The following is an 89,580-nucleotide window of genomic DNA, read 5'->3' as shown; positions in this document are numbered from 1 at the left end:
GTGGGGTGGGGGGGGGGGGGGGGGGGGGGTTTTGGGGGGGGGGGGGGGGCCCGGGGGGGGGGGGGGGGGGGGGGGGGGGGGGGGGCGGGGGGGGCGCCCCCCCCCCCACCCCTGGGGCGTCACGATCCGGAGAGCTCGACCATCTCGGTGATCTTGTTGCCCGGGCCGAGCGTCACGTTGTAGTAGTTCTGGCCGGCGCACCATTCCTTGTGGTCGGCCTTGCTCTGGTTGTCGTACTGCTGGTGGTTCGGGTCCGCGCACTCCTTGACGTGGCCGATGCCCGAGAGGGTCTTGTCGGTGGGCTTCGTCGGGCGGACCTCGGGGCCGTTCAGGCTGAGGACGGTCACCTTCGCGTGCTCGTTGTCGAAGGCGTAGGTGTTCGTCGGGCCCTCGTTGCGGTAGAAGGCGCCTTCGTCCATCTTGGTGTTGCAGGACACGGCGGCGTCCTGCGCGATGATGTTGTTCATCGCGCCCTCGACGCTCTTGACCTTGATGAGCTTGTGGCCCTTGGGCAGCGGCGCGCAGGGGTCCTTGTAGTCGCTCTTGCCCTTGTCCTTGCCCTTGCTCTTTCCCTGGTCCTTGCCGTCGGCGGGCTGCTGCGACGGCGCCGCGCTCGCCGAACCCTTGGCGTCGTCCTTGCCGCCGTCCTCGGTGGGCCCGCAGGCGGTCAGTGCGAGTGCGCCGGAGACGACCAACGCGGCCGCGACGACATGGCGAATGGACATAGGGGTCCCCCAGGGTGCCGCCCGGCGTCGACCGCCGGGGTTGAACAGTGAACTACGTACGAATCGGCCGGAAGCTTATGGGCATGGTCATGGCGAAAATCGGCCGTTTGCTCGGCCATGATCAAACCGCGACCGAATGACGACGGAGCCGTGTCCGACCTGTGGCCGAGCCCTGGCCCGACCATGCGACTAGGCCTCAAGGCCGAGTGGATCTCCTCCGCACGACAGGGGTCAAACCGGCTTTCGCCACTTACTCTGAAGGCCATGACCGCCGCTGATCCCATATCCGCCACCCAGGCCGCGACGGACACGGTGGAAGGCGTTCTCGGACGCCGCTACCGCGCCCTCACCCTCGGCATCGTCTCCGTCGTCTCCCTGATCGCCTTCGAGGCCAGCGCCGTCAACACGGCGATGCCCGTCGCGGCCCGCGCGCTCGACGGCATCGGGCTGTACGCCTTCGCCTTCTCCGCCTTCTTCACCGCGAGCCTGTTCGCGATGGCGCTCTCGGGGGAGTGGTGCGACCGCGCCGGCCCCCTCGTACCCCTCTTCACGGGCATCGCCGCCTTCGGCACCGGGCTGGTGGGCGCGGGCGCGGCGCAGCGGATGTGGATGTTCGTGGCCGCGCGCGGCATGCAGGGCATCGGCTCCGGGCTCGTGATCGTCGCCCTGTACGTGGTCGTGGGCCGGGCCTACCCGGAACGGCTGCGGCCCGCCGTGATCGCGTCCTTCTCCGCCGCCTGGGTGGTCCCCGTGATCGTGGGGCCGCTGGTGGCGGGAACGGTGACCGAGACGCTCGGCTGGCGCTGGGTGTTCCTGGCCATCCCCGTGCTGATACTGCTGCCGCTCGCCGTGATGCTCCCCGCGCTGCGCGCGCTGCCGCCGGGGAAGAGCACGGGCGCGATGAACCGGCGCCGGATCCTCCTCGCGCTCGGCGTCGCCGCCGGGGCCGGACTGCTCCAGTACGCCGGGCAGGACCTCCGCCCGTTCTCCCTCCTCCCCGCGGCCGCCGGGCTCGCCCTCCTCGTGCCGTGCGTACGGCGGCTGCTGCCCGCCCGTACCTTCCTGGCCGGGCGCGGACTGCCCTCCGTCGTGCTGCTGCGCGGTCTCGCGCAGGGCTCCTTCCTGGCCGCCGAGACCTTCGTCCCGCTGATGCTCGTCACCGAGCGCGGGCTGTCGGCCACGCTCGCCGGGCTGTCGCTCACCGGAGGCGGGCTGACCTGGGCCCTCGGCTCGTACACCCTGAGCCGCGCCCGGCTGGAACCCCACCGCGAGCGGCTGATGAGCCTGGGCATGGCGGTACAGGCGATCGCCGTGGCGGTGGTGCCGCTGGTGCTGATCGACGCGGTGCCGGTGTGGCTGGTGGCCGTCTGCTGGCTCCTCGTCGGCTACGGGATGGGGCTGACGATCTCCAGCGTGGGAGTGCTCACGCTCCGGCTGTCGCGGCCGGGGGAGGAGGGCACGAACTCGTCCTCGCTCCAGGTGTCGGACGCCCTGGGGAGCGTGCTGCTGGTGGGGCTGGCGGGGGTGCTTTTTGCTCTTGGTGGGGGAGGGGTGGCTTCCGTCGGTGCCCATGACACGAACGCGTCGGCCGCGCCCGGTGGGGCGTTCGTGGCGGTGTTCGTGCTCTCGGCGGGCGCGGCGCTGGCGGGGGCGTACGTCGCCACGCGGCTGCGGCCGCGGGGGTAGGCCGCGGAGTCGTTGCCCGGACTGTGTCGCCCGGACTGTGTCGCCCGGACTGTGTCGCCCGGACTGTGAGGTCCGTCCCACCGCCGGGTGGACCCGGCACGTAGCACACGGCAGTGTCGGTGGACGCGGGTAGGCTGACGCGGTTGCCGACCGCCGACCCCACCGACGGAGACCGTGACTATCACCACCGCGAATCACCATCTCTCACCCGCCTTCCCCGGCCGGGCGCCCTGGGGTACCGCCAACAAGCTGCGTGCCTGGCAGCAGGCCGCCATGGAGAAGTACATCCAGACGCAGCCCCGCGACTTCCTCGCCGTCGCCACCCCGGGCGCGGGAAAGACCACCTTCGCCCTGACCCTGGCCTCCTGGCTGCTGCACCACCACGTCGTCCAGCAGGTGACCGTCGTCGCACCGACCGAGCACCTGAAGAAACAGTGGGCCGAAGCGGCCGCCCGGATAGGCATCAAGCTCGACCCCGAGTACAGCGCCGGGCCGCTGGGCCGCGAGTACCACGGCGTCGCCGTCACCTACGCGGGTGTGGGCGTGAAGCCCATGCTGCACCGCAACCGCAGCGAGCAGCGCAAGACGCTCGTCATCCTCGACGAGATCCACCACGCCGGTGACTCCCGCTCCTGGGGCGACGCCTGCCTGGAGGCCTTCGAGCCGGCCACCCGCCGCCTCTGCCTCACCGGCACGCCCTTCAGGTCCGACACCAACCCCATCCCCTTCGTCACCTACGAAGAGGGCAACGACGGCATCCGCCGCTCCTCCGCCGACTACACCTACGGCTACGGAAACGCGCTGGGCGACGGCGTCGTCCGCCCGGTGATCTTCCTCTCCTACAGCGGCAACATGCGCTGGCGCACCAAGGCGGGCGACGAGCTGGCGGCCCGGCTCGGCGAACCCATGACCAAGGACGCCATCTCGCAGGCCTGGCGCACCGCCCTGGACCCGCGCGGCGACTGGATGCCGAACGTGCTGCGCGCCGCCGACCGGCGGCTGACCGAGGTCCGCAAGTCCATCCCCGACGCCGGCGCGCTGGTGATCGCCTCCGACCAGGAGTCGGCACGCGCCTACGCCAAGCTGATCCGTGAGATCACCGGCGAGGGCGCGACGCTCGTGCTGTCCGACGACAGCGGCGCCTCCCAGCGCATCGACGACTTCTCGCAGGACGACTCCCGCTGGATGGTTGCCGTCCGCATGGTGTCCGAGGGCGTGGACGTGCCCCGCCTGGCGGTCGGCGTGTACGCCACGACGATCTCCACGCCGCTGTTCTTCGCCCAGGCCGTCGGCCGCTTCGTGCGGTCGCGCCGGCGCGGCGAGACCGCGTCCGTCTTCGTCCCGACCATCCCGACGCTGCTGACCTTCGCCAACGAGATGGAGGTCGAGCGCGACCACGTCCTCGACAAGCCCAAGAAGGAGGGCGAGGAGGAGGACCCCTACGCCGAGTCCGAGAAGGAGATGGACGAGGCGAACAAGGAGCAGGACGAGGACACCGGCGAGCAGGATCAGCTGCCCTTCGAGGCGCTGGAGTCCGACGCGGTCTTCGACCGCGTGCTCTACGACGGCGCCGAGTTCGGCATGCAGGCCCACCCCGGCAGCGAGGAGGAGCAGGACTACCTCGGCATCCCCGGGCTGCTCGAGCCGGAGCAGGTGCAGCTGCTGCTCCAGAAGCGCCAGGCCCGGCAGATCGCGCACAGCCGCCGGAAGCCGGACGAGCAGGCGGACCTCCTCGAAATCCCCGCCGAGCGGCGGCCGGTGGTCACGCACAAGGAGCTCCTGGAGCTCCGCAAGCAGCTCAACACGCTGGTGGGCGCGTACGTCCACCAGAGCGGCAAGCCGCACGGTGTGATCCACACCGAGCTGCGCCGCGTGTGCGGTGGGCCGCCCAGCGCGGAGGCGACGGCGGGGCAGCTCACGGACCGCATCAACAAGGTGCGGGAGTGGGCTACGCGCATGAAGTGACACGAGGAAGGGGTGCCGCCCCGGTAGGGCGGCACCCCTTCGCGTGTCAGCCCTGCGCGTTCGCGCGGCGGCGCGTCGCGACGACCAGGCCGGCGCCCGCGACGATCGCCACGGCGCCGCCCGCGGCGATCCACGGGGTGGCCGGGTCGGACCCGGTCGCGGCGAGCTCGGTGCGGCTGCCGTTGGCGGTGGTGCCGCCGGAGCCACTGGAGCCACCGGAGGTGGTGCCCGCCGCGTCGGCGGAGGACGAGGCCGAGGCGCTCGGGCTGGCGGTGGCGCTCGCGCTGGCGCTCGTGGAGGGCTTGGGGCTGGCGGTCGCCTTGCCGGAAGCGGTCGCGGTCGCGGTGGCGGACGTAGAGGCGGTGGCGGTCGCGCTCTTGCTCGGCTTCGGCTCCTTGGCGGCCAGGACGGAGAATTCCTGCTCCGCGGTGGCGGCCACATTGTTCTCGGCCGTCACCCGCAGGCGGGCTGTGTGGGCCGGGGTCTGCTTTCCGAAGTTCAGCTGTACGTCGAACTTCGCGACCTGACCCTTTTTCAGCACGTGCGGGCCGAGCGAGCCGTTGCGGTCGAAGGACTTCATGTCCGGGCTGTACTGCTTGGCCAGGTCTACCGGCAACCAGCCTGGGTCCGTGCCCCCTCGGGGCTCCCAGAGCTCGATGGCGTAGTCATCGGCCTTGCCGGCATCGGCCCCAGCGGGGAGGTAAAAGACGTGAGGCGTGAAGGCCACGTCAGCGTCGCCCTGCCGGTTGTCGTACCAGATCTGGAACGTCGTCGGCTTGTCCGCACCCGCTCGGAGCGTATTCGGGATCCCGTGCACTGACACCGGGATCCGGGAAGGGGTCTTGTCCTTGTCGGCCTTCTCGGCCGGGACCGTACCCGGCTGTTCAACCGTCTGGGTGCCCTGCTCGGTCGTCGTCCGTACCGCCGCGCCCGGCTGCTCCTCGGCGACGGCGGGCGTGGCCAGGAAGAGGGCCGGGGTGATGACACCGGCCGCCACGATCGTGGCTATTCGGGAAATCTGCATGGCGATCACACTAAAGCCCCGCAATGCCAATAGCCCCCCTGGATTGCCCTGTCCACAAAGTGGATTGCACAATTCCCCTCCCTGATGCCCGGATTGTGGGCAGACTCTTCCGCTGAGCGGACCGGCGGCGCTACCGTGCCGGTCACGCACACGCCCCGTGGCAGCGCCGCCGCGGAGCGCAGCCGGACCATAACGACAAGCCGCCGGCGGCTTCTCCTCGCGCGCTGCCGGAACGGGACCGGCGCCGCGACCCCACCGCGACGGGAGCCGCCACTCATCGGAGGAGGGGCGTCGTGACCGCGGAGACTTCGCAGACGCTCGACAGGGGACTGAAAGTCCTCAAACTGCTCGCAGACACCGACCACGGACTGACCGTCACCGAGCTGTCCACCCGGCTCGGCGTCAACCGGACCGTCGTCTACCGGCTCCTGGCCACCCTGGAACAGCACGCGCTCGTCCGCCGGGACATAGGCGGCCGGGCCAGGGTGGGCCTCGGAGTGCTGAGGCTCGGGCGGCAGGTGCACCCGCTCGTCCGGGAAGCGGCCCTGCCCGCCCTGCGCTCGCTCGCCGAGGACCTGGGAGCCACCGCCCATCTCACCCTCGTCGACGGCGCCGAGGCGCTCGCGGTCGCCGTCGTCGAGCCGACCTGGACCGACTACCACGTCGCCTACCGCGCCGGATTCCGTCACCCCCTGGACCGCGGCGCGGCCGGACGGGCCATCATCGCCGCGCGCCGCGGCGAGGTCGACAACCCCGGGTACGCGCTCACCCACGGCGAGCTGGAGGCCGGGGCGAGCGGAGCGGCCGCACCGCTGCTCGGAGTGTCCGGGCTCGAAGGGAGCGTAGGAGTGGTGATGCTCGCCGACTCGGTGCCCGCGAGGGTCGGGCCGCGGGTGATGGAGGCCGCGAAGGAGGTGGCCGACGCGCTGCGGTAGCGGCCCACCGACGTGAGGGGGTGGGGGTGGGGCGGATGCCGCGTTCCCCCCACCCGTGAATTAGATTCGCAGCATGCCAGCCCCCACCCGGACCCGCGTCCTCGCCGTCTGCGCCGCACCCGTCGTCGCCCTGCTCGCCGTGGCCGCGCTCGTCCCCCTGCCGTTCGTCATCGCCCAGCCGGGCTCCACGACCGCGAACGTGCTGGGGCAGCACAAGGACAAGCCCGTCATCACGATCTCCGGTACCCCCACCCGCGGCACGAGCGGGCAGCTGCGCATGACCACCATCGAGGCCACCGGGCCGGACACCGAGATCGGTCTGGGCGATGTGGTCGACAGCTGGTTCCGTACGGACCGGGCCGTGATGCCGCGCGACGCGGTCTACCCCCCGGGGCAGTCCGACCAGCAGATCGAGCGGCACAACGTCGCGGAGATGAAGAAGTCCCAGGACGCGGCGGCCGAGGCCGCCCTGCGCTACCTCCACCGCTCGCCCAAGGACGTGAAGGTGGAACTGAGCCTCGCCGACGTCGGCGGGCCGAGCGCCGGCCTGCTCTTCACCCTGGGCATCATCGACAAGATCGACGGCGACGGCCGGGGCGGCGACCTGACGGGCGGCCGGGTCATCGCGGGCACCGGCACCATCGACCCGGACGGCACCGTCGGAGCGGTCGGCGGCGTCTCCCTCAAGACCCAGGCGGCCGGGCGCGACGGCGCCACCGTCTTCCTGGTGCCGAAGGGCGAGTGCTCCGACGCGGGGGCCGAGCTGCCCAAGGGCATGCGGCTGATCCCGGTCACCACGCTGACCGACGCGGTCGCCTCCCTGAAGGCGCTGAAGGACGGGGGCGCCGTCCCCTCCTGTCCCGCGTAGGGCAACGGACGCGTCAGTCCTCCGACGCCTGCTGCACCAGCGGGATGATCCTCAGCGGCACCGGGTTCTCCATGACGATCGCCGTGGACGCCCGGACGATCCCCTCGAAGCCCACCACCCGGTCGATCACCCGCTGGAGATCCGCGTTCGACCGGGCCACCAGCCGGCACAACATGTCCCCGTGCCCGGTCGTGGTGTGCAGCTCCAGCACCTCGGGGACCGACGCCAGATGCGTCCGGACGTCCGCGCCCTGCCCCTGCTTGATCTCCAGCGTCGCGAACGCGGTCACCGGATAGCCCAGCGCCGCCGGGTCCACATCCGGGCCGAAGCCCCTGATCACCCCCTGCGACTGGAGCCGGTCCAGCCGCGCCTGCACCGTGCCGCGCGCCACGCCGAGGCGCCGTGAGGCCTCCAGCACCCCGATCCGCGGCTCCCTCGCGAGCAGCTCGATCAGCCTGCCGTCCAAACGATCGATCACCCTGATCCGCCTTTCGTGGTCATCATGCACAGAACGTCCGGGGCTTCTCGACCTCCTCTATGCATAATGCCCAGTGGAATCGCAAACTATTGCGCACCTTGTGGTTCGGAGAGACGCTGCGCCCATGACTCAGACCACGGATCACACCCCGCACACCGCACGGCAGGCCGACCCCTTCCCGGTCAAGGGGATGGACGCGGTCGTCTTCGCCGTCGGCAACGCCAAGCAGGCCGCCCACTACTACTCCACCGCCTTCGGCATGAAGCGAGTCGCCTACTCCGGACCGGAGAACGGCAACCGTGAGACCGCCGCCTACGTCCTGGAGTCCGGCAGCGCCCGGTTCGTCTTCACCACCGTGATCAAGGCGACCACCGAGCACGGCCGTTTCCTCGCCGACCACGTCGCCGAGCACGGCGACGGCGTCGTGGACCTCGCCATCGAGGTGCCCGACGCGCGGGCGGCGTACGCCTACGCCATAGAGCACGGCGCCACCGGCCTGGCGGAGCCGTACGAGCTGAAGGACGAGCACGGCACCGTCGTCCTCGCGGCCATCGCCACCTACGGCAAGACGCGCCACACGCTCGTCGACCGTTCCGCCTACACCGGCCCGTACCTGCCCGGCTACGTCGCCGCCGAGCCCATCGTCGAGACCGGTCCCCGCCGTTTCCAGGCCATCGACCACTGCGTGGGCAACGTCGAGCTCGGCAAGATGGACCAGTGGGTGAGCTTCTACAACAACGTCATGGGCTTCACCAACATGAAGGAGTTCGTGGGCGACGACATCGCCACCGAGTACTCCGCGCTCATGTCGAAGGTCGTCGCGGACGGCACCCGCAAGGTGAAGTTCCCGCTCAACGAGCCGGCCATCGCCAAGAAGAAGTCCCAGATCGACGAGTACCTGGAGTTCTACAACGGCCCCGGCGTCCAGCACATCGCGCTGGCCACCAATGACATCGTCGCCACCGTACGGGCCATGCGGGAGGCGGGCGTTCAGTTCCTGGACACCCCCGACTCCTACTACGACACCCTCGGCGAGTGGGTCGGCGAGACCCGGGTGCCCATCGACACCCTCCGCGAGCTGAAGATCCTCGCCGACCGCGACGAGGACGGCTATCTGCTCCAGATCTTCACCAAGCCGGTCCAGGACCGCCCCACGGTCTTCTTCGAGATGATCGAGCGGCACGGCTCGATGGGCTTCGGCAAGGGCAACTTCAAGGCCCTCTTCGAGGCGATCGAGCGCGAGCAGGAGAAGCGGGGAAATCTCTGACCTCGGTGCGTCCGGAGGGCGCGGTCGGGTCGGCTGCGGGCCGGTTGTGGCCGGTCGCGCCCACGCGGCGGAGCCGCATGACGGCACTGCCCCGCGCCCCTTCGGGGCGCTTCCCCTCTGGAGGCACTCGGTGACAGGGTGGGCCCATGGGCGATCTCATCGATCAGTTGCGCACGGGGCTCCCCGCCGAGGCGGTGCTCACCGACCCCGACGTCACCGGCTCCTACGCCAACGACATGGCGAGCTTCTGCGCCGCCGGGACGCCCGCCGTGGTCGTCCTGCCACGCACCGTCGAACAGGTGCGACACGTGATGCGCACCGCCACCGCCCTCCGGGTCCCCGTCGTCCCGCAGGGCGCCCGCACGGGACTGTCCGGCGCGGCCAACGCCACCGACGGCTGCGTCGTCCTCTCGCTCGTCAAGATGGACCGCGTCCTGGAGATCGACCCGGTCGAGCGGATCGCCGTCGTCGAACCCGGTGTCGTCAACGCCACCCTCTCCCGGGCCGTCGCCGAACACGGCCTGTACTACCCGCCGGACCCCTCCAGCTGGGAACAGTGCACCATCGGCGGCAACATCGGCACCGCCTCCGGCGGGCTGTGCTGCGTCAAGTACGGCGTCACCGCCGAATACGTCCTCGGCCTGGACGTCGTCCTCGCCGACGGACGGCTGCTCACCACCGGCCGGCGCACCGCCAAGGGCGTCGCCGGCTACGACCTCACCCGGCTCTTCGTCGGCTCCGAGGGCAGCCTCGGCATCGTCGTACGGGCCGTCCTGGCGCTCAAGCCCGCGCCGCCCGCGCAACTGGCGCTCGCCGCAGAGTTCCCCTCCGTCGCCGCGGCCTGCGAGGCGGTACGGAACATCATGGCGCGTGGGCACGCGCCGTCCCTGCTGGAGCTGATGGACGCCACGACCGTACGGGCCGTCAACTCCATGACCCACATGGGCCTCCCGGAGACCACGGAAGCCCTGCTGCTCGCCGCCTTCGACACCCCCGACCCCGCCGCGGACCTGGCCGCCGTCGCCGAGTTGTGCCGCGCCGCCGGGGCCACCGAGGCCGTCCCCGCCGAGGACGCCGCCGAGTCCGAACTGCTGCTGCAGGCCCGCCGGATGTCCCTGCCCGCGCTCGAGCGGCTGCGCCCCGCCACGATGATCGACGACGTGTGCGTACCGCGCTCCCGGCTCGCCGAGATGCTGGACGGCACCACCGCCATCGCCCGCGACCACGGCCTGACCATCGGCGTCGTCGCCCACGCGGGCGACGGCAACACCCATCCCGTCGTCTGCTTCGACCCCGCCGACCCCGACGAGACACGCCGCGCCCGGGCCTCCTTCGACGCCATCATGGCCCTGGGGCTGGAGCTGGGCGGCACCATCACCGGCGAGCACGGAGTGGGCCTGCTGAAGAAGGACTGGCTGGCCCGGGAGGCCGGGCCGGTGGCGATGGAGCTCCAGCGCGGTATCAAGGCCGTCTTCGACCCGCTCGGGCTGCTCAACCCCGGCAAGGTCCTCGACCCGCCGGCCGGGGGCGCGGGGGAGTGACCCATGGGCCCGGGGGCCGGCGCGGCGGTCACTCCATCGGGTAGCCCGCCCGCGCCCTGCCCTCCCCGAACGGTGCCTTCCGCCTTACGCACCTGACGTCAGCAGTTCCTCCAGGGCCTCGTCGAGGGCGAGCCACTCGCCCTCCAGACCCGGCGTCACGAGCCGCAGTGTCCGCTCCAGCCAGCCGGACACCTCCTTCACCGGCACACTCACCAGCGCCCGGCCCTCCGGCGAGGACAGCGCCAGACAGACCACGGACCGTCCGCCGACCTTGCCGGGGAAGATCCGCACATCGCCCTCACCGGCTGCCCGGAACACCCCCTCGATCAGTAGATCCCGGGAGAAAGTCCAGGTCACGGGGCGTGGCGAGGTGACGTGGAAGCTGAGCTGGACGGCATAGGGGTCCTCCGTCCGGTAGGTCAGCCGGGCCGGTACCGGAACGCTGTGTTCCGGCGACAGCACCAGGTCGGTCTCCAGGTCTCGTACCACCTCGGTGTGCATGGGCGCACCTCTCTCTGCTCGGGTTCCGGGATCCGTTCGGGATCCGCCTCGGGAACGGTTACGGACGGAGAGAGTGCGCCGGACGGGTTTCATTACGCGGTTTCGGCAAACAGTTTCAAGATTTTCGTCCCGGGGGCGCGGCGGTGCCGCAGTCGCACGTGTGAGTGGACCGGCCCTGCGACGGTCACAGAGGAAGGGGCGTTCTGGTAGACCTGGTGACCACCCCTTACGTACGGCCGAGCAGATACGGGACACCGGAGACCATGAGCGCACCTATCTCGGGATCCGCCGACGGCAGCCCCCCTCAGGGCTTTTATCCGGACCCGTCCATTCCGGGCTACATCCGTTACTGGAGCGGTGCCGCCTGGGTGCCCGGTACGAGCCGGCCGGCGCCGGCCGAGGGTGAGCCGATGCCCGCACCGCCGCCGTCGGCGGCGCGGCCTCCGGCCCCGGTCCCGCCCGTGACGCCTGTGACGCCCGTGTCCGCCTCGTCGTCCATGCCGTCCGCGTCCGCCGAGCCGGTCGCGCGGCGCGCGGCGGACGAGACGGGGCCCGTGTTCCTGGACGAGGAGCCGGAGCCCGAGCCGGGGCCGGTCGTCGAGCGAGGGCCGGCGGGCGGTGGGGCATGGCAGGCGGACGGCGGCGCTCAAGACCAGCGGGTCTCCTGGGGTGGTGGCGCCGCTGCCGCCGCTTCCGGTCCCGCCGCGCTGCCCAAGGCGCGTGACCCGCGGCTGCCCGAGCTGCCCGCGGTGGAGCCGGTGGCCCCGGAGCGGGCCGAGCCTCCCGTGCCCGCGCAAGGGCAGGGGCAGGGACAGAGCCAGCAGGTGCAGGGCCAGCAGATGCAGGGCCATGGGGGGCATGGCCAGGGCACCTTGGACCTGCGGCCCAAGCCCCATGGCGCGGCGCCCGGCGGGCCGCCCGCGCCGCTCCCGGCGGTCGCGCCGGCCGCCCGGCAGGCGTGGCCCGCCCAGCGCGCCGGGGAGGCGACCCCGGTGGCCCCCGTGGCCCCCGTCCCCTCGGCCGGGTCCCAAGGGGCCGCCCTGCCCGCCCGGCGCCCGGAGTCCGCGCCCGTTCCCGTGGAGCGGCGGCAGCCGGTGGGCTGGGCCCAGCAGGTGCACCAGCTCGCGCAGCAGGGCCCGCAGGCCGTGCCCGGCGGCGCGGTGGCCGAGTCGGCCGCGCCGGACGCGGCGTGGCGGAAGCCGCCCAAGGACGACCCGTTCCTGCGCGCGGCCCAGGCGCAGGGCCGCCCCGCCGCGCTCGGCCGCCGCCTCGCCGCCCGGCTGCTGGACTCCGCGGTGCTGGGCGCGGTGGTCGGCGCTGTCGCGGTGCCGCTGTGGGCGAAGTCGGTCGAGCACATCGACGCGAAGGTGGAGCAGGCGCGGCAGACCGGCCGGACGGTGACGGTCTGGCTCCTCGACGGCACGACGGGCACGTATCTGGCGATCGTGCTGGGCGTGCTGCTGGTCGCCGGGCTGCTGTACGAGGCGCTGCCGACCGCGAAGTGGGGACGCACGCTGGGCAAGAAGGTGTTCGGGGTGCGGGTGCTGGACATCGAGTCGCACGACACGGCGTCGACGGGGGCGGCGGTGCGGCGGTGGCTGGTGTACGGAGGGCTCGGTGTGGTGGCCGTCGGGTTGCTGAACGTGGTGTGGTGCCTCTTCGACCGGCCGTGGCGGCAGTGCTGGCACGACAAGGTGGCGCGCACGTTCGTGGCGTCGGCGGGGGAGTAGGCCCCACCCCCGAACGGCACAGCGGCGGATGCGCCCTCAGGCGCCCTGGGTTCTACTCGGGCCATGAGCACCGATCAGCCGCCCCCGCCGGAGCCGCCGGAGGACGATCCGTTCCTGAAGAGGCCCCAGGAGCCTTCTCCTCCCGGTTCCCCGCCGCCCGGCGGCGCGAGCGGCGGTGCCTACCCGGGCCCGCCTCCGGGCGGCCCGTACCCGGGTGGCCCGTACGGCGGCCCGCCCCCGAGTGGTGGCCCCTACGGCGGCCCCCCGGGCGGCAGCCCGTACGGTGGCGGGCCCTACGGGCCCGATCCCCTCGCCGGTATGCCCCCGCTCGCGAACCGCTTCAAGCGGCTCGTCGCCCGCATCATCGACGGGCTGATCGTGAGCATCCCGATCAGCGTGATCTTCTCGCTCTCGACGCGGAACTACGACCCCTGGAACGACCAGGCGCGGTCCACCAGCCTGTCCATCATCATCGCGGTCGTCTACTTCGTGTACGAGGGCCTGATGCTGACCACGCGTGGTCAGACGGTGGGCAAGATGGCGATGAAGATCCGGGTCGCGATGCTGGAGAACGGCGCGATCCCGGAAGGGCGGCCGGGGTGGACGCGTGCCGCGGTCTACTCCCTGCCCGAGATCGTGCCGTGCTGCGGCTTCGTCTTCTGGTTGGTGAACGTGCTGTGGTGCACCTGGGACCAGCCGTACCACCAGTGCGTCCACGACAAGACGGCCAAGACCGTGGTGGTCTCAACCGTGGAGTGAGTGCTCCCCCACGGCGGACCCGGCGTGGGAGCCCGCGTGCGCGGGCGTGCGCCGCTCGGGCAACCGGGCGGCGGCGCCCGCCGCTTGGCGTTCCCGGCGGGAGCGGGAGCGGGAGCGGGAGCGGGCCGGGACGGTGACGGCCACGGCACAGCCGAGGATGAGCGCGGCCAGGGCCAGGGCGCCGAGCAGCAGTGTCGACCCGGTGGGTGTCAACAGCAGGAGCGCGGCGCTGGAGAAGACTACGGTGGCCGATCCGTAAGCGATCTGTGCAGGAGTCGGACGCGGCATGGCGGTATCCGTCCTCAAGGCATCGATATGCGGGGGGATATAGGGGGCCGGAGTCTGGCGGTACGTGCCGTTGGTACGTACCGCACTTCGACTCTACGGTGCTCTTTGCCCTGGGGGAACTGGTGGTAAGCGTGACCTAACCCACGGTGCCCGGAGCGAAAGGGGCGCACGGGGGCGTTTGGTATGTCGTCAAGTGAGTCGAGCGCGCCCGGTCTCGCCCATTGACGCCCGTTATCCGCAACTTAAAGGCCGGATAACGTACTTGCTCTGCTCGTCATGGTCAAGATCTGTCTTTTCTTGCGTCACTCAGGTCAAATACCTCCACAGTTCTTACTGGGGAGGACATTCACAAGTGAAGATCAGCCATCGGAGGGTCGTCCGATCCGCCGCGGCGGCCGTCGTGGTCGCGGCGCTCGGCACGGGCACCCTGGCGGCGGGTGTCGCGCAGGCGGCGGGCATGACCGGCCCGTCGAGCGCGGACCAGGGCCCCACCCATGTCCAGCGCCAGGACCCCGCGCAGGTCAAGCCCGGTGTGGAGCACGACCTCAAGGGCCCGTTCAGCAAGAAGCAGGAAGCCCAGCGCAAGGCGGCGGTGGAGCAGGTCGTCGCCGGCGACGCCAAGCCGGAGCAGCGCGGCGCCTCCAAGGTCGTCAAGCTCGGCAAGGACAAGTACGTCGAGCTCGGCCGTGAGAAGACCGACAAGATATTTACGATCCTGGTCGACTTCGGTGATCAGGTCGACAACACCACCATGTACGACCCGGACGGGCCCGACGGCCCCAAGCCGCCCGTCAAGAAGTACGGCGGCACGCCCGGCCCGGCGCACAACACCATAGCCAAGCCGGACCGTGCGAAGGACAACAGCACGGCCTGGCAGAAGGACTACAACCGCGAGTACTTCCAGGACCTCTACTTCTCGCACGACAAGGACAAGGAGTCCCTGGCGAAGTACTACGAGAAGCAGTCGTCCGGCCGTTACTCGGTCGACGGTCAGGTCACCGACTGGGTCCGCGTCCCGTGGAACGAGGCCCGTTACGGTTCCAACTACTGCGGCTCCACCAACTGCCCCAGCGCCTGGGACCTGATCCGCGACGCCGTCAATCAGTGGGTCAAGGACCAGAAGGCCGCCGGTCGCAGCGACGCCGACATCAAGGCGACCCTCGCCCAGTACGACCAGTGGGACCGCAACGACTACAACCACAACGGCAACTTCAACGAGCCCGACGGTTACATCGACCACTTCCAGATCGTCCATGCCGGCGAGGACGAGTCCGCGGGCGGCGGCGCCCAGGGCAAGGACGCCATCTGGGCCCACCGCTGGTACGCCTACGGCTCCGACGCGGGCAAGACCGGCCCCGCGAACAACAAGGCCGGCGGCACCCAGATCGGCGACACCGGTATCTGGGTCGGCGACTACACCATGCAGCCCGAGAACGGCGGCCTCGGTGTCTTCGCCCACGAGTACGGCCACGACCTGGGCCTCCCCGACGAGTACGACACCACCGGCACCGGTGAGTCCTCCGTCGCCTACTGGTCCCTGATGTCCTCGGGCTCCTGGCTCGGCGAGGGCAAGGACACCATCGGCGACCTGCCCGGCGACATGAGCGCCTGGGACAAGCTCCAGCTCGGCTGGCTCAACTACGACAAGGCCAAGGCCGCGACGAAGTCGACCCACAAGCTGGGCGTCGCCGAGTACAACACCAAGGACAAGCAGGCGCTCGTCGTCAGCCTCCCGGACAAGAAGGTCACCACCGACGTCGTGAAGCCCGCCGAGGGCGCCGCGCAGTGGTGGAGCGGCCAGGGCGACGACCTGAAGAACACCCTCTCCCGCCCGGTGGACCTCACCGGCAAGTCCAAGGCCACCCTGGACCTGTCCGGCTGGTGGGACATCGAGGAGAACTACGACTACCTCTACACCGAGGTGTCCACGGACGGCGGCGCCAACTGGACGCCCGTCGACGGCACGGCCGACGGCAAGAAGATCACCCGTGACGGCGGCGACAAGCCGGCCCTGACCGGTGTCTCCGGCGCGTACAAGAAGCTGTCCTTCCCGCTCGACGCCTATGCGCGCAAGAAGATCGACCTGCGCTTCCGCTACGCCACCGACGGCGGCACCTCCGGCAAGGGCTTCACCGCCGACGCCATCGCCCTGACCGCCGACGGCGCGAACGTCTTCACCGACGGCGCCGAGAACGGCGACAACGGCTGGACGGCGAAGGGCTTCTCGCGCATCGGCGCGTCCTTCAGCAAGAACTACCCGCAGTACTACATCGCCGAGAACCGCCAGTACGTGTCGTACGACCGCACCCTGAAGGTCGGCCCGTACAACTTCGGCTGGCGCGACACCAAGCCGGGCTGGGTGGAGCACTACCCGTACCAGAACGGCCTGCTGATCTGGCAGTGGGACACCTCGCAGGTGGACAACAACGTCGGCGTCCACCCGGGCGCGGGCCGCATCCTGCCGGTCGACGCCCACCCCAAGGCCGAGAAGTGGGCGGACGGTTCGCTGATGAAGAACCGCTTCCAGGCGTACGACTCGACCTTCAGCTGGTACCCGACCGACGGCTTCACCGCCCACAACAACGGTGTCGCCACCCGCGTCAAGGGCAAGCTGGGCGTCCCGGTGTTCGACGACCACAAGAACACCTACTACGACGCGGCGAACCCCACGGGCGGTGTGAAGATCACGGACACCAACACCCGGATCCGCATCCTCACCGAGGCCCTCAACGGCTCCTCGATGACGCTCCAGGTCGGCCCGGCCGGCAAGTGACCCCGCGGTAGCCACCGGCGGCCGTCGTCCCCTGGCGGACGGCGGCCGTCCGCCTTGAGAATGCCTCTCATGATGGTCTTATCAACGGAGACGAGAGGCTGATGGCAGGCGGTGGATACGCCAGGCTTCCCGACGGCAGCGTCGTCGTAGCCCTGTCCCTGACCGCCCCGCCCGGCGGCGGGCCCCCGCCGGACACCCGGGTCCGGGTGCTGGTCCACGCGGTCAACCGCCAGCGAGCCCTCACCCGCCTCCGCAACCTCGGGCTGCGCGCCGTCTATCTGCGCGGCAACACGGAGCCGCCCACCCCCGACGAGATCACGGCCGTGCTCCACCACCCCGACGGGCTGGTCTGGCAGCCGGTCGACCACGACGACACCGAGTCCTGGCACCCCATCGCACGGCTGGTGCGGGCCGGAGCCGGCCCCTTCGGCCCCTGAGCCCCTGACTGAGCCCCTTCGGCCCCTGAAACGCCGGTCCGGGGCGGCTACCCGCCCTGGACCACCGGCTTGCCGCTCAGCTCCACGCCCGCCTCCTGGAGCTCCTCGAGCGTGCGGTCCGTCGTCTCCCGGGAGACCCCCGCCGTCAGATCCAGCAGCACCCGGGTGGCGAAGCCCTCCCGCCGGGCATCCAGCGCGGTCGCCCGTACGCAGTAGTCCGTGGCGATGCCGACCACGTCCACCTCGGTGACCCCGCGCCCCCGCAGCCAGTCCGCCAGCCCGGCGCCGTTCTCGTCGGCGCCCTGGAAGGCGCTGTAGCCCGCCTCGTAGGCACCCTTGTCGAAGACCGCCTGGACAGCGCCCGAGGCCAGGGCGGGCGCCAGATTGGGGTGGAAACCGCTGCCCTCGGTGCCGGCCACGCAGTGCCGCGGCCAGGAGTCGACGAAGTCCGGACGGTCCGAGAAGTGGGACCCCGGATCGATGTGCATATCGCGCGAGGCGACCACGTGCGCGTACCCGGCGGGGGCTTCGCCCACCAGGTCCGTTATGGCCGCGGCCACGTCGGCGCCGCCGGCCACCGCGAGACTGCCGCCCTCGCAGAAGTCGTTCTGCACGTCAACGATGATCAGTGCACGGGTCATGGTGCGGATCCTTCTGTCGAGGAACCCTCGGCCGGCTGTGCGGATCAGCCCTACGTGACCGAGGGTAGTGAGTCCTGTTCCGTAATGGGAGGGGCACTCGGGCGCCCGGTCAGAGGTATTCCGTGGGCAGCACCGGCTCACCGCGCGACAGCTGCGTCGCCGACATCGGAAGCGCCGCGCGCGCCTGCGCGTGACGGTCACGCGCCGCGCTCAGCGGCTCCCGGGCGACGACCTCGCCGCCCCGGACGAGCTCCACGAGCAGCTGCCGGTCCGCGAGCTCCGCCGGCACCTCGCCGACGCCCACGACCTCGGCCTCCGCCACCCCGCACGCGTCGGGGCGGCGCGCGGCCCACTTGCGGCCGCCGACGGACGCCTTGCCGCCCATGGACTTCTTCGCCACCGGCCGCAGCGGCGCGTCCGCGCCGTCCTCGTCCGCCCGGGCGACCAGCTTGTAGACCATCGAGCACGTCGGGTGACCGCTGCCGGTCACCAGCTGGGTGCCCACGCCGTAGGCGTCCACGGGCGCGGCGGCCAGCGAGGCGATGGCGTACTCGTCGAGGTCGCTGGTCACGATGATCTTCGTGTCCTTGGCGCCCAGCTCGTCCAGCTGCCGGCGCACCCGGTGGGCGAGCAGCAGCAGGTCGCCGGAGTCGATCCGCACGGCCCCCAGGCCCGGCCCCGCGATCTCCACGGCCATGGCGACGGCCTCGGCCACGTCGTAGGTGTCCACCAGCAGGGTCGTGCCCTCGCCCAGGGAGTCGACCTGCGCCCGGAAGGCGTCGCGCTCGCTGTCGTGCAGCAGGGTGAACGCGTGGGCGCTGGTGCCCACCGTCGGGATGTTGTAGCGGAAGCCGGCCGCGAGGTCCGAGGTCGAGGTGAAGCCGCCCACGAAGGCGGCGCGCGCGGCCGCCACGGCCGCCAGCTCATGGGTGCGCCGCGCGCCCATCTCGATCAGCGGCCGCTCCCCCGCCGCCACCGACATCCGCGAGGCCGCGGCGGCGACCGCGGAGTCGTGGTTGAGGATGGACAGGATCACGGTCTCCAGCAGCACCGCCTCGGCGAAGGTGCCCTCCACCCGCATCACCGGGGAGCCCGGGAAGTACACCTCGCCCTCGGGGTAGCCCCAGATGTCGCCCCGGAAGCGGTAGTCGGCCAGCCAGCCGAGCGTCGCCTCGTCGACGATCTTCCGGTCGGCGAGGAAGTCCAGCACCCCCCTGTCGAAGCGGAAGTTCTCCACGGCGTCGAGGACCCGCCCGGTGCCCGCGACGACGCCGTAGCGGCGCCCCTCGGGCAGCCTGCGGGTGAAGACCTCGAAGACCGAGCGACGGTGCGCCGTGCCGGACCGCAGCGCGCCTTGGAGCATCGTGAGCTCGTACCGGTCGGTGAAGAGGGCCGTCGAGGGAACATCGACCGGGAGCCTCAGGTCCGCAGCGTTCATGGGATCAGATGCTACCCCGGTACTCGTCAGAGTGACGATTTCTGGAGGGCGTTCGTACGGGGGGCCGTTTGTGCGTCGCGCGGCGGCAAGTGGCAGCATGGGAAACGTGAGTGTTGCACCGGTCGAGATCGAACGACCCGAGACGGGCGAATCCCCCTTCGCCGTCGCCGAGCCCGACGTCCCTTGGGTGACCCTGGTCCATAACGACCCCGTGAACCTCATGAGTTATGTGACGTATGTGTTCCAGGCCTACTTCGGCTACTCCAAGGACAAGGCGCACCGGCTGATGCTCGACGTTCATCACAAGGGCCGTGCGACGGTCTCCAGCGGCAGCCGTGAGGAGATGGAGCGCGACGTGCAGGCGATGCACGGCTACGGGCTCTGGGCGACACTCTCGCAGGACCGTTGATGGCGGGGCACTTCGAGCCGCTCGCGGGCGGCGGGGCCGCCGTCGCCCTGGACGAGGTCGAGATCTCCATCCTGCGCAGCCTGGCCGTCCAGCTCCTGGAGCTGATCGGCCCCGGCGAGGCGGAAGGCCCCGAGGCCGCCGACCCGCTGGCCCGGCTCTTCGCCGAGGGCCCCAGCGAGCCCCCGGCCGACCCCGCCCTGGCCCGCCTCTTCCCGGACGCCTACGGCACCCCCGGCGCCGAGCAGGACCACCAGGAGCGCGCCCACGCGGCCGAATTCCGCCGCTACACCGAGAACGACCTGCGCGAGCGCAAGCGCCAGGACGCCCTCGGCGTCGTCCGCTCGCTGGACTCGCTCACCCCCGGCGACGAGGGGGGCGCCGTGCTGCGCCTGGAGCCCGACGGCTGCCGGCAGTGGCTGGGCGCGCTCAACGACCTCCGGCTGACCATCGCGTCCCGGCTGGAGATCGGCGACGAGGACGACGGTGACGCCCTCTACCGGCTGCCGGACAGCGACCCCCGCAAGCCCATGGTGATGGCCTACCTCTGGCTCGGCGGGCTGCAGGAGACGCTGGTGGAGGCGCTCACTTCCTGAAGTTACTTTCCGGTATTCGGAGGATTCTTAGGGCGTTCGCTCACCGAACGCTCAATTCCGAATAACGATCACGTCACTGTGACGGCGGCAATTAAGCCGCCGTCTTTGCTTTTGTCCTGATTTATTTGTGTCATGCGCCACAACACTCACATTGATCTCGCCTTTAGACGTGATACTTCTTGCCGACCTGCCTCCGTGACGCCACCCCTGTCACGGCGGGGGCGCTGAGCCGGCCGACCGTCGGCACCTAGCAGGACTCCATCCGGGGGGATCGGTACCCGATCCGGAGCAACCGGATCGGTATGGAGAAAGGCGCACCACCATGACCTCTGAGCAGGTCGCGGACCGCACCGCAGTGCGGGACGGAGAAGGAAGCGGACAGGACGCTTCCGAAGGTTACGAGCGGGGACTCGGTAACCGACAGATTCAGATGATCGCCATTGGTGGCGCCATCGGCACCGGGCTGTTCCTCGGCGCGGGCAAGGCCATATCCAAGGCCGGACCCAGCCTCATCCTGGCCTACGCCATCGCAGGCCTGGTCATCTTCTTCATCATGCGAGCGCTCGGCGAGCTGCTCATGTACCGCCCGGTCTCGGGCTCCTTCTCGGACTACGCCCGGGAGTTCCTCGGCCCCTTCTGGGGTTATGTGACCGGCTGGACGTACTGGCTCTTCTGGGTCGTCACCGGTATCACCGAGGTCACCGCGGCCGCCGCCTATGTCCAGTACTGGAACAAGGGCATTCCACAATGGGCGTCGGCGCTGGTCTTCACCGTCATTCTCTACTTCGTCAACCTGATCTCCGTAAAGCTCTTCGGTGAGCTGGAGTTCTGGTTCTCCATGGTCAAGGTCACCGCCATCATCGGCATGATCCTGATCGGCGTCGGTGTCATCACCCTCGGCTTCTCCAAGGCCGGCGACACCGCCTCCTTCGACCTGCTGTGGAGCCACGGCGGGTTCTTCCCCAAGGGCATCGGCGGCACGCTGATGACCCTGCAGATCGTGATGTTCGCCTTCCTGGCCGTCGAGCTCGTCGGCGTCACGGCGGGCGAGGCCGCCGACCCCAAGAAGACCCTGCCCAAGGCCATCAACACCGTGCCGTGGCGCATCGCCGTCTTCTACCTGGGCGCGCTCATCATCATCCTGTCGATCGTTCCCTGGACCGAGTTCATGCCCGGTGTCAGCCCGTTCGTGGCGGCCTTCGCCAAGATCGGTCTGCCCGCCGGCGCCGGAATCGTCAACTTCGTGGTGCTGACCGCGGCGCTGTCGTCCTGCAACTCCGGTATGTACTCCACCGGCCGTATGCTCCGCGACCTGTCCCTCAACGGCCAGGGCCCGAAGTTCTTCGGCCAGCTGTCCAAGAAGGGCCTGCCCTTCCGCGGCACGACCTTCTCCGCCGCGCTGATGCTCGTCGGCGTCTGGATCAACTACCAGTGGCCGGGCAAGGCGTTCGACTACGTCGTCTCCTTCGCGACCATCTCCGGTATGTGGGCCTGGGTCATGATCCTGGTCGCCCAGCTCCGCTACCGCCGCAAGGCGGACCGCGGCGAGCTGCCCCAGTCCGAGCTCAAGGCCCCGGGCGCCCCCTGGACCAGCCTCTTCGCCCTCGCCTTCATCGGCATGGTGATCGTGCTCATGGGCATCGACAAGGACGCCCGGATCTCCCTGTACTGCGCGCCCGGCTGGGCCGCGATCATGTGGGTGTCCTACCTCGTCCTCAAGAAGCGCAACCCCAAGGCGTTCGAGCGCAAGGACTACACGCCGGCCGCCTGAGCCGGATGTGAATCCTGAATGAACCGGCCCCGTACCGACCTCGGTACGGGGCCGGTTCTTCGTTTCTCTGCTTATCCTGGCGCGCATGCTGACCATCACCCAGGCCCTGTACGACCGGATCGTCGAGCACGCCCGCGCCGACCACCCCGACGAGGCGTGCGGAGTGGTCGCGGGTCCCGAGGGCGGCGACCGGCCCGAGCGGTTCATCCCCATGCTGAACGCCGCCCGCTCACCCACGTTCTACGAGTTCGACTCGACCGACCTGCTCAAGCTCTACCGCGAGATGGACGACCGCGACGAGGAACCGGTCGTCATCTACCACTCGCACACCGCGACCGAGGCCTACCCCTCCCGCACCGACATCTCCTACGCCAACGAGCCCGGCGCCCACTACGTGCTCGTCTCCACCGCCGACACCGACGGCTCCGGCCCCTTCCAGTTCCGCTCGTTCCGCATCGTCGACGGCGAGGTCACCGAGGAGGACGTGAAGGTCGTCCCGGCGTACTGAGCGCTGAGACCACCTATCCCGCATACCGGGACGAACATACGGCTGGCGCACGGGGAATCGATACGATGCGCCCACCGTTCCCCCTCTGGAACCAGGCACCTCTCCGCACTCCGACAGGAGCACCCATGGCCATCGAGGTCCGCATCCCGACCATCCTCCGCACCTACACCGACGGCCGGAAGGCCGTCGAGGGCAGCGGCGCCACGATCGACGAGCTCTTCAAGGACCTCGAGACCCGCCACCAGGGCATCCGCGAGCGCCTCGTCGACGACAAGGGCGAGCTCCGCCGCTTCGTCAACGTCTACCTCAACGACGAGGACGTCCGCTTCCTCGGCGGCATCGCCACCGAGCTCGGCGACGGCGACAGCGTGACGATCCTCCCGGCCGTGGCCGGCGGCTCGGTCTGATCCCGGCGCGCCCCGCATGCGCTACGACAGCCCCCTGGCCGCGGTGGGCAACACCCCGCTCGTCCGCCTGCCGCGCCTGTCCCCGGCCGAGGACGTCCGCGTCTGGGCCAAGCTGGAGGACCGCAACCCCACCGGCTCGGTCAAGGACCGCCCCGCCCTCCATATGATCGAGCAGGCGGAGAAGGCCGGCCGGCTCACCCCCGGCTGCACCATCCTGGAGCCCACCTCCGGCAACACCGGCATCTCCCTCGCCATGGCGGCCAGGCTCAAGGGCTACCGCATGGTGTGCGTGATGCCGGAGAACACCAGCGAGGAGCGCCGCTCCCTGCTCGCCATGTGGGGCGCCGAGATCATCCCGTCGCCCGCCGCCGGCGGCTCCAACACGGCCGTGCGCATGGCCAAGGAACTCGCCGGGCAACACCCCGACTGGGTGATGCTCTACCAGTACGGCAACCCCGACAACGCCGGTGCCCACTACGCGACCACCGGCCCCGAGATCCTCGCCGACCTTCCCGAGATCACCCACTTCGTGGCCGGACTCGGCACCACCGGCACCCTGATGGGCGTCGGCCGCTATCTGCGCGAGCACAAGCCGGACGTGGCGGTCGTCGCCGCCGAGCCGCGCTACGACGACCTCGTCTACGGCCTGCGCAACCTCGACGAGGGCTTCGTGCCCGAGCTCTACGACGCCTCCGTCCTCACCACCCGCTTCTCCGTGGGATCCGAGGACGCCGTCCGCCGCACTCGCGAACTCCTCGCCGAGGAGGGCATCTTCGCGGGCATCTCCACCGGCGCGGTGCTCCACGCCGCGCTGGGCGTCGCCCGGAAGGCGGTACGGGCGGGGGAGCGGGCCGACATCGTCTTCATCGTGGCCGACGGCGGCTGGAAGTACCTGTCCACCGGCGTCTACACCGCCGCCACCACGGAAGAGGCCGTCGAGACCCTCCACGGCCAGCTCTGGGCGTAGCACCGACGCGCCGTCCGAGCGCGCCGGTCCATAAAAAACAGAACTGTGCACGGGTGAACTTGCACTACCGATGTTGGGAAGCGGCTGACATCATCACGTAGGAGACGCACATGAACTGTCCCGCATGTGGATCTTCGGACATGAGGCAACTCAACAATGGAAACTGGCAGTGCGGAAGCTGCGGCGCAGTCACGGCTGGATCGAGCGGCCTGGGATGCGCTCGCCCCTGAGACGCGTGAGCGGCTGGCGGCGTTCATGACGCCGGAGGTCTTCACGGTGACGGCCGGCAGCAAGGAGTCGGCCGAGCGTTTCCAGCGCTTCATGGAGACCCTGGACCGCGCAGAGGCCCACCGGCCGCCGCTGTAGCCCGTCCGCCGCCCGTTCTCCGTTCCTTCTCGTTCGCAGGGCCCCGATCGCGCTCCACCGGCAGCGCGGCCGGGGCCCTGTCGCGTGCGCGCCGTGCCGGTGCGGCCCACGTCCGTCCTGGTGATTCCGCCCACACGCACCGTCCCGGAGGAGTCACGGCCCGTTCTCTCGCCTTACCCTCGACTGCACCGCATGGCCCCCCGTAACCGGCCCACGGAGGTTCAGGCCCGCATGAAGCTCACCGTCGTCGGATGCTCGGGCTCGTTCCCGTCCACGGAATCGGCCTGCTCGAGCTATCTGGTGGAGGCCGACGGCTATCGGATCCTCCTCGACATGGGCAATGGCGCCCTCGGCGAGCTGCAACGCCACATCGGTCTCTACGACCTCGACGCCGTGCTCCTGTCGCATCTCCACCCCGATCACTTCATCGACATGTGCGGCTACTTCGTCGCCCGCTACTACCGCCACGAGGGCGGCCGTGCCGACGCCATCCCCGTCTACGGCCCGGCGGACACCGAGCGGCGGCTGCTCACCGCGTACGGCGACATCCCCGACGAGGCCTGTATGAGCGAGGTCTTCGACTTCCGGACCTTCAACCCGGGCACCTTCACCCTGGGCCCGCTGACCGTCCGTACGGCCCGGGTGAGCCACCCCGTGGAGGCGTACGCCTTCCGGGTCGAGCACAACGGCACGTCGCTGGTGTACTCGGGCGACACCGGCCCCTGCGAGGCCCTGGACGAGCTGTCGCGGGGCGCGGACCTGCTGCTGTGCGAGGCGTCCTTCACCCATGGCAAGGAGGACATCCCCGACCTCCACCTCAACGGCCTGGAGGCGGGCGAGGTGGCCGCGGCCGCCGGGGTGGGCCGGCTGGTCCTCACCCACGTCCCGCCGTGGACGGACCCGCTCACCAACCTCCGCGACGCGCGCTCGGTCTACGCCGGCCCGGCGGAGCTGGCGCACGCGGGGGCGGTGTACGAGCTGTAGCGTCCCCCGGACGTGACGAAGCCCCCGGAACACCTGACGGTTCCGGGGGCTTCGTGGCTTCGGGACTTCGTGACGAGGGCTCGTCAGATCGTCACTTGACGTCCTCGAGCTGGCCCTCGGGCTCGCGGCCCGGGGTCGGGAGGTTGAACTTCGTGATCGCGAAGCGGAACACCACGTAGTACAGGGCGCCGAAGGCGAGGCCCACCAGGGCCAGCAGCCACGGCTTGGTGGCGATGCCCAGGTTGAGCACGAAGTCGATGGCGCCGGCGGAGAAGCCGAAGCCGTCCTTCATGCCGAGCGCCCAGGTCAGGGCCAGCGAGACACCGGTGAGGACCGCGTGGATCGCGTAGAGCACCGGGGCGACGAACATGAAGGTGAACTCGATCGGCTCGGTCACACCGGTGACGAACGCGGTGAGCGCGAGCGAGGTCATCATGCCGCCGACGACCTTGCGGTTCTCCGGGCGGGCGCAGTGGACGATCGCCAGGCAGGCCGCCGGGAGGGCGAACATCATGATCGGGAAGAAGCCGGTCATGAACTGTCCGGCGTTCGGGTCGCCGGCGAGAAAGCGGGCGATGTCGCCGTTCTTGCCGTGGTAGTCGCCGGCCTGGAGCCAGGGGAAGGAGTTCAGCAGGTGGTGCATGCCGACCGGGATCAGCGCGCGGTTGGCGACACCGAAGATGCCCGCGCCCACGGCGCCGGAGCCCACCAGCCACTCGCCGAAGTTGTGGAGACCCGTGCCGAGGACCGGCCAGATGAGACCGAAGGCGACACCGATGACCAGACCGGCGAAGGCCGAGAGGATCGGGACCAGTCGGCGGCCGCCGAAGAAGCCCAGCCACTCGGGCAGCTTCTTGCGGCTGTAGCGCTGGTAGAGGAGGGCCACGACCAGACCCATGACGACACCGCCGAGGACGCCGGCGTTGACCGCCGCCTCCTTCATGACGATCTTGCCGTCGACGACGGAGGCGACCTTCGGCAGGTTGCTGTCGGTGAAGGTGGCCAGCACCTCCTTGAAGACCAGGTAGCCGGTGACGGCGGCCAGGGCGGTGGAGCCGTCCGACTTCTTGGCGAAGCCGATGGCGACACCGACGGCGAAGAGGAGCGCCATGTTGCTCAGCAGCGCGTTGCCGCCGGCCGACATATAACCGGCGATCTTCGTGATGAACTCGGGGAACGAGTCCCGGCCGAGCATGTCGTTGTTGCCCAGGCGCACCAGCAGCGCGGCGGCCGGCAGGACGGCCACCGGCAGCATCAGGCTGCGGCCGATACGCTGGGCGACCGCCATGGCACCGGCGCCGAACTTCTTCTTCTCCTCCGGTGCGGCCTTTTCGGGCTTATCAGCCTTCTCGGCCTTTCCAGGCGCCTTCTTCGCCGCCTTGGCTGCCGTACTCATCGGATTCCTCCAGGTGAGGCGGGCGCTCGGGGGGAAGGGGGACGGCCCGCAATTTGGTCTACACCACTACTGGTTTAGACCTGTTGTAGCACGTGAGTCGGGCATAAAGGAATCCATCGTTCCAAGTGGCCTGGAACACAGAAGTAAGGGCGGCGTGAGCGCTCAGCGCTGTGTCACGCCACCCTTACGGGACGTTGATTAACGCGTGGTTACTTCACGTTGTCCTTCTCGATCTGCTCCGCCAGTTCCTCCGGCTCACGGCCCGGGGTCGGCAGGTCGAAGAAGGTGATCGCGAAACGGAAGACCGCGTAATAGACGACGGCGAAACACAGCCCGATCGGGATGATCAGCCAGGGCTTGGTCGCCAGTCCCCAGTTGATGACGTAGTCGATCAGGCCCGCCGAGAAGCTGAAGCCGTCGTGGACCCCCAGCCCCCAGGTGATGGCCATCGAGACACCCGTCAGCACCGCGTGGACCGCGTAGAGCGCCGGGGCGATAAAGAGGAACGAGTACTCGATCGGCTCGGTGATGCCCGTGACCAGCGAGGTCAGGCCCACCGACAGCATCATGCCGCCCACCGCCTTGCGGTGGTGCGGCCTGGCGCAGTGTGCGATCGCCAGCGCCGCCGCCGGCAGCGCGAACATCATGATGGGGAAGAAACCCGAGGTGAACTGGCCCGCGTGGGGATCGCCCGCCAGAAAGCGGTTGATGTCGCCGTGCACCACCGTGCCGTCCGGCTTGGTGAACGAACCGAACTGGAACCAGACGAACACGTTCAGGAACTGATGCAGGCCGATCACCAGCAGAGCGCGGTTGGCCACACCGAAGATGCCCGAACCCCAGGAGCCCAGATCCGACAGCCACTGGCTGAAGCTCGTCAGCCCCCGCCCCACCGGCGGCCAGATCCACAGGCACAGCGCGGCGAAGACGATCGCCACGAACGCCATGATGATCGGCACCAGCCGGCGGCCGTTGAAGAACCCCAGCCAGTCCACCAGCCGCACCCGGTGGAAACGCTGCCAGAACCACGCCGCCAGCAGCCCGATCACGATCCCGCCGAACACCCCCGGGTTCTGGTACGTCGCCGGGCCCGCCGGCCCGGCCGTCCCCACGCACACCCCGCTCAGCAGCCCCAGCCCCGTGAAGGTGCCCCCGCCCGGGCAGGTCTCCGGGAACTGGTGCACCACCGCGTAATAGACGAGGAAGCCCGTCACCGCCGCCAGCGCCGTCGAGCCGTCCGCCTTCTTCGCCATCCCGATCGCCACACCCACCGCGAAGAGCAGCGGCAGCCCCAGCGAGGAGTCCAGCAGCGCCCCGCCCGCCCCGGCCATCACCTTGGCCACGTCCGTCCAGCCCAGGCCGTCCTTGCCGAAGACGTCCGGCTGACCGAGCCGGTTGAGGATGCCGGCCGCCGGCAGCACCGCGATCGGCAGCTGGAGGCTGCGGCCCATCTTCTGGAGGCCCTGGAAGAGCCCCTGCGACCACTTCTTCTTCCGGGGAGCCGCCGCGGCGACCGAACTCATGTGCGTCCTCCGGCTGCTGGCATACTGGTGTAGACCACTTGTGCGAGCGGTGGTGCCCCCGGAACGCAGTCCGGGTGGTCGCCATCTTTCGGGAGATGGCGGACATACGCCCGCATAGTTGGGCTATACGTGGGTTACCGTGTGAAAGCCGGTCGGCGACATCGCCGAGGGGCCGAGACAACCAGGAGTGCACATGGCCAGCAAGGCTGAGAAGATCGTCGCCGGCCTCGGCGGCATCGACAACATCGAGGAGATCGAGGGCTGCATCACCCGTCTCCGCACCGAGGTCGCCGACGCCTCCCTCGTCGACGAGGCCGCCCTCAAGGCCGCCGGCGCCCACGGCGTCGTCAAGATGGGCACCGCCATCCAGGTCGTCATCGGCACCGACGCCGACCCGATCGCCGCCGAGATCGAGGACATGCTCTGATCCGCGCTGTGACCCGCGCTGTGAACTGAGCCACGCGCTCCTAGCACAGGGCCCCGTTCCCGTTGATCCCTCAACCGGAACGGGGCCCTCTGCCGTCGCTATAGGCTCATCACCATGTCTCGTATCGACGGCCGTACCCCCGACCAGCTCCGCCCCGTGACCATCCAGCGCGGCTGGAGCAAGCACGCCGAAGGCTCCGTCCTCGTCTCCTTCGGCGACACCAAGGTCTTCTGCACCGCCAGCGTCACCGAAGGCGTCCCCCGCTGGCGCAAGGGCTCCGGCGAGGGCTGGGTCACCGCCGAATACGCGATGCTGCCCCGCTCCACCAACACCCGGGGCGACCGCGAATCCGTCCGCGGCAAGATCGGCGGCCGCACCCACGAGATCTCCCGCCTCATCGGCCGCTCCCTGCGCGCCGTCATCGACTTCAAGGCCCTCGGCGAGAACACCATCGTCCTCGACTGCGACGTCCTCCAGGCCGACGGCGGCACCCGCACCGCCGCCATCACCGGCGCCTACGTGGCACTGGCCGACGCCATCACCTGGGCCCAGGGCAAGAAGCTCATCAAGCACGGCCGTCAGCCCCTCACCGGCACCGTCTCCGCCGTCAGCGTCGGCATCGTCGACGGCGTCCCCCTCCTCGACCTCTGCTACGAGGAGGACGTCCGCGCCGAGACCGACATGAACGTCGTCTGCACCGGCGACGGCCGCTTCGTCGAGGTCCAGGGCACCGCGGAGGCCCAGCCCTTCGACCGCGACGAGCTCAACAGCATCCTCGACCTCGCCGTCGCCGGCTGCGCGTCCCTGGACGCCGCCCAGCGCGAGGCCCTGGCCCGCACGCTGTAGCCGTTCCCCGGCAGGACCCCCGGGTGCCCGGGGGTCCTGCCGGAGCCCCGGGATAATCGGGACCATGAAGCGCCTGATCCTCGCCACCCGCAACGCCAACAAGGTCACCGAGCTCCGCGCCATCCTCGCCGCGGCCGGCCTCGACGTCGAACTCGTCGGCGCCGACGCCTACCCCGAGATCCCCGACGTCAAGGAGACCGGCGTCACCTTCGCCGAGAACGCCCTCCTCAAGGCCCACGTCCTGGCGCAGGCCACCGGCCACCCCGCCGTCGCCGACGACTCCGGCCTGTGCGTCGACGTCCTCAACGGCGCCCCCGGCATCTTCTCCGCCCGCTGGGCCGGCGCCCACGGCGACGACAAGGCCAACCTCGACCTCCTCCTGGCCCAGCTCTCCGACATCGCGGAGGAGCACCGCGGCGCCCACTTCGCCTGCGCGGCGGCGCTGGCGCTCCCGGACGGCACGGAGCGCGTCGTCGAGGGCCGCCTGGAGGGCACGTTGCGCCACGAGCCGGCGGGTTCGGGCGGCTTCGGCTACGACCCGATCCTCCAGCCGCTGGGCGAGACGCGCACGTGCGCGGAGCTGACGGCGGACGAGAAGAACGCGATCAGCCACCGGGGGAAGGCGTTCCGGGGGCTGGTGCCGGTGGTGCGGGAGCTTTTGGGCTGACCGTACGCCGAAGGGCCGTCCCGCCGGAGCGGGACGGCCCTTCGCAGGGTGCGGCCGGAGGGACTCGAACCCTCACGGGATTTCTCCCACGGCGTTCTAAGCGCCGCTCGGCTGCCTGTTACGACACGGCCGCATACACGGCCATGGTACTGGCGTAGTCGGGGACGACTCCACACCCCTAGCTGGTTGAGCGGCGCCGACTCCCGCCACGACACCAGGTGCTTGTGACGGCGTGGCAGTTGGGACAGAGGAGTCGGAGGTTCTCTCGGCGGTCGTCGCTCCAATCGCCGTTGATGTGATCGATCTCGAGCGTCATGGGCTTGCCGAGCCACTGGGGTCCGGTCCCGCACTTCGTGCACTCCGTCGGGACTCCGGTATCTTCCAGCGCCCGGCGAAGCAGGGCAGTGCCCGTTCGACTCCTGCCGCTGTGCTTGACGAGGAGCTCCTGTGCAGTCTTCCTGGGGCTGCTTGTGCCGGGCTTGCCGCGTTGGTGGCCCTGCCCCAGGAAATGCGAGGTGGCGAGCCCGTCTTCGGCTATCCATTGGCGGAGCAGAGTGCGCTGGCTGGTGTTGTCTCTCTGACCGAGCCGTTTCAGCGTCTCGGCGGTGGAGACGGAACGGGATACGGCCTCACGCAGGTCGTCAGGTGACGGCCTCGGCCCGCTCTTGCGGTACGGACGGCGGCGAAAGTGCGAGACATCGATCCCGAAGTGCTCGAAGCGCCGGTAGAGGTATCTGGGGAGATGGTTGTAGGGCCGAGTGCCGAAGAAGGCTATGACCTCATTGATGCTGGTGCACTGACGGGCAGCCTCGACCAGGCGTTCCCGCGTGTACTGAGTACCACTGGTCATCGCTCCCCACCGTCCGTGCGTGAGCCTCGGGAGGCGGCTGCCCGACGGGCCTTTCCTCGACCGCGATAGGTGTCGGTCGTCGAGTGGCAGTTGGGGCAGAGCAGCCGGAGATTGCAGATCCGATTGTTTCGCCAGTTTCCATCGATGTGATCCACCTCGAGTGGCAGGGGGTGGCCTTGCCACGTGGGCTCGATGCCACAGAGCGCGCAGCGGTCCGGGACGCCGAGTTCTCGCATGGCTCGCTTGAGTCGGCCGTTCTGCTCGCGCCGGGCGTTGGAAGGATCTTGTTCGACAAGTAGCTCTGCTGTAGTGCGGTGCCGCCTGCCTTTGGGCGACCGGCCTCGACGGTCGAAGTGCGAAGTGTCGATGCCGAACATCCGGATCCGGCGGCTGATGTGGGTGTGGTGTCCCCCGACGGCTTCGAGTCCCAGCCGCCGCAGAACGTCATTCATGTTCGACGACGCTGCTACTGCGCCTTCGAGGATCTCCTTGGTCCAGCGGACCCCTTCGCGTTCGAAGTGGGATGTGTCGATTCCCATCGACTTCATCCGCTCGTGGATGTACCGCCGCGACGAGCTCTTCGGATCCACCCCGAGCTTGCTCAACGCCTCCGACAGCGTCCGCGACGACTCCGCCGCCGCGGCGAGCCGCTCTCGCGTGTACGGGCTGACCGGCATGATTCCCCTCCCCACCCCGTGGCCCCCGGCGGGAAGAGGGCACGGCCGAAGGCCGTACCCCGTTCCCGCCGAGCGAGCCGCGAAGGCTGTGACTCGGACGGTTGCGTCCCTGGGTACGGCCACCGACCGGCGGCCTCGTATGGAGTAACGCGCGTGCCCGGGATCGGTTACGTGATCGGTTACGCCACACATGTCCGTGGGGCGAAACGGGAACGCGCGGCCTTTTTTCTCCGTCACTCAGAGCGGGGAAGGGGACAGGCCCGTGGACGAACAGCCGCCTGTGAGTGAGGAAGAGAGCCCGATGACCGACCGCACCGTGGCCCGCTGGGCGGGCTGGCGCAGCGTGGTGGCGATCCTGGTGGGGGTGGCCGTGCTGGTGGCGGGTGGGGTGTGGCTGGAGGACGCCACGGACCGGGCGAGCATGGTGGACGAGGCGCCGAAGACCGCGGCGGCGCAGCGGTCGGGGGCCGACGGGCAGGAATCGCAGGTGGAGCCGGAGGATTCGGGCGCGCGGGAGCTGCCGGGGGTGCGGGACTGCGGGATGGGTGAGCCGGTGCAGGAGCCGACGATCATCACGCTGGATTGTTCGACGTCGGGCCGGGTGGCCAGTGGTATCCGGTGGGATGCCTATACGGAGGACGGCGCGAACGGCAGCGGTGTGGTGCAGGTGTCGGGGGGTGCGTCGGGGGCGGCGGCGAAGTCGTTCCAGGCGAAGCTGCGGCTGTACGGGCCGAAGGAGGTCGACGGCTCGGTGGCGTTCACGGCGCTGGAGGTCGTCTATACGGGTGCCACCCCTTCCGGTGAGCACCGAGAGGTGCTCCCGATCGCGTGATGGGTATTCGTGGCCGGATCGCGTTCGCGATCTCTTTTGTCACCGCGTTGGCCGTGGTGGTCCTGGGTGTGGCCGTGCACCACATATCGGGGCTGGAGCGGGACCGGCAGGCGAAGGCGTATCAGGACGGGTTGCTGAGTTCGGCGCTGCAGATCTATCAGCGGGACGGGACGCTGGCGCTGGGGGCGCAGCTGGACGATTCGACGTTGCCGTTCACGTTGTCGCAGGCGGTGGCGCGGGGGCAGTCGGGTACGTACATCAGCGGTGGTGAGGATCCGCGGGTGTGGGCGGCGACGGGGGTGGCGGGGGACCGGGTGCTGTCGATCTCGGCGTCGTATCCGGCGCGTGATCCGTTGCAGACGGCGCTGGACAAGGCGCTGGTGGTGGCGGGTGCGGCGACGGTGGCGCTGATGGCGGTGGTGGCGTGGTTCGTGGCGCAGGGGTTGTCGCGGCGGTTGCGGCTGAGTGCGGCGGCGGCGCGGCGGATCGCGGCGGGGGAGACCTTGGACGCGGGGGCGCTGGGCGGCGGTGGCCGGGACGAGGTGGCCGAGCTGGGCCGGTCGGTGCATCAGATGGCGATGTCGCTGGCGGGGCGGGTGTCGGCGGAGCGGCAGTTCACGGCGGATGTGGCGCATGAGTTGCGGACGCCGGTGGCGGGGCTGGTGGCGTCGGCGGAGTTGTTGCCGCATCCGCGGGCGGTGGAGATGGTGCAGGAGCGGGCGCAGACGATGCGGGCGCTGGTGGAGGATCTGCTGGAGGTCTCGCGGCTGGACGCGGGGGTGGAGAGCGCGCAGCTGGACGCGGTGGAGCTGCCGTCGCTGGTGCACGGGATCGTGAAGCGGGCGCGTGGTCAGCGGGGTGTGGACGATGTGGCGGTCGAGGTGGTCGGCGAGGGCCGGATCGTGGCGACGGACGCGCGTCGGGTGGAGCGGATCCTGGTGAACATCCTGGCCAACGCGGCCAAGCACGGCCGGCCGCCGATCGAGATCACGGTGGACGGTACGCGGATCGTGATCCGGGACCATGGGGACGGTTTTCCGCCGGGTCTGGTGGATCAGGGGCCGCGCCGGTTCCGTACGGCCGCGCCGGAGCGGGGTACGGGGCACGGTCTGGGGCTGACGATCGCGGTGGGGCAGGCGGCGGTGCTGGGTGCCCGGCTGGTGTTCGGTGCGGCGCCGGGCGGTGGCGCCCAGGCCGTCCTCGACCTGCCGGAGGCCGAGGACGTGCCGGAGGGCGAGCGTCCGGTGTGCCGGGGCGCGCTGGCGCCGGGGGCTACAGCCCCAGGTCCTTGATGATCTTGGCGACGTGGCCGGTGGCCTTGACGTTGTAGAGGGCGCGTTCGACCTTGCCGTCCTCGTCGATGACGACGGTGGAGCGGATGACGCCGGTCACGGTCTTGCCGTAGAGCTTCTTCTCGCCGAAGGCGCCGTAGGCGGCGAGGACCTCCTTGTCGGGGTCGCCGAGGAGGGTGACGCGCAGGTCCTCCTTCTCGCGGAACTTGGCGAGCTTCTCCGGCTTGTCGGGGGAGATCCCGATGACGTCGTAGCCGTGGCCGGCGAGGAAGTCGAGGTTGTCGGTGAAGTCGCAGGCCTGCTTGGTGCAGCCGGGGGTGAGGGCGGCGGGGTAGAAGTAGACGATGACCTTGCGGCCCTTGTGGTCGGCGAGTGAGATCTGCTTGCCGTCCGCGTCGGGCAGGGTGAAGGCGGGGGCGGTGTCGCCGGGCGTCAGTCGCTCGCTCATGGCTCTCCTCGACAGTCGGTGGTTATGGTCCCGAGGGTAGCCAGGTCACGGTTCGGGGGTGCCGCGGGGCGGTGGCCCCGGGGAGCTGACAGACTGTAGTCATCACTCTTCATTCTTATCGACGAGACGGAGGCAGCGCGGTGGCGGAAGCCAGGACCCCTGCGCAGATCGAGGCGGACATCGACCGCCGGCGGCAGGAGCTCGCCGTTGTGCTCGACGAGATCGGGGTGCGGATGCACCCGAGCACGATCATCGGGGACGCCCGGGCGAAGGTGAGCTCGAAGGTGGACCATGTGGCGGGCCGGGCGTGTGTGGCGGCCAACCGGGTCGTCTCCCAGGTGCGCTCCGGTTTTGTCAGCAAGGAGGGCGAGCCTCGTCTGGAGAGGATCGTTCCGGTGGCGATGGTGGCCGTGGGTGTGATCGGTCTGCTGGTGTCCTCGTCGAAGTCCGGCGGGAAGGCCGCCAAGGCGACGGGCCGCCGCAAGGGATAGCCAAGGGATAGCCAAGGGATGGCGACGGTGCGGGTGGCCGGTTCGGGCCGGATGACCGCCCAGTGGCCTCGGTGCCGCCTTCGGGCGGGTACGGTCTTGGCGTGAGTACGAATACCACCCACGACAAGCTGCCCATCCGGATGCTCCACGACCGGGTTCTGGTCCGGACCGACATTCCCGAGGGCGAGCGCCGGTCCACCGGCGGGATCGTCATTCCGGCGACGGCGGCGGTGGGCCGCCGGCTGGCCTGGGCCGAGGTCGTCGCGGTCGGGCAGAGCGTACGCACGGTGGAGCCGGGAGACCGGGTGCTGTACGACCCGGAGGACCGTGCCGAGGTGGAGGTCCGCGGTGTCGCCTATGTGCTGATGCGCGAGCGGGATCTCCACGCGGTGGCGGCGGAGCGGCTGGAGGGGTCGGAGGACTCCACGGGGCTGTACCTGTAGTTGCTACGCTCGTAGGCAACCCGACGAGACGCGCCGTACCGGGTCAGGACAAGACGACGCACCCCTGGAGAGTCGTTTTCACCGGAGGTGCCGTCATGGCATGGGTTCTGCTCGCTGTCGCCGGTCTGCTCGAGGTCGGCTGGTCGATCGGCATGAAGTACACCGAGGGTTTCACGCGGCTGTGGCCGAGCGTGTTCACGGTCGCGGGCATCGCGGCGAGCATGCTGCTGCTGGCCCAGGCCGCGCGGACGCTGCCGATCGGCACGGCGTACGGCGTGTGGGTCGGCATCGGCGCGGCCGGGGCGGCGGTGCTCGGCATGGTGGTGCTGGGTGAGCCGGCGACCGCCGCGCGGATCTTCTTCATCGTGCTGTTGCTGGTGGCGGTCGTCGGTTTGAAGGCGACGTCCGGCCACTGAGCTGTCGGTAGCCGTCGGTAGCCGTCGGTAGCCGTCAGTATTCATAGCCCAGCAGGTCTCCGTGCCGGTCCGACTTGCCCTCGCCCGGTGGGCCGAAGGTCGGCGGGCCGGGCGGGGTCGGGAAGCCCGGCGGTGTGGGCGGCTGGGGGATCGGGATCGTCGGCGGCAGGCTGGGCACCGGGAGGGACGGCGGGCCGGTCGGCGGGGCCGAGGACGGCGGGCCGGTCGGCGAGGGGGGCGCGGCGCTCGGCGAGGGTTCCAGCGTCGGCGGGGCCGCGCCGTTCTCCAGCTCCAGGTCGAAGTCGGTGGCCTCGGTGCCCTCCAGGGCCTGCGCGGTGTAGGCGCCCCAGATCTGCGCCGGGTAGCCGCCGCCGTTGATGCGGTCCTCGCCCGTGGCTCCGTACAGCGGCTTCTGGTCGCCGGTGTCGGGGTCCTGGCCCATCACGGCGACGACGGTGGCGAGGTCGGGGGTGTAGCCGGCGAACCAGGCGGCCTTGTCCTCCTCGGCCGTGCCCGTCTTGCCGGCCGCCGGGCGGCCCGCCGACTGGGCGCGGCGACCGGTGCCGGCCTCCACGACGCTCTGGAGGATGGACGTGGTGGTGTCGGCGGCCTCGCGGGAGACGGCCTGCCGGGTGTCCTCGCCGTCCGGCAGCTGGACCTCCTCGCCGCCCTTGGAGACCTTCTCGACCAGCGTGTACGGGCCGTGTCTGCCGTGGTTGGCGAGGGTCGCGTAGGCCTGGGCCATGTCCAGGACGCTGGCGGTGGCGGGGCCCAGGGCGATGGAGGGCGTGGCGGTGAGGTCGGGGGTCTTCTCGGGGACGCCGAGGGCGACGGCGGTCTCCTTGACCTTGCGGGGGCCGACGTCCTGGGCCATCTGCGCGTAGACGGCGTTGACGGACAGGTCGGTGGCCCGGGTGACGGTGATGTGGGGGTAGGAGTAGCCGTCCTCGTTCTCGGGGGCGTAGCCGACGGGCCCGTCGGGGCCTTGTACGGGGCGTTTGTTGGTGCCGTCGTAGACGGTGTTCGGGGTGATGGTCTGGCCGGTGAGCGTGGTCGCGTGGTTGTCGACGGCGGAGGTGAAGACGAACGGCTTGAAGGTGGAGCCGACCTGGTAGTCGCGGCGGGTGGCGTTGTTGACGTACTGCTTGGTGTAGTCGATGCCGCCGTAGAGGGCGACGACCTTGCCGGTCTTGGGGTCGACGGAGGCGCCGCCGGCGCGGACGTAGCGGTCGACCTTGCGGGTGTCGCTGAGTTCGCTCATCAGCTGGTCGCGGACGGCGGCGACGAAGGCGTCCTGTTTCTTCTTCTCGATGGTGGTGGTGATGCGGTAGCCGCCGGTGGCGAGGGTGTTCTCGTCGACGATCTTGTTGCTGGTGAGGTAGTCCTTGACGGCCTCGACGAGATAGCCGCGCTGGCCGGACATGCTCAGCCGGGGCTTGGTCTTGCCGGGGGTGGGGAAGGTCATTGCGGCCCGGTCGGCGGGGCTGAGCCACTTCTTCTTGACCATGCCGTCGAGGACGTAGCGCCAACGGGCCTCGGCGCGCGGCCTGTTCTCGGGGTGGGCGCCGACGTCGTAGGCGCTGGGGGCGTTGAGGAGGGTGGCCAGGTAGGCGCCCTCGGCGGTGGTGAGTTTGTCCGAGTCCTTGTTGTAGTACGCCTGGGAGGCGGCCTGGACGCCGTAGGCGTTGCGCCCGAAGTAGCTGGTGTTGAGGTAGCCCTCGAGGATGTCGTTCTTGCTCTCCTCGCGGTCCAGCTTGATGGCGATGAAGAATTCCTTCACCTTGCGGCTGATGGTCTGTTCCTGGCCCAGGTAGTAGTTCTTGACGTACTGCTGGGTGATGGTGGAGCCGGACTGCTTGCCCTTGCCGGTGACGGTGTTCCAGGCGGCGCGCAGCATGGCCTCGGGGTTGACGGCGGACTCGGAGTAGTAGTCGCGGTCCTCGGCGGCGAGGACGGCGTGCTGGACGTCCCGGGGGACCTTGCTGAGCGGCACGCTCTCGCGGTTGACCTCGCCGTCGCGGGCGAGCTGGGAGCCGTCGGAGTAGAGGAAGACGTTGCTCTCGGCGGTGGCGGCCTTGTTGGCCGGGGGGATGTTCACGAGCATGTAGCCGGCGATCAGTCCGCCGACGATGATCAGGACGATCAGCAGGAAGCCGCCGAGGACCATCCGCCAGGTGGGTACGAGCCGGCGCCAGCCCGTCCGGCGGGGGCGGCCGGGCCGGCCCTCCCGGCGGGGGCCGTTGCCCGGCCCGGCGGGGGGCGCGCCGTGCGCCGGGCCTCTGGGGGCCCAGCCCGGCGGCGCGTGGCCGCGTCCGGCGGGACGCCGCTGTGACTGCTCGTCGCTCATGTCTTAGGGACTCCTCGGCCGCCGCCGGGGTTGTGCCGCCTCGGCGGAGGGGTGTCGTCTCGGGCGGGTCCGGACTGCGTCGTACGCCCCGGAGGACACTGTCGCATCATGCGTTCCGGCGGAAGGGCCCAGCGCACCGTTGGGGGGCCCGGAAGGGCCGTTCGGGCCAGTCCGACCACTCCATGGAGTGAAAATCCATGGTTCCTGGACGTGGTGTACGGCTAGGCTCCTGCGCTTCGGGGTGCGGCGGCCCGAAGCGGACGCGGCCCGGTGCGGGGGGCGCGAGGACGCTCGACCGGGTTCAACGAGGAGAGGGACGCCAGGATGCGGTTGTACGCGGCGGTCGCGGTCAGCGGCTTCCGGCGGCACGCCACGTACCGGGTGGCCACGGTCGCCGGGGTGTTCACCAACACCGTCTTCGGCTTCATCATCGCGTACACCTATATCGCGCTGTGGAACGAGCGTCCCCACCTGGGCGGTTACGGCCGGGAGCAGGCGCTGACGTTCGTGTGGACGAGCCAGGCGCTGCTGGGTGCGGCGTGTCTGATCGGCGGTGGGTTCCAGGAGGAGCTGCAGGAGCGGATCCGCTCCGGGGACATCGCGGTGGACCTCTACCGGCCCGCCGATCTCCAGCTGTGGTGGCTGGCGAGTGACATGGGCCGGGCCTTCTTCCAGCTGCTGGGGCGGGGCGTCGCCCCGCTGACCGTGGGCGCCCTGTGCTTCGAACTGGCGTTACCGGGCCTGTCCTTGGCCTGGCCGGCGTTTCTGCTGTCGGTCCTCCTGGGGCTGCTGGTGAGCTTCGGGCTGCGGTATCTGGTGGGGCTGTGCGCCTTCTGGCTGCTGGACGGCGCGGGGGTCAACATGTCGTTTGCCCTGCTGAGCATCTTCTTCTCCGGGACGCTGCTGCCGCTCAACGTCTTCCCGGGTGCCTTCGGCGAGGTCGCGCGGGCGCTGCCGTGGTCGGCGATGCTGCAGGTGCCGACGGACGTCCTGCTGGAGCGGCGGACCGGCGCGGGGCTGGCGGCGGCGCTGGGGTTCCAGGCCGCGTGGGCGGTGGCGCTGCTGCTGGCGGGGCGGGCGCTCCAGTCGGCGGCCACCCGGAAGGTGGTGGTCCAGGGTGGCTGAGGCGGAGGCGTACGCGCGTGGGCTCTCGCACGTCCGGGACGGGGTGCGCGCCTACGGGCTCGTGGTGCGGATGTGGGTGCGGTCGACGATGGCGTACCGGGTGTCGTTCGTGATGATGACGGTCGGCAACTTCGCGGCGACGGCCCTGGACTTCGTCGCGATCGCGTTCATGTTCTCCCACATCGACGTGCTCGGCGGGTTCACGTTGCCGGAAGTGGCCTTCCTCTACGGCACGACGAGCACGTCCTTCGGGCTCGCGGATCTCGTCCTGGGCAATCTGGACCGGGTCGGTCGGCGGGTGCGCGACGGGACGATGGACACGCTGCTGACGCGCCCCGCGCCGGTCCTGGCGCAGGTGGCCGCCGACCAGTTCGCGCTGCGCAGGCTGGGGCGGGTGACGCAGGGCGCGCTGCTGCTGGGGTGGTCGCTGTCGCGGCTGGACGTGGCGTGGACGCCGGTGACGGTGCTGCTCGTGCCGGTGATGCTGGTGACGGGTGCGGTGATCTTCGGTGCGCTGTTCGTGGTGGGGGCGGCGTTCCAGTTCCGGGCGGTCGACGCGGCCGAGGTGCAGAACGCGTTCACCTATGGCGGGACGACGCTGCTGCAGTACCCGCCGTCGGTGTTCGCCAAGGAGCTGGTGCGCGGGGTGACGTTCGTGGTGCCGCTGGCCTTCGTCAACTGGTTGCCGGCGCTGCGGGTGCTGGGGCGGGACGATCCGCTGGGGCTGCCGGGTTGGGTGGACTTCGCGTCGCCGCTGGTGGCGCTGGTGTGCTGGGTGCTGGCGGGGCTGGCCTGGCGGGTGGGGCTCAGGGGCTATCGGAGTACGGGGAGTTGACGGTCTCGGTGGATGATCTGATCCTTCTGGAAGGCGTCGAGAAGGTCTTCGACGTACGCCGCAAGGCCGGGTTCCTGCGGCGGGAGCGGCACCGGGTGCGCGCGGTGGACGGCATCGGCTTCCGGGTCCCGCGCGGGGAGATGGTCGGCTACATCGGGCCGAACGGCGCGGGCAAGTCCACCACGATCAAGATGCTGACGGGCATCCTGACGCCCAGCGCGGGCCGGCTGCGGGTCGCTGGCATCGACCCCTCGCGGGACCGCTCGAAGCTGGCGCGCCGGATCGGGGTCGTCTTCGGGCAGCGCACCACGCTGTGGTGGGACCTGCCGTTGCGGGATTCCTACGGTCTGGTGCGCCGGATGTACCGGATTCCCGACGGCCGTTACCGGGCCAATCTGGAGCGCTGTGTGGAGCTCCTCGACCTCGGGGAGCTGCTGGACGTACCGGTGCGGCAGTTGTCGCTGGGGCAGCGGATGCGCGGGGACATCGCCGCGGCCCTGCTCCACGATCCCGAGGTGCTCTACCTCGACGAGCCGACCATCGGGCTGGACGTGGTGAGCAAGGCCAAGGTGCGGGAGTTCCTGCGGGACGTCAACGCCGAGCGCGGGATGACGGTGCTGCTGACGACCCATGACCTGACCGACATCGAGCAGTTGTGCAAGCGGGTGATGGTCATCGACCACGGCCGGCTGGTCTACGACGGCGGGCTGGACGGCCTCCACGCGAAGGGCGGGAGCGAGCGGATGCTCGTCGTCGACCTGGAGCGGGAGTTCCCGCCCATCACGGGCGTACCCGGGGCCCGGGTGGTGCGGGTGGAGGGGCCGCGCCAGTGGCTGGCGTTCGCCGCCACGCACAGCGCGGCGCCCGTCGTGGCGGCGGTGGCCGAGCGCTATCCGCTGGTGGACCTGTCGGTGCGGGAACCGGACATCGAGCAGGTCATCGCCCGGATGTACGCCGAGAGGTGACGACGGGCGCGCTGTGGCCATCCGGCCTGGGCATCTAATCTGTCCGCCATGATGAGCGAACTTCCTGAGATGCGGGCCTCCGACGCGGAGCGCGAACGGATCGCCGAGGTCCTGCGCGAGGCCGCCGCCGAGGGCCGGCTGACCATGGAGGAGTTCGAGGAGCGCCTGGACGCCGCGTACAAGGCCCGTACGCACGCCGAGCTGACCCCGCTGGTGCGGGATCTGCCGGTGCCCTCGGGCGCCGGCCGGGAGGCCGCCGCGCCGGCGCCGGCGGGCGGGGGCGGCTGGGCGGAGCGCGTCGGCGGGCCCGCCACCTCCACCTGGGCGGTGGCGATCTGGGGCGGTTTCAGCCGCGCGGGCCGCTGGACCGTGGGACGGCGCTTCACCGCCTTCACCATGTGGGGCGGCGGGAAGATCGACCTGCGCGAGGCCCGCTTCGAGGACCGCGAGGTCGTCATCCGCTGCTTCGCCCTCATGGGCGGCATGGGCGTCGTCGTCCCCCCGGACCTCGACGTGGAGGTGCGCGGCATCGGCATCATGGGCGGCTTCGGCGACAGGGCGACCGGACCCGGCACACCCGGCTCGCCCAAGGTGCGGATCACCGGCCTCGCGCTCTGGGGCGGCGTCGGCGTCGAGCGCAAGGCGACCCGGGCCGAACGGGAGCGGCTGCGCGAGCAGAAGCGGCTGGAGTGGGACCAGAAGGGGCTGGAGTGGGACGACCGGCGCGACGGCGGCGGCAAGACCCTCGGGTAGGCCGGGCAGCCCGGGTGGCCCGGGCAGCCGTCGGCCCGGCGGTCACAGCGCCGCCCTGACCTCCCCCTTGAGCACCCCCACGTCCAGCGTCCGGGCCATCGCCAGATAGCCGGCGTCGTTCGGGTGGAGATGGTCCCCGCAGTCGTACGCCGGGAGGAGGCGCTGCGGGTCGGCCGGGTCGCGCAGCGTCCGGTCGAAGTCGACGACGTCGTCGAAGACCCGCCCCGAGCGGATCTCGGCGTTGACCCCGCGCCGGACGAGCTCCTGGTCCGGCCCGGTGCCCGTCCGCCCGCCGAAGGGCGACAGCGTCGCGCCCGTCACCCGCAGCCCGCGCGTGTGGGCCCGTTCCACCAGCGTCCGCAGTCCCGCCGCGATCCGCGCGGGATCGGTCTGGCGGGGGCTGCGCAGGATGTCGTTGACGCCGAGCTCGACGACGAGGGCGCGTACGCCCGTGCGGGAGAGCACATCGCGGTCGAAGCGGTCCAGGGCACTGGGATTGTTGCTGGCGGAGGAGCCCATTCCGCCGAGCAGGACGCGATTGCCGCTGATGCCCTCGTTGAGCACGCCCAGGCGCGGTGCGCCGCGCTCGGTGCGCAGCCGGTCGGCGAGGAAGTCGGTCCAGCGGTGGTCGGCGCCGATGGTGGCGGAGACGCCGTCGGTGATGGAGTCGCCGAGGGCCACCACCGCGCCCGTGGCCTCGGCGGTCCAGACGTCGACGGCCGTGACATAGCGCCAGTACAGGCTCTTCGCGGTGAACGCGGCGCCGCCCGCGTCCAGCGTCCGGTCGCCGGGGGCGAGGTAGGAGACCTGCCGGGCGTGCGGGTGGATGGTCACGGGTCCGGCCGGCCGGGAGACGTAGGTGCTGATCAGCAGGTCGGCGGGGGCGTCGACGGGGAGGCGGACCGGGTCGCTGTAGGTCGCCCGCCCGGCCGGGACGGTCACCGAGCGCTCCCCGCCGAAGGTCAGCTCCCGCATGCCGTCCGGCGCGGCCGCCGGGCCGCCGGGTGCGGCGGCGAGGGCGAGCGAGGCGTGGTCGACGGTCAGCGGGGCGCCGCCGAAGAGATTGGAGAGCTGGACGCGGGCCATGCCGCCGGCGAGCGTCGTGTGCACCACATTGCGGATGGACCGGCCGGGGTAGCCCCGTGCCGTGCCCGGCTCGGCGGCGGCCGGGGACGCCGACCAGGAGCCGATCCAGCGCCCGGCGGCGGCCGGCGCGGCCGGGCGCCGGCTCGGTTCCTGGTCGGCCGTGCCGTCCGCCCCGCCCACGCCGGTGAATATCGCCACCGAGGCGGCCACGACCAGGGCCACCAGCGCGGCCAGCAGGGCGTGGGCCGCGCCACGGGACGGGGGTGGCCTGTTCATCGCGGACAACTCCCGGGGACACATCGACGGCGCGGGACACATCGGCGGCGAACGACGGCCGGACGTGGGGAACGACGCCGGGGAACTCTTCGTCCGTTCCCCGAGTACGTCGGGTAGGGACAATGCACAGCGAGGACAGTCGGAACGGGTGGTGTCGATGAAACGGTTCCATGAAGAGGAGCCGGCTGCCGCCGGGGGCGGCGCGAATGCCGCCGATGGAGTGATGCTGCCCGGGCCGGCGGCCGGATTCACCTACAGCGCGGCGGACGAGGAGAAACGGCGCGGCGTGCGCCGGATGAAGGCCCTCGCGACGGGACTGCTGCTGACCGTGGCCCTCGTGTACGCCCTCACGAAGTGGGCGCAGTCCGCCGGCGCGGGCGGCTGGGCCGGGTATGTGGCCGCGGCCGCCGAGGCGGGCATGGTCGGCGCGCTGGCCGACTGGTTCGCGGTCACCGCGCTCTTCCGGCGGCCCATGGGCCTGCCCATCCCGCACACCGCGATCATCCCCACCAAGAAGGACCAGCTGGGCCAGAGCCTGGGCGAGTTCGTCGGCGAGAACTTCCTCTCCGGCGACGTGGTGCGGGTACGGCTGCGGGCCGTCGGCATCGGCTCCCGGCTCGGCGCCTGGCTGTCCGACCCCGCGCACGCCGACCGGGTCACCGCCGAGCTGGCCACGGCGCTGCGCGGCGCCCTGACCGTGCTGCGCGACTCCGACGTCCAGGCGGTCGTCGGCGAGGCCATCACCCGGCGCGCCGACGCCGTGGAGATCGCCCCCGGCATCGGCGCGACCCTGGAGAAGGTCGTCGCCGACGGCGGCCACCACAGGGTCGTCGACCTGGTGTGCGTACGGGCCCACGACTGGCTCGTCGTCCACAGCGACTCCGTCATGTCCGCCGTCACCGGTGGCGCCCCCGGCTGGACGCCGCGCTTCGTCGACCGCAAGGTCGGCGAACGCGTCTACAAGGAGCTGCTGCGCTTCGTCACCGAGATGCGCGACATGCCGGACCACCCGGCGCGCGGCGCCGTCGACCGCTTCCTGACGGACTTCGCCCGCGACCTCCAGTCCGACGAGGACACCCGGGCCCGGGTGGAGCGGCTGAAGTCCGAGGTGCTGGGGCGCGGCGAGGTCCAGGACGTGATCGCCTCGGTCTGGTCCTCGGTCCGCGCGATGATCGTCGCCGCCGCCGAGGACGAGCGCAGCGAGCTGCGGCTGCGCACCCGCGCCTCGATCCTCTCGCTGGGCGCCCGGATGACGGACGACGAGCGGCTGCGCCGGAAGGTCGACGGCTGGCTGGAGGACGCGGCCGTCTATGTGGTGACGACCTATCGGGACGAGATCACCGCCCTGATCACGGAGACGGTGGCGGGCTGGGACGCGGAGCAGACCTCCCGCAAGATCGAGGCCCACATCGGCCGGGACCTCCAGTTCATCCGCATCAACGGCACGGTGGTGGGCGCCCTGGCGGGCCTGCTGATCTACACGGCGTCACGGCTGCTGGGGGCGTGAGCTCCGTTGCTGGGGCGTGAGACCTGCTGATGGGGGCGTGAGTCCGGCTGCTGGGGGCGGGAGACCTGGGGGCGCGAGCCCCTACCCCCTAGGGTCGGGGGCGTGCTGAAGAAACGTCCCACTCTCCTGTGGCTCCTGGCGCCGTACGTGCTCTACCTGGCCGCCCTGCCTCTCGTGGACCGCGTCCACCCGACCGTGCTGGGCCTGCCCTTCCTGTTCTTCTGGCTGCTCCTGGCCACCCTCCTCACCCCCGTCGCCGTCTTCCTCGCCTGGCGTGGCGACCGCGCGCGGGGCCGGGCATGAGCGGGAACGCCGCCGTCGCCTCGGCGATCTTCGGCGTCTTCATGCTCCTGACCGTCGCCTTCGGCCTGCTGGCCGTCCGGGGACACGGCCGCGGCGGTGGGCTCGCCGAGTGGTCGGTGGGCGGCCGCAGCCTGGGCACGGTCTTCATCTGGGTGCTGATGGCGGGTGAGGGCTACACCAGCTTCAGCTACCTCGGCGCGGCGGGCTGGGGCTACAACTACGGCGCGCCCGTCCTCTACGTCGTCGCGTACCTCTCCTGCGGCTACGCCATCGGCTATGTCGTCGGGCCGACGCTGTGGGCCTACGCCCGCCGCCACGGGCTCGTCAGCATCACGGACATGGTGGCCCACCGCTACGGCCGACCATGGGTGGGTGCGCTGGTGGCGGTCCTGGCGACGGTGTGCCTGCTGCCGTACATCCAGCTTCAGATCACCGGGATGGGAGTCGTCGTCTCGACGATCTCCTACGGCGCGATCAGCCTGAACTGGGCCTACTTCATCGCCTTCGCGGTCACCACCACCTTCGTGGTCGTGAGCGGCCTGCGCGGCAGCGCGTGGGTGTCCGTGCTCAAGGACGTCCTCGTCATCGGCACCCTCGGCTTCCTCGCCGTCTACGTCCCCCTCCACTACTTCGACGGCTACGGGCCCTTCCTGGGCCGGATGGTGGCGGAGAAGCCGGACTGGCTGACCTTCTCCGGGCACGGCGGCAGCGGCATGGCCGGCGGCTGGTTCGTCACGACGAGCTTCCTCAACTCCCTGACGGTCGTCATCTTCCCGACGACCGTGGCGGGCTATCTGGGCGCCCGGAACGCCGACGCCCTGCGGCGCAACGCGATCCTGCTGCCCTTCTACAACGTGCTGCTGTTCGTGCCGATGCTGCTGGGTATGGCGGCGATCTTCGTGGTGCCCGGGCTCACCGGGGCGGGCTCGAACCTGGCGCTGTTCAAGCTGGTGGTCGACTCGCTGCCGGCGTGGGCGGTCGGGGTGATCGGGGTGGCCGGGGCGCTCTCGTCGATCGTTCCGATGGCCGTGTTCATGCTGGTCATCGGCACGATGTGGGGACGGAGCGTGCTGGGCGCGATCCCCCGGCTCGCACAGCGCCCGGAGCGGCAGAAGGCGGCGGCGCAGGTCGTGGTGGTCGGGGCGGGCGTGCTGGCGCTGCTGCTCACGTACACCGCGCCCAACACGCTGGTGCGGCTCTCGCTCATCTCCTACGAGGGCATGGCCCAGCTCGTTCCCATGATCCTGCTGGGGCTGATGTGGCGGAGGCTGACGCTGTGGGGCGCCCTGAGCGGCCTTGTGGTGGGCGGCACGCTGGTGTGCGCGCTGGTCTTCACCGGGCACGACCCGGTGTGGGGAGTGAACGCGGGCGCCCTGGCGCTGGTGGCGAACGTGCTGGTGGCGCTGGCGGTGTCGTGGTGGGGCCCGCGGCCGGGACCGGCCGAGGCGGCCCGGCCCGACGACGAGGTCCTGGCCCGGGACCCGGGCCGCGATCCGGAGCGGGACGGTGCCCCCGCCGGTGCCGTTGTCAGTGGCGGGGACTAGTATCGGCGGCAGTTGAGATGTGATCAGGTGTTCGCCTGATCGTGAGACTTGGTCGGCAGGGGGGAGCTGTGGTGAGCGTCGTCTTCCGTACGCACGTGAGCATGCTCCTCTTCCTGCTCGCCGAGCTGTGGCCGGCGCAGAGCGGGCTGAGCGGCCTGATGGCCTCGATGGCCGTCGCCGTCGCCGCCTCCGTGGTGGCCACCGCGGCGCTGCTGCTCGCCGCCGTCGCCGCCCGGACGTCCGGCCCGCTCACCCCCACCCGAATACGCACGGCGATCCGGGACCGTGAGCTGCGGACGGCGTTCCTCGCCCAGCGTGATCCCGATGCCCGGGGCCGTCGACGGCCCCGGGCACCCGGCCGTTCCGTCCTGACGGCCGCGTAGGCGCGCACACCCGGGCTTTCACCGCCCCGTGGGGGTGCCCGCGCGGCTCGTCACACCGAAATTCCTCGCCTCTTTTGGCTGCGCCTTTTTGGGCTGCGCCTTTTTGGCTTCGTTCGGTCACGACGGGACCCCGTGGAGGGCTCACTCGCCATGTCTTTCCTCTCACCGCTGTTCACCTCGCTCGGTTCGCTTCTCACCCACCTCGCGGACGCGGCCGAGCCGCTCTTCGGCGCCTCGGCCACGGCCGTCGCGATCGCGGTCCTCACCTGCTGCGTACGGCTCGCGCTGCTCCCGCTCGCCCGGTCGGCGGCGCGGGGCGAGCGCACCCGGGCCGAGCTCGCGCCCCGGCTGGCCGAGCTGAAGCGCAAGCACGGCAAGGACCCCGAGCGGCTGCGCGAGGAGGGGGCGAAGCTGTACGCGGAGTCCGGGGCGTCGCCGCTGGCCGGCTGTCTGCCGGCGCTCGCCCAGCTCCCGGTCTTCTATGTGATGTACCACCTGTTCTCCACCGGCGACGGCGGGGATCTGCTGGAGCACACGCTGCTGGGCGCTCCCCTCGGCGGCCGCTGGGCGGGCGCGCTGGGCCACGGCGGAGCGTTCGGCGCCCAGGGGCTGGTGTACCTGGGGCTGTTCGCGCTGATCGCGGCCGTGGCGACGTGGACGTACCTGCGCAACCGCAAGGCCGCCGCCGCGCTGCCGGCGCCGGCGGCGGGAGACGAGCAGGTGCCGGGGATGGCGGCGATGGCGAAGGTGCTGCCGCTGCTGTCGTTCGGCACGCTGGTCACGGCCGCGGTGGTGCCGCTGGCGGCCGCGCTGTACCTGGCGACGACCACCACGTGGACGGCGGTGGAGCGGGTGCTGCTCCAGCCGCTGCGCACGCCGCGCGAGACGGTGCCGGGGAACCGGGTCGGGAGGACGGGTCCGAAGAACGGGAGGACTTCCGCCGCCTAGGGGCCCAGGGGGATGGAGCCAGGGGGACAGGGGACAGGGGCCAGGGGCCGAAAGGGGGCTTGTGGAGACAGCCTCCGGTCCTGTTCGATCATGTGGGGGTGTGGTGATGAGACTGCTGAGGGTCGGGCCCGCCGGGGCCGAGCGCCCGGCGCTGCTGGAGGAGGACGGGACGCTGCGCGACCTGTCGCCCCTGGTGGCGGATGTCGACGGGGCGCTGCTCGGCGACCCCGCGGCCCTCGACCGCGTCCGGGCGGCCGTAGGGGCCCGGATCCTGCCCGTCCTCGACCCGGCCGGGCTGCGCACCGGCCCGCCCCTGGCCAGGATCGGCAAGATCGTGGGCATAGGCGTCAACTACCGCGATCTCGTCGCCCAGAGCCGGGTGGCGACACCGGCCGAGCCGGTGGTGTTCCTCAAGGCGCCCGACACGGTCGTCGGCCCGGACGACACGGTGCTGGTGCCGCGCGGCAGCGTGAAGACGGACTGGGAGATCGAGCTGGGCGTCGTCATCGGCCGTACCGCGCGCTATCTGCGGACGGACGAGGAGGCGCTGGCGGCGGTCGCGGGCTATGTCCTCTCCCACGACGTCTCCGAGCGCGCGTACCAGAACGGGCGCAACGGCGGGCAGTGGGGCAACGCGTGGGGCAAGGGCAAGAACTACGAGACGTTCAATCCGCTGGGGCCCTGGCTGGTGACGGCCGATGAGATACCCGACCCACAGGCGCTGAGGATGCGTATGTGGGTCAACGGCCGGCTGATGCAGGACTCCAGCACGGCGGAGCAGATCTTTCCGGTGGCCCATCTGGTGCGTCATCTGAGCCAGTACATGACGCTCCACCCCGGGGACGTCGTCAACACCGGCACCCCGGCGGGTGTGGCGCTGGCCCGGCCCGAGCCCAAGCCGTATCTGCGGGCCGGGGACGTGGTGGAGCTGGAGATCGAGGGGCTGGGCAGGCAGCGGCAGCAGCTCAAGGACGCCTGAGCGCTCCGCTGGATGCGCGGTCGGTCTGCTGCGGACCGTCCGTGGCCGGCCGCGCCCACGCGGCGGTAGCCGCATATCGACGCTGCCCCGCGCCCCTCCGGGGCACGGTACCGCGGTGGGCCGTCCGGGGGGACGGAGGCGTGTGCTGCGGCGATCCGGCACCCCTACTAGGCATATTTTCGGATATGCACCCCACGCAGCCCGCGCAGCACACCCGGCCCATGCAGCACAAGGAGTATGTGCGATGGCTCCGGGTGAACCGCCCGGCGGCCTCGGTGATGGCCCTGCTGTCCCTGATCGGGGGCGCGTTGCTGGCCTGTGCCTTCAGCATGATGGGCACCGAGGACTCAGCGCCCGTGGCGGGCCCGGGGCCCTGTGTCCCGGGGACGTGCCCGGGCGCGTACCCCGAGCCGAACAACGGCCCCGTCACCAGCCGGGACAACGGCGTCAACATCTTCGTCGGCGGCGACTACACCGTGCGCCAGGCGGCGGCGGACGCCGAGGGACGGATCGTCGTGCTGGGCGACTTCGACGTCTCCAAGGCCGCCGGGGTCCCGCCCGCCTACAACGTGGGCGTCGTCGGGACCGGTTCCCGGGTGCCGCCGGAGAACGGCTCGCCGTTCCTGAGGATCGGCGGCGACCTCAAGGTGGCCGCCGGGCAGCGGCTCGTGGCCGAGCAGGGTCCGGTCAGCGGGACCGTGGCGTACGCCGGGAGCGTCCACACCGGCACGGTCAGCCCCAAGGCCGTACGCGACGTGGGCACCGTCGCCCTCTACGGGCCCCTGCGCGAGGAGCTGACCTCCGCCAGCGACTGCTACGCCTACGAGCGGGGGGCGGCCCGCCGCAGCACGGGCACGGCCGTCAACCAGGGCGCCGCCACGGTCTTCACCGGCGACGGCCGCTCCCGCCTCCAGGTCTTCAACGCCCCCTTCGACCTCGTCGCGCCCGGCGGCGGCGCGCAGGAGCTGCTGTTCCGCAATGTCCCGGACGGGGCGACCGTGCTCGTCAACGTCACCAACCCCGAGGGCGGTACGACCCGGACCGTCAGCACGTCCTCCGGCAGGCTCACCGGAGTGCGGAGGGAGCGGCTGCTGTGGAACTTCCCCGACGCGAAGGAGGTCCGCCTCGCCGGCGGCGGCCAGCTGGACGGCACCGTGCTCGTCGGACGCCGCTCCAGCGTCACACGGGTCACCCTGCCGGGCATCAACGGCCGGTTCTTCACGGCCGGTTCCCTCGTCCACGAGTCCGGCGCCGGAGCGGGCGGCCAGGCCCTCCACGCCTACCCCTTCGACGGCTCCCTCCCCGACTGCGGCACCACCGTGCCCGCGGACCCCGCCGACTCCGGCGAGCCCCTGCCCCTGCCGGTGACCGGCGGCCCCGCCGCCCCGGCCGTCGGCCCGGCCGGACTCGCCGGCGCCCCCGGGGCCTCCTGGTCCTCCGCCCCGGACGCGTCGGTCGTGCCGGACGCGCCCGTCGCCGGCGACGGCCATGAACTGGCCCGCACCGGACCGCCGATGGGCGCGTACATGGCGGCGGGCACGGCCCTCGTCGCCGCAGGTGCCGGACTCGCCCTCGTCGTCCTGTTCCGGACCCGGATGAGGGTGGTGGAGTGAGCGATGCCCCGCACCCCCAGCGGCTGCTACCCCGTCGTCAGCCTCCGCCTCGCACGCCGCGTCCTCGGTGACGACCCGAGGCGCGACGTGCGCTGGATCACCGCCGAGCCGGGCATGCGCTGCGCCGAGATCGGCAGCGGCGGCGGGTACTACACCCCCGCCCTCGCCGCCCACCTGGGCCCCGGCGGCCTGCTGATCGCGCTCGACCCGGCCGCCCACGACCCCCGCGCCCACTGCCGTACGGGACCGGGCGCGAGGACCGTCCACGTCGGTGGCGACGGCCTGGCCCTGCCCTTCGCCTCCGCCGCCCTGGACGCGCTGTTCTACAGCTACAGCCTGGAGGAGATGGCCGACCCGGCGGTGGCGCTGGCCGAGGCCGCCCGGGTCCTGCGCCCGGGCGGGCAGCTCGTGCTCTTCCTCTGGCGCCCCGTGCTCCGGCGGGGGCACATGGCCGCGCTGAGCGACGCCGACGCCTTCGATCTGCGGCGTGCCCGGCGCGGCGGCCAGAACCTGCGCCTGGCCTACCGCAGGCGCTGACGCGATCAGGGAATGGTGAGGACGACCTTCCCGGTCACCCGGTTGGTGTCGCCCAGCGCGTGCCCCTCGGCGGCCCGGTCCAGCGGGAAGACGGCCTCGACGACCGCCTTCAGCTTGCCCGCGCGCATGAGGTCCGCGATGGACCGCATGCCCTCCTGGTCGGCCTCGACGAGCAGGGGGCGGAAGCGCACGCCCCGGGCGGCGGCCCGCTCCGGGAGGTCCGCCGCGTAGGAGCGCAGGGCGATGTTGATCAGCTGCCCGCCGGGCTTGAGGACGTCGAGGGAGCGGTCGGCGGTGTCGCCGCCGATGGTGTCGAAGACCAGGTCGACGGGGTCGATCTCGGTGAAGTCCTGGCTGCGGTAGTCGATCGCCTCGTCCACGCCGAGCTCGCGCAGGAGCGCGTGCTTGGGGGCGCTGGCCGTGCCGATCACATACGCGCCCCGCTCCTTGGCGATCTGCACGGCGAGGTGGCCCACGCCGCCGGCCGCGGCGTGGATCAGCACCCGCTGTCCGGGCCGGACGTCCGCCGCGTCCACGAGCACCTGCCAGGCCGTCAGGGCGGCCAGCGGGATCGCGCCCGCCTGGACGTGGTCGACGCCCTCCGGCTTGCGCACCAGGGCACGGGCCGGGGCGACGACGTACTCGGCGAACGACCCCACGCCGTAGGGGTAGGGGAGCATGCCGAACACCTCGTCCCCGGGCTCGTGCAGCGTGACGCCGACGCCCACGGCCTCGACGACGCCCGACACGTCCCAGCCCAGCACCATCGGGAGCCGGTCGAGGAAGCCGGCGCCCTGCCGGTGCTTCCAGTCCGTGGGGTTCATGCCCGCCGCGCGGACGCGGACCAGTACCTCGGAGGGGCCGGGGACCGGCCGCTCGGTCTCGATCATGTGAACGACCTCGGGGCCGCCGTAGCTGTCCTGGCTGATCGCCTTCATCGTGCTTGTGCTCATGACCGCAAGGATTCATCGCCCCGGAACCCCGTCGACAGTGGCCCGGAGGCCATGATGTGCAAGGATCGGGCCATGCATCGTGTGGTGGTCCTGGCGCTGGACGGCGTCATCCCGTTCGAGCTGAGCCTGGCGTCGCGCCTGTTCGGCGTGGCCACAGGCGCGGACGGGCAGCGGCTCTACGAAGTGCTGACCTGCTCGCCGGACGGCGGCCCGGTCCGCACGGGCGCCGACTTCTCGATCAGCGTCGAGCACGACGCGTCGGTGCTGGCCACGGCCGACACCGTGGTGATCCCCGCGTCGGAGACGTTCGCCGACATCGTCGACAGCGAGGCGCTGCCCGCCCCCGTGGCCGAGGCGCTGGCCCGCGTCCGCCCCGACACCCGCATCGTCGGGATCTGCCTCACCACGTACGTCCTGGCGGCGGCGGGCCTGCTGGACGGCAAGGGCGCGGCCACCCACTGGTGCCACGCGGACCGTTTCCAGCGGCTGTACCCCCGGGTCGCCCTGGCGCCCGACGTGCTCTTCGTGGACGCCGGCCGCGTCCTGACCTCGGCGGGGGCCGCGGCGGGCATCGACCTGATCCTCCACCTCATCCGGCGGGACCACGGCAGTGGCGTCGCCAACTACGTGGCCCGCCGCTGCGTCGTCCCCCCGCAGCGGGAGGGCGGCCAGGCGCAGTACGTGGAACGCCCGGTGCCGCACAGCGCCGACACCGGCACGTCCGCGACCCGCGCCTGGGCCCTGGACCGCCTCCACGAGCCCATCCAGCTCACCGACCTGGCCCGGCACGCGGGCATGAGCCGGCGCACCTTCACCCGACACTTCCGCGCCGAGGTCGGCCTCAGCCCCGGCCAGTGGCTCACCCAGCAACGCGTCGACCTGGCCCGCCACCTCCTGGAGAGCAGCGACCTCCCGGTCACCCGCATCGCCGAACGCGTCGGCTTCGGCACGGACGCGACCCTGCGCCAGCACCTCCACACGGCGATCGGCGTCTCACCGGGGGCGTACCGGAGGACGTTCCGGGCGTGACGTCACCCGGGTACGTCATCTGCCGGTGCGTCGTGGCCGGTCGCGCAGTTCCCCGCGCCCCTTCGGGGCGCTGCTAGACGAGGGACGGTCCCACGAGTGCCGCGATGTCGGCCACCAGCTGGTTGTTCGTCGGGGCCGTGGCGGAGAGGCTCGTCGTCAGGACGGCGAGGACTATCGGGGCGCGGCGGTGCGGGGGCCAGACGATGCCGACGTCGTTGGCGACGGCGTAGGCCGAGCCGCCGCCGGTCTTGTCGGCGAGGGTCCAGCCCGGCAGGCCCTTGCGGAAGCGCTGCTTATTGGTGGTGTTGGCGATCAGCCAGCCGGTCAGGAGCTCGCGGTCCCGGTGGGGGAGCGCGGCGCCGAGGACGAGCCGTTCGTAGGTGCGGCCGATGGCGGCGGGGGTGGTGGTGTCGGTGTCGCGGCCGGGCTCGGCGGAGTTGAGCTCGGGCTCCCAGCGGTCGAGGCGGGTCGTGTCGTCGCCGATCGAGCGGCAGAAGCGGGTGATCGCGGTCGGGCCGCCCAGCTCGCGCAGGAGCAGGTTCGCGGCGGCGTTGTCGCTCTCGCTGACGGCGGCGGCGCACAGTTCGGCGACGGTCATGCCGTTCGCGAGGTTCTCCGGCTTCGCGGTGGAGTCGGCGTAGCCCGAGTCGTCGATCAGCTGCTGCGTGTACCGGATGCGCTTGCCGAGGAGTTCGCCGTGCCGGTCCTGGCGCAGGACGGCAGCCGCGGCGAGGGTCTTGAACACCGAGCACATCGGGAACGCGTCGTCCGCGCCGTGCTCGACGGTCCGGCCCGTGGCCGTGTCGCGCGCGTACACACCGATGCGGACCGAGTGCTTCCGCTCCCATTCCCGCAGTTGCCGCGTGATCTCGTCCTCACGCCGCGGCGTGGCCGCCACGGCGCTGCCGCCCGTGGTCAGCGTGGTGGCGGCCAGCACGGCTCCGGTGCCGAGCGCCAGCATGGCGCGGCGCGACGGGTTTGCCCCTGTGGTCTCCAACGTCTCGGTTTCCTCTCCAGTTGCGGCCAGGACATCACTCACGACGCCGCAAAAGAGGGCACTGGTTCCACTTCGCCCCGATCACTCTGATCGCTCCGATTCAGAGTGATCCGGTCATTTCAGCTGTACAGGCCGTCCGCGTACCGAGGGCCGTAGTAGCTCTCCAGCTCCTCCAGCGACGCCTCGGGGCGCTCCAGGCGCTTGGCGATCCGCGCGCGCGAGGCCACCTCCTCGGGCCGCCACGTCTCCGGCTTCCAGAGGGCGGACCGCAGGAAGGCCTTGGAGCAGTGGTGGAAGACCTCCTCGATCTCGACGAGGAGCGCGAGCCGGGGGCGGTGCCCCTTGACCACCATTTCGTCGAAGAAGGGCGCGTCGCGCAGGAGCCGGGCGCGGCCGTTGACGCGGAGGGTGTCCCCGCGCCCGGGGATGAGGAAGACCAGCCCGACGTGAGGGTTGCTCAGGATGTTGAAGAAGCCGTCGGCACGGCGGTTGCCGGGGCGTTCCGGGATGACGAGGGTGGTGTCGTCGAGGACGAGCGCGAAGCCGTGGGGGTCGCCCTTCGGGGAGACGTCGCAGGTGCCGTCGGCCGCTGCCGTCGCCACGAGGCAGAGCGGCGAGCGGGCCAGCCACTCCTTGTCGAGGTCGTGCAGCCGGGTACGGACCTTGTCGCGTGCCGCCGCCGTCGGCTCGCCCAGCAGTTCGCGTAGTTCCTCGGGCGAGGTGATCTCCGCTATCTCAGCGGTATCCATCGGTAGCTCCTTCCCGTTGGGCTGGATCATGCTGTCCCGAGCTTAGGTCCCGGGAAAACTCTTCGACAGGGCCCTGCCGGGACGGCAAGATCAACTGCATGACGAACCTCAGCGGACGCGCCGAACGCGCCGTGGACATCGCGACCCGGGCCGGGCGCCGGCTGGGGCTCCACGCCCGCGAACCCCGCGTGCTGCACGACGTGTTCAACGTGCTGGTGCACCTCGCGCCCGAGCCCGTCGTCGTGCGGGTGCCGTCCCTGGGCTTCGCCGGCGCCGAGGAGCTGGAGCGCAAGCAGCGCCGCGAACTCGCCGTCGCGGGCTGGCTGGCGGACACCGGCGCCCCCGTCGTCCGGCCCAGCCCCCTCGTGCCGCGCGAGCCGGTCGTGACCGACGGGACGTCGCTGACGTTCTGGGAGTTCGTCAGCGAGGAGAAGCCCGCCGCCGACGAGGACCTCCAGGAACGGTTCGTCGAACAGACCGGGAACGCGGCCGAGTTGCACGCCCTCCTGGCCGGCTACCCCGGTGAACTGCCCGTGCTCTCCCCGCTCGTACCGGGCCTGCGCCCTCTCCTGGACGAGCTGGGCAAGCGCCGCCCGGACGGCCTCACCGCGGCGGACCTGGACCGGGCCGAGGGCGAGTACGCCGCGCTCGAAGCGCTGGCCGCGGACCTGCCCGCGCACTTCCCCGGCGCCCGCCTCCAGCCGCTGCACGGCGACTCCCCGGCGTACAACATGCTGCGCGTCACCGGCGGTCGCCGGCTCTTCAACGACTTCGAGGACGTCACCCTCGGCCCCGTGGAGTGGGATCTGACCCTCGTCGGCCCGCGCGGGATCGAGGCGTACGAGCGCGCCGGCGGCGGGCCCGTGGACCCCGCCCTCCTGGAGGCCATGGAGGGCGCGCGGCTGCTGCAGGTGGTGGGGGCGCTGGCGTTCGTGCCGGTGATGCCGGAGATGGGGGCGATGCTGGAGCCCGCCGTCGCACAGTGGCGCGAGCGGGCCCCGCTGTCCGTCAGCCGTTCAGTCTGACAGCGTGACCGTGCGCGCCTCGGCGGCGGAGGTCCTCGCCGCCTCCAGCACGCGCAGCGCGGCCGCCGCCTCCCGGGCCGTGACCGGCGGCAGGCCGCCCGTGCGCAGCGCCTCGGCGATCGCGGCGTAGTACGCGGGGTAGTCGCCCGGCAGCGTCGGCACCGGTTCGCCGCCGCCCGTCAGCGGGGACTCCCCGGCGCCCAGCCGGCCCCAGGAGGACTCCGCCTCGACGCCCCAGGAGGCCGCCGAGTCCGGCCGCAGCCCCTCGCGGAGCGCGCCCTCCTGCGGGTCGAGCCCGTACTTCACATAGCCGGCCGTGTCGCCCAGCACCCGGAAGCGCGGGCCGAGCTGGGCGGCGGTGGCGCTCATCCACAGGTGGGAGCGGACGCCGCAGGCGTGGCCGATGGCGATGAACGTGTCGTCGTCCGCCTCCGCGCCCGCCCGGCGCACGTCCGACTCGGCGTAGACCGTGACGGCCGGGCCGAAGAGGGTGAGGGCCTGGTCGACGAGATGGCTGCCCAGGTCGTAGAGGATGCCGCCGATCTCGGCGGGGTCGCCGGACTCGCGCCAGCCGCCCTTGGGGCGGGGCCGCCAGCGCTCGAAACGGGACTCGAAGCGCTGGACCTTGCCGAGCGCGCCGCCCTCGACCAGCTTGGCGACGGTACGGAAGTCGTTGTCCCAGCGGCGGTTCTGGAACGCGCTGAGCAGCAGCCCGCGCTCCTCGGCCAGCGCGGCCAGCCCCTCCGCCTCGGCGGCGGTCGCGGCCAGCGGCTTGTCGACGACGACCGGCAGCCCGGCCTCCAGCGCGGCCCGCGCGAGGGGGACGTGGGTGCGGTTGGGGGAGGCGATGACGACCAGGTCGAGGTCCTCCGCGCGCTCCAGGAGCGCCTCGGTGGTGGCGACGGTACGGGCGCGGGGGTGCTCGGCGACGGCCTGCCGCTGCCGCTCGGGGTTGGCGGTGACCACCGTGTCGAGGGTGAGCCCGTCGGCGGCGGCGATGAGCGGGGCGTGGAAGACGGAGCCCGCGAGGCCGTAGCCGATCAGGCCGACGCGGAAGGGGGCGGTGTCCATGCCGGTGTCCATGCCCTCCACTTTGGCAATGCTGTTGCGTAAGTGCAAGTGGAGGGGAGAATGGGGCCTGTGAGCAATCTTGGAGCCAACCTCGCCGCCTTGCGCGACCACAACGCCGCCGTGGTCCTCGGACTGCTGCGCGACGCGGGCGAGGGCGGTGCGAGCCGCGCGGAGCTGGCCGCGCGGTCGGGGCTGACGCCGCAGGCCGTCAGCAAGATCACGGCGCGGCTGCGGGCGGAGGGCTTCGCGGCCGAGGCCGGACGGAGGGTCTCCACGGGCGGCAAGCCGGCGACGGCGCTCCGGCTGGTGCCGGGGGCGGGGCGGGCGGTGGGGGTGCACCTCGACCGGGACGCCGTGACGGTCACGGTCGTCGATCTCGCGGGGTCGCCCGTCGTGACTCGCACGGCGCGCCTTGCCCTCGGCGCGGGAGCGGAGGCGGTGCTCGACGTGATCGTGAGCGAGGTGCGGGCGGTGCTGGAAGACGGAGGAGTCCCTGATCCCGCCCCTTCCCGTAACCGGGGGCTCCGCCCCCGGACCCCCGCTCCTCAAGCGCCGGAGGGGCTGATTTCGCCGCTCCTCGGCGTCGGTGTCGCCGCGCCCGGGCCGCTCGATCACGTCGGTGGCGTCCTCCGGGACGTCACCGGATTCCCCCAGTGGAGCGGCTTCCCCCTGCGGGACGCGCTGGCCGAACGGCTCGGCCCGCCCGCCGGGCTGCCCGTCGCCCTGCCCGTCGTCCTCGACAAGGACACCAACGCCGCCGCCCTCGGCCTCCTGCGGTCCGCCCCGAGCGAGCCCGGCTCCTTCGCCTACCTCCACCTCGGCACCGGCCTGGGCGCCGGGCTCGTGCTCGGCGGCGAGGTGCACCGGGGCGCCCGGACCGGCGCCGGGGAGTTCGGGCACCAGGTGCTGCGGCTCGACGGGCCGCCGTGCCCCTGCGGCAGACGCGGCTGCCTCGAAGTCCTCTGCCTGCGGGCCGTCGCCGACGGCGACACCGCCCTCGCCGCGCGGCTGCTCGGCGTCGGCGCCGCCAACCTCGTCCAGCTGCTGGACATCGACCGTGTGCTGCTCGGCGGCCGGACGGTGCTGGCCGACCCCGACCCGTACGTACAGGGCGTACGCGCCGAGCTCCCCGCGTCCGTGCCTGTGGCCGTCGCCCCCGGCGGGGAGCGCGCCGTGGTCGAGGGCGCGGCCGAACTCGTGCTCGCGCCGCTCTTCGGCACGGGCCGCGCCCTGGCGCCCGTTACCCCCGGGGGGCGATAGTGCCCCGAAGGGGCGCGGGGCAGTGTCGATGTGCGGCTACCGCCGCGTGGGCGCGACCAGCCACGACGCACCAGCAGGTGACGTACCGGACTGCCGGCGGAGTGCTTGGCGCTTGATCGGATCAAACGACCGTCGGCTCATCGGGCGGCGTTTGACACCCGGTCGGCCGTACGGAGCCGTGCCGTACGCCCCCGGCGGCGCGGGCCGTGGCAGGTTGCGGACGACCGGAGCCCCCAGCCGCAAAGGCCCGCCATGAACAGGCCCCCCACGTCGCCGTCCCGCTCCGCCCCCCGCCGCGCCCTGCTCGTCTGCGGCGCCGTGCTCGCGCTCGGCGCCGTCGGCGCGGCGCGTCCGCCCGCCGACCCGGGGCGGCAGCAGCAGTGCGGCGACCCGCACAGCGCCGAGTTCCCGATCGCGTCGCGGATCGACGGCGGCCCCGCCGGGTACGAGCGCGGCGGCACCCCGCGCACCTGGCGGCTGGAGCTGCGCAACGCCACCGCCACCGAGTGCCGGGCCATCCACCCCGTCGCGGTCCTCGCCGACCGGGGCCGGGCCCTCGAACCCACCGACTTCCACCTGGACTTCCAGGACCCGGGGGACGGCCGCTGGCTGCCCGTGCGGTTCGAGCGGACCGACGAGGCGGAGAACGTCGGTGTCCTGGACGGCGGTTCACCGGCCCCCGGTGGCGAGGCGCCCGCCTTCGCCGGCTTCACCGTGCCCGCCCATGGCTCGCTCACCGTGCCCCTGCGGCTGGGCTTCGCCGGCGACGCCCCCGAGGGGCCGGTCACGGTCAACGTCACGGCCGTGCAGAAGCGCGGCGGCGACGGCGCGTGGGTGGGGGAGTCGGACGACTACACGTTCACCGTCGGGACCGGTGGCGGAACCGCGACGCCCCCGGCCGCGACCGCTCCCGCACGGCCCGACGCCGCCGCGCACCTGGAGCCGCCCGGACTGGCCGACACCGGTGACGAACGGCCCGTGTTCGCCGTCGGCGCGGCCGCCCTCGCCCTGCTGATCGCCGGGACGGCGCTGGTGGTCGGGGCGCGGCGACTGAACCGCTGACGCCCGCTGACACTCGTCGACGCCCCGCCGATGTCCGTCGACGCCGGGGCGCCATGTGGGGGTGCGAGGATCGCGCCGTGGACAACACGCACACGCACCCCCATGACATGGCAGGTCAGCGGCCCGGCGCCCCCATTCGCGCGGGAATCCCGGAACACGGCCGGATCCCCAAGTACTACGCGGTCAAGACGCGCGTGGCCGCGCTCCTCGACGAGCTGGGCGAGGGCGGCCTGCTGCCGACCGAGCGCGAGCTCGCGACGCGCTTCGAGGTCTCGCGCGAGACCGTACGGCAGGCCCTGCGCGAGCTATTGCTGGAGGGACGGCTGCGCCGCATGGGACGTGGCACGGTCGTCGCGGGGCCCAAGCTGGAGCAGCCGCTGTCCCTGGCCAGCTACACCGAGGGCGTACGCCGTCAGGGCCGCCGCCCCGGCCGTGCCCTGATCGGCCTGGACCGCCTCTCCTGCCCGGCGGGCCTCGCCCCCGACCTCGGCGTGGCGCCGGGGGAGCCGGTGTGGCACATGGAACGCGTCCTGCTCGCGGACGACGAACGGGTGGGGCTGGAGAGCACGTACGTGGCGGTGGAGCGAGTGCCGTCGCTGGACGCCGAGTTCGCCCCGGACTCGTCCTTCTACGGCTACCTGCGCGAGCGCCTCGGCATCTCCTTCGGCGACGCGGACGAGCGGCTGGAGACCGTGCTGGCCACCCCGCGCGAGGCGCTGCTGATCGGTACGCCGCCCGCGCTGCCCATGCTGCTGATCCACCGGGTCTCGCGCGACACCGAGGGCCGCCCGCTGGAGCGGGTGCGGTCGCTGTACCGGGGGGACCGGTTCTCGTTCACCGCGCACCTGCGGGGCGAGGGCCGGGACGGGTGATAACGAAACGGTAACGGGTCTAGTCCAAGTTTGGCGGCTCGTTCACCGTCACGTCGCCGTGCGGCCGCTTTCACGACACCGCGTCCGACGACTGTTCGAGTCATGCGAGTCATAGTCGTCGGAGCCGGGGTGCTGGGAACCATGCACGCCTGGCAGGCAGTCCAACGCGGCCACGAGGTCGTGCACATCGAGCGGGAGGCCGAGGCCCGGGGCGCCTCCGTCCGTAACTTCGGCCTGGTCTGGGTCAGCGGCCGGGCGGCCGGCGAGGAGCTGGAGACCGCCCTGCGCGCCCGGGAGCTGTGGGAGGAGATCGGCGCCACCGTCCCCGGCCTCGGCTTCCGCGCCAACGGATCCCTGACGGCCGTCACCGACGAGAGGGAACTGGCCGTCGCCCGGGCCGCCCTGGCCCGCCCCGACGCCGCCGCCCGCGGCTTCGCCCTGCTCACCCCGGACGAGGCCCGCGCCGTCAACCCCGCCCTGCGCGGCGACTTCCTCGGCGCCCTGTGGTGCGAGCGCGACGCGGCCGTCGAGCCCCGCACCGCCCAGCGCGCCCTCAAGGACGCCCTCCTCGCCTCCGGCCGCTACGCCTTCCTCGGCGGCCGCGAGGTCCGCGAGGTCGTCGGCGAGCGCGGCGTCCGCGACGACCACGGCGACCTCCACACGGGCGACGCGGTCGTCCTGTGCACGGGCGCCTGGCTGGGCGGCCTCGTCCGCGAGCTCGCGCCCGCCCTCCCCGTCCGCCGGGTGCGGCTCCAGATGATGCAGACCGCCCCGCTGGGCGAGCGGCTCACCACCTCTGTCGCCGACGCCGACAGCTTCCGCTACTACCCCGCCTACGCGGGCAGCGGCCTCGACGCCATGGCGGCGGCGAAACCCCAGCCCCCGGTGGCGGCGGAGCACAAGATGCAGCTGCTCATGGTCCAGCGCGCCGACGGCGGCCTGACCATCGGCGACACCCACGAATACGCCGAGCCCTTCTCCTTCGACGTCGTCGAGGACCCCTACGAGCACCTGACCGCCGTCGCCGAGGGCCTCCTCGGCCGGCCGCTGCCGAGGATCCGGCACCGCTGGGCCGGCGTGTACGCGCAGTGCGTGGACACCACCCGCGTCGTCCACCGCGAGCAGGTACGCGACGGCGTCTGGCTGGTGACCGGCCCCGGCGGCCGCGGCATGACCTGCTCCCCGGCGATCGCCGAGACCACCGCCGACGCACTGGAGTGGTGAGAGATGCGAGAGATGCAAGACAACGAGAAGATCGGCCTGGTCGTCCTGGACATGGCCGGCACGACCGTCGCCGACGACGGCCTGGTCGAGCGCGCCTTCGACGCCGCCGCCCGCGCCCTGGGCGTCGAACCCGGCACCCCCGAGCACGCCGGGCAGCTGGCCTACGTCCGCGCCACCATGGGCGAGTCGAAGATCTCCGTCTTCCGCCACCTCTTCGGCGGCGACGAGGAGAAGGCCCGGAGCGCCAACGCCGCCTTCGAGACCGCCTACGGACAGCTCGTCGACGCCGGGCACGTCGCGCCCGTCCCCGGCGCCCGGGAGGCCATCGAACGGCTCCGGGGCGAGGGCCGGACCGTCGTCCTCACCACCGGCTTCGCCCGCGTCACCCAGGACGCGATCCTCGCCGCCCTCGGCTGGACCGGCCTCGCCGACCTCACCCTCTGCCCGGCCGACGCCGGCGGCCGCGGCCGCCCGTACCCCGACATGGTCCTCGCGGCCCTGCTGCGCACCCACGCCGCCGACTCCGTCCAGGGCGTCGCCGTCGCGGGCGACACCTCCTACGACATGCTGAGCGCCCGCCGCTCGGGCGCCGCCCTCGCCGCCGGCGTCCTCACCGGCGCCCACGACGAGCCCGCCCTGCGCACCGCCGGAGCCACCCACGTCCTGGGATCGGTCGCCGAACTCCCCGACGCCATCGCCGCGTACGAGCGGTCCGCCGCGGAAGGCGATTGATGTCCGGCATCACGTTTGAGAACGTCTCGGTCGCCTACGGCGGGAACACCGTTCTCGACTCGCTCGACCTCACCGTCGAACCCGGCGAGGTCATGGCGCTCCTCGGCCCCTCCGGCTCCGGCAAGACCACCGCGCTGCGGGCGGTCGCCGGGTTCGTCCAGCCGGCCTCCGGACGGGTCCTCATCGGCGACCGGGACGTCACCGCGCTGCCCCCGCACCGGCGCGGCGTCGGCATGGTCGTCCAGCAGTACGCGCTCTTCCCGCACATGCGGGCCGACGCCAACGTCGCCTTCGGGCTCAAGGCCCGCAAGGCGCCCCGCGCCGGGATCGCCGCCCGCGTCGCCGAGGCGCTGGAGATGACCGGCATGACCGCCTACGCCAAGCGCTACCCGCGGGAGCTGTCCGGCGGCCAGCAGCAGCGCGTCGCCATCGCCCGGGCGCTGGCAGTCCGGCCCGGCGTGCTCCTCCTCGACGAACCGCTCTCCGCGCTCGACGCCCAGCTGCGCTCCGGCATGCTCGCCGAGCTCGCCCGGCTCCACCGCGAACTGCCCGGCGTCTCCATGCTGTACGTCACCCACGACCAGGTCGAGGCGCTCACCCTCGCCGACCGGATCGCGGTCATGGACAGCGCCCGCCTCCAGGACTGCGGCACCCCGCACGACCTCTACCGCCGCCCGCGCACCGAGTTCACGGCGTCCTTCGTCGGCGACGCGAACCTGCTGCCCGTCACCGTCCGGGACGGCGGCGCCGACTTCGCCGGCACCCGGCTGGACGTGACGGCCGGCGGCGCCGCGCCCGGGGCCTCGGCCACGCTCTGCGTCCGCCCTCACCTGATCGGGCTCGGCACCGGGCCCAACACCCTGCGCGGCACGATCGCCGAGCTCCAGTGGCGTGGCGCCACCCACCGGCTCCACGTCGACGTGGCCGGCCACCGGGTGAAGGCCGACGTCCGCGAACTGCGGGAGCCGCTGCCGCTGGGCACGGAGGTGTCGCTGCACTTCGCGGCCGAGGACGCGGTGCTGCTGCCGGCGGGGGTGGCGCGTGGCTAAGCGGCCTTGGCGAAGTCCGGTGCGGTTCGAGCGCCCCGAAGGGGCGCGGGGAACTGCGCGACCAGCCACGAACCAGCAGATGACGTACCGGACTTCCAGCGGAGCGCTTGGCCCCGGGGCCGTCCGGCCGGGCCGGGCCGCCTGGGCCCTCGCCCTCCCGCCCGTCGCCGCCCTCGGCCTCGTCTTCCTCTACCCCCTGGCCCTGGTCGTTCAGCAGTCCGTCTCGCCGGACGGCGGCGGGTTCTCGCTGTCCGCCTACGGCGACGTCTTCGCGCAGAGCGCGTTCCGCGACGCCCTCACCAACACCGTCCTCATCGCCGTCGGCGCCACCGTCGGGGCGGTCGCCCTCGGCTTCGCGCTCGCGCTCGTCATCGCCTTCGTCCCCTTCCCGGGCGGAAAGGCGCTGAGCCGCTTCATCGACGTCTTCCTCTCCTTCCCGTCCTTCCTGATCACCCTCGCCCTGCTCTTCGTCTACGGCACCGTCGGCATGGCCAACGGCCTGTGGACCGGGGCCACCGGCGCCGCCCACGGCCCGTTCGACTTCCTCCACACGCCCTGGGGCGTCCTCCTCGCGGAGGTCACCTACTTCACGCCCTTCGTGATGCGCCCGCTCCTCGCCGCCTTCTCCCAGGTGGAGACCGCGCAGCTGGAGGCCGCCTCCTCGCTCGGGGCCACCGCGCCCCGGATCGTGCGGCGGGTGATCCTGCCCGAGGCGCTGCCGTCGCTCGCGGCGGGCGGCTCGCTGGTGCTGGTGATGTGCCTCAACGAGTTCGGGATCGTGCTCTTCACCGGCGCCAAGGGCGTGACGACGCTGCCGACGCTCATCTACGGCAAGGCGATCCTCGACGGCGACTACACCGGCGCCTGCGTCGTCGCGGTCGTGAATATCGCCCTGTCGGTGGCCCTCTACGGGCTCTACCGCCTCCTCGTCTCCACCAACGGAGTCCGAAACGGAGTCCGACGTGCTCGTGCATAGCCGCACCGCCCGATGGGCCGTGTGGGCCGCCTTCGCGGTGGTCTTCCTGCCCGTCTTCGCGCTGCCGTTCCTGGTGATCCTCGCGGCCTCCTTCGCCACCGGCTGGAGCGGCGCGCTCCCCTCCGGCGCGACCCTCGCCCACTACCAGGACGTCGCCCGCGGCGACGCGCTCGACGCCCTGGTCACCAGCCTGCTGACCGGGCTCGCGGCGAGCGCGCTGGCGCTGGCCATCGGCACCTGGTCCGCCCTCGCGGTCCAGGCGCTGCGCACCCGGGCCCGCAGGCTGAGCGGGGCCGTCGACCTGCTGTTCATGCTGCCGGTCGCCGTGCCCTCCGTGGTCGTGGGCCTCTCGCTCCTCGTGGCCTTCTCCAAGCCGCCGCTGCTCCTCAACGGCACGCCCACGATCGTCGTCCTCGCCCACACCGTGCTGGTGACGGCCTTCGCCCACCAGTCCGTGACCGCGGCGCTCAGCCGCCTGGACCCGGCGTACGAGCAGGCCGCGGCCGGCCTGGGCGCGAGCCCCGCGCACGTGCTGCGACGAGTCAAACTCCCCCTGCTGCTGCCGTCCCTGTCGGCCGCCGCCGGCCTCTGCTTCGCCCTGTCCATGGGCGAGCTGAGCGCCACGATGATGCTCTACCCGCCGGACTGGCTGCCCCTGCCGGTCAAGGTCTTCGCCTCCACCGACCGGGGGTCCCTCTTCTCGGGCGCCGCGCTCGCCGTCGTCCTCATGGGCACGACGCTGATCGTCCTGACCGCGGTCTCCCGGATCCGGACGAGGGCCTCCTACCGCTAGCCCACCACCGAAGGAGCCTGACACGTCATGCCTCGCCCCCTTACCCCCCGCCCGCTCGCGCTCGCCGCCGCGCTGTCGGTCCTGTGCCTCGGCACGACCGTCACCGGCTGTGGCACCTCCGCCGCGGGGAACGCCAAGGAAATCACCGTCTACAGCGCCGACGGCCTCAAGGCCGAGGACGGCTCCGGCTTCTACGACAAGGTCTTCAAGGATTTCCGGAAGGAGACCGGAATCAAGGTCAATTACGTCGAGGGCGGCTCCGGGGAGCTCGTCCAGCGCCTGGACCGGGAGAAGTCCAACACCAAGGCCGACGTGGTCGTCACCCTGCCGCCCTTCATCCAGCAGGCGGACGGCAAGGGCCTGTTGGAGGCCTACAAGCCCAAGGGATCCGAGAACGTCGCGGCGAGCGACAAGGACCCGAACGGCAAGTGGACCTCGATCGCCAACAATTACCTCTGCTTCATCTACAACTCGAAGGAACTGAAGAACACTCCGCCGAAGACCTGGAAGGACCTCCTGGACCCGAAGTTCAAGGGCAAGCTCCAGTACTCCACGCCCGGCGTCGCGGGCGACGGCACCGCCGTCCTGATCAAGGCCATGCACGACCTGGGCGGCAAGGAGAAGGCCATGGCCTTCCTCAAGGACCTCCAGGCCAACAACGTCGGCCCCTCGAAGTCGACCGGCCAGCTCGCCCCCAAGGTCGACAAGGGCGAACTCCTGGTGGCCAACGGCGACGTCCAGATGAATTTCGCGAACATGAAGTCCATGCCGAACCAGGGGATCTTCTTCCCGGCCGGCGACGACGGAAAGCCCACCACCTTCGCCCTGCCCTACGCGGCCGGACTGGTGAAGGACGCCCCGCACGACGAGAACGCCAGGAAATTCCTGGACTACCTCCTCACCGAACCCGTCCAGAAGGCCGTGTCCGGCGTCGGCGGCGGTTTCTCCTCCCGCACGGACGTGAAGGCCACCGACCTCAGCGCCACATCCCTGGCGAACCTCATGAAGGGCGTGGAGATCTTCCGCCCCGACTGGGCCGATATCGACAAGAATCTGCCCTCCTACGTCAGCGCGTGGAAGACGGCCACCGACAGCTGACGGGGCGGGCTGATTAGGCTGGGGGTGTCGGGCGACGCACTGGGGGTACCTCCCAGCGGTAGCTGGGGGAGGTGTCGTCCCGGCGTCCCCGACCCGTCCCCGGCGACGGGCACAGCACGGCAGGAGTCCCGTAGTGGCAGAACGCAAGCCGATCGAGTCCTGGCTCACCGACATGGACGGCGTCCTCATGCACGAGGGCATCCCGGTCCCCGGGGCCGACGCCTTCATCGCCCGGCTACGCGAGTCCGGCAAGCCCTTCCTGGTGCTGACCAACAACTCGATCTACACCGCCCGCGACCTCCACGCGCGCCTGAAGCGGATCGGGCTGGACGTGCCGGTCCGCAACATCTGGACGTCCGCGCTGGCCACCGCCCAGTTCCTGGACGACCAGCGGCCGGGCGGCACCGCGTACGTCATCGGCGAGGCGGGCCTGACCACCGCCCTCCACGACATCGGCTACGTCCTCACCGACGCCGACCCCGACTACGTGGTCCTCGGCGAGACCCGCACCTACAGCTTCGAGGCGCTCACCAAGGCCATCCGCCTGATCAACAACGGCGCCCGCTTCATCGCCACCAACCCCGACGAGACCGGCCCCTCCGCCGAGGGCGCGCTCCCCGCCACCGGCTCCGTCGCCGCCCTCATCACCAAGGCCACCGGCCGCGAGCCCTACTTCGTCGGCAAGCCCAACCCCCTGATGATGCGGGCCGGCCTCAACGCCATCGGCGCCCACTCCGAGACCAGCGCCATGATCGGCGACCGGATGGACACCGACATCCTGGCGGGCCTGGAGGCCGGCATGGAGACCTTCCTGGTGCTCACCGGCCTCACCAAGGCCGAGGAGGTCGACCTCCACCCCTTCCGCCCGTCCAGGGTCGTCGACTCCATCGCGGACCTCGTCGAGCTCATCTGACGCACCGGACCGTACCGCCCCGCCCCGGCCGGGCCCGCGCCCCCGCGCTGACCCGACCGGCTTGGATGATCGTCAAATGGAGCAATACGGCTACGGAGCGGATGCGTCCACGGACATCACCGGGTGAACCTCGGGAGTACCAGGAGGTTCACTATGGATGCAGTCCGCTCCGCCCTGTGCGGGGCCGTGATCGCGGCGGCGCTCGTCGCCGGCGCGGGCCCCGCCGACGCCAACGACGGGCCCGTCACCATGTCCGGGACCATGGAGCTCACCCCCGTCACCACCCGGCCCGGCGCCGAGGTGCAGCTGAGGGTCTCCGGCTGTACCGGCGAGCGGGGAACCGCCACCTCCGAGGCGTTCGTCTCCGACGCCAAGCTCGCCAAGGACTCCGCCGGGCTGTTCGCCGAGGCCACCATCCGCGAGGCCGTACGCCCCGGGACCTACCAGGTCAGGGTCAACTGCGACGGCATGGAGGCCACGGCCGAGGGCAGGCTGACCGTCGTCACCGACGGCTCCGACGCCCACCGGGGCGACCACCCCGACGCCGACCACCCCGCCGCCGGCTCCCTCGCCGACCGCGAGGACCGCGGCTCCCTCACCGGCCGCGACCGCCGCCTCGGCCACTCCTCGCCCGTCGCCCCCGTCCCCGCCGGAGGCGGCGGCAGCACCTCCCACGCGGCCGCCGTGGAACCGCCCGACACCGCCGGCCTCGTCCTCGCCGGCACCACCGCGGCCATCGCCGGCGCGCTGATCTGGCACCGGCGGCGCACCGCCGCGGCCCGGCGCTGACCCGCGCGGAAGACGGACGACCGCCATGGAAGAGGACCGCGCCGGCGGCACCGGCCGGCTGCTGACCGGCACGGCCTGGGCCGCCCTGCTGGTGGCGCTGTGGCTGTGGGGACGCGACATCACCGAGGTGCCCATGGCGACCGCCCCCACCACCGGCGACGTGGCCGCCGTGGGCCGGCCCGCCGACCCCGCGCTGCCCCCGCCCCACCACCCCCTGGCCGCAAGCCGCCCACGGGCCCTGACCATCAAGGCCATGAACGTCCACGCCCCCGTCGAGGACCACGGGCTGACTCCCCACGGCGCGGTCGACCCGCCCCCGTACGCCCGGCCCGGCGCCGTCGCCTGGTACCGGGACGGGCCCCGGCCCGGCAGCCCCGGCGCCGCCGTCCTCGTCGGCCACCTCGACACCGACCACGCGCCCGCCGTCTTCTACGGGCTCGGCGACATCCGGCGCGGCACCGAGGTCGACGTCACCCGCGCCGACGGCTCCGTCGCCGAGTTCACCGTCGAGGACGTCTCCGTCTTCACCAAGGAACGCTTCGACGCCGCGCGCGCCTACGGACCCCGCGTCAAGGGCCGCGCCGAACTGCGCCTCATCACCTGCGGCGGCTACTACGACCGAGACCGGCGCTCCTACAGCGCCAACGTCGTCGTCTCCGCCTATCTGACCGGCGCGACCGGCGCCACCGCCACGGGATCCGGCCATGCGGCCTGAGCCCCCGGCCGGCGACCCGCCCGGCGACCCGCCCGGGCGCGTGGGCACCCGCCGGCCGGGTCGCCCGACAGGGCGACCCACCACGTGTCGTGGCATGACTGCCCCCGGGCGTGGGCACGTCTGTGCCAGCATGGGCACGGCGCTTCCGTCAATCACCTCCACAGGCAGTACACCCAAGGGGGAGTGGATGTACCGCAGTTACTCCGGCCGCGCGCGCCGGAGCCGCAGGGCATGGGCGCGGACGGGAGCGGCGGGGGCGCTCCTGCTCCTCACGGCCACGGGCTGCGGTTCCTCGGACGACTCCGGCGTCCCCAGGAAGGACGCCCTCGCCGTCCAGGCCCCTTCCCAGCTCCCCAAGTCCACCTCTCCCTACTGGGTGAACCCCGACGGCACAGCCGCCCGCGAGGCCCTCCGGCTCGGCAAGGCCGGCAAGGCCCAGGACGCCGCGCTGATCGCGAAGATCGCCGCCCAGCCCGTCGCCGAATGGGTGGGCGCCGACGACCCGGACACCCAGACCCGCGGCTTCACCGAGGCCGCCACGGCCGTCGACCGCGACGCGCTGCTGGTCCTCTACAACATCCCCCACCGCGACTGCGGCCAGTACTCCTCGGGCGGCGCCGCCGACGGCGACTCCTACCGGGCCTGGCTGGACAAGGCCGCCGGCGGCATCGGCGACCGCAAGGCGACCGTCATCCTCGAACCCGACGCCCTGCCGCACATGGAGGACGGCTGCACCCCCCAGCAGTTCCACGAGGAGCGCTACGCGCTGCTCAAGGAGGCCGTCGGCAGGCTCAAGGCCCTCCCGAGGACCAAGGTCTACCTGGACGCGGGCAATCCCAGCTGGGTGACGCCCGTCGACCGCATGGCCGACCCACTGCGCCGCGCGGGCATCGACCAGGCCGACGGCTTCGCCCTCAACGTCTCCAACTTCCAGACCACCGGGGACAGCAAGGACTACGGCCACCGGCTCTCCGAGCTGCTGGGCGGCAAGCACTTCGTCATCGACACCAGCCGCAACGGCAACGGCCCGCTCTCCGGCGGCCACGAGAAGGCCTGGTGCAACCCCTCCGGCCGCGCCCTCGGTGACCCCCCGACCACCAGGACGGGGGACGCGCTGGTTGACGCCTATCTCTGGGTCAAACGGCCGGGGGAGTCGGACGGTACCTGCAAGGGCGGCCCGGACGCGGGCCAGTGGTGGGAGACCTACGCCCTGGAGCTGGCCCGCAACGCCCGCTGACTACTCCTCGCCCTGTCCTCCGGAGACCTGCTCCCCGGAGGTCTGTCCCCCGGAGGGCTGCTCTCCGGAGGCCTTCTCCGCCACCGGCACCTTGATCCACACCGCCTCGGACGGGGTGCCCTTGTGATCGATCAGCTCCAGCATGTACCAGCCGGGCGGCACCAGGGACGGGTCCTCGGGCACCGTGACGGTCACACCGGCCGCCGATTTGGCGAGGTCCAGTGCGATCGAGCGCTGCTCGATATTGGTGACATGGGTGAAGGACCCCGGCCGGATCAGCCGCGCCCGGGAGACCGCCCCGGGGTCGCTGGTGCGGTACGAGGTCCGCTCGCCCGGCTTGATGGTCCGGGGGCCGGTGTCCTTGAACTCCGGGCGCTCGTCGCGGAAGAGGTACGGCGGCGTGTAGAGGTCGATCTGCTGCTGGAACGTACCGGGCCTGGTGTTGTCCTTGTCGCCGAACAGCGAGTCCGAGCCGAAGGTCATCACCCGGCCGTCGGGCAGCAGCAGAGCGCCGGAGTGATAGTTGCGGCCCACCAGCGGATCGGCGACGCGACGGGTGGAGTTGGCCCCCGGGTCGTAGAGCTCGGCCCCCAGGACGTTGGACTGGCTGCGCCCCCGGTAGTCGCCGGAGCCATTGGTGGTCAGCACGGTGTCGTCGGGGAGGATGACACTGCTGGGATAGCGCACCTTCGCGTAGAGGTCGGGGCCGTCGTGGAAGCGCGGCTTGTCCTCGCGCAGGTCCACGATGCGGGTCCTGGCGGTGGACTTGCGGTCCTCGCCCACCCCGCCGCCGCCGAGGACCATGAAGCGCTGCTCCTGGGCAGGCGGCAGCAGCACGGACATCGAGGTCTCCAGGATGTCGGGATCGCTGATGCCGGGCACTTCTGTGAACGCGTTGCTCTCCAGGTCCCACAGGCCCGGAGTGCGGCCCTTGTCGGCCGGGCCGTAGCCCGCGTTGGAGCCGGTGTAGAAAATCTTTCCCTTGTCGGCGAGGAAGAGGGCCGGATAGGTGGGGAAGAACCGCTCCTTGGGGAGATAGGACCACTTCTTGGTCTTCGGGTCGTAGATCTCGTTCTTCCCGGGGACGACCTGGCCGATCTCGTCCAGCCCGGAGACCGAGAGCACCCTGCCGTCCTGGAGCGTGGTGAGGGTGGGGTACCAGCGGGCCTCCTCCATGGGATCGACCGTGATGTAGCGCTCGGCCACGGGGTCGAATTCGAAGGAGTCCTTGATGCCCTGGAAATCCTTCTTGTCGAAGGAGAGCTTGTTGGCGATGCCGTAGTTGTTCCGGTCGTCGACGCCGGTGAGGCCCTCGATGCGGTAGTTGTCGGTGGTCCCCGTCTCGTACTTGGGGCCCTTTTCCAGGGCCTCCACATAGACGCGCGCGGTACTGGCCGTGACCTTGACCTTGTCGCCCTCGCCGGTCTTGGTGGCGCGCGGCACGAGGACGGCGTCCTTGGACTCGAAGGTCTTGTGGTTGGCCTTGCCCGTGAAACGGGTGCCCGCCGGGAAGGTCATCGGCTTGTCGGGGTTCTCGTTGTGGACGATCATCAGGCCGCCGGCCTTGGTGACGTCGCCGTTGAGCTTCTCGTAGCGCTGGGTGCCGCCCGCCACCAGGAGCCTGCCGTCCGGCAGCTGGGTGTGGCCGGCGCAGAACAGGTCCTTGGGTGTGGGGATGTTCTTGAAGGTGTTCTTCCGCGGGTCCCACAGGACCGTGCGGAAGGACTTGGCCTTGAAATTGGCGGCGTTGTTCCCCGAGCCGGCCACGAGGAGCACCTTGCCGGTGTGCAGCAGGGCGGCGTGAATGGTGTTGATCCGGTATTCCCGGGGGACGTCCACGACGTCCCAGTGGCCGTTCTCCGCCTTGTAGGCGGGCTGGTTGATCTTGTACGTGTGATACCGGTCGGCGGTGTAGTCCCAGAGCGCCGGGCCGTTCATCCCCGCCAGGGCGAACACGACCGTCGCACCCATCGCCGTACGACGGATGCGGCGGCTCGGTCGGAATCTCATCGCTGACGGGCTCCCTCGGGATGCTTGGCGCGGTACAGCGTCCACGACCACGCGACGATCGGGGCCAGGGTGACCGCGAGGGCGAGCGACGCCCAGGTGCGCATGGCCACATGGGTGTGGCCGAGGACGAAGGAGGCCACCAGCGACCCCCCGAAGACGAGCAGGAAGAACAGATGGATGCGGAAGGTGCCGAAGAGGGTGTCGGGGCTGGCCGAATCGCCCTTGGGCGTCACCACGAACGAGCTCTTGCGGCGCAGCACCGCGTCCGTCAGCGAGCGGGCGTAGATCGGCGCGGAGAGCGCGGACATCACCATGCCCGCGAGGCCGCCCGAGCCCTCGGGCTCATGGGGGGAGACATTGTGCCGGCGGTTCCAGATGTAGAGGCCGATCTGGAGGGCCGCCGCGTCGCTGTAGAGCATCATCCAGATCTCCGAATTGATGGAGATGCCGGAGGCTCCGAGCCCCAGGAAGAGCGCGCAACTCAGCGCGCCGAGCATCCAGTTGAGCGCTGTCATCGGATAATAGATGACCATCAGGGTGTAATTGAGGAACTTCCCCGGCGACAGGGTGAAGGGGCCCTTCCAGTACTGCTTGATGATGGTCTCGTAGGTGCCCCGGGACCAGCGCAGCTGCTGGGTGAAGAAGTCCGTCCAGGCGTTCGGTCCCTCTCCCACGGCGAGGACGTCGGGGGTGTAGACCGAGCGCCATTTCCGGCCCGTCCCCGGATTGCGGTGGCGGTGGAGCTCGAAGCCGGTGGCCATGTCCTCGGTGATCGAGTCGTAGAGCCCGCCGATGCCCTTGAGGGCGCTGATCCGCACGGCGTTGTTGGTGCCCACGAACATGGGTGAGCCATAGCGGTTCCCGGCGCGCTGGATCAGCGCGTGGAACAGGAACTGCTGGCTCTCCGCGGCCTTGGTGACCGCCGCCTCGTAGTTCCCGTAGACCTGGGGGCCGACGACGAAGGCGATGTCCGGGTCACGGAAGTAACCGAGCATCCTTTCGAGGAAGTTGGGCAGCGGTACGTGGTCGGTGTCGACGGACGCGAAGAAGTCGTAGTCGTCGCCGTGGGCGTCGAGCCAGGCGTTGTAATTGCCGTGCTTGGTGCGGGCGCGGTGGGGGCCCTTCGGCTGGTTCCATTTCTCCACGCCCTTGCGGGAGAAATGGCGGACGCCCAGGCGCGCGCAGACGGCCTTGACCTCGGGATCGTCGCCCTCGTCGAGCAGCCAGACGTGCACGGGCCCCCGGTGGCGGACCTCGACGGCCGCCTCCAGGGTCCTGGTGACCATCTCGATGGGCTCCTTGCCCGGCACGAAGGAGGTCAGGAAGGCCACTTTGGTTCCGGTCTCGGGGACGACCGGTATCGGGTCGCGGGCGACGAGGGTGGCATGGGCGTTGGACGTCACGTTCAGCGTGCGGAACAGCTCGATCAGCCCGATCGACACGAGCATCACGGTGTCGAGGGCGCGCATCAGCGGTGTGCCGTGCTCCCGCTCGGTCCAGTGGGCGGGCTGCATCAGCCAGATCAGCAGGCCCAGCGAGACCACGGGCGCCGCGCCGAGCAGCAGCGCCGCCTGGACGCGGTGCGGCTCGTCGGCGAGGAGGCTGCGGTAGCGCACCCGGTACGTGCCGGGGTCCTGCGGCGGCGGGCTCAGCGGTCCGGCGAGCCGGCTGTAGTGCTCGTAGTCGAAACGGGGGAGGGGCTCGCGGCGGCCGGGCGGCGAAGCCCGTCTGGGCGGACGGGGATCCGGCGGCGGGTCGTCCGCGCGGGCCGGGGCCGGGAGGCGCGGGCGCGCCGTCGCCGACGGGTCGTAGGACTGCTGCCGGGCGTCGGCAGGCGTGGACGTCATGAGTCATTCCCCCCGCACGCATGCTCACTGCGTGTGTGTGCCGTTTCGCGGGCCCCCCGGCCCCCCTGGCCGCGCGCGGGCATACCCGCGCCGGCTCCCTGCGGGCGCCACCCAACTCCCCGTTGGCGACGTGACATTGGGTGAAGTCGTGCGCTTTAGGATCTCGGACCGCGCATCATGATCGCAAGGGTGAAAGAAGGTGTTTACCGGGCAAAGCGGTACGTCGAACGAAGATGCTTACGAATGTTGCGGAAGCGGTCAGCAATGATGCGTGTAGATGTTCGCATCGAACAGAGAACGACTCAGGGCCCCTCACCGATGGTGAGGAGCCCTGAGTCTCGCGTGCGCCGCCAGGGACTCGAACCCCGGACCCGCTGATTAAGAGTCAGCTGCTCTAACCAACTGAGCTAGCGGCGCCTGCTGACAGAGAAGACTCTACCCGACGCCCGGAGGTGCCTCCGACCACGTCGGTCGCTATGCCCGAAAATCAGGCGATATTTATTACGGAGGGTGACTGTCTCGCGACATGCGGTTCTCCTTGGCCGCTGAGAAGCTGTGCCGAGCGGAACCGAGGGAAAGGCGGCGGGGAGATGCCCGAGGAGATACCCGGCGGGCGCGGCCGGCACCGGCGCCCCCGGCGCACCGGGCGCCGGGCGGCGATGGCGGCCGCGGGGGCCGTGCTGCTCGCCGGTACGGGTACGTTCGCCCTGGCCGCCGAGCGGCCCGACCCCAGCCCGGACCCGGTGGCCGTCGCCGCCGACGACCCGGACGGCGGCCCGCCCGACACCGCCCCCGAGGACCTGCCCGACGACGTACCCCCCGAGGTCCTCGCCGACGCCGACACCGACGACACGACCGCCGTCGACGGTGACGACGTCGCCGATCAGGGCGGCGGCAGCGGTGAGAGCGCCAGGATCCGCGGGCTGGAGCCCGCCATCGCCTTCGCGCTGGGCCATCTGGGTGACCCTTACGCCTACGGCGGCGCCGGCCCCCACCGCTGGGACTGCTCCGGGCTTGTCCAGCAGGCGTACCTGAAGGCGGGAATCCGGCTGCCGCGGCTGGCGGCCGACCAGTACCGCGCCACCCGGCGCATTCCCCGCGCCGCTCTCGCCCGGGGTGACCTCGTCTTCTGGTCCAGCGACGGCCGGGCCTCCGGGGTGCACCACGTCGCGATCTACCTGGGCGGCGGGCGCTATGTCGAGGCGGCTCGTCCGGGGACCCGGGTGCGGCTCTCCAGCCTCGCGTACTTCGACGCGCATATGTACGGCCGGATCGAGTCGCCCGACCGTGATGGTTTCCGCTGGGACGGGGAGGCCGGATCGCCGCTCACCTGTACGGGCGATGAGGAGCGGTGCGACCGAGGGTGACGTCAAGACCCCATTTTTGGCCTGGACATGACCGTTGGCCAGTACTAGCGTCACTCTTGGTCTAGACCGCAATCCACTCGGCTCACAGAACCCCCCACGTTCTCGAGGAGTGACGTATGCGCAAAAGGATCAGTGCGGCGATCATCGGCCTGAGCGTCGCCTGTATCTCCCTCGTCTCCACCGGAAGTGCCAACAGCCACGGCTACACCGACGCGCCCACCAGCCGGCAGGTGTTCTGCGCCCAGGGCGCGGTGAGCGACTGCGGTGAGATCCAGTGGGAGCCCCAGTCGGTCGAGGGCCCCAAGGGCTTCCCGTCCCACGGCCCGTCCGACGGCACTCTCTGCGCGGGCGGCAACAGCCGCTTCGCGGAGCTCGACGACCCGCGCGGCGGGGAGTGGCCGGCCACCAAGGTCACGGCGGGGCAGAGCTACTCGTTCCGCTGGAAGCTGACGGCCCGCCACGCCACCACGGACTTCCGCTACTACATCACCAACGACCACTACGACCCGAACCGGCCGCTCACCAGGGCCGATCTCGACCCCCAGCCGTTCCTGACCGTCCCCTACGGCGGCCGGATCCCCGACGCCGCGGTCACCCACCAGGGCACGCTCCCGGCGGGGAAGAGCGGCAAGCAGCTGGTCCTCGCGGTCTGGACCATCGCCGACACGGGCAACGCGTTCTACGCCTGTTCGGACGTCCAGTTCTGAGGCCGGAATCCTGACGTCCGCATCCGGACGTCAGGATCCTGACATCCGGATCCTGACGGTCCCCGGGAGGCCCGCCGTGGGGTGCCCGTCCGCCGGGCGCCCCACGGCGGCACCAGGGGCCTACCGGCCCTCGGCGCCGTCCTCCGGGCCGCCGGGGGCGGCCTCACCGGCCGGGCGCCGCAGCGCGAACCACGCCAGCGCGCCCGCCGCCACCAGCGCGAGCACGGCCAGCAGCGCGTAGTCCGGCACCGCGCCGCCCACCCGGGAGACCAGCTCCTCCAGCCGGAACTCCTGTTCGGCGTCGACGAACCCCGGCAGCCCGGTCGTCCCGCCGAAGCCGAGGAAGAGCACCCCGATGGCGATGAAGAACAGGCCGGACACCAGCGAGGTGGTGTGCAGCCGCAGCCGGCCCAGGCGCAGCTCCCGCCCGCGCAGCCAGCGCCGCTGCCCCAGCTTGAAGCGGTCCCAGAGCAGGGCCAGCACGAACAGCGGCAGCGCCATGCCCAGCGCGTAGACGGCGAGCATCGACGCCCCGTGGAGGGGATCGCCGTCCACGGCCGTCACGGTCAGCACCGCGCCGAGGATCGGCCCCGCGCAGAAGCCGGCCAGCCCGTAGACACAGCCCAGGAGGAAGGTCGAGGCGGCCGTGCGCGGAGTGATCCGTCCCGCCGCCGCCTGGGCCTTCCTGGAGGCGAAGCCGAGGCCCACGATCTGGGCCGCGCCCATGGCGATCACCACCCAGCCGCCGGCGGTGATCAGCAGGTCGCGGTGGCCGTTGAAGAGCCGGCTGGCGGCGGTGGAGGCGGCCCCGAGGGGGACGAGCGTGGTGGCGAGCCCCAGGTAGAAGACGCCGGTGCGGGCGAGGAGCCGGGTGGGGGTCGCCAGGGAGTAGGCGAAGAACGCGGGCAGCAGCAGCGCGCTGCACGGGCTGACCAGGGCGAGGACGCCGCCGAGGAAGGCGGCGAGGTAGCCGATGTCGGTCACTTGCCCGACTTCCCGGCGGCCTCCTTGACCGCCTTCGCCTGGGCGATGGCGGCCTCGAACTCCTTCATCGGCTGGGCGCCCGCGAGCGGCCGGCCGCCGACGAGGAAGGACGGGGTGCTCTGCACGCCGAGGGCGTAGCCCTCCTCCTGGTCCTTCTTCACCGCGGCCTCGGACTCGGCGCCGGAGAGGTCCGCGCGGAACTTGTCGAGGTCCTTCACACCCGCCTTGCCGGCCATGTCGACGAGCTTGTCCTCGGCGAGCGCGTCGCCCTTGCGGAGCTTGGCGAAGAGCTCGTCGTGGAGCTGCCAGAAGCGGCCCTGCTGCCCGGCGGCCCAGGAGGCGCGGGCGGCGCGCTCGGAGTCCTTGCCGAAGATCGGGAAGTTGCGGAACTCGACGCGCAGGACGCCCGCGTCGACGTACTTCTTGACCAGCTCGGGCTGGGTCTCCCGGGTGAAGCGGCCGCAGTAGGAGCACTGGTAGTCGGCGTACTCGACCAGCACCACGGGGGCGTCGGCCTTGCCGAGCGCGAGCGGGTCGCCGTCCTTGCGGCGGCTGGTGGCCTGCTCGAACTTGTCGTAGGTGGCCTGGTTGGGGTCGAAGGACGGCCCGGAGCCGGCGGCGGGCTTGTCCTTGCCGGAGCCGCCGGTGTTCTTGGCGATGGCGATGCCGGCGGCGACGACCGCCACGACGAGGGCGAGGGCCGCGCCGATGGCCGCCAGACGGCGGGAAGGCGTGGAGAGGCGTGCGGGACGTGCGGACATAAGGAGGGGACTCCCTGGGTCGTACGGAATCTGGGTATGCCGGAGCACGGCCCGGCGGGGGCCGTGGTGGGGCGGTCTAGATCCGTAGGACGGGGAGCAGCTCGGCGCGGTCGGCCGCCGTGACGGGCGGTGCCCTGGGGGCGGTGACCTGAGGGGCCCGGGCGCGGGGGAGCGCCGAGCGGGCGGTGCCGGGGGCGGTGAGCGGGTCGGCCTGGGTGTGCGCGACGGCGGCCTCGGCGCCCTTGAGGGGCGTGTCCTGCTGGCGGCAGCTGCCGCCGCTGTCCGTGACGTCGGTACGGGGCCGGAGCTCGGGGGAGACCGGGGCGGCCGGGTGCTGTACCCGGGCGGAGACGGCCGGGACGGAGCCGCTGCCCGTCGCGTACGCGGACGAGCCGGCGCCGCAGACGACCGGGCCGAAGAGGACCGCGAGGAGGAGCAGCAGCGCTGCGGCTGCCGTCGGGCGGCGGTGCTGCGGCACGTGCCCTCTCCTCCCTGTCGCTGTCCTGCCCGTCGTCGGCGCTCGTTCCGGCCGGGCGCCCCGGAACCGGCGCCGGGGACGGCCTTCCATGCTACGGGCCGTCCGCCCTCCCGCGACCGCGCGCCCGCACTGCCGGCCGTGACGCGCGTCCGTAAGCGGTGTCCGTAGGGGGGCGCGGGGTGTCCGTAGGCCGGGCGGGTCACGCCCGGCCGGCGGCGATCGCGCGCAGGGCCGTGCGCTGGCCGAACCAGAGCAGGGAGACCGTGGTGGCGGCCATCACGACGGCGAAGCCGAGGTGGCCCGCGATCCCGGTCACGGCCAGGCCCGCCGCGCCGAGCGCCAGGTGGCTGCCGAGGCGCAGGGCGACCAGACCGAGGGCGATCTTGCGGGTGCCCTTGCCGCGCCACAGCCGCTTGGCCAGCTTCAGCCGGGAGCGCAGCACGGTCAGCGAGGCGACGAGGTTGACCAGGGCGAGGGCGCCGAGCACCCACAGGCTCTGCGGGTACGCCTTGAACAGGTCGTAGGCGGCCGACATCAGGCCCTCGAAGCAGAAGAACCAGATGGGGAGCGGCTTGATCTCCTCACCGGCCTCGGCGGCGGTGCCGGTGGTGGTCGCTTCGGCGGCGGCGATGGTCTCGGTCGTCATGGGAAGAAGTCTTCCGGGGCGGGCGGATCACGGGCAGATCCGTGAATCACCGCCCGCCGATGACATAAGTCATCGGATACCTCACCACGGCATACGTCGAAGGCCCCCACCAATGGTGAGGGCCTTCGACCGTCTGTGCGCCGCCAGGGACTCGAACCCCGGACCCGCTGATTAAGAGTCAGCTGCTCTAACCAACTGAGCTAGCGGCGCCTGCTGACAGAGAGAACTCTACCCGATGTCCGGGGGTGCTCCGAACCACGGGTCACAGGGGCCCCTGCGGCCCCGCTTGTAAGAGGTCTCCGGGGCTCTAGAGGGCCAGGGAGAGGAGCATCGGGGCCGCGTGGCGGTTCAGGGTGTCCGCGGCCTGGCGCAGCCGGTGGGCGTGGCGGACCGGGAGCGAGAGCGCCAGCGAGCCCACCGAGCGTCCGGCGGACAACGGCACGGCGGCGCAGACCGTGCCCACGGCGTACTCCTGGAGGTCCAGTACGGGGACGGTCGCGGGCTGGGCGTCCAGCTTGCTGAAGAGGATCCGCTCGTTGGTGATCGTCTTGGAGGTGAGCCGGGCGGTCTGGTGCCGGGCGAGGTGGTCGCGCCGGTCGTCGTGGTCGAGCTGGGTCAGCAGGCACTTCCCGAGAGCCGTCGCGTGGGCGGCGGAGCGGAAGTCGACCCACTCGTTGACTTTGGGGGCGCGCGGCCCGTCCGCGTACTGCGTGATCCGGATCTCGCCGTCGATGTAGGCGCTGAGGTAGACGGCGGCGCCCAGGGTGTCGCGCAGCGTGGACAGCGAGCGCTGGAGCTTGCCCTCCAGGGCGGCCGCGCGGTCGCCGCTCGTGCTCAGCAGGAGCATCGACGTACCGGTGACGTAGCCGCCGTCGCCGGTCAGCGCCACGTACTCCTCGCGGCGGAGCATCGCCAGCAGGTGGGCGAGCCGTCCCAGGGGCAGCCCCGTCTCGCGGGCGATCTGGGCCTGGCTGACGCCACCGGCGTATTTGGCGACCGTCTCCAGCACGCGCAGGGCGCACTGCGCCGAGTGCAGCGGTGCGGTCGGCTCGGGGCTGAGCGCCACGGTCTCCCCCTTGTGGTTACTTGCGGGTGTACCACTCTCCACGGTAACGGCGAAACCGACCGCCGGGAGAGGGAGTTGACGAGAATCGCGACGGCGGTCGTTTTCCCTGTCCTGCCCGCCACGACCTTGGCATATGCCGTTGTCCCGGGACGCTCCGGTCGTGATCGGCGGAATAAGCGGAGATATTCTCCGGTTGCTGCTGGTCGGAGCGCCGCGAGCACTCCGGACCGAGGCAGTCAACCCAGGGAGGCGGGCCACCGTGGCCGACGTACAGGACGACATCATCCGGGCGAAACCCCTTGGCAGCGCGCCCGTTGCCCTGTCCGTACTGGATCTCGCGACCGTCGGCAGCGGCCGGACCGCGCGGCAGGCCCTGGGCACGACGGTCGAGCTGGCCCGGCTCGCCGAGCGACGCGGCTACCACCGCTTCTGGGTCGCCGAGCACCACTCCATGCCCGGCGTCGCCAGCTCCTCCCCGGCCGTCATCCTGGCCCACCTCGCCGCCCACACCGACCGCATCCGCCTCGGCTCGGGCGGAGTGATGCTGCCCAACCACGCGCCGCTGGTGATCGCCGAGCAGTTCGGCACCCTGGAGGCCCTCGCCCCGGGGCGCGTCGATCTGGGCCTGGGGCGCGCGCCCGGCACGGACGGCGCCACCGCCGCGGCGCTGCGCCGGCAGGACCGGCTCGCGGAGGGGGCGGACGACTTCCCCGAGCAACTGGCCGAACTGACCCGCTTCCTGGACGACGACTTCCCCCAGGGCCACCGCTACGCCCGGATCCACGCCGTCCCCGGGCCCATTCAGGGGCGGGTGCCGGGCGGGGTGCAGCGCGCCGACCGGCCCTCGATCTGGCTGCTGGGCTCCTCCGGCTTCAGCGCCCGCCTGGCCGGACTGCTCGGCCTGCCGTTCTCCTTCGCGCACCACTTCTCGTCGGCCCACACGCTCCCCGCGCTGGAGCTCTACCGCGAGTCCTTCCGGCCCTCCGCCGTCCTCGACCGCCCGTACGCCAAGATCGGCGTCCAGGCGCTCGCGGCGGACGACCCCAAGGAGGCCCGCCGCCAGGTCCTCACCGGCGCGGTGTCGATGCTGCGCCTGCGCACCGGCCGGCCGGGCCTGATCCCCTCGCCGGAGGAGGCGGAGTCCACCCCGCTCGGCCTGGCCGAGCAGGAGTTCGTCGCCGACTGGCTGCGAAACGTGGTCTTCGGCACGCCGGACGAGGTACGCGAGGGCCTGGACGCGCTGGCCAAGCGCACGGGCGTGGACGAGCTGATGATCACAGCCAACACCCACACCCCGGAGACGCGGCTGCGCAGCTACGACCTGATCGCGGACGAGTACGGCTTCCCCGGCGCGTAAGGCGCGCAGGGCGCGTAGGGGCGCGTAGGGAATCAGCCCGTCCGGCGTTCGAGGACACCGCGCGGCGGCGCGGTCCGGGTCCAGGGGCGGAGCCCCTGGACTTACGGACGTACCCCCGTACTGAGGAGTGCCGAGATCCGGTCCGCCGGCACGGGCCGGGAGTAGAACCACCCCTGGCCCGTGTCGCAGCCGATCCGCCCCAGCCGCTCCGCCTGCTCCGCGCTCTCCACGCACTCCGCCGTCACCGTGAGCCCCAGGCGGTGGGCCAGTTGCACCAGCGCCTCGACGATCGTCTCGTCGGCGGGGTTGGGGTGCTCCTCGGCGCGGAAGCCGTGGACGAAGGAGCCGTCGAGCTTGAGGGTGGAGACGGGCAGCCGGCTGAGGTAGGCGAGGTTGGAGTAGCCGGTGCCGAAGTCGTCGATGGCGATGGCGACGCCCATGTCGCGCAGGGCCTGGAGCTGCTGGAGGGGCCGGCCGGCCGAGCCCATCACCGCCGACTCGGTGAGCTCCAGCTGGAGCAGCCGCGCCGGCAGCCCGGTCTCGGCGAGGATCCCGGCGACGTCCGCGACCAGGTCGGAGTCCCACACCTGACGTACCGCCACATTGACGCTGACCACGAGCGGTTCGCCGGGATGGGCGAGCTGCCAGCGGCGCGCCTGGCGGCACGCGGTCGCGAGGATCCAGCGGCCGAGCGGCACGATGGCGCCGGTCTCCTCGGCCAGTCCGATGAACCGATTCGGCGCGAGCGTCCCGTACTGCGGATGACGCCAGCGCACCAGCGCCTCCACCCCCCGTACGACACCGTCGCCGAGCCCCACCAGCGGCTGGTACTGGAGGACGAACTCCCCCCGCTCCACGGCCGGCCGCAGGGTGTTGGACAGCGCCTGCCGGGTCATCCGGTGGGCGTTGCGCTCGGGGTCGAAGAGCGTCCAGCGGGCCTTGCCGTCGGCCTTGGCCCAGTAGAGCGTGGTGTCCGCGGCCTGCATCAGCTCGGTCGCGTGGGTCCCCGCGGCCGGACGCTCGACGACGCCGATGCTCGCCGACACCGCCAGCCGCTGCCCCGCCACCTCGAACGGGCGGGTGAGCGCCGCCTGGACGGCCGCCGCGAGGTCGACCAGCTGCTCCGTGCCCGCGGACTCCTCGACCAGCAGCGCGAACTCGTCGCCGCCCAGGCGGGCCACCAGATGCCCGTCCGGGGCCGCGCACTCCGTCAGCCGCCGGGCGACCGCGCCCAGCAGCAGGTCCCCGGCCCGGTGGCCGAGGGTGTCGTTGACCGCCTTGAAACCGTCGAGGTCGAGATAACAGAGCCCGATCCGACCGCTGCGTCGGCGGCCGCCGCGCGGTACGCCATCGGGGTGCGGCAGGGCGTCGGGGTATGGCAGGGCGTCCGGGGGCGGCACGCCGTCCGGGCGGGGCATGGCGCCGGGGCGGGGCACGCCGTCCGGGCGAGGCATGGCGTCCGGGCGAGGCATGGCGTCCGGGCGAGGCATGGCGTCCGGGGGGAGCGCGGTGGCCGCCAGGGCTGCGGCCAGGCGTTCGAAGAACAGGCTCCGGTTGGGCAGCCCGGTCACCGGGTCGTGCATCCGCAGATGCCGCAGCCGGGCGCGCAGATCGCGCCGGTCGGTGATGTCGGCCATCGACAGCAGGGCGTCGTGGGTCTCCGGCAGCGAGGTGACCGTCACCTCGGCCCACATCTCCCGGCCGCCGGGCCGTCTGAGCCGACGGGTGAAGTGCAGCCGGTCGCGGCGGCCGAGCAGGACCTCGCGATAGGCGCTCCACGCGCGGGGGTCCTCGCGCAGCCCGGCGAGTTCGGCGGCGGGGGCGTTCCGTAGCAGGTCCGGGTCGGTGCCCAGGAGCGTGCCCAGGGCGTGGTTGGCGGTACGTACGAGGCCGTCGTCGCCGACGACGGCCATGCCGAGCCGTGCGGCCCGGAAGACGGCGCGGAATTCGTTCGACGTGACATCCGAACCAGACGTGACATCCGAACCATTCGAAGCGCCATCCGAAATGGCATGACGTTGCGTGACGACTGGCGGCGTGGGGTCGGGCGGACCGCCTTGGCCGTCGAGTGTTCCGCTCAACGCTCGCTCCCGCGTGACAGTGGTTCCGCACGGGGCCCGTGCGGGGAGTCGTATGGCTCGTACGCGTGGTGGAAAAGACGGCAAATCGCCGTCTGTAGGGGGATTCCGTGCTGGAAGTGTGGCGAGCATAGAGCCCGCGCAGGGACCGTTCCAGCGGCCCGGCCGCGAGGGGTGGAGCCGTCGGCTTGGGTCCGACCGTTTCTGTCCGTCCATGCGCGTCCGCGCACACTCACGCCTGAGGCTGGATGGTTGCGTCTAGTCGATTGACCGTCAGTGACTGAGTGTGATGTACCCAGAAGTCGGCTTAGTCACTCGACTGGGGTAGTGAAACGGGGCATAACACCGCAAATAACAAGAGGGTGGGTGAGGTCTCCCGATTCCGTCCCCGGAGGTCGACGTGGTGCGTCCGCTGACACCCATGGGAGTGGACCGGCCGCGGCCGCGCCGCGTGGAGCGGTCCCGGCTGCGCCGCGTGGGCGCGGTGCTGACCTGCCTGTGCGCGATCGCCACGACCGTGGTCGCCGGGCCGGCGCACGCCGCGGGGCCCGGCGGGCCCTGTGCGCTGCCCCGCAGCCAGGCCCATCACTCGGAGGGTCTCGACACCTGGAATCCGGACTACCCCCGGCCCGTCGGGCGCCTCGACGCCGTGATGGTCTTCCTGTCCTTCCCGGACTCCAAGCCCTTCGTCACCCCCGACCGGCTCGCCGCCGACCACTTCCCCGGCACCTCCCGCTTCTTCGAGCGTGCCTCCTACGGACGGTTCACCCTGCGCGTCCACCCACTGAAGAAGTGGTTCCGGATGCCCCGGCCCTCGGGCGACTACCACATACAGCGCGACTGGGACGGGGAGCAGCGCTCCGCCTATCTGCGGGACGCCATCGCCGCCGTCGACAAGGAGGTCGACTTCCGGCGCTACAACCTCGTCTATCTGGTCGCCGACCCCGACGCCCCCGGTGTGGACTCCGACGCGACCAAGGTCGTCAACCTCGAGGAGCCCATCCAGGTCGACGGCACCGAGCTGCGCCGGGTCGTCACGGTCTTCGAGCACCATCCACCGGACCGCAACGTCCTCGCGCACGAGACCGGTCACGTCCTCGACCTGCCCGACCTCTACCACCGGCCGACCGACGGCAAGGGCGACTGGGACACCCATGTGGGCGACTGGGACATCATGGGCAGCCAGTTCGGGCTCGCCTCGGAACCCTTCGGCTGGCACAAGTGGAAGCTGGGCTGGCTGGCCCCGCGCCAGGTGGACTGCGTCAGCGGCCCCGGCACCACCGTGCACACGCTTCAGCCGCTGGAGTCGCCCATGCGCCCGGGCCTGGACGCCCGCACCCGGATGGTGGTGGTCCGTACCGGGGTGACCAGCGCGATCGTCGTCGAGGCGCGCAGCGCGACCGGCAATGACTCGGCCACCTGCACCGAGGGCGTCCTCGTCTACCGGGTGCGCAGCGACACCGCCTCGGGCGGCGGGCCCATCCAGGTGCTGGACGGGCATCCGGGCGGGCACGCCTGCTGGGGCGAGTCCGTCTACCCACCGCTGGCGGACGCGCCCCTGGGGGCGGGGGAGACCCTGGAGGCGGACGGGGTGCGGGTGGAGACGCGCGGCCATATGGCGACCGGGGCGTGGACGGTCCGGGTGACCCGGGGCTGATTCCCGTGTCGCATACGTCGAAGGCCCTCACCGTGTGGTGAGGGCCTTCGACCGTCTGTGCGCCGCCAGGGACTCGAACCCCGGACCCGCTGATTAAGAGTCAGCTGCTCTAACCAACTGAGCTAGCGGCGCCTGCTGACGTGGAAGACTTTAGCACCCCGATCCGGTGTAAAGAAAATCCGTATGTTTCAGCCACCGGTGGAGATGGGTAAGGAGCTCGCCCGGGCGGCCCGGACACAGGCCCAGAGCAGGGCGTCGGCGCCGGGCAGCCGGGGGCGGCGCACCTCGGGGGCGATCAGCCAGCGGGCGGTGGCCGGCGTGGGCTCGCTCCCCTCGGGCGGCGGGTAGAGCGGGGGCACGGTCACGGCGTCGCCCGTGCCGTAGCAGAGCAGCGGGGGAGCCGTACGGTCTCGGCGGCCCCACTCCTCCCAGGCCAGCAGCGCGGGCAGCCGCTGGGCCGTGCCGGGCGCCGCGAACAGCAGCAGCCTGCCGCGCTGGGCCGCCACCGGCCCGGAACCGGGGCCGCCGGGCGACCACAGCCGGGCCAGCATCCGGCGGCCGAAGAGCGCCGGGGTGTCGATCACGTCGAAGACCGTGCCGCAGGGGAGCGCGACCGGGGCCATGGGGTCGTCGGCCCACAGGGCGTGCACCTCGTGCGGCGCTCTGCCGGCGGACGCGAGCCAGTCGGCCCCGGCCAGGGTGGCGAAGGCGGGGGCGGGCGGCGCCCAGGAGGGGGAGGGCGCGGGCGCGGGTGAGGGGACGGGCGTGGGCCGGTGGCGGACGGGGCGCGGGTCGTACGGCCGGGAGCTCATGGCCCCATGCTCCCGGCAGGACGGGGGGCCGTCCGGGGTAGTTCCGGGAAACCGGGACAGGGGCGGAAGCGGTGCGCTACCTTGTGCGCCGCATATGCCAACGGCCCATGATCGAGGACCATGGGCCGTCCGGTCGTGGGCCGGTCAGTCGGCCTGGTTGCTGCCGCGCAGCAGGTCACGGCCGAACTCGACCATCTTCTTCGTGTAGTCCTCGCTCCACTCCGCCCGCTCGGCGATCACCGCCGTCGGCAGTCTGTCGAAGCGCCGGGGATCGGCGAGCTGAGCCGCCGCCACCGCCTGGAACTCCGTCGCCCGGTCCGCTGCCGCGCGGAAGGCCAGGGCCAGCTCGGTGGAGCGGGCCAGCAGCTCGCGCGGGTCCTCGATCGATTCGAGGTCGAAGAAGTGCTCGGGGTCGGCGACGGCCTCGGGTGGCTCGAAGAGCAGCTGCGCGGGCTTCAGGCGGCGCGGTCCCTCACCGCCGGGAGCCTGCTTCGGCTCGCACATGTACATACCTCCAGAATCGTCTGCACCGTCATCCATTGTCCTGCCGGGCGCAAGTGCGCCCCCGCCCCGCCGGCGGCCGTACACCCCGCCCCGCACCGCCCGGCGACGCCGGTGGGCACGCCCGGCGGCACCGGGGCGCCGTCAGCGCGGCGGGACCCCGCCAGCGGCTTCGCGTCACGGTCGCCAGGGGACGCGGTGCTCGGCCAGATGCGCCCACACCGCGTGATTCGCCTCCCAGCCATCCGGGAACTTCATCGTCACCCCCAGCCGTACCGGCTCCGTCGACGGGTGCTCGTCCAGCAGGCGGTCGACGCCGGCGCGGCTCACCACGACGCACGCGTGCCGGTGCCTGGAGGCCAGCACGCACAGACGGCCCGTCTCCAGGTGGAACGCCGTCGCGTCCGGGCGCCCCGACAGCGGGTGGAGCACGACCGTGACATCGAACTCACGGCCCTGGAGCCGGTTCGCCGTATCCACTGTCACCCCGGTCACCCCCTGTTCCGCAAGGGCCGCCCGCACCGCCGCGGCCTGGTCGCGGTGGGCCGTGCCCACCGCGATCCGGTCCGCGGTCAGCGGCGCCGGATCCGGCGAACGCTCGCTGGTCACGGCCCCGCCCCGGTCCAGCGTCCGGCGGACGACCAGCGCCACCGCGCCCACCGCCTCCGGGTCCGTACGCGGCGTGTGGCGCGCGGGCAGCTCCAGCAGGCCCCAGCCTGACTCGGCCGCCTCGTCCAGCACCCGGTCCGGGCCCGAGCCGTCGGAGGGCACGCCGAAGGACAGCAGCCGGTCGCCATGGCCCGTGCCGCTGCGGAACGGGGTGTACGGATAGAAGGCCGCCGACACCAGCGGCGCCGCCGACGCCGGCAGCCGCCACGACACCGGCAGCCGGTGCTGCGGCAGCCCCGGATTGTGGGCGAGCAGCGTGCTCACGGCGCTCGCCGACGGGTCGTACGACAGCCCCGCCCACTGCTCCGCCCCCACCACGCTGAACGGGTCCAGCTGGCCCGGGTCGCCCACGAACAGCGCCCGCTCGAACAGCCCCGCCACCGCCAGGAGCGCGTCCGAGCGCATCTGGTACGCCTCGTCGACGATCGCGTGGCCCCAGGGCTCTGCCACCTTGGTGTGCGCCCACTTCGCCGCCGTGGAGATCACCACGTCCAGCCCGGCCAGGTCCGCCGCCTTCGCGGACGTCACGACGGAGTCGAGCCCGTCGAGCGCCGCGTCGTAGGGGTGGCGCTCATTGCTGTGCAACCGGCCCACCGGCAGCTCGGGGTCCTGCTCGGCCAGCCGCAGCACCAGGTCGTCCACCTGGGCGTTGGTCTGCGCGACGACCATCAGCGGGCGGCCGGCGGCGGCCAGCTCCCGGGCCGCCCGCACCACCAGCGTCGACTTGCCCGCGCCGGGCGGCGAGTCCACCACGACGCCGCGGTGCGGGCCGTGCAGCGTGTCGCGCAGGATCGCGTCCGTGGCCGCCGAAGCCGCCGCGGCGGGGTCGAAGGCGCTCTTGCGCGCCAGGGGAACGGTCACAGCAGGTCCTCCGCGGTCACCGGGTCGGGAGCCTCGGCCGGGCCCTCGGCGGGCGGGCCGCCATGGGTCCAGGGCGTCCGCTCGGGATCGGGCAGCTCGGGACCGCCCCGGGGCGCGTGCTCGAACAGGGTCCAGCACACCCGGTCGCCCACCTCGGGCACGGAACCCGCGTCGGGCACCTTGCCACGCCCCATGCCACCGGTCAGCCGCACGGTGACGGTGATGGTGCCGGGGCCGGCCACGCCGGGCGGCGGTCCGTACGCCACGAACTCGGCGGACTGCGCCTTGCCGTCCGGCAGGGCGCGGTGGACCGCCACGCCCTCCGCGAGATGCGGGGCGTCGGCCGTGCGGACGGTCACCAGCGGACGCGGACGCGGGACCTTCGCCTCCGTGTACTCCATCACCACCTCGGCGACCTCCCCCGCGAACGCCTCCCCGGCCAGCCGCCGGCCCGCCATCACCAGCGGATCGTCCAGCGCCTCCTGGGCGTCGAGCTGCGCCTGCGCGCTCTCGCGGGCGGCGAGCTTGCGCGCGGCCGTGACCGCGTCGTCCCGCCGCGGCTGCGGGGGCTCCCCGGCCCGTACGCGGTCGCGGTGCGCGGTGTACGACCAGCGGTCGCGCTTCCAGCGCTCGGCGACCCGCGCGCCCTCCGGGAGCGTCCGCAGCAGGTCGACGCCGTGCCAGACGGCGTCCCAGGTGGGGCGCAACTGCGTCGCCAGCAGCTCGCCGATCTCGCTCTCGGCGGCGGCCAGCTCCGCCCGGGCGGACGCGAACCGGTGCGCCGACGCCTCCAGGACGGCCGCGCGGGCCCGGTCGTAGCGGGCGACGGCGGGGGACAGCCGCTTGTTGTCGAAGACCGGGTCCGTGGCGGGGCCGGCGGGCGGGTGGAGCAGGAGCCCCTCCGGCCCGCGCGCCAGCTCCACGCGCAGCGCCGCCTCCGGGCCCGGCACGCCCTCCGGCGGATCGATCCAGGCCAGCAGGGAGCCCAGGTGCTGGTCCTCCAGCACGCTCTGGCCCGTCGCCCAGTGCCGGCCCAGCGCCTGGGTCATCGCCAGCAGCAGCGACGACCCGGGCACCCGGGCGCGCTCCCCGAAGTGCGTCAGCCAGCGCCCCAGCATCGGCACGCGCGGCGGCGCGGGATGGGGCGCGTCGGGGTCCTGCTCGGCGGTGCGCCGGAAGCGCATGGACCGCCCGAGCAGCCGGACGTACTCCACGCCCGCCGCGCCCGGCACCAGCAGCTGCGGGGCGTCCGCGCACAACTCGACCTCGACGGGCACCTTCTTCCCGGTGCCGGGATCGGTCTCCTTGCGCTGCTCCAGCTCGACGGCGTCGCCGAACTCCTCCAGGTACGGCAGGAGCACATCGGCGAGCCCGGCGAGGAACGCGGACCGCAGATCCCTGTCGCGCGGCTGCGCCACGAACAACAGCCGGGGCGCGTCCCGCTCCGTCCCCACCATCGCGCCGAGCGGCGCGCCGGCCTCACCGGCGGTCGTCAACGGCACGAAGACACACGGCCGCTCGGCCACATGCCGGTGCCGCACGGTGACGACCGGCCGCGCCCGTCCGTCCCGTACGGCTTCCATCCGCGCGAGGGTGCTGATCAGCGACATGCGGACGCCTCCTTCGGAGCGACGGGGCCACGGCCCGCGGCCGCCGTCGGGCCGCCGGACCCTCGCCGCCGTGGGGGCTCGCCGTGGCGGCGGATCAGGGGTGCGGGCGGTTTCTCCGCCGCGACGGTGCTCATCGGCCCGCCCCCGCCAGGGCGCCCTCGTCGGCCGGGGCGAGCGCCAGCGCCTCCGCGCGGAGGGCGGCGGCGCGGCGGAGGGCGGCGACCGCCGGGTCGTCGGGGGAGCCGGCCTCGCCCGACGCGGCGGCGAGGACCGACGCGACGGTGGTCAGGCCGCCCAGCTCCGCGCGGACGCCGCGCCCCAGGGTCTGGACGGAGTCCGCCGCGCGGGCCCGGGCCCGGCAGTGGAAGGCCAGCTCGCACGCCGCGAGGCACTCCGGCGCGTACGCCGCCGCGACCGCGTCCAGCGCCTCGGCCAGCTCGCCGGCGGGCCGGGTCGGGGTGCGGCCGTCGTCGGACGGGCACAGATCGAAGGTCGTGCCCTCCGGCAGCCCGGCGGCGATCTCCGCCACGCCCGTCAGCCGCGCCAGCTGACGGCGCGTGGTGGCCAGCGGCTTGCGGAGGTCGACGAGGGCGGCGGCCGGCAGATTGGAGAAGTCCTTGGGGCAGACCAGCAGGGCCGTCTCGCGCACCGCCGCCGCGCCCTTCGCGACCCGCTCGGCCACGGCCTCCAGCGCCAGCGCGTACACCGCCGCCTGCCGGGCGGCCGCGCCGACCTTCGTCGCGTCGGCGGAGCCGTCGATCATCGCGAAGGACTTGATCTCGACGACCGTCCAGCCGCCGTCGGGATGGACGACGATCGCGTCCGGCTCCAGATAGGCCGGTGTCCCGGCGACGGTCAGCGCCAGCAGGGGGTGGTCCAGCACGGCCCACCGTCCGGCGGCGGTCGCCTCGCGCAGGGCGAGGGCCGTGCGTGCCGTACGGCCCTCGGGGCCGGTGGCGGAGAGGTCGGGGGTGTCCACGGAGCCCGGGGCGGGCTCGGGGGAGCCGTCGGCCAGCCGCTCGTGGAGCAGACGGACGAGCTCCGCGCCGCCGTCG

At 71.9% G+C, this 89,580-nt stretch carries 88 protein-coding genes, 4 tRNA genes and 1 riboswitch (1 of these 93 only partly in view); of the genes, 57 read left to right on the top strand and 35 right to left on the bottom strand.

Features of this window, described 5'->3' with window-relative positions:
• Positions 1–119: 119 nt before the first annotated feature.
• A complete protein-coding gene (locus ACFYZR_RS22450; protein WP_391912900.1) occupies positions 120–725 on the bottom strand; it encodes a hypothetical protein in 606 nt (201 codons plus the stop codon).
• A 264-nt stretch (positions 726–989) separates the two neighbouring features.
• On the opposite strand from ACFYZR_RS22450, the gene ACFYZR_RS22445 reads away from it, so the two are divergent.
• A complete protein-coding gene (locus tag ACFYZR_RS22445; RefSeq protein WP_391912898.1) occupies positions 990–2,411 on the top strand; it encodes an MFS transporter in 1,422 nt (473 codons plus the stop codon).
• A 174-nt stretch (positions 2,412–2,585) separates the two neighbouring features.
• On the top strand, positions 2,586–4,376 hold the full coding sequence (locus ACFYZR_RS22440) for a DEAD/DEAH box helicase (RefSeq protein WP_391912896.1): 1,791 nt from the start codon (positions 2,586–2,588) through the stop codon (positions 4,374–4,376).
• 46 nt (positions 4,377–4,422) lie between these two features.
• Here ACFYZR_RS22440 and ACFYZR_RS22435 read toward each other — a convergent pair whose 3' ends face one another.
• Positions 4,423–5,400, bottom strand: coding sequence for an LAETG motif-containing sortase-dependent surface protein (locus ACFYZR_RS22435; RefSeq protein ID WP_391912894.1), 978 nt, complete (start codon positions 5,398–5,400; stop codon positions 4,423–4,425).
• Positions 5,401–5,693: 293 nt separating this feature from the next.
• Between ACFYZR_RS22435 and ACFYZR_RS22430 the strand changes: the two genes are divergently transcribed.
• Both ACFYZR_RS22430 and ACFYZR_RS22425 read left to right on the top strand, forming a co-directional pair.
• Complete coding sequence (locus ACFYZR_RS22430) at positions 5,694–6,335, top strand: IclR family transcriptional regulator (RefSeq protein WP_391912892.1); 642 nt, start codon at positions 5,694–5,696, stop codon at positions 6,333–6,335.
• 73 nt (positions 6,336–6,408) lie between these two features.
• The gene (locus ACFYZR_RS22425; protein ID WP_391912890.1) at positions 6,409–7,203 is read left to right on the top strand and encodes a hypothetical protein; all 795 of its coding nucleotides are present in this window, start codon (positions 6,409–6,411) and stop codon (positions 7,201–7,203) included.
• Positions 7,204–7,216: 13 nt separating this feature from the next.
• On the opposite strand, the gene ACFYZR_RS22420 is transcribed toward ACFYZR_RS22425, so the two are convergent.
• Positions 7,217–7,681 carry an Lrp/AsnC family transcriptional regulator gene (locus ACFYZR_RS22420; protein WP_126914339.1) on the bottom strand — a complete coding sequence of 155 codons (465 nt, stop codon included), beginning with the start codon at positions 7,679–7,681 and terminating at the stop codon, positions 7,217–7,219.
• A gap of 124 nt (positions 7,682–7,805) precedes the next feature.
• Here ACFYZR_RS22420 and hppD point away from each other — a divergent pair, with 124 nt between their 5' ends.
• Together hppD and ACFYZR_RS22410 are read left to right on the top strand one after the other, a co-directional pair.
• Entirely contained in the window at positions 7,806–8,948 is a 1,143-nt protein-coding gene (gene hppD / locus ACFYZR_RS22415; protein ID WP_391912888.1) for a 4-hydroxyphenylpyruvate dioxygenase, read from the top strand.
• Positions 8,949–9,094: 146 nt separating this feature from the next.
• Positions 9,095–10,489, top strand: coding sequence for an FAD-binding oxidoreductase (locus ACFYZR_RS22410; protein ID WP_391912886.1), 1,395 nt, complete (start codon positions 9,095–9,097; stop codon positions 10,487–10,489).
• Positions 10,490–10,573: 84 nt separating this feature from the next.
• Here ACFYZR_RS22410 and ACFYZR_RS22405 read toward each other — a convergent pair whose 3' ends face one another.
• Entirely contained in the window at positions 10,574–10,990 is a 417-nt protein-coding gene (locus ACFYZR_RS22405; protein WP_391912884.1) for an SsgA family sporulation/cell division regulator, read from the bottom strand.
• A gap of 263 nt (positions 10,991–11,253) precedes the next feature.
• Here ACFYZR_RS22405 and ACFYZR_RS22400 point away from each other — a divergent pair, with 263 nt between their 5' ends.
• Together ACFYZR_RS22400 and ACFYZR_RS22395 are read left to right on the top strand one after the other, a co-directional pair.
• Positions 11,254–12,720: an RDD family protein gene (locus ACFYZR_RS22400; RefSeq protein ID WP_391912882.1), complete on the top strand. Its 1,467-nt coding sequence runs from the start codon at positions 11,254–11,256 to the stop codon at positions 12,718–12,720.
• 63 nt (positions 12,721–12,783) lie between these two features.
• Complete coding sequence (locus tag ACFYZR_RS22395; RefSeq protein WP_391912880.1) at positions 12,784–13,479, top strand: RDD family protein; 696 nt, start codon at positions 12,784–12,786, stop codon at positions 13,477–13,479.
• On the opposite strand, the gene ACFYZR_RS22390 is transcribed toward ACFYZR_RS22395, so the two are convergent.
• Positions 13,465–13,767: a hypothetical protein gene (locus ACFYZR_RS22390; RefSeq protein WP_391912878.1), complete on the bottom strand. Its 303-nt coding sequence runs from the start codon at positions 13,765–13,767 to the stop codon at positions 13,465–13,467. The two genes, ACFYZR_RS22395 and ACFYZR_RS22390, sit on opposite strands and share 15 nt — an antisense overlap.
• Before the next feature lie 352 nt (positions 13,768–14,119).
• On the opposite strand from ACFYZR_RS22390, the gene ACFYZR_RS22385 reads away from it, so the two are divergent.
• Complete coding sequence (locus ACFYZR_RS22385) at positions 14,120–16,540, top strand: immune inhibitor A domain-containing protein (RefSeq protein ID WP_391912876.1); 2,421 nt, start codon at positions 14,120–14,122, stop codon at positions 16,538–16,540.
• 101 nt (positions 16,541–16,641) lie between these two features.
• Positions 16,642–16,977, top strand: coding sequence for a hypothetical protein (locus ACFYZR_RS22380; RefSeq protein WP_391912874.1), 336 nt, complete (start codon positions 16,642–16,644; stop codon positions 16,975–16,977).
• 47 nt (positions 16,978–17,024) lie between these two features.
• On the opposite strand, the gene ACFYZR_RS22375 is transcribed toward ACFYZR_RS22380, so the two are convergent.
• Together ACFYZR_RS22375 and ACFYZR_RS22370 are read right to left on the bottom strand one after the other, a co-directional pair.
• Positions 17,025–17,618, bottom strand: a complete 594-nt coding sequence (locus ACFYZR_RS22375) for an isochorismatase family protein (RefSeq protein WP_391912872.1) — start codon at positions 17,616–17,618, stop codon at positions 17,025–17,027.
• 109 nt (positions 17,619–17,727) lie between these two features.
• Positions 17,728–19,056 carry a nicotinate phosphoribosyltransferase gene (locus tag ACFYZR_RS22370; protein ID WP_391912870.1) on the bottom strand — a complete coding sequence of 443 codons (1,329 nt, stop codon included), beginning with the start codon at positions 19,054–19,056 and terminating at the stop codon, positions 17,728–17,730.
• 97 nt (positions 19,057–19,153) lie between these two features.
• On the opposite strand from ACFYZR_RS22370, the gene clpS reads away from it, so the two are divergent.
• From clpS to ACFYZR_RS22330, 8 genes are all read left to right on the top strand, one after another.
• Positions 19,154–19,465: an ATP-dependent Clp protease adapter ClpS gene (clpS, locus tag ACFYZR_RS22365; RefSeq protein WP_391912868.1), complete on the top strand. Its 312-nt coding sequence runs from the start codon at positions 19,154–19,156 to the stop codon at positions 19,463–19,465.
• Positions 19,465–20,058, top strand: coding sequence for a DUF2017 domain-containing protein (locus ACFYZR_RS22360; protein WP_391912866.1), 594 nt, complete (start codon positions 19,465–19,467; stop codon positions 20,056–20,058). The genes clpS and ACFYZR_RS22360 overlap by 1 nt, the downstream gene beginning before the upstream one ends.
• A 322-nt stretch (positions 20,059–20,380) precedes the next feature.
• The gene (locus ACFYZR_RS22355; protein WP_391912864.1) at positions 20,381–21,829 is read left to right on the top strand and encodes an amino acid permease; all 1,449 of its coding nucleotides are present in this window, start codon (positions 20,381–20,383) and stop codon (positions 21,827–21,829) included.
• An 85-nt stretch (positions 21,830–21,914) separates the two neighbouring features.
• Positions 21,915–22,337, top strand: a complete 423-nt coding sequence (locus ACFYZR_RS22350; RefSeq protein ID WP_391912862.1) for a Mov34/MPN/PAD-1 family protein — start codon at positions 21,915–21,917, stop codon at positions 22,335–22,337.
• A gap of 125 nt (positions 22,338–22,462) precedes the next feature.
• Entirely contained in the window at positions 22,463–22,744 is a 282-nt protein-coding gene (locus ACFYZR_RS22345) for a MoaD/ThiS family protein (RefSeq protein WP_391912861.1), read from the top strand.
• Between the two features lie 16 nt (positions 22,745–22,760).
• On the top strand, positions 22,761–23,711 hold the full coding sequence (locus ACFYZR_RS22340) for a PLP-dependent cysteine synthase family protein (protein WP_391912859.1): 951 nt from the start codon (positions 22,761–22,763) through the stop codon (positions 23,709–23,711).
• 110 nt (positions 23,712–23,821) lie between these two features.
• The gene (locus ACFYZR_RS22335; RefSeq protein WP_126914323.1) at positions 23,822–23,941 is read left to right on the top strand and encodes a transposase; all 120 of its coding nucleotides are present in this window, start codon (positions 23,822–23,824) and stop codon (positions 23,939–23,941) included.
• 367 nt (positions 23,942–24,308) lie between these two features.
• Complete coding sequence (locus ACFYZR_RS22330; protein WP_391912857.1) at positions 24,309–25,061, top strand: MBL fold metallo-hydrolase; 753 nt, start codon at positions 24,309–24,311, stop codon at positions 25,059–25,061.
• A 91-nt stretch (positions 25,062–25,152) separates the two neighbouring features.
• Here the strand turns inward: ACFYZR_RS22330 and ACFYZR_RS22325 are convergent, their stop codons facing one another.
• Entirely contained in the window at positions 25,153–26,349 is a 1,197-nt protein-coding gene (locus ACFYZR_RS22325; RefSeq protein ID WP_391912927.1) for a PTS transporter subunit EIIC, read from the bottom strand.
• 317 nt (positions 26,350–26,666) lie between these two features.
• Positions 26,667–27,980: a PTS transporter subunit EIIC gene (locus ACFYZR_RS22320; RefSeq protein WP_391912855.1), complete on the bottom strand. Its 1,314-nt coding sequence runs from the start codon at positions 27,978–27,980 to the stop codon at positions 26,667–26,669.
• 193 nt (positions 27,981–28,173) lie between these two features.
• On the opposite strand from ACFYZR_RS22320, the gene ACFYZR_RS22315 reads away from it, so the two are divergent.
• The 3 genes from ACFYZR_RS22315 to rdgB all read left to right on the top strand — a co-directional run bounded on the left by ACFYZR_RS22315 (position 28,174) and on the right by rdgB (position 29,920).
• A complete protein-coding gene (locus tag ACFYZR_RS22315; RefSeq protein ID WP_229348836.1) occupies positions 28,174–28,407 on the top strand; it encodes a glucose PTS transporter subunit EIIB in 234 nt (77 codons plus the stop codon).
• A gap of 114 nt (positions 28,408–28,521) precedes the next feature.
• Positions 28,522–29,253, top strand: coding sequence for a ribonuclease PH (rph, locus tag ACFYZR_RS22310; RefSeq protein WP_391912853.1), 732 nt, complete (start codon positions 28,522–28,524; stop codon positions 29,251–29,253).
• A 64-nt stretch (positions 29,254–29,317) separates the two neighbouring features.
• Positions 29,318–29,920: an RdgB/HAM1 family non-canonical purine NTP pyrophosphatase gene (gene rdgB, locus ACFYZR_RS22305; protein WP_391912851.1), complete on the top strand. Its 603-nt coding sequence runs from the start codon at positions 29,318–29,320 to the stop codon at positions 29,918–29,920.
• A 49-nt stretch (positions 29,921–29,969) separates the two neighbouring features.
• On the opposite strand, the gene ACFYZR_RS22300 is transcribed toward rdgB, so the two are convergent.
• The 3 genes from ACFYZR_RS22300 to ACFYZR_RS22290 all read right to left on the bottom strand — a co-directional run bounded on the left by ACFYZR_RS22300 (position 29,970) and on the right by ACFYZR_RS22290 (position 31,447).
• A tRNA-Leu gene (locus ACFYZR_RS22300) sits at positions 29,970–30,053 on the bottom strand.
• Between the two features lie 45 nt (positions 30,054–30,098).
• Positions 30,099–30,770: an HNH endonuclease signature motif containing protein gene (locus ACFYZR_RS22295; protein WP_391912849.1), complete on the bottom strand. Its 672-nt coding sequence runs from the start codon at positions 30,768–30,770 to the stop codon at positions 30,099–30,101.
• On the bottom strand, positions 30,767–31,447 hold the full coding sequence (locus ACFYZR_RS22290; RefSeq protein ID WP_391912847.1) for an HNH endonuclease signature motif containing protein: 681 nt from the start codon (positions 31,445–31,447) through the stop codon (positions 30,767–30,769). Before ACFYZR_RS22290 ends, ACFYZR_RS22295 begins: the two co-directional genes overlap by 4 nt.
• A 301-nt stretch (positions 31,448–31,748) precedes the next feature.
• Here ACFYZR_RS22290 and ACFYZR_RS22285 point away from each other — a divergent pair, with 301 nt between their 5' ends.
• Both ACFYZR_RS22285 and ACFYZR_RS22280 read left to right on the top strand, forming a co-directional pair.
• Entirely contained in the window at positions 31,749–32,279 is a 531-nt protein-coding gene (locus tag ACFYZR_RS22285; RefSeq protein WP_391912845.1) for a hypothetical protein, read from the top strand.
• Positions 32,279–33,571 carry a sensor histidine kinase gene (locus ACFYZR_RS22280; RefSeq protein ID WP_391912925.1) on the top strand — a complete coding sequence of 431 codons (1,293 nt, stop codon included), beginning with the start codon at positions 32,279–32,281 and terminating at the stop codon, positions 33,569–33,571. The genes ACFYZR_RS22285 and ACFYZR_RS22280 overlap by 1 nt, the downstream gene beginning before the upstream one ends.
• On the opposite strand, the gene bcp is transcribed toward ACFYZR_RS22280, so the two are convergent.
• Positions 33,552–34,019 carry a thioredoxin-dependent thiol peroxidase gene (bcp, locus tag ACFYZR_RS22275; RefSeq protein WP_391912843.1) on the bottom strand — a complete coding sequence of 156 codons (468 nt, stop codon included), beginning with the start codon at positions 34,017–34,019 and terminating at the stop codon, positions 33,552–33,554. The two genes, ACFYZR_RS22280 and bcp, sit on opposite strands and share 20 nt — an antisense overlap.
• Positions 34,020–34,159: 140 nt before the next feature.
• On the opposite strand from bcp, the gene ACFYZR_RS22270 reads away from it, so the two are divergent.
• The 3 genes from ACFYZR_RS22270 (at position 34,160) to ACFYZR_RS22260 (ending at position 35,369) form a co-directional block, all read left to right on the top strand.
• Positions 34,160–34,510, top strand: a complete 351-nt coding sequence (locus tag ACFYZR_RS22270; RefSeq protein ID WP_391912841.1) for a DUF3618 domain-containing protein — start codon at positions 34,160–34,162, stop codon at positions 34,508–34,510.
• Between the two features lie 140 nt (positions 34,511–34,650).
• A complete protein-coding gene (locus ACFYZR_RS22265; protein ID WP_048831771.1) occupies positions 34,651–34,953 on the top strand; it encodes a co-chaperone GroES in 303 nt (100 codons plus the stop codon).
• Positions 34,951–35,016, top strand: a riboswitch (guanidine-III (ykkC-III) riboswitch). (Overlaps the previous gene by 3 nt.)
• Before the next feature lie 32 nt (positions 35,017–35,048).
• Entirely contained in the window at positions 35,049–35,369 is a 321-nt protein-coding gene (locus tag ACFYZR_RS22260) for a multidrug efflux SMR transporter (protein ID WP_229348848.1), read from the top strand.
• 34 nt (positions 35,370–35,403) lie between these two features.
• Here the strand turns inward: ACFYZR_RS22260 and ACFYZR_RS22255 are convergent, their stop codons facing one another.
• A complete protein-coding gene (locus ACFYZR_RS22255; protein WP_391912839.1) occupies positions 35,404–37,716 on the bottom strand; it encodes a transglycosylase domain-containing protein in 2,313 nt (770 codons plus the stop codon).
• Between the two features lie 324 nt (positions 37,717–38,040).
• Here ACFYZR_RS22255 and ACFYZR_RS22250 point away from each other — a divergent pair, with 324 nt between their 5' ends.
• The 4 genes from ACFYZR_RS22250 (at position 38,041) to ACFYZR_RS22235 (ending at position 41,394) form a co-directional block, all read left to right on the top strand.
• Entirely contained in the window at positions 38,041–38,841 is an 801-nt protein-coding gene (locus ACFYZR_RS22250) for an ABC transporter permease (protein WP_391912837.1), read from the top strand.
• A 70-nt stretch (positions 38,842–38,911) separates the two neighbouring features.
• Positions 38,912–39,676 (top strand): ABC transporter permease, encoded by a 765-nt coding sequence (locus ACFYZR_RS22245; RefSeq protein WP_391912923.1) that lies wholly within the window; start codon positions 38,912–38,914, stop codon positions 39,674–39,676.
• A gap of 8 nt (positions 39,677–39,684) precedes the next feature.
• Complete coding sequence (locus ACFYZR_RS22240; RefSeq protein WP_391912835.1) at positions 39,685–40,641, top strand: ATP-binding cassette domain-containing protein; 957 nt, start codon at positions 39,685–39,687, stop codon at positions 40,639–40,641.
• A 48-nt stretch (positions 40,642–40,689) separates the two neighbouring features.
• Positions 40,690–41,394, top strand: coding sequence for a DUF1707 domain-containing protein (locus ACFYZR_RS22235; protein WP_391912833.1), 705 nt, complete (start codon positions 40,690–40,692; stop codon positions 41,392–41,394).
• Between the two features lie 42 nt (positions 41,395–41,436).
• Here the strand turns inward: ACFYZR_RS22235 and ACFYZR_RS22230 are convergent, their stop codons facing one another.
• A complete protein-coding gene (locus tag ACFYZR_RS22230; protein WP_391912831.1) occupies positions 41,437–42,756 on the bottom strand; it encodes an SGNH/GDSL hydrolase family protein in 1,320 nt (439 codons plus the stop codon).
• A 157-nt stretch (positions 42,757–42,913) separates the two neighbouring features.
• On the opposite strand from ACFYZR_RS22230, the gene ACFYZR_RS22225 reads away from it, so the two are divergent.
• The 8 genes from ACFYZR_RS22225 (at position 42,914) to ACFYZR_RS22190 (ending at position 50,570) form a co-directional block, all read left to right on the top strand.
• The gene (locus ACFYZR_RS22225; protein WP_391912829.1) at positions 42,914–44,263 is read left to right on the top strand and encodes a DUF445 domain-containing protein; all 1,350 of its coding nucleotides are present in this window, start codon (positions 42,914–42,916) and stop codon (positions 44,261–44,263) included.
• A 102-nt stretch (positions 44,264–44,365) separates the two neighbouring features.
• The gene (locus ACFYZR_RS22220; protein ID WP_391912827.1) at positions 44,366–44,566 is read left to right on the top strand and encodes a DUF3311 domain-containing protein; all 201 of its coding nucleotides are present in this window, start codon (positions 44,366–44,368) and stop codon (positions 44,564–44,566) included.
• Positions 44,563–46,110, top strand: coding sequence for a sodium:solute symporter (locus ACFYZR_RS22215; protein ID WP_391912825.1), 1,548 nt, complete (start codon positions 44,563–44,565; stop codon positions 46,108–46,110). The genes ACFYZR_RS22220 and ACFYZR_RS22215 overlap by 4 nt, the downstream gene beginning before the upstream one ends.
• Before the next feature lie 71 nt (positions 46,111–46,181).
• Positions 46,182–46,493, top strand: coding sequence for a DUF6412 domain-containing protein (locus tag ACFYZR_RS22210; protein WP_391912823.1), 312 nt, complete (start codon positions 46,182–46,184; stop codon positions 46,491–46,493).
• Between the two features lie 150 nt (positions 46,494–46,643).
• Positions 46,644–47,441, top strand: a complete 798-nt coding sequence (locus ACFYZR_RS22205) for a YidC/Oxa1 family membrane protein insertase (RefSeq protein ID WP_391912821.1) — start codon at positions 46,644–46,646, stop codon at positions 47,439–47,441.
• A 106-nt stretch (positions 47,442–47,547) separates the two neighbouring features.
• Positions 47,548–48,420 carry a fumarylacetoacetate hydrolase family protein gene (locus ACFYZR_RS22200; protein ID WP_391912819.1) on the top strand — a complete coding sequence of 291 codons (873 nt, stop codon included), beginning with the start codon at positions 47,548–47,550 and terminating at the stop codon, positions 48,418–48,420.
• Between the two features lie 185 nt (positions 48,421–48,605).
• A complete protein-coding gene (locus ACFYZR_RS22195; protein ID WP_391912817.1) occupies positions 48,606–50,033 on the top strand; it encodes a choice-of-anchor A family protein in 1,428 nt (475 codons plus the stop codon).
• A gap of 3 nt (positions 50,034–50,036) precedes the next feature.
• Entirely contained in the window at positions 50,037–50,570 is a 534-nt protein-coding gene (locus ACFYZR_RS22190) for a class I SAM-dependent methyltransferase (RefSeq protein WP_391912815.1), read from the top strand.
• Positions 50,571–50,575: 5 nt separating this feature from the next.
• Here the strand turns inward: ACFYZR_RS22190 and ACFYZR_RS22185 are convergent, their stop codons facing one another.
• Positions 50,576–51,508, bottom strand: coding sequence for an NADP-dependent oxidoreductase (locus tag ACFYZR_RS22185; protein ID WP_391912922.1), 933 nt, complete (start codon positions 51,506–51,508; stop codon positions 50,576–50,578).
• Positions 51,509–51,595: 87 nt separating this feature from the next.
• Between ACFYZR_RS22185 and ACFYZR_RS22180 the strand changes: the two genes are divergently transcribed.
• Positions 51,596–52,552, top strand: a complete 957-nt coding sequence (locus ACFYZR_RS22180) for a GlxA family transcriptional regulator (RefSeq protein ID WP_391912813.1) — start codon at positions 51,596–51,598, stop codon at positions 52,550–52,552.
• 73 nt (positions 52,553–52,625) lie between these two features.
• Here the strand turns inward: ACFYZR_RS22180 and bla are convergent, their stop codons facing one another.
• Positions 52,626–53,549, bottom strand: coding sequence for a class A beta-lactamase (gene bla, locus ACFYZR_RS22175; RefSeq protein ID WP_391912811.1), 924 nt, complete (start codon positions 53,547–53,549; stop codon positions 52,626–52,628).
• Positions 53,550–53,668: 119 nt separating this feature from the next.
• Positions 53,669–54,298, bottom strand: coding sequence for a pyridoxamine 5'-phosphate oxidase family protein (locus ACFYZR_RS22170; RefSeq protein WP_391912809.1), 630 nt, complete (start codon positions 54,296–54,298; stop codon positions 53,669–53,671).
• 98 nt (positions 54,299–54,396) lie between these two features.
• Between ACFYZR_RS22170 and ACFYZR_RS22165 the strand changes: the two genes are divergently transcribed.
• Complete coding sequence (locus ACFYZR_RS22165) at positions 54,397–55,323, top strand: phosphotransferase (protein WP_391912807.1); 927 nt, start codon at positions 54,397–54,399, stop codon at positions 55,321–55,323.
• On the opposite strand, the gene ACFYZR_RS22160 is transcribed toward ACFYZR_RS22165, so the two are convergent.
• Positions 55,315–56,406 (bottom strand): Gfo/Idh/MocA family oxidoreductase, encoded by a 1,092-nt coding sequence (locus ACFYZR_RS22160; RefSeq protein ID WP_391912805.1) that lies wholly within the window; start codon positions 56,404–56,406, stop codon positions 55,315–55,317. The two genes, ACFYZR_RS22165 and ACFYZR_RS22160, sit on opposite strands and share 9 nt — an antisense overlap.
• A gap of 48 nt (positions 56,407–56,454) precedes the next feature.
• On the opposite strand from ACFYZR_RS22160, the gene ACFYZR_RS22155 reads away from it, so the two are divergent.
• The 13 genes from ACFYZR_RS22155 (at position 56,455) to ACFYZR_RS22095 (ending at position 69,114) form a co-directional block, all read left to right on the top strand.
• On the top strand, positions 56,455–57,654 hold the full coding sequence (locus ACFYZR_RS22155; RefSeq protein ID WP_391912803.1) for an ROK family protein: 1,200 nt from the start codon (positions 56,455–56,457) through the stop codon (positions 57,652–57,654).
• Between the two features lie 252 nt (positions 57,655–57,906).
• Positions 57,907–58,716 (top strand): hypothetical protein, encoded by an 810-nt coding sequence (locus tag ACFYZR_RS22150; protein ID WP_391912801.1) that lies wholly within the window; start codon positions 57,907–57,909, stop codon positions 58,714–58,716.
• A gap of 107 nt (positions 58,717–58,823) precedes the next feature.
• Entirely contained in the window at positions 58,824–59,588 is a 765-nt protein-coding gene (locus ACFYZR_RS22145; protein WP_391912920.1) for a GntR family transcriptional regulator, read from the top strand.
• Between the two features lie 102 nt (positions 59,589–59,690).
• On the top strand, positions 59,691–60,812 hold the full coding sequence (locus ACFYZR_RS22140) for a TIGR03364 family FAD-dependent oxidoreductase (RefSeq protein WP_391912799.1): 1,122 nt from the start codon (positions 59,691–59,693) through the stop codon (positions 60,810–60,812).
• 3 nt (positions 60,813–60,815) lie between these two features.
• Positions 60,816–61,544, top strand: coding sequence for a phosphonatase-like hydrolase (locus ACFYZR_RS22135; protein ID WP_391912797.1), 729 nt, complete (start codon positions 60,816–60,818; stop codon positions 61,542–61,544).
• Complete coding sequence (locus tag ACFYZR_RS22130; RefSeq protein ID WP_391912795.1) at positions 61,544–62,593, top strand: ABC transporter ATP-binding protein; 1,050 nt, start codon at positions 61,544–61,546, stop codon at positions 62,591–62,593. The genes ACFYZR_RS22135 and ACFYZR_RS22130 overlap by 1 nt, the downstream gene beginning before the upstream one ends.
• A 79-nt stretch (positions 62,594–62,672) precedes the next feature.
• Complete coding sequence (locus ACFYZR_RS22125) at positions 62,673–63,569, top strand: 2-aminoethylphosphonate ABC transporter permease subunit (RefSeq protein WP_391912793.1); 897 nt, start codon at positions 62,673–62,675, stop codon at positions 63,567–63,569.
• A complete protein-coding gene (locus ACFYZR_RS22120; protein ID WP_391912791.1) occupies positions 63,556–64,362 on the top strand; it encodes an ABC transporter permease in 807 nt (268 codons plus the stop codon). The genes ACFYZR_RS22125 and ACFYZR_RS22120 overlap by 14 nt, the downstream gene beginning before the upstream one ends.
• A gap of 27 nt (positions 64,363–64,389) precedes the next feature.
• Positions 64,390–65,460: a 2-aminoethylphosphonate ABC transporter substrate-binding protein gene (locus tag ACFYZR_RS22115; protein ID WP_391912789.1), complete on the top strand. Its 1,071-nt coding sequence runs from the start codon at positions 64,390–64,392 to the stop codon at positions 65,458–65,460.
• Positions 65,461–65,593: 133 nt separating this feature from the next.
• A complete protein-coding gene (locus ACFYZR_RS22110) occupies positions 65,594–66,373 on the top strand; it encodes an HAD-IIA family hydrolase (RefSeq protein ID WP_391912787.1) in 780 nt (259 codons plus the stop codon).
• 153 nt (positions 66,374–66,526) lie between these two features.
• The gene (locus ACFYZR_RS22105) at positions 66,527–67,162 is read left to right on the top strand and encodes a hypothetical protein (RefSeq protein WP_391912785.1); all 636 of its coding nucleotides are present in this window, start codon (positions 66,527–66,529) and stop codon (positions 67,160–67,162) included.
• Between the two features lie 25 nt (positions 67,163–67,187).
• Positions 67,188–67,877 (top strand): class F sortase, encoded by a 690-nt coding sequence (locus ACFYZR_RS22100; protein ID WP_391912783.1) that lies wholly within the window; start codon positions 67,188–67,190, stop codon positions 67,875–67,877.
• A gap of 187 nt (positions 67,878–68,064) precedes the next feature.
• Complete coding sequence (locus ACFYZR_RS22095; protein WP_391912781.1) at positions 68,065–69,114, top strand: glycoside hydrolase family 6 protein; 1,050 nt, start codon at positions 68,065–68,067, stop codon at positions 69,112–69,114.
• Here ACFYZR_RS22095 and ACFYZR_RS22090 read toward each other — a convergent pair whose 3' ends face one another.
• The 3 genes from ACFYZR_RS22090 to ACFYZR_RS22080 form a co-directional block, all read right to left on the bottom strand.
• On the bottom strand, positions 69,115–71,124 hold the full coding sequence (locus ACFYZR_RS22090) for a galactose oxidase-like domain-containing protein (RefSeq protein WP_391912779.1): 2,010 nt from the start codon (positions 71,122–71,124) through the stop codon (positions 69,115–69,117). It abuts the gene before it with no gap.
• The gene (locus ACFYZR_RS22085; RefSeq protein ID WP_391912777.1) at positions 71,121–72,971 is read right to left on the bottom strand and encodes a glycosyltransferase family 2 protein; all 1,851 of its coding nucleotides are present in this window, start codon (positions 72,969–72,971) and stop codon (positions 71,121–71,123) included. Before ACFYZR_RS22085 ends, ACFYZR_RS22090 begins: the two co-directional genes overlap by 4 nt.
• Before the next feature lie 343 nt (positions 72,972–73,314).
• Positions 73,315–73,388, bottom strand: a tRNA-Lys gene (locus ACFYZR_RS22080).
• 173 nt (positions 73,389–73,561) lie between these two features.
• Between ACFYZR_RS22080 and ACFYZR_RS22075 the strand changes: the two genes are divergently transcribed.
• Positions 73,562–74,338 carry a C40 family peptidase gene (locus ACFYZR_RS22075; protein WP_391912775.1) on the top strand — a complete coding sequence of 259 codons (777 nt, stop codon included), beginning with the start codon at positions 73,562–73,564 and terminating at the stop codon, positions 74,336–74,338.
• 116 nt (positions 74,339–74,454) lie between these two features.
• Entirely contained in the window at positions 74,455–75,045 is a 591-nt protein-coding gene (locus ACFYZR_RS22070) for a lytic polysaccharide monooxygenase (RefSeq protein WP_391912773.1), read from the top strand.
• Positions 75,046–75,165: 120 nt separating this feature from the next.
• Here the strand turns inward: ACFYZR_RS22070 and ACFYZR_RS22065 are convergent, their stop codons facing one another.
• The 6 genes from ACFYZR_RS22065 to ACFYZR_RS22040 form a co-directional block, all read right to left on the bottom strand.
• Positions 75,166–76,029, bottom strand: coding sequence for a cytochrome c biogenesis CcdA family protein (locus ACFYZR_RS22065; RefSeq protein WP_391912771.1), 864 nt, complete (start codon positions 76,027–76,029; stop codon positions 75,166–75,168).
• Entirely contained in the window at positions 76,026–76,790 is a 765-nt protein-coding gene (locus ACFYZR_RS22060; protein ID WP_391912769.1) for a DsbA family protein, read from the bottom strand. The genes ACFYZR_RS22065 and ACFYZR_RS22060 overlap by 4 nt, the downstream gene beginning before the upstream one ends.
• Before the next feature lie 76 nt (positions 76,791–76,866).
• Entirely contained in the window at positions 76,867–77,268 is a 402-nt protein-coding gene (locus tag ACFYZR_RS22055; protein ID WP_391912767.1) for a hypothetical protein, read from the bottom strand.
• Between the two features lie 199 nt (positions 77,269–77,467).
• Entirely contained in the window at positions 77,468–77,914 is a 447-nt protein-coding gene (locus ACFYZR_RS22050; RefSeq protein WP_391912765.1) for a hypothetical protein, read from the bottom strand.
• 136 nt (positions 77,915–78,050) lie between these two features.
• Positions 78,051–78,124, bottom strand: a tRNA-Lys gene (locus tag ACFYZR_RS22045).
• A gap of 97 nt (positions 78,125–78,221) precedes the next feature.
• Entirely contained in the window at positions 78,222–78,980 is a 759-nt protein-coding gene (locus ACFYZR_RS22040) for an IclR family transcriptional regulator (protein WP_391912763.1), read from the bottom strand.
• A gap of 259 nt (positions 78,981–79,239) precedes the next feature.
• Between ACFYZR_RS22040 and ACFYZR_RS22035 the strand changes: the two genes are divergently transcribed.
• Positions 79,240–80,337 (top strand): LLM class flavin-dependent oxidoreductase, encoded by a 1,098-nt coding sequence (locus tag ACFYZR_RS22035; RefSeq protein ID WP_391912762.1) that lies wholly within the window; start codon positions 79,240–79,242, stop codon positions 80,335–80,337.
• Positions 80,338–80,438: 101 nt separating this feature from the next.
• Here the strand turns inward: ACFYZR_RS22035 and ACFYZR_RS22030 are convergent, their stop codons facing one another.
• Positions 80,439–82,418 carry a putative bifunctional diguanylate cyclase/phosphodiesterase gene (locus ACFYZR_RS22030; protein WP_391912760.1) on the bottom strand — a complete coding sequence of 660 codons (1,980 nt, stop codon included), beginning with the start codon at positions 82,416–82,418 and terminating at the stop codon, positions 80,439–80,441.
• A 418-nt stretch (positions 82,419–82,836) separates the two neighbouring features.
• Between ACFYZR_RS22030 and ACFYZR_RS22025 the strand changes: the two genes are divergently transcribed.
• Positions 82,837–84,072, top strand: a complete 1,236-nt coding sequence (locus ACFYZR_RS22025; RefSeq protein WP_391912758.1) for a M6 family metalloprotease domain-containing protein — start codon at positions 82,837–82,839, stop codon at positions 84,070–84,072.
• Positions 84,073–84,130: 58 nt separating this feature from the next.
• Here ACFYZR_RS22025 and ACFYZR_RS22020 read toward each other — a convergent pair.
• The 6 genes from ACFYZR_RS22020 to ACFYZR_RS21995 form a co-directional block, all read right to left on the bottom strand.
• Positions 84,131–84,204, bottom strand: a tRNA-Lys gene (locus ACFYZR_RS22020).
• Positions 84,205–84,260: 56 nt separating this feature from the next.
• The gene (locus ACFYZR_RS22015; protein WP_391912756.1) at positions 84,261–84,884 is read right to left on the bottom strand and encodes a bifunctional DNA primase/polymerase; all 624 of its coding nucleotides are present in this window, start codon (positions 84,882–84,884) and stop codon (positions 84,261–84,263) included.
• A gap of 144 nt (positions 84,885–85,028) precedes the next feature.
• On the bottom strand, positions 85,029–85,388 hold the full coding sequence (locus ACFYZR_RS22010) for a hypothetical protein (protein WP_391912754.1): 360 nt from the start codon (positions 85,386–85,388) through the stop codon (positions 85,029–85,031).
• A 174-nt stretch (positions 85,389–85,562) separates the two neighbouring features.
• The gene (locus tag ACFYZR_RS22005) at positions 85,563–86,915 is read right to left on the bottom strand and encodes an AAA domain-containing protein (RefSeq protein ID WP_391912752.1); all 1,353 of its coding nucleotides are present in this window, start codon (positions 86,913–86,915) and stop codon (positions 85,563–85,565) included.
• Positions 86,912–88,525, bottom strand: coding sequence for a hypothetical protein (locus tag ACFYZR_RS22000; protein WP_391912750.1), 1,614 nt, complete (start codon positions 88,523–88,525; stop codon positions 86,912–86,914). Before ACFYZR_RS22000 ends, ACFYZR_RS22005 begins: the two co-directional genes overlap by 4 nt.
• Before the next feature lie 130 nt (positions 88,526–88,655).
• Positions 88,656–89,580 carry the 3' portion of a hypothetical protein gene (locus tag ACFYZR_RS21995; protein ID WP_391912748.1) on the bottom strand. The gene runs 290 nt beyond the window's last position, so the window shows 925 of its 1,215 coding nt (coding positions 291–1,215); its start codon lies beyond the right edge, outside the window; it ends in the stop codon at positions 88,656–88,658.

This window comes from Streptomyces sp. NPDC001678 (genome assembly GCF_042892945.1).
Classification (GTDB): Bacteria; Actinomycetota; Actinomycetes; order Streptomycetales; family Streptomycetaceae; genus Streptomyces.
The sequence above is the reverse complement of the archived record's forward strand: the minus strand, read 5'-3'. Positions and strand labels throughout refer to the sequence as shown.

What these genes read in the sequence shown, in the direction of transcription:
- ACFYZR_RS22400 (WP_391912882.1), top strand. Translation starts at nt 11,254, where the DNA reads ATGAGCGCACCTATCTCGGGATCCGCCGACGGCAGCCCCCCTCAGGGC.
- ACFYZR_RS22155 (WP_391912803.1), top strand. Translation starts at nt 56,455, where the DNA reads ATGGGGCCTGTGAGCAATCTTGGAGCCAACCTCGCCGCCTTGCGCGAC.
- ACFYZR_RS22435 (WP_391912894.1), bottom strand. Translation starts at nt 5,400, where the DNA reads ATGCAGATTTCCCGAATAGCCACGATCGTGGCGGCCGGTGTCATCACC.
- ACFYZR_RS22380 (WP_391912874.1), top strand. Translation starts at nt 16,642, where the DNA reads ATGGCAGGCGGTGGATACGCCAGGCTTCCCGACGGCAGCGTCGTCGTA.
- ACFYZR_RS22395 (WP_391912880.1), top strand. Translation starts at nt 12,784, where the DNA reads ATGAGCACCGATCAGCCGCCCCCGCCGGAGCCGCCGGAGGACGATCCG.
- ACFYZR_RS22320 (WP_391912855.1), bottom strand. Translation starts at nt 27,980, where the DNA reads ATGAGTTCGGTCGCCGCGGCGGCTCCCCGGAAGAAGAAGTGGTCGCAG.
- ACFYZR_RS22145 (WP_391912920.1), top strand. Translation starts at nt 58,824, where the DNA reads ATGGCAGGTCAGCGGCCCGGCGCCCCCATTCGCGCGGGAATCCCGGAA.
- hppD (WP_391912888.1), top strand. Translation starts at nt 7,806, where the DNA reads ATGACTCAGACCACGGATCACACCCCGCACACCGCACGGCAGGCCGAC.
- bcp (WP_391912843.1), bottom strand. Translation starts at nt 34,019, where the DNA reads ATGAGCGAGCGACTGACGCCCGGCGACACCGCCCCCGCCTTCACCCTG.
- ACFYZR_RS22165 (WP_391912807.1), top strand. Translation starts at nt 54,397, where the DNA reads ATGACGAACCTCAGCGGACGCGCCGAACGCGCCGTGGACATCGCGACC.
- ACFYZR_RS22130 (WP_391912795.1), top strand. Translation starts at nt 61,544, where the DNA reads ATGTCCGGCATCACGTTTGAGAACGTCTCGGTCGCCTACGGCGGGAAC.
- ACFYZR_RS22225 (WP_391912829.1), top strand. Translation starts at nt 42,914, where the DNA reads ATGAAACGGTTCCATGAAGAGGAGCCGGCTGCCGCCGGGGGCGGCGCG.
- ACFYZR_RS22350 (WP_391912862.1), top strand. Translation starts at nt 21,915, where the DNA reads ATGCTGACCATCACCCAGGCCCTGTACGACCGGATCGTCGAGCACGCC.
- ACFYZR_RS22370 (WP_391912870.1), bottom strand. Translation starts at nt 19,056, where the DNA reads ATGAACGCTGCGGACCTGAGGCTCCCGGTCGATGTTCCCTCGACGGCC.
- ACFYZR_RS22250 (WP_391912837.1), top strand. Translation starts at nt 38,041, where the DNA reads ATGCGGTTGTACGCGGCGGTCGCGGTCAGCGGCTTCCGGCGGCACGCC.
- ACFYZR_RS22265 (WP_048831771.1), top strand. Translation starts at nt 34,651, where the DNA reads ATGCTCCACGACCGGGTTCTGGTCCGGACCGACATTCCCGAGGGCGAG.
- ACFYZR_RS22095 (WP_391912781.1), top strand. Translation starts at nt 68,065, where the DNA reads ATGTACCGCAGTTACTCCGGCCGCGCGCGCCGGAGCCGCAGGGCATGG.
- ACFYZR_RS22215 (WP_391912825.1), top strand. Translation starts at nt 44,563, where the DNA reads ATGAGCGGGAACGCCGCCGTCGCCTCGGCGATCTTCGGCGTCTTCATG.
- ACFYZR_RS22335 (WP_126914323.1), top strand. Translation starts at nt 23,822, where the DNA reads ATGAACTGTCCCGCATGTGGATCTTCGGACATGAGGCAACTCAACAAT.
- ACFYZR_RS22010 (WP_391912754.1), bottom strand. Translation starts at nt 85,388, where the DNA reads ATGTGCGAGCCGAAGCAGGCTCCCGGCGGTGAGGGACCGCGCCGCCTG.
- ACFYZR_RS22025 (WP_391912758.1), top strand. Translation starts at nt 82,837, where the DNA reads ATGGGAGTGGACCGGCCGCGGCCGCGCCGCGTGGAGCGGTCCCGGCTG.
- ACFYZR_RS22090 (WP_391912779.1), bottom strand. Translation starts at nt 71,124, where the DNA reads ATGAGATTCCGACCGAGCCGCCGCATCCGTCGTACGGCGATGGGTGCG.
- ACFYZR_RS22425 (WP_391912890.1), top strand. Translation starts at nt 6,409, where the DNA reads ATGCCAGCCCCCACCCGGACCCGCGTCCTCGCCGTCTGCGCCGCACCC.
- ACFYZR_RS22105 (WP_391912785.1), top strand. Translation starts at nt 66,527, where the DNA reads ATGGATGCAGTCCGCTCCGCCCTGTGCGGGGCCGTGATCGCGGCGGCG.
- ACFYZR_RS22355 (WP_391912864.1), top strand. Translation starts at nt 20,381, where the DNA reads ATGACCTCTGAGCAGGTCGCGGACCGCACCGCAGTGCGGGACGGAGAA.
- ACFYZR_RS22280 (WP_391912925.1), top strand. Translation starts at nt 32,279, where the DNA reads ATGGGTATTCGTGGCCGGATCGCGTTCGCGATCTCTTTTGTCACCGCG.
- ACFYZR_RS22245 (WP_391912923.1), top strand. Translation starts at nt 38,912, where the DNA reads ATGTGGGTGCGGTCGACGATGGCGTACCGGGTGTCGTTCGTGATGATG.
- ACFYZR_RS22050 (WP_391912765.1), bottom strand. Translation starts at nt 77,914, where the DNA reads ATGACGACCGAGACCATCGCCGCCGCCGAAGCGACCACCACCGGCACC.
- ACFYZR_RS22135 (WP_391912797.1), top strand. Translation starts at nt 60,816, where the DNA reads ATGCGAGAGATGCAAGACAACGAGAAGATCGGCCTGGTCGTCCTGGAC.
- ACFYZR_RS22325 (WP_391912927.1), bottom strand. Translation starts at nt 26,349, where the DNA reads ATGGCGGTCGCCCAGCGTATCGGCCGCAGCCTGATGCTGCCGGTGGCC.
- ACFYZR_RS22075 (WP_391912775.1), top strand. Translation starts at nt 73,562, where the DNA reads ATGCCCGAGGAGATACCCGGCGGGCGCGGCCGGCACCGGCGCCCCCGG.
- clpS (WP_391912868.1), top strand. Translation starts at nt 19,154, where the DNA reads ATGGGAAACGTGAGTGTTGCACCGGTCGAGATCGAACGACCCGAGACG.
- ACFYZR_RS22195 (WP_391912817.1), top strand. Translation starts at nt 48,606, where the DNA reads ATGCACCCCACGCAGCCCGCGCAGCACACCCGGCCCATGCAGCACAAG.
- ACFYZR_RS22290 (WP_391912847.1), bottom strand. Translation starts at nt 31,447, where the DNA reads ATGCCGGTCAGCCCGTACACGCGAGAGCGGCTCGCCGCGGCGGCGGAG.
- ACFYZR_RS22345 (WP_391912861.1), top strand. Translation starts at nt 22,463, where the DNA reads ATGGCCATCGAGGTCCGCATCCCGACCATCCTCCGCACCTACACCGAC.
- ACFYZR_RS22170 (WP_391912809.1), bottom strand. Translation starts at nt 54,298, where the DNA reads ATGGATACCGCTGAGATAGCGGAGATCACCTCGCCCGAGGAACTACGC.
- ACFYZR_RS22070 (WP_391912773.1), top strand. Translation starts at nt 74,455, where the DNA reads ATGCGCAAAAGGATCAGTGCGGCGATCATCGGCCTGAGCGTCGCCTGT.
- ACFYZR_RS22160 (WP_391912805.1), bottom strand. Translation starts at nt 56,406, where the DNA reads ATGGACACCGGCATGGACACCGCCCCCTTCCGCGTCGGCCTGATCGGC.
- ACFYZR_RS22375 (WP_391912872.1), bottom strand. Translation starts at nt 17,618, where the DNA reads ATGACCCGTGCACTGATCATCGTTGACGTGCAGAACGACTTCTGCGAG.
- ACFYZR_RS22390 (WP_391912878.1), bottom strand. Translation starts at nt 13,767, where the DNA reads ATGCCGCGTCCGACTCCTGCACAGATCGCTTACGGATCGGCCACCGTA.
- ACFYZR_RS22330 (WP_391912857.1), top strand. Translation starts at nt 24,309, where the DNA reads ATGAAGCTCACCGTCGTCGGATGCTCGGGCTCGTTCCCGTCCACGGAA.
- ACFYZR_RS22000 (WP_391912750.1), bottom strand. Translation starts at nt 88,525, where the DNA reads ATGTCGCTGATCAGCACCCTCGCGCGGATGGAAGCCGTACGGGACGGA.
- ACFYZR_RS22205 (WP_391912821.1), top strand. Translation starts at nt 46,644, where the DNA reads ATGTCTTTCCTCTCACCGCTGTTCACCTCGCTCGGTTCGCTTCTCACC.
- ACFYZR_RS22340 (WP_391912859.1), top strand. Translation starts at nt 22,761, where the DNA reads ATGCGCTACGACAGCCCCCTGGCCGCGGTGGGCAACACCCCGCTCGTC.
- ACFYZR_RS22140 (WP_391912799.1), top strand. Translation starts at nt 59,691, where the DNA reads ATGCGAGTCATAGTCGTCGGAGCCGGGGTGCTGGGAACCATGCACGCC.
- ACFYZR_RS22405 (WP_391912884.1), bottom strand. Translation starts at nt 10,990, where the DNA reads ATGCACACCGAGGTGGTACGAGACCTGGAGACCGACCTGGTGCTGTCG.
- rdgB (WP_391912851.1), top strand. Translation starts at nt 29,318, where the DNA reads ATGAAGCGCCTGATCCTCGCCACCCGCAACGCCAACAAGGTCACCGAG.
- ACFYZR_RS22285 (WP_391912845.1), top strand. Translation starts at nt 31,749, where the DNA reads ATGACCGACCGCACCGTGGCCCGCTGGGCGGGCTGGCGCAGCGTGGTG.
- ACFYZR_RS22235 (WP_391912833.1), top strand. Translation starts at nt 40,690, where the DNA reads ATGATGAGCGAACTTCCTGAGATGCGGGCCTCCGACGCGGAGCGCGAA.
- ACFYZR_RS22190 (WP_391912815.1), top strand. Translation starts at nt 50,037, where the DNA reads ATGCCCCGCACCCCCAGCGGCTGCTACCCCGTCGTCAGCCTCCGCCTC.
- ACFYZR_RS22060 (WP_391912769.1), bottom strand. Translation starts at nt 76,790, where the DNA reads ATGTCCGCACGTCCCGCACGCCTCTCCACGCCTTCCCGCCGTCTGGCG.
- ACFYZR_RS22180 (WP_391912813.1), top strand. Translation starts at nt 51,596, where the DNA reads ATGCATCGTGTGGTGGTCCTGGCGCTGGACGGCGTCATCCCGTTCGAG.
- ACFYZR_RS22445 (WP_391912898.1), top strand. Translation starts at nt 990, where the DNA reads ATGACCGCCGCTGATCCCATATCCGCCACCCAGGCCGCGACGGACACG.
- ACFYZR_RS22260 (WP_229348848.1), top strand. Translation starts at nt 35,049, where the DNA reads ATGGCATGGGTTCTGCTCGCTGTCGCCGGTCTGCTCGAGGTCGGCTGG.
- ACFYZR_RS22125 (WP_391912793.1), top strand. Translation starts at nt 62,673, where the DNA reads ATGACGTACCGGACTTCCAGCGGAGCGCTTGGCCCCGGGGCCGTCCGG.
- ACFYZR_RS22200 (WP_391912819.1), top strand. Translation starts at nt 47,548, where the DNA reads ATGAGACTGCTGAGGGTCGGGCCCGCCGGGGCCGAGCGCCCGGCGCTG.
- ACFYZR_RS22410 (WP_391912886.1), top strand. Translation starts at nt 9,095, where the DNA reads ATGGGCGATCTCATCGATCAGTTGCGCACGGGGCTCCCCGCCGAGGCG.
- ACFYZR_RS22115 (WP_391912789.1), top strand. Translation starts at nt 64,390, where the DNA reads ATGCCTCGCCCCCTTACCCCCCGCCCGCTCGCGCTCGCCGCCGCGCTG.
- ACFYZR_RS22315 (WP_229348836.1), top strand. Translation starts at nt 28,174, where the DNA reads ATGGCCAGCAAGGCTGAGAAGATCGTCGCCGGCCTCGGCGGCATCGAC.
- ACFYZR_RS22450 (WP_391912900.1), bottom strand. Translation starts at nt 725, where the DNA reads ATGTCCATTCGCCATGTCGTCGCGGCCGCGTTGGTCGTCTCCGGCGCA.
- ACFYZR_RS22085 (WP_391912777.1), bottom strand. Translation starts at nt 72,971, where the DNA reads ATGACGTCCACGCCTGCCGACGCCCGGCAGCAGTCCTACGACCCGTCG.
- ACFYZR_RS22360 (WP_391912866.1), top strand. Translation starts at nt 19,465, where the DNA reads ATGGCGGGGCACTTCGAGCCGCTCGCGGGCGGCGGGGCCGCCGTCGCC.
- rph (WP_391912853.1), top strand. Translation starts at nt 28,522, where the DNA reads ATGTCTCGTATCGACGGCCGTACCCCCGACCAGCTCCGCCCCGTGACC.
- ACFYZR_RS22015 (WP_391912756.1), bottom strand. Translation starts at nt 84,884, where the DNA reads ATGAGCTCCCGGCCGTACGACCCGCGCCCCGTCCGCCACCGGCCCACG.
- ACFYZR_RS22150 (WP_391912801.1), top strand. Translation starts at nt 57,907, where the DNA reads ATGAACAGGCCCCCCACGTCGCCGTCCCGCTCCGCCCCCCGCCGCGCC.
- ACFYZR_RS22100 (WP_391912783.1), top strand. Translation starts at nt 67,188, where the DNA reads ATGGAAGAGGACCGCGCCGGCGGCACCGGCCGGCTGCTGACCGGCACG.
- ACFYZR_RS22185 (WP_391912922.1), bottom strand. Translation starts at nt 51,508, where the DNA reads ATGAAGGCGATCAGCCAGGACAGCTACGGCGGCCCCGAGGTCGTTCAC.
- ACFYZR_RS22255 (WP_391912839.1), bottom strand. Translation starts at nt 37,716, where the DNA reads ATGAGCGACGAGCAGTCACAGCGGCGTCCCGCCGGACGCGGCCACGCG.
- ACFYZR_RS22230 (WP_391912831.1), bottom strand. Translation starts at nt 42,756, where the DNA reads ATGAACAGGCCACCCCCGTCCCGTGGCGCGGCCCACGCCCTGCTGGCC.
- ACFYZR_RS22295 (WP_391912849.1), bottom strand. Translation starts at nt 30,770, where the DNA reads ATGACCAGTGGTACTCAGTACACGCGGGAACGCCTGGTCGAGGCTGCC.